This is a genomic window from Cyanobium usitatum str. Tous, assembly GCF_003011885.1.
In the GTDB taxonomy this organism is placed as follows: Bacteria; Cyanobacteriota; Cyanobacteriia; order PCC-6307; family Cyanobiaceae; genus Cyanobium_A; species Cyanobium_A usitatum.
Map to the genome: position 1 here is coordinate 112,469 of NZ_PXXO01000003.1, position 84,041 is coordinate 196,509.

An 84,041-nucleotide genomic window follows, 5' to 3' on the forward strand; every position below is an offset into this window, starting at 1 on the left:
ATGAGGACAGCGACCTCGATCTACTGGTCGATTTGCCGCCAAGTCAGTCATTGCTGGCGTTGGTGGGTATGGGTCAGGAGCTAGAGCAACTGCTTGGTTGTCCGGTTGATGTGGCCGAGCCCGATTCGCTCCATCCGCTGATTCGCTCTGAAGTCCTGCAGCAGGCCGTGGGTCTGTGAACAAGGACCGCCTCTACCTGGAAAGCATTCGCGATTGCCTTGAGCGCATCGCTGAGTACACAGAGCCCGGGGAGGTCGCATTTTTTGCCACGCGCCTGATTCAGGACGGTGTGATTCGCAATCTGGAAGTCATCGGCGAGGCCACCAAGAACCTCAGTGAAGACCTGAGGGCTGCCAATCCATCCATCCCCTGGCGGCAGATCGCAGGGATGCGAGACGTGCTGATTCACGACTACCTCAAAGTCAATCTCAGCCGGGTCTGGCGAACCGTCGAGAGCGATCTGCCGCCGCTGGATGCAGCCGTGCAGCGACTGCTCCAGCAGGACTCCCCTCAACTGTGAAGCGGCCGCTGCCCGTCTCTTACAGCAGCGGGTCGTCGAGCAGCAACGCCTCGCCTGTGGCGCTGGTCTCCAGCTCCCAGGTGGCCACTGGCCCGGACTCGGCGACGTCTGGGGTTGGTTCGACTGTGCTCGCCTCTGGCGTTGCTGCGGCCAGCGGTGCCTCGATCACTGCTGCAGGCGCTGTCGGCTGCGGCGTGATCTGAACGCCGGTGGCGGCAGCGATCAAGGTCCAACCCTGCTGCTGCCAGCCGCTCAGATGCACCGGCCAGATGAAGCGCTCCTGGCTGCCGTCGCTGATGCGCACCAGGCCGACCGGAACGGTGGGATCCACCAGGTCGTGGCGGGTCGCCGTGGCTGGTGCCACTTCGATCGCGGTGGGCTGCGCCGGCAGCGCCTCGGCTGCCGGTTCCTCTGCAGGGCTGGTGGAGCGTTTGCGGGCCATGGGCTCAAGCCGCGATGGTGGCCGTCAGGCCCGCGTGCATGCCCGCCGGGGTGGTCGGGGTCACGAGCGCCTTGGCGAAACACACCGCCGGCAGGTCGAGGTTGGGGAGATCCGCCGGTGCGATCTGGATGTCATGGCCGGAAAGGAACGCCTCCACCCGGCCGCCTTCTGCCGGTAGGGCAACGCGGACAGCACTGATCCAGCTGCCGGTGGTGCCATCGCGCAGCACCGGTGCCAGCAGCAGCTCCACCTCCACCGCGGCAGGCGCGCCGGGATGGGAGGCCACCAGCGAGAAGCGGGAGGCCGCATCGAGCTTGGTGTTGAGCAGCACCTCCTCACCGGAGAGGAAGGTGTGCTCGCTGTTGCGGATGGCGCTGCGGTTCGTCCACCCCACCAGGGTGGTCTCCGCATCGATCAAGGGGTTGCCGTTTGTGAGGGCCATGGCTCAGGCAGCGGGGGTGATGTTGAACAGACGGCCGGCGGCGCGGGGCTGCAGCACGGCAAAGCCCACGTACCAATCCACGCGGGTGCGGAACACCGGGGCATCGGGCACCTCGCCCAGGTCCCGCACCGAGATGCCGTAGCGGCCCTGGAACGGGCCCTGCAGGCCGGTCACGCCCTGATCGCCAAAGGTGCAGCAGTAGATCGAGCTGGTGCCGCCCGCTTCGTCGTAGCCCATCACCTCGACGCCCTGGGCATCGCGGTCGACGGTGAGGATGTCGCAGTCCTGATAGCGATGCACCGTCATCCCGTAGGAGTTGGTGCTGGTCTGGTAAACGCCGCCGCCGATGGAGGCGCGGGCGAGGGCATTGAGCTGGCGGCGCATCGCCTTGCTCATCACCAGCACCTTGCTGCCGCCGTAGGCATTCACCGAATCGATCAGCTCATCGAGCCGATCGAAGTTCAGCGGTGCGCCGGGGATAGCGCCGGAGGCGTTGTTGATCGCCATCGGGTTGCCGGGTGGCAGCCGCTTGCTCAAGCCGTCAAAGGCGCGGGGATTGCTGGCGGTGTCGCCGTTGATCACGGTCGCCTCCAGCGTCAACCGCATCGAGCGCACCTTCATCTCGATCTGGCTGGCGCGGGCCTCCGGGCCCATCAGGTCCACGATCGAGCGGTCCACATCCACGTCACCGCCAAAGAGGTGCACCGCTTCTGCGCGCTGGTCCACCACGCCGTAGCTCTGGGTGTAGCCCTCGTTCACGGCGCGGAAGCCCACTGAGGGCAGTTCCTGCTCGGCGGAATAGAAGAGGCCGCTGCCGGCGATGTTCATGAACGGCAGCCGGGCGAGCAGTTCGCCCTCCGAGAAGGTCTTGAGCACAGCGAGGTGCTCAAGCCGGTGCTCGTATTTGGCTGCCTCGATCAGGGTGAGGCCCATGGCACAGGTGGGGCCAGGCCCCAGTGATGTCAGGGGCTATTGCCGAGGCGCGACCAACTGCCCCACAGGAGAGCGTTCAGCCTTGGCCGCCGATCACCCGCTGCAGCACCTGCTGGCAGTTCGTCTGCAAGGCCAGCGGCAGCCGTCCGATACGCCGTTTCACCAGTGGCATGGCCAGCGTTGTCATGCGGCTGAGCCGCAGCCTTGAGCTCACCTTCAGGCCGGTGCCTGAGAAGCCTGGATGTTCGGCTGGGATGTCGAGCTCATCGCTGGCTGTTGGGCCGCTGATGTTGGAGCTGATGAAGGCCAGAAGCACATCCCCATGGCGATCACTGGTGGTGATCACCAAAGCCGGGCGAGGCTTGGCCGCCGGCCCATCCGTGAAAGGGAAGGCGACAAGCACGATGTCGTAGCGGCTGAGCATCAGCCGGCAACGATCGCTTCTCCGTCGGAGAAGCTGTAGATCTCAGGTTCAGCGGCCAGGTCGTCAAAGGCTCCCCCGGCCATCGCCAGCTCAGCCAGGGCACCGTGACTCAGGTCACTGTTGTCCTGCTCCAGCTGCCTGAGCAGCCAGCGGCGATCGTCAGCCGGCAGGCTGCGGATCACGGCGAGCAGGTTCTCGGTGAGCTGGGGATTGGTCATGGCCCCCAGGCTAAGCAATCTGAACCGCAGGGATCACGGGCGCGGCGGTCTCAAGCAGCCCGACAGGTGACACGCAGGCAGGCCTGGATCAGTGGATGGATGCTGCTGCGGCAACAGCAGAAGACTGCTCTTCTGCCATGACCACCTCCGCCGGATCGGCCACCCCTGCTGCTGCCCAGGCGCCGTTCAGCGCTGAGCGCTGGCGTCAGTTCTGGGACCACTGGAAGGCTCAGCCTCAGCAACTGGACGGCATCGAGCAGTTGCGCCAGGCGGTCATGGCGGCCGATCCACAGGTCCTCACGGAGGCCGCCCCATGGCGGCAGACCTTCTCCTCGGCGCCGCCGGCTCCGGCCCATGCCAATCCGCTGCCGGTGGCCTGGGAGAACCAGAACGACAACGCCTCAGGCACTGGCTACCGGGAGTGCTTCTCCAGCAGCTGCGCCATGCTCGCCCGCTACTGGGGCAAGGTCAGTGGCGACGACGCCTACAACGTCATCCGTGCTCGCTATGGCGACACCACCTCGGCAGAAGCGCAGTTGGCGGCGTTGCGGTCCCTGGGGCTGACCGCCCACTTCGCCACAAACGGCCATCGCACAACACTGGAGGAGCAGATCAAGCTGGGTCGGCCGGTGGCGGTGGGCTGGCTGCATCACGGCCCCGCCTCAGCCCCCAGTGGCGGCGGTCATTGGAGCGTGGTGATCGGTTTCACCGAGACAGCCGCCATCCACAACGACCCCAATGGTGAGGCCGATCTGGTCCATGGCGGCTACACCGCCAACACCAACGGTGCAGCCCAGCACTACAGCTGGAAGAACTGGCTGCCGCGCTGGCAGGTTGATGGCCCTGGCACGGGCTGGCTGCTCACCTGCCATCCCTGAGTCAGAGGAGCTGTGCCATGGCTAGTAGTGATGGGTTTGATCGCGAGCGCTTCCTGTTGCGGGCCGTGGCTGGGATATTCATTGCCCAGTTCGCGTTCTATGCCGCTGGCCTTGGCGGTTGCTTCTGGCTTGGCCTGCAGCGGCGGCTTGGTCCGGTCTGCAGTAGCTACGCCGAGAACCTGCAGCAGACCTTTGAGGCAGCCGTTGGCACCAGCCTGGCATTGCTGAGTGGCGGCGGCATCGCGGGTGCCCGGCGCCGCGATCCAGACAACTGATCCAGCCTGGCCGCTGAGTAGGTAGCGGCCAGCGGAAGTTTCAAGGCTGGGGATGGGCCTCTGGTCGCTTCAGGTAACTGGCGGCCCACACTGCTGGAGCGATGCCATGGGGCACCAGGCGCCGGTAGGGCTCGCTTCTCAGCAGTTCCTGCACCGCTTCTGCCAGCAGGGCGGTGGAGCGACTGTCCGGCAAGCGATGGCTCAGGGCCTGCTGAACCCGTAGCAGGTACCAGGCACTGCCTTCCAGCCCAGCCGTGAAACGCTCCCAGCCACCAGGGTTGCTGCGCGCATCGAGCACTAGGTCGCGGGCGTTGTGGGCCTTGTCGGCTGCCGTCACCAGCAGGGAGGTCTGCGGCTTCTCCTCCAGCGAGGCGATGTAGCGGGTCTTGCGCAGCAGCCAAGGTTCCTTCTCGGCGCCGGGCTCCACGGGGCCAGCGGTGTCGGTGCAGTCCACCACGATCGCGGCCACCTCCTCGCCAAAGCGTGCGGCAATCGAGGCCTGGCTCTGGCCCGCATCCTCGATGGCGTCATGCAACAGAGCAGCGATCGCCTGGTTTTCGCTGCCGCCGTCCTCCCACACCAGAGCACTCACAGCAATCAGGTGGGCGATGTAGGGAACCGGCTTGCCCTTGCGCCGCTGACCGCGATGCAGCTCAGCCGCCCAGCCCAGGGCATCGGTATAGCGCTGGCTGTGGGCTTTCTCAGGAGCCGTCATCGACATGTTCTACATCCTGTGTTGCTGCTGCTGTCTCAACCAGACCCGGCAGCCATCCGGCCATGGGGGCGGCGAGGAATCACCAGCACTGCCCCGGAGCACAGGGCTATGCCCTGCTCGCACCGCCATGGCAAGGGCTGACGCGAGCCGCTGCGCGGCCCTTGCCATGCCGTGTCGTCCGTGGCGATGGGGCGGGTTGTTCCTCGCTTCCTTTCCATGGCCTCCTCTGCTCCTCTGGCCTGTCCGATCCGTCAGCTTGTGCTACACATCTATCCCGATGGCCTCAAGGTCGCCGGCGCCGAGCGTCTCACGGTCTTCTATGGCCGCCGCGGGCGCCCCGTGAAGAAGCCTCGCTTCATCCCGGCTGAGCTGGCCCATCAGCTGGCCCGCAAGCTGTCCGCCAAGCGCCTCGGCACCGTCTCGGTGCTCTGAGTCCTGTTGGCTATCGCATCAGGCCCGGCATCGCCGGGCCTTTGTCTTGCCCATGAACCGCTCAATGACAGGCCGGCCAGTTGTTGTAAAAGCAAGGGCATATGACGTCTGAGTTCTCTGCGAGCAGCAGCACAAGTTGATGCGGAATCGAACTGTTGGCTGCTGCCATCTTGAAGATCCGCGCCAAGCTCTAAGGATGTTCAATCTTGCATCGCAAGCCTGGCCTGAATCGTCCCTTGTTCATCTTGCCAAAAGCAGAAGCTAGGCGTGACGTCAATCACTGGCATAGAAGACTGGCGAGGATAAGCATATGAAGCGGCCTCCTCAACCTTTCTCACCGTTGATCTATCAAAAAGCTTTCTTTGAAACCAATTCATTTGATTAATGCACTGCCTGGCGTGAGATTGAAGGCTTTCAACGGTGTTACATCGCTCAATAATTTTCTTGTGGTCGTCAATCCTCGTGCTTGCGATGTCCAGTCGCTTATCCGCGAAAGAAGGCTGCTCTATGAGGTCATGGTAGATCTGGAGCTGAGTGACACGATTTCTTGCTGCAATAAGAGCAGTGAAAATCTGCATGTCTTGAACAGCCATATGAGCATTTTCATTAAGCATCGCAGCTGCTTGCTCGGCACCAGTCTTTCCATGGGAGTCAAGCGTGGCATCGACTCTGCACGAAAAATCTTCAATTAGTATCTTGTTGCGTTCATAAATCGAGCCAACCTCCTTTTCTGCTTCTGCAAGGCGACTTGTGGCTAGCTTGTTAAGGTTGCCAGTGTGCCCATACTCATGCAACAGCTCGTCAAGCACGTTGATTGACATCGCAAGTCTTCCCATGACCTCAGCTTCTTGCCGAAACCCAAGGGTTTCAATTTGTCGAATAAGAACGCCAAGCTTGACATTGATACGCTGAAGTTGAACGGTGCCTGCTACGGCATTTAGCAACGACCAAGCAAGGGTGGGTCCAAGCACGGGCGCCATTGTCGCTGAGGGCGCGAAGCGAAGTTGCCCCGCAATCTGGCCAGATGAACTGCTGACAACCGTGCCAAGCGTTCCTGTTGAAGTCTGCATCAGAGTATGTGTGCCGGCATTGATTCCTTGAAGCAGTTCAGGAGTGCCAACGACTTGAAACAGATTTCCCTTGCTCAAGGCGGAAGGAATAGCGGGAATGCAGCGGCTAAAAAGATCAACAATCTCTGCACTGACAATTCCTTTCGGAGCATCCTTTGGCCGCTGCCTCCAGCGCTGCAAAATATTTGCACTGCATTTCAATCCATAGGAAACCAGAAGGGCGCCGGGCTGCTTATCTTGGCCAAGTAGCTGTATGTAGCGTGCGTCAGGCTTGGAGGTCATGTGTCAATGCCAAGGTCGAAGGTATGAAGAGGAAATGGAATCTAGTCAATCAATAGCTATACATCCAGGATGCTCTTTAATCAGACAGTGCTACACCGCTTGGCCATTCGGTTGCCAGCATCAGCCACTGCCAACTTTCGGCATTACCACGTACCAGCACAACCGCTTCTCCGTCTGAAGCAAGGCGCTGTGCACAGCGCAAGGCCATTGACCAGGGCATTAGCAGGGTGTCTGATCTGCGGCTTGACCAAGGATTCAAGGCCGCAGGAGCTTCTTTGGCCAGCACTAGGGCGTGGCGCTGGCTGAGAATCGCCCACTGATCGAATGGCGGGGCGCCATTTGGATCGGGCACATCGAGTATGCGTAAGGGAGTTTGGCCGGTCATGGGAGATCAGCAGTTGAGGTATGTGGCGCAGCTGTTCTGGCGGTAGCGCACGTTGTTCTGAAGTCCGGGCGTGTAACCGCCGTCATAGGGCTGCTGCTGAATCCGGGGTTGCTGGGGTGCACCGAAGTAATCGCCGCTGCTCCAGCCGTTGCTGCGTTGTTGCCGCTGCTGCTGCTGGCTGAGGCCGTAGGAACCCCATTGAGCAGTAGCAGGCTCAACAAGAAGTGTGGTAAAGGAGGCGACGGTGGTCGCTGCAGCGGCAAGCAGGGTGAGGAAGGCTTTCATGGGTCGGACGGCCAAGGGCCGCGGGCTGAACGGTTCCTCCTCGTTCTGGGTTTGGCTCCCTGATTCCATGACGGTGTGTCCCGTGTCAATCAGGTTGATGGCCGCCCATTGCTCCAGGTCCCGCTCCTCCCGAGCAGCAGGCCAACACCCATGCAGCCAGCTGTGACACCAACATGTGCACCAGCATTGCCTGGCCAGCGTTGTACCCCTCTTGACCACCGGTGCTCCCCTGCGCAATCCGTGCCGTGGAGAGGAGGCTCCTCGGTGATGAGTTGCCATTGGCATTCAGGCCGATTCTGCAGAGAGTGTCGGCACACAGGGCCTCATTGGTAGAGGCAGATGCTTGGCTGGCAATCAGCAATGAGACGACAAGAAAAGAAGTTACCCGCACGGTGCGAGGAGGGGAACATCCCTTGCTTCTCACCTGCGTGGGCCACAGACCATTCCAGCGGATTCCAGGCGCCATACCGCCAGTGGAATCAGCTTCAGAGACTTGGAACAAGGAGTAGACGTCCCTCCTGCAGCATGAGCTGCCAGTGCCATGAACAATCAAAACGTTGCGCAGCCTTCAATTCAGGTCGATGGTCTTAGTCGTGTTCTTGAAGCATGTGCTGTTGTGGGCTTAGGCCTCGTGTTTGCATCACAGGTACCCGCCGCCTCGCCAGTCATCTTGGTGCGATGTGCTTTTGAAGCCGGGCGTGTGATGGCAAGGTTCTGAGAGTTGTTAAACCTTCCTCAATGAGATGTTGATAATGGGTGTTAATACAGGATCTGCAAGTAATTTACGAGAACCGCAGCTCCCGTCGTTTCTTCAGCGCAGAGCCGCCCCAGCGACTGATCTTCATATCCAGCAAGAGTCCTTCCAGTCCCTACTCAACGATCTTTGCGGTGAATTGGGGTTTGACAGGCAACAGACGGCATTGCGCTGGCTGCTAGAGCAACTGGAGGCCAGCCATGATTTGAGACATCTGATCCTTCTTTTGCTTCAGGAGGGTGAGACTTGATTACAGTAGAATATAACTCTAAAAAATATTGGCAATGAGCTTCCTTTGGTAACTAAGCAATTCTGCACTGATTACTCCTCCGAGGTTTGAAAATTAGCGATGAAAAGCTAGTACCGCTTAAAGTCGTTGGTCATAGCTTCTATCGGCTCTGAGGTCTTATTAGGTAGGGAAGCAGTTCCGAAAGTACTCCGTAACTATTTATTGAAGACAGGAGTCATCTTGCCTGCTATTTGCCAGCCCGCCCAGTAATACGGGTTAGACCAACCCCGAGCAGCATACTCCGGATCCTTAATCATCCTGTCTTGGGCTTTAGCTAGGGCCTCATCTAGCAAATTACCCTCTTTCAGACTTTTATAAAATAGACTCATAAGTACCGCGGTTGCTTCATCGTCTACTTTCCACATTGATAAGAGCGTAGATTCGGCCCCAACCGACGACAAAATACGGTGCATACCAAAAAGCCCATAACCCCTCATGGATCCACCCAGGCCTGTTTCGCATGCAGAAACTACAGCAAGTGAAGTCCCGCTTAAATCCCAACCTGCAAGATCTCTGTAGGTGATGATCGTCGATTCAGGTGGCGAGACATTGGCTCCTGTTGCAACAATATAAATGTTGTATAGGCCGTCTAATACTTGCCGACCCCCGAATTCAGATTGATCTCTACTGCGTCCATCAGTGGTCTCCTCTGCGAAACCAGCATGAGTGGATATGTGAAGAACTTTGGGGCTTTTAATGGATAGCATCGAGGATTTGCTGGCCTGCTTGCCAAATACCTTATTTGCGGACAGAATGCCAGAAACAACTTCGCCTTCTTTTGATGAATAAACAAGTTCCTTCCATTGTTTTTGACAGGATGCATTGGATGTGCATTTAGCGCTCTCTCCAAATTCAGGGGAATAGAAAACGGTTGAATCGCCAGCTTGCATGTTTCGTTCATGATTCCCAATATCTGCCACGCTTTGAACAGCAATAATACGACGGGATCCAAGCCCCTTTGACTCAAGATGTATCCGAATAATGCCAATGGGTACTCTTTGGAGGAGTCCATCAAGTCCTATATATACCTGCTTCGATTCCTGAATCTGTTTAACGAGTTCGGGGCTAAAAAGATTATCTAATAGCACCCGCCACTTTTGAGATGCATCCCCGAGCCCTTGGGATGATGATCTCAAGGCCTCAGACATTAATCTGTTGCATAATTCTTTTTCACAGGTTTTGTAAGCTAAAAGCGATTCACTGCCTCCTCCATTTCTAACCACGAATGCCTGAGTCTTCGTCTCGATCTCATTTGTTGATATGCGCGTATTGTAGCCTCCAGGTGAAGGCTCAATAAACTGAATAAATAAATCGTTTTCCCTGAGCGACCTTTTGATCTGATTTGTATAGTCAATGTCCGATGCAGCCATTTGCCTGGCCAAAGTGTCAATGGTATTTGGTGCGAGTGGAGATATGTTTTTAATGCTCATCCTTAATGCAATAATCTCCGATTCGATGAGTGAATAACGAAGCTGCAGGAAAGAATCTAGATACTCTTCTGAGCTAAGAATACCTGTTGCAAAACCGCGTGCGGCAACTCCCTCGGATTGGGAAAATAAATTGAGATACTCAATTCTCTCTTTGGGAGTAATCGATGGCAAGAGTGCTTTAAGGGCTACATGCTCCCATTGTCTTAGCATGAGCAATGCCGTTCTAAAGTGTATTTTGTTATCCCAATTCTTGGTAAACATTGCATATCCGGACAGAAGCGAGTAGTTTTCGCTAATACTGGTCGCCCTAAGTGGTTTATCCAAGGCTCTGGCGATAAGGTTTCTGTAGATTTTATCGGCTTGTGAATAATCTCCAATCGATTCAAGTATGTAGGCCAACTGCTTTGCAGATCCTTCAGCGCGCTCCAACTCATTAAGCCCAGTGTGTATGCGCAAGGCTTGAGAGGTTGCCTCCCTGGCTCTTAATAAGAGATCAGAGCGCTTGTTATTCTTGCTTACACCTGCCATTGAGTATTTAAAGTAGCCCTCCTTGAGAAGGATGTCGGCTAATTGCATCTGCGTGGGCTTGCCACCCACTACGCTGTAAGCTTTATTGAGTGAGTCAAATGCAAGCTCAGCTCTCTTGCTCCTCAGCGCTTCATTGTCTTCTTGCACATATCCCGAAAAAAATGCTCCGCTTAGGCGAATAAAGATATTAAATAATGCAGGCTTTGTTACTTCACCTTGTGTTTCAAGGCACTTTTTGAGAAATGGCCACTTCTTGAAAAAGATATCTGAAAGTGACACGAAGTCTTGCTTCTTGGTGTAAATTTCGTCAAGAAATTCAATTCCTCCGTTAAATTCCTCGCATGTTTCCCTGGTTCCAACGCTGTGAAGCTGAAGAATCTCCAGCCCCTTTTTTATCTGTTCTTCGGCTTCCTCAAGCCTAAATGCTCTGTAAAGCTTTGAGCCGTAGACCAGCCTGAAGCGTCCACTATTGACGCTGCAGGATCCTTCGGCATCCATTATAATCTTTTGGGCATCGAAGTATTGGTTAGCTGCTTGCTCATAAAGTCCCTTGCTTTCAAGCGATTCCACCTCGGTAATTATCGAACTTATTTGTGTTTCCTCTTTTTTGTTCAGACTTCTTTTATTTGATGGCGCTTTAAGTCCGCAAGACACTGGCTTTTCCTTGGTCGGCTTGTCTGTAGAACTTTTAGTGTATGCAGGTGCAATAGTTGGATTTAATAGCATCAAGGAGCAAGTTGCAAATATTCCTGATACGATGTTCAATATATACAGGATCTCACTTTTTGGATATGCCTCTCTTGTCGTCCTGCGCCTTTTGCGCTTGGCTTTTGATGGCATAGCTTGATCTATTCTAATTCTATGGTATTTGACCATTCAATCCGGCGGCAGCATGTCTTTACGACTGTTAATAACCTTTCTTTTTTGTTCTCGTGCGATTCTTGATGCGCGGCCTTCTTGTCTTGTTTTAGGATCAAAGATCGTGCCAGATTGCCCTAGGGTTGATTTGGCGTATGAACGTTGATCTTTCTTTAATGAGTAGGCTTGATGATAGAGCTAGCTGTCTTGGCTGGTTGCCGCCAGTCGTTTTTCCAACAAAGAAGTCTTATGGCTTGGCAGGTGCGATGTGAATACTTGTTGATATTGCTTCGGTTACGTTCTTGAATGACTTCGCGAGTCAGTCGGGGTTCATAGCGAAAGTGGCTTATGTCACCGGTTGGTCCGCCTTATAATCATTCCGGTGCCATTGCGGCGACGCCGCACCCAGGCGCCCTGACGAATCAGCTGGCGATCAGCAGCCGTGGCCTGCTGGACAGACACCAAGCTGCCGTAACCAACTTGATGTCGGGCCGTGGCAAGGCGGCGGGCCTGACTGGCGGTGGAGGCCGGCACCACGGTGGCAGTGGAGCGGCGGCTCCAGAAGGCCAAGTAGTAACGCCAGCTCGCCATGGCGTTCAGCGGTGGGGACCCCTGCCGTTAGTCAGGAAGCCAGCTCGGTAGAGCTCACTGGCGCTCATGGCGTGGGGGTTCAGCACCTCCCCAAAACCACCGGCCGTTGCCGGTGCTGCCGCCAGGGCATTGGCCCCGCCCATGGCCCCGCGCTGCTGGAACAGGAAGCCGTAGACGGGATGGATGCGCAGCTGATCAAGGAACTCAGCGGTCGTCATCGGCCGACCGTCGTCGCCCAGCAGGGGCTGGCCCTGGGCATCGAGCGGTTCGAGGACGTCGGTGCCGTCCTTGCTGGTGCTGAGGCGAAAGCTCTCGCCCAGCTGACCCTTGAAGACATCAAAGAACGTGCCACGCCCGTCTCCGCCAGTACGGCCTTCGGCTTCTGAGAAAGCGCGCTCCAGCAACCGTTCCTTGCGCAAGGCCAGGACCTGGGCCTGGGCGCCATCCCGCTCTGCGGCCACGGTTGCCACCTTCTTGGCAGAGGCTTCTTCCATCTGCCGCTCGCGCAGCTCCACCTGCTGCTCCAGCAGTTGCTTCTGCCGTTCGGCTTCCTGCAGGCGGGAGTATTCCTCCGGGTTGATCTCGGAGAAGCGGGTCAGCTGCTGACGCAGGCCCCGCAGCTCCTTCTCAAGATGGTTGGTGCGGCGACGCTCGGCCTTAAGGGCCTCGCTGGCACCGTCTTTTCCTTTAGGGGCCAGGTCGTGGCCACCGGGGGCAGGATCATTGGCTTCTGCGGAGTAGGTCTCGCTGCTGCCTGCCCGTGCTTCGGCCTCACCCCCGTCCTGGGGATCGTCGCCGTAGGAGTGCGGTTCAAGCTGGTCGGTGTTGCTGATCGCACCCCTCGATGGGACCTGATCGGTAGTGCTGGTGGCCATGACCCGTCTCGGCTGTCAGTGGGTTCGGCAGCCCATCGCGGCGCTGCCATCACCTGTTGCCGAGGCAGGGATCAGCTGCTCAGATAACGCTCGACGGTGCTGCTGGTCCAGGTCGCAACGCCGGTGCCAAAGAAGTCCTGGTCCTCCGTCCAGATTGCGCACTCCAGCTGCAGCCCCAGAGCCAATGCAGGCCAGTCATCAGCGTCACGGATCCTGGCCAGCGCCTCCTCGCGAGCCGACTCCAGCACAATGTCCTCAACCATCTGAACCACTTGCATCAAGCTGAGCAGTGCCTCGGTGCACACAGCCTCATCGAGGTTCTTTTCCCTGGCGAGATCGGCGATGTAGTGGGCCGCCTCAGCGACATTGGCCTCTGCGACAAAAAAGTCCACCCGATCGGCGTAGTCAGCGATCAGGGTTCTCACCCGAACGCCAAGGCAGCCACGGATCAGGATGTTCGCGTCGATGACCAGGCGTTTGCGCTCCACCGTCAGGGCTGATGGCGTCGCTGCCGCCAAGCTTTGAAGTCCGCACTGAGTTCCTCTTCCGAGAGCCCAAGACGCTCGAGTTCGGCCTGCATGAGACGGCCGGCCTCCAGGAGGCGTTGGCGCTCGTCCTGTTCAGCTTCCTGGGGGAGGGGCACATAAAGGCCAATGGTGCGGCCGTGGCGCGTCACCTCAATGGGCGTCACCGACTCGAGGTGAGAGGCCAGCTTGGCCCTGAGTTCACGAATGCCAACACGGACGGCCACGGCAGCAACCCCGTAGATGTGTACACACCCTAGGTCTGATGTGGTCGAACCGGCTTGCGCAGCCGGAACAACCACCAGCCATGGGCTCGCGCCGAACTCCAGCACCCTGAGCCGGGTGTGCGGGTCCAGGGGGTCCAAGCGATCGGCAGCCCATCGCGGCGCTGCCATCACCTGTTGCCGAGCGGCGGATCAGACGACTCGATTCGGCTTAAGGGTTCCAAATATCCGCTCGCCGATCAGCGGCTGCACCAGGGTGCCGATGCCGCCGGACCCGTAGCTGGCGCCGAACTCAAGCACCACAAACGCGGTGTACTGCGCGTAGGGGTCCACAGCGGCATCACCTGCGGGGGTGAGCAGCGAGAGATCCCCAAGCCAGATCGCGCCCTCGCAGGGGGCCACCACAGTGGTGCCGCTGGAGGACACCCGCCGCCCGTGGTGCTGCCAAACCAAGTCGCTGCTTAGCCAGATCGACCCTGGGTTAGGCGGCAGGCGGGCGGCGCGACAGAGATAACCGATGTAGGTGAAGTCACCGGTATCCACACCGGGGCCGTTCTCCTTGGCAGAGATGTAGTTGGACCGCTCCAGGAAGCACTCGAGCACGTGGCTGGCCACTACGGCAGAGGTGGTGTCACCGGGATTGGCGTTTTCGCCCAGCAGCAGACGGGCATTGGCGAACGCCTGCAGGGGTGTGGGGCCCCCCAGCAAGGTAAGTGCGCCGCCTCCGTTGCCCTGGTGCTGGCCGCTCGTGAAACGGCGCGGACTGATCAGTGCCATTGTTCAGCCCCGCAGCAGGGCCGTTGTGCCCAGCATCCCGGTGGCCGCAGCGGTGAACTGAACCCAGCTGGCCAGCCCCGGCAGTAGGAGCATCAGCTGCTCGCCGTAGCGCCGCCGCTGGCTAAGCAGGGCCACCGAGCTGGAGCGGGGATTGGCGTAGACGGTTTCGCTCTCCTGGCGCAGCAAGGCGGTGTCGTAAGCAATCACATCCGCCTTTTGCAGCGGCGCATCCCCGGCGGCCGCCACCGAGCCGGCAATCGGTCCGGAATGGGACTGCCTCTCGATCGACTGCTCCTGCTCAGGGCCAGCCCCCAGCAGCTGCTGATCAATCAGCGCTACCGCGTCCAGCAGGGCCCGAGCACTCAGCACCCCGGCGACGTGGTGGCGCTCCAAAACCGTCATCGCCCGGCCGATGGCATCGAGGCAGGGCACTGTCGCTGGCAGGGCCAGGGCCTGGCGAATCGCTTCTTGATCGCCGGGTTGCCAGGTCGCACCGATTGGTGCGCTGGGCAAGTTGATGCTGGTGGTCATGCAGAAACCGGTGTCACACCGGCCAGATCCCCTAGCCATTGCCGCAGGGCGGCGTCGGTGACGATGCCCCGTTCATGCAGCTGCAGCATCTCCGTCACCGTCGGCTGGGGTTTGGGTGCCGGTGCCAGCGGACTGATCTCCACCAGCAAGGCCGGGCCATCCCGCTGGGTTACGGACTCGCCGGTGAGAGTGCACCAGTGCTCCAGCAGCGTGGAGAACATCGAGGCCTTCTGGATCGCCTGGCTCTGCAGCAGCGCATAGGCCTGGGACGCCGCCATCGAGATCTCCCTCGCCGTGCGCGGTGCCCCTTGGGCGCCAGATGGGATCAGGGCATCGCGGCGCATGGCCTGATCCAGCGACTCCAGCCAGGCGCGGTGTTCGGCAAGCGAGCGGGCCTGGATCTCCACGAACTGGAAGCTGGCGCCTTCCGGCAGATCGATGACGCTGTTGGGGCCCAGTACTACCGGCTCGCTGCTGCCATGACCCATGGGGCCGACAACCCCCGTCCGCACTCCAACTGGCAGGGCTGTTCGATACAGCAGCTCCTGGTAGTCGCTCTGGCAGCGGAAATGGTTGAGGTACTGATGCGCCAGGCCGAGATGCGGCAGGTCGCCTTCCCCAAAAGCGGCGCCATCACTGGCGTACCAGATCAAGGGCAGCTGGCTGATGCCGCGGTAGTGGTTCAGCTCGGTGCGATGGGGCCGCCAACCCGACGGGGTCTGTGGATCAGCTACCAGCTCCATGGTTTCCAGGCTCATGCCGTCGCTATCGAGGCCAACGGATCCGTAGAGCCACCGATGCTGGGGCCGATCCGTCTCCAGGGACTCGTCCTGGGCTTTTGGGTTCGGCATCCGGAAGCTGACCGTGTCTGGCAAGGACTGGGGGCCGGGTAGGTGCCAGTTCAGGACGTCACGGCGCTCCAGAAGAGCAAGACGCGGCAGGGAGAGGCGATCGCCATGGCGCAGCGCCTGCTGCCGATCGCCCTCACTGGGCCAAAGGTGCTGGGGCGGCAGCACCACCACCAGTGCTGCTCCATCGCGGAGCACCAGTACGTCGGCTCGCTCGAGGAAGACGCCCAGGTCGGTACCGCGTCCATCCACGTCACTGATCACCGCCTGAAGCGTGGCCGGCAACTCGCGCCAATGGCTGGAGGCCAGCATTCCCGCAAAGGTCCGTAGGGCATCGCGGAAGAACCCCGACGGCAGAGCAGCCTCCACCCGGCGCCGGTAGGCGGATAAAGGCTCGCGCTCGCCACGGGGCAAGTAGTGCTCCTTGCGGTCAGCGAGGAGGTCCCAGCAGTCCTGGATCAGCTCCAGGCGAGGGAACAGCGCCGCCAGGGTGGGGTTGAGCGGCCATAGGAGTGGATCCGGGGTCAACGGGGACAAGCCCGATCAGCGGCTGCTAGCTATTGCCGGTGACACACCCCGCGCAAAGCCACAGCTCCGAGCCGACATTGAGGTGCGTACAGGCCAGGAACTTGGGACTGGGTGGTTTTCAGACTCGTGAACCGCGCTTACAGTCAATCAATACTTGTTTTACGCTATAGCAATTACAGCCAGCTCAGACCCGCTCAGGTGATGCTCTGTAAATGATTATCGAAAAGTATTTTGCCTGCTTGGGCTGTTTTCGTGACCGTCTCTGATCAATTTAGTCCTTGAAAAAAACGAAAATCATGACTAAAGGGAATAGGCCGCGATGGACTCCGACAGGGGTCAAAGATGGAATAGAGGAAGTCCATATTCGGAAGTGGAATTATTTTATCGACTATGTGCAGCTTCACTTTCCGCCCGGCTCTAGCTGGGTATTTCGCGGTCACAGGAAAGATGTGTACAAGCTCGAATCCACGATAGATAGGCAAGTAAAGGATAAGGCTCGCACAAAAGAGATAAGAAGCGCTCAGCTAGAGCGCTTTAAGCTCGCAATTCGAGGGAAACGCGGCGCAAACCCGCCAACATATACAGACGATAAGGAGTGGTGGTCAATTGGGCAGCATTTTGAATTGTTGACGCCGCTTCTTGATTGGAGTAACTCTCCATACACGGCAGCATATTTTTCATTCTTTAAAACCGGATCTGATGACACCAAGAAACGAGTTGTCGTTGCGCTCAGCAAAGAGAGGGTGCTGGCGAGTGGGCTTCAAAGCGAAATAGAGTTTTTTGTTCCGTCGTCAGACGAGAATGCAAGAGTGATAAGCCAAAATGGTCTCTTCACATATTCCGAAAGCGGCAAGGCAATAGAAGAGCTTGTGAGAAGCAAATACTCAGGCTCGACTGAGCCGATTGTCAGAAAGATTATCCTTCCAAGCGAAGAGAGGGAAAGCGTCCTGGCAGGCTTGGAGTTGATGAATATCAACCACTTGACGTTATTTCCTGATTTGCATGGTGCCTCTATTTACAGCAACACCAAGTTGTATACCGAGGCTAAATAGCGGTATATTCGAAAGTTCGAGTGCATTTCGTTTGTGGCACTCCTTGCGCGCGAACTGATTACGCGCGACCTTAAGAAGTGGACTTCCCAACTTTTTGCTTGACCTCCATCTTGCCCAGGTAGAGGTGGTCATCATTTAAACCTTCTGTTGTCCAGCCTGGCAGAGAAGAGCTGCTCAGTCTTGCCGCTCAGTTCTACATGTTCACAATGCAGAACCAGGCCTTTCTCCATGCCCACTTGGCGGATGCAGAGGCCGTCATGGAAGATTGCAAGAAGATCATCGCCGAGTGCGCGTATCCGGAAGTGCTGCACGAGCGCACTCTGCAAGTCGCCAAAGCCAAAAAGGCCGTTGCTGATTTCTGCAAAGCGGTTGCTGATCCAGACTTCCATGCCGAATTGATAGTCTTCTTTCTGGAGCAGGGCAATGCCTTCACGGTGGGCTATGGCGACATCGATGCGGGCTCCTACAGCGCCTTGCTGGCCATGGCCCGCTGTGCTGTCAAAGCGATCTGCGGCTTGCCCCTCCAGTTGAAGGAGCCCTTCAGGGAACGGCTGGCAGTGGTTGTGCGCTCATCGTCAGAAATCGGCTGGGGGTATCACGATGAACTGACGGACAGCTACAGCGCTGTCTTTGTGAATCAGCAGTGAGGCGCCCTTTTGCGGAGCTGCTCACTCCAGCTCTGGATCTGCCTCACGCACCGCCATCGCCACCACCCGCACAGCGCAGGCCGCTGAGATCTCAACCCAACGCTCCAGGCTGACCCCGAGCAATGATGGGATCTGATCCGCCGGCGTTCCTTCCCTCAATAACTTCTGCCCTCGCGCATGCAGCTCCCGCCAGCGGCCCGGTACCGAGATCAAAAAGCCCTTGTCGCGCAGGTAGTGGGTGATCTCACCGTTCACGAAGGGCCGGGCGTAGGCGATGAAGTGGTTGGGACTGCGGCCCGGGCGGTGGATGTCGTAGCGGCGTGAGGCCTTGATCAGCCCGATTGCCGCCAACTGCTCCAGATCTTCCTTGGGATGACCAGTGCGGCGGGCGTAGTTGGCCGCCACCTTCGCTGCAAAGGGCAGGTGCTCCACCACCAAGGCATCAGCAACGGCATGGGGTGAGCGCAATGGCCCGCGAGCACGACCTGATGTCGTCACGCGAGCGGTGGCCTGCTGGGGCCTGGGGCGGTGGGCGTGTGGTGGGGTGTTCATCAGAAATGGGGGGATGTCCCTCAGCGGGAAAACAACAATGGCCGGGGCGTGGCCTTGCCCTGGCTGCGCCAGTGCTGGCTCTGCAGCCAGATCACGCCCTGGCCGAAGGCATCCACCAGGTCGTCATGGGCTCCGTTGGGAAAACCCAGCAACTCGCTGATCAGGGCGTCGTTGCCGCTGCGAAAAGCCAGCTGGCCGGCCTCCATCAGCGGGGCCACGGCATGGGCGCGGCTCACCTTGCTACCGCTGGGTCGCACGGCAATCAGCCCAGGGATCTGTCGCTGCAGCAGCTGGCAGACGGCCGGGCCATTGGCGGCGTCCTCGATCAGCACCGCATCAGGGCTGAGGGCCTTGCCCAACGACGCCAGGGTCTGGCCGAGGAAGTTCATCACTCCCGGCAGGTCGAGGCGGTGGTGCTGGCTCCAGATCACCTCGATCCGGTGGACACCTTCCTGCTGTTCGACTGGTGAGCGCACCCGGGCGGCACTGGGGTGGAGCTGTTCACCCCTTGCCCTGGCCTGGGCAGCCGGGTGGCGGGCCTCCTGATCCGGCAGCAGGCCGAGGAGGCAGAAGCCGCAGTAGTCGTTCGCCTCTCCCCCCTTGAAGCTCAGGTCGCAACTGAGCACCACCGCCGCAAAGGGTCTTTGCGCCGCCCGGCCGTCTGGGGCAGGGGTGCCCGCTGTGGTGCGGATCCAGGCGCGTTGGAACAGCAGGCCCTCCGCTGGTGAGGGGCGCTGCTGGTACAGCGCGTTCCACCAATAGCTGCCGGCGCGGATGCGGATCTGCTCCAGCTCCGCCAGCGGGAAACGCTCTGGGCAGAGCGGCTCAGCGGGCTGGCGCCAGTCCGGCTCGATGGTGCAGGTGGCCGGGAACAGGATCTGCTGCTGGGGCGGTTCAGCAATGGCAGGCAGATTCAGCACCTGCCAGCGCTGCGGGGCGTCGCCGCTTTCCTGCTCCAGCAGCCAGCCGATCAGATCGTCCTGGTGCCAGCGGGTCAGCACCACCACCTGGGCCGCGCCTGCAAAACCCCATCGAGAGGGCCCCTGTGGGGCCGGTTCAGCGCGGGTGAGCCAGACGGACTGGAACCACTCGATCAGCTTCTGGCGTTGCCCGGCGGAATTGGCGTCTTCTGGACCCTTGTAGGGGTCATCAATGATCCCGAGCGCGTAACCCTTGCCGGTGAACGGCCCGCGCACGCCGGCAGCAATGCAGCCACCGCGCTCGGGCGTCAGCCAGTTACCCACGGCAGTGGAGTCCTTTGAGAGGGGGTGGCCGACCGCGCGGTAGTAGTGCCGTGCTTCACGGCTATGGGCATAGGCCAATTCGGCTGAGTAGGAGGCAATCGCGCAAAAGCGCGTGGGATAGCGGCTCACCCAGTAGGCAGGGAACAGCTTCGACACCAGCAGCGACTTACCCAGCCGCGGGGGGCAGCAGACGATCAGGCGGTTGAGCTCCCCATCAGCCACGCGCTGCAGCAGGGCAATCAGTCGTTCGGCCCAGGTGTGAAAGGCGTAGCCGGGATAGGCGGCCACGATGAAATCCCGAAAGATCTGCTGAAGCTGCGGTGTGTTCTGCTGGCGGCAGGGATCTGGGACATCCAGCAGGCCCCAGTCGTCCCAGAGGTCGCCGGCAGGATCGAGAATCAGGCCGGCCATCAGCTTCTGGCCCCGCCCCCATGGGGCTCTGCCGGTTTGATCGGCGCCCGCAGCAGCCCTCCGATCTCGGCGATCACCCGGAAAGCGCCCACCGCCGCAGAAAACTGATCGGCATCCATGGCGCGGCGGGCACAGTCGTTGAGGGCAAAGATCTGCTCGGCCTGGTGACGGCGTCGGTCGGAGATCAGCTCCTCCACCATTCGGGCGCGAGCCAGATCGAGGTAGCGATTGACGGTCTTGACGTTGCTCACCCCCCAGCTCTGGCCCGCTTTCGCCCTGATTTCCACCAGAGGCAGGCGTTGGGCGATCCAGAGCTGGGCTTCTGCGATGCGCCGTTCCACCTCTCCGGCAGTGGCCCTCGGGGTCTGGGCGTGATGGGGTAATCGCCGTGGCGGGTTGGTCTGGCTGATTGGCCGGCTTGGGTCCACCGCCACCGGCTCCCACACCGCCTCGCCATCGGGGTCTTGCTCAGCCGGTGCAGAGCGCAGCTCTTCCACCGGATCAGCGGCGCTGCTTGGGCGGGAGTGCTGCGGCATGGCCTCAGAACGGCAGTGCCGGCGTCTTGGGGGCACGGATGGTCCAGAAGGGTTTGCCACGCTTTTCGGTGGCACTGCCCTGCTGGATCGCGCTGTCCTTGGCCGCCTTGAGCTGCTGCTCGATCTGTTGCACCGCCGGCGGGAAGTCGTAGGTCAGCCGCCCGGGGCTGTGGGCAAAGGTCCAGTCGTTGTACGAGAAGGCTTGATCCAGCTGACCGGTGGCCATCGCCGTGTTGAGGGTCTCCAGCAGGGGCTCGAGTTGCTGCTCCAGCTCCTTCTGCCGGGCCTTGATCACGGTGAGGGCATCCAGAAGGGCATCGAGATCAGCCGCATCCGCGCAGAGCGTCGATGGAGCAGCAGCGAGCAGGAGGTCCGCCATCAGAGATCACCAGATCATTAGCCCGGATGATTCCGAGCCAGTTTACTCTAGCGGCTCTGTAATGCAAGCCAATGCCCTTAGTTGCCTCGCGGATGCCGGGGCGTCAGAAAGGTCGATGGCTCATGCAGTAACGGCTCCAGGCCGCAGCCCAGGCCGCCAGGCACTGCTCACGGCTGTAGAAGCTGCTGGTGAATGCCTCGCCCGGCTTGCTCCAGATCGTCTGGCCCAGCTCGTAGTCGTTCCCCTGGGCGGCCTCGAGCACCATGTAGCCCCCCAGCTGGGCGGCGGTGGAATAGGGGCGGCCATGGGCCGAGAGGGTCTTGAGGTCGTAGAGCACCCGCACCGGCTGTCCGTGGCGCTCGCTCAGCACTGGTGATGCATACGCCCCATCGAAGGCACCGGCCACGTTGCGGGTGAGGCAGCAGGTGAGTCGTTCGCAGGCGATCACCGCCACTTCATCCCAGAGCGGCAGCTGCAGCAGCGGCAGGATCCAGTCCCGGTATTGGTGATGGCCTGGCATGGTCTCGGCGTCCAACAGGGCCTCACTGGCGCTCTTGCCCACCAGGAATCGGGCCTGGCTGTAGTGCTCCAGGGCCGCGTGCACCGTGGTGCCGCGCGGCTCCCAGATCGGCCGCTTGGCCTCAATCGCCCGTTTGGCGGTCTCGCTGAGGCCATGGGCGAGAACGCCGGTGATCGACACCGGAAACAGGTGATCGCCCAGCCAATAGCGATGGGCCTCCTCATCCCGCCAAAGGCCGGGGATGGGGTCAAGCCAGGTGGAGGTGGTGGTGACCATGACCGTTTCAGTTGTGACGCGGCGTGACGATGGGCGTAACAGCCGAGAGGGCTTGCCAGCAAAAGCGTCTAGGGGTGGCTGTAACGCTGTAACCCTTTTGCAGAGATAGAGGCTTTAGCAAGCAGCAGGGGCTGATTCGGAGGGTGTGCATGTGTCGTTGAATTCATAGGGGGCTCTATCGGATCCCTGGAGCGTTACATCGTTACAGCGACCCAGATCGATTGCGAGACAGTTGATCTGGGCGTTACCGCTGCTGTTATGTCCGGCCCGTTTGTGACGGCTGATCGTTACAGCTCGCCCAGGGGAATGGCGACCGCACGGCTGACCATGCCGGCGCCACAGAAGCGCACGGGTCCGGCCCGTTGCGCACCGGCCAGGCGCAGCAGCACCACCGGCCAGCTGTTCTGCCAGGCGGTATCAGCAAGAAACTGCTCAATCGCCTTGGCGGTGTTGCTCACCAGCAGCCGGTCCTGATCCACCCGCAGGCCATGGCGGCCGAGGGTCTGGGCTGCCAAGCCCGGGCTCACGTCGATGCAACTGCTGTGGCATGCCGCCAGCTCCACCAGCTCGCCGATGGTGCGGGTGACGGGTTTGTCGTCGGTCTCCACCCGCACCTGGCGCTGCAGGATCGTCTGAATGCAGCGGGCCTCATCCGGTACTTCCGTGCTCTGGCTGTAGCTCTCCCAGTCATGGCAGGCGATGCAGTGCTCCGCCTCCTCCTGGGTGGGCACTGCATCACTCAGCAGCGACCAGGCTCCGGCCATCAAGGTTCCGTACTGATCCCCCAGGCGCTGGGAGTCGAAGTGCCTTCCCGCAGCAGCGGAGAAGACCACCACCGACTGACGGATCACCGGGATCAGCGACACGGTGCGAGCGATCAATCGCCGCGCCAATTCTGGAGTGATGTGGCGTTCGAGATCGCGATCAAGGCTCTGCCAGTGCACCTCGCGTTCCTCCTTGCCCATCTCGGTGGGGCTGCGCAGGGTTAGCTGCGCGAAACGGCTTTTGTCAGCTCCCTGCTTGAGGGCAGTGGCAATCGATGACATCAGGAACATCGAGCGCACCCGGTAGCGGCTCACATCGCCGCTGGGGGAACCCTTAAGCATCTCGGCGCTGCTCTCGCTGCTGGCCACCCGCGCCAGCGACAGGATCGCCTGCATGCGCTGTTGGTCGCCCTTCTCGTTGCTCTCCGCCTCATCGAAGACCACCGGCACGGCATCGCAGCAGATGGTCTGGCGCAGGCCCGCCTCTGTCGTGGCGCCCACCACCACCAGGCTCAGGTCGCCGAGCAATGGCGCCACGAAACGATCGAGGATCTGGCTCTTGCCCGAGCCAGCGCCGGCGGTGAGCCACAGGTGGGGCCGCCAACGCAGGGCTCCGCAGATCGGAGCCAGCACCACCCAGCCGAGCAGCAGGGTGCCGGAGGCGGGCACCTCCCAGCGGAAGCGGTTGGCAATGCCCACGATCACTGCCGCTTCCTGCACGGTCAGAGGCTCAACCCGGCAGGGCCCCTCCAGCCGCTTGAGGCGTTGATAGATGTGCCGCGAGCGAAAGGGTTTGGTGATGGGGTGTTCCCCGTCGGGGGTGATCAGGCGATCGCCGAGGTGCAGCACGGTGCGGCCCTCATCCCACCAGGCTCCGCGGCCGCGGATGCGTTCCACCGCAAAGATCCCCATCGCGGCGGAGCCCTTGTGTAGATCGCTAGCCGCTGCAGGCCAGTTCACTCCACTCCGGCTGGGGTAAAGGCTCTCCCAGTACTCCAGCGGTGCCAGGGCCACCAGGTGGGTGGCGGTGTGGCAGCCGCGGGGCAGGCGGATCACCTGACCGGTTCTGCCGGGTTGGTAGAAGTTTGCGTCGGCGTCGTAGCCGAGGCAGAGAAAAGGTGTTGGCGGGCTGGGAGCTGCAGCTAAGGCAGGGGCCGGCGGTGGCGAAGCACTATCACCGCTGCCATCAGCACCCGGACCTGAGGGTTGCCATGGCTGGGCCGCTTTCGCCAGCAGTCGGGCGGCCTGGCGGGGTGTCCAGTCGGCATCGGCCAGGTCCCAGCCTTGGGGAAGGTCCCCCGGCAGGGCAATCAGGTGCAGTTGGCAGTCGAGCGGGTGCAGCAGGGCGGCCAGGCTCTGCATGGCTTCCAGGCCGGCGGCATCGGCATCGGGCCAGAGCGTCACCGAGCGGCCGGCTAGTGGTGTCCAGTCCGCCTTGGCGATCGCCTTGGAGCCGTTGGCCCAGCTCAGCACCACGTGCTGCGGAAACAGGCGGGCGGCGGCAGCGGCGGTTCCCTCCCCTTCCACTACCAGTACCGGAGCCTCGGGGCGTTGCAGCAGATCCGGCAGTCCGTAGAGCGGCCTTGGGGTGGGCCAGTCGCAGGTGAAAGCGTCGCGGCGGCTGGGTCGATGCCAGGCCCCGTCCAGCCAGACGCGATGCAGGAAGGCCTTGCCGCCGCTGCGCAGCCGGATCCGCTGGATCCAGAACAGCACTTCCCCCGAGCCATTTCGGTAGGCCCACTGGGCGGTGGCCCCGCGGTTCAACGGCGGTGGCTGGGCATCGGCGGGAGGCTTCTCGGGCATCCGCCAGGGCTTGCCGTTTCGGCTGGTGGCCCTGCCGGCACTGGTGCCCTGGTGATCAGGCACCAGGCCAAGGAAGGCCTCCACCTGCCGGGCTGCCTCCACAAAGTTCCAGCCCTGCCGGCGCATCAGCAGGTCGATGCCTGAGCCAGCGCCGCCGCGCTGGTCCTTGCCGCCGCACTGGTTGCAGAACCAGGAGCCGCTGCCGTCCTTGTCGTCAAAGCGGTAGCGATCCGTCCCGGCGCAGAGCGGGCAGGGCTGATGGCGATTGCTGAGCTGCTCGCCGCTCAGTCCCGCCAGGGAAGCCAGGATCTCCGGCCAGCGGCCCCGGGCCGCAGCAATGGCATCAGAGGCCATGGGTTCCGGCTCACCTGCTCGCTGTTGAGGTCGCGGCGGGATTCGGTGATGCCCGATCCGGTCTGTCCAGCAGGAGTTCGCGGTCCATGGCGGCATCCAGCACCTGCCGCAGTGCCGCCGAGCGGCTGAGGGAGCCGTGACGCCTGCGGGCATCCAGCCAGGCGAGTTGCTGCTGGGTGATCGAGACACTCACCGGCAGGGCGTAGTCGGGCATCAGGCCATTGCTCGTGATCTGCAGCCTAATAGCTTTGGCCATGCCTCGCTAGCCTGAGCCAAGGAAGATAAGCGGCTAGCAGTCGTCCCGCTCGATCTGGTGCCAATGCCGTCAATCGTTCTGCGTGACTACCAGCTGCAGTTGCTGGCCGATCTCCGCGCGGCCCTCAAGGCCCACCGGCGGGTCTGCGCCGTCATGCCCACCGGCGCGGGCAAAGGCCAGACCATCGGCGCCATCGCCCGCGGCGCTGCCCGCAAGGGCAGGAAGGTGCTGGTGCTGGCCCACCGGGCCGAGCTGATCGAGCAGCTCACGGGCACCGTTCGGGCCTGGGGGCTCGAGCCCGATGTGGTCGCCCCCGGCCACCGGCTGCAGGGCCGGCAGGTGGCGGTTGGCTCGGTGCAGACCGTGGCCCGGCGGCTGGGGCAGCTGTCAGCGCCGGATCTGATCATTCAGGACGAGGCCCATCACCTGGTGGCAGGCAATGTCTGGGGCCGGATCATCAACACCTGGCCAGAGGCGCATCTGATCGGCAAGACCGCCACGCCCGAACGCCTCGATGGCAAAGGGTTGGGCGTAGAGGCCGGCGGCTTTTTCGAGGCCCTGGTGCTGGGGCCCTCTGCGGCCTGGCTGGTGGAGCAGGGCTGGCTGGCCCGGCCCAAGGTCTTCTCCTGGCCAGGTGCCAGGAACAGCAAGGGGCAGGGTCCCGAACTCCACCAGCGGATGGGCGAGTACGACCTGGAGCAGGCGGCGCGCGCCTTCGGGGACCGGGCCGCGATCGGTGATGCGGTGTCGCACTACCTGCGCCGGCTGCACCCCGGCACGGCCATCTGCTTTTGCTGCACGATCGAGCACGCCGAGCAGATGGCTGGCGCCTTCCGCGCTGCGGGGATCAGGGCCGCGTCAGTGAGCGGCGGCACGTCAGCCGAGGAGCGCAAACGCTTGATCGCCGGGCTCGGCACCGGGGAGGTGGAGGTGCTCACCAGTTGCATGATCATTTCCGAGGGCACCGACATCCCCTCAGTGGGCGGCGCGATCCTGATGCGCCCCACCGCTTCCCTGAGCCTCTATCTGCAGATGGTCGGCCGGGCCCTACGTCCCGCACCGGGCAAGCAGGAAGCGGTGATCCTCGATCACGTCGGCAACGCCCATCGCCATGGCCTGCCCACCGATGAGCGCGCGTGGAACCTGGCTGGCCGCCGCCGCCGGGAGGGCGTCTCGATTCCGATCAAGGACTGCCCACACTGCTTCTGCAGTTGCCCCAGCGCCGCCCAGGTCTGTCCGGACTGCGGCCATCTGTTTCTGGCCGAGGAACGCGATGAACAGCGCCGCGGGCTGCAGCAGCTCGAGGGCGAGCTGGTTGAAGTCAAGGGCGCAGGCCGCCATCGCCCCAAGGCCCAGCAGCTCCGGCCACGCCGCAAGTCGCCATCAGCGGGTTGCCGCACCTTCGAGCAGCTGCTGCAGCGCGAGCAGGAGCGCGGCTACAAGCCCGGCTGGGCCAGGCACGTCTGGGCGGCGCGCCAGCAGCGCTAAGCCAGCCCGGCAACAGGAGGTATGGCCTCCTCACCAAGCGAACACGAGATCCAGCAGCGCATCCGACAGGCCTGCGGCCGCGGAGTGGTGCGGCTCTGGCGCAACAACACCGGCGCCCTGGTCGACCAGCAGGGGCGCTTCCTGCGCTTTGGGCTCTGCAAGGGCAGCAGTGACCTGATTGGTCTGCGCTCGCTGGAGGTGACCAAAGAGATGGTCGGTCAGCGCATCGCCCAGTTCGTTGCCCTGGAGATCAAGACACACTGCGGGGTCGTCAGCCCTGAGCAGCGCGCATTCCTGCAGGAGGTGCAGGAGCTCGGCGGCCTGGCTGAGGTCTGCCGCTCGGTTGAACAGGCCCAAGCAGTCCTCGTTAGGGCGGCATCAGCCCAAGCCGCAGCATGAATCGGCCTGAGCTTCGCCGGCAGCTGCAAGGTCTGGCCCAGAGCAATCCTGGCTCGCACCCCTACACGCTGGCCCTGCAGTTCCAGGTTCAGACCGGGCGAGTCATCAGTGGCCAACAGGTCAGGCAGCTGCTGGCCGAGCCCGGAGGGAGCTGCGGCCACGCCGCCAAGTCATGACAGGATCTGGCTTGCGATGGCAAGCAGGACGTAAGATTGGGCTATGACTTACGACGTGGACCTGACGGAACGCTCCTACCAGGCCGTCCTCGATTGGCAGCAGGAGTCCCGCCGGGCCTTCGGAAAGATGCTGTTGAACTGGCGTCGCCGCAATGGCTGGACCCAGTACACGGCCTGCGAGTGGGGTGCGGAAGCAAATTTCGAAGTCATCTCCTACGGCAACCTTTCGGTCATCGAGCAAGGCAAGGCAGGCGAGCTGCGCCAGAAAGCCTTCTTCCAGCTTGAGGAGCTGAACCGCAGGTTGCTGGGCGGCAGGCGCCTCGAGGGAGTGAAATCCCAACGCATTCGAGAACAGCTCGAATATGCCGAGCCTTTGCGGGGCAACGACGGAAAACCCTGGAACACCGTTGATTTCTGGAGCTGCTACATCGGATATCTGGCCGTTCCGGAGGCTTATCAGGCAGTTCTCTCTCCCACTTTTTCGTCGAAGGAAGCGGAGGATCTCTGCCAGAAGTGGAGGCGCCACGTGCGTCGTGTGATCAAGAAGCGCGAGGCAGACGTGACCATCGCGCTGGAGGAGCTCGTCGGGTCGGTGCCGGAGATGTACCGCAAGCGATTCCGAGAGGTTTTGTCCCTCGACGACTACTCCTCGTCGGAATTGACGCAGCTCTGGCTGCGGGACGAGCAGTTCCTGCCTGACGAGTGGATCCGGGCCTGGGAAACAGGCGAGCTGACTGACCTCCCCCGGCCGTCCACCCGACACCGCAACAAGTAAACCCGGACAAGTCCGAGGATGCCCATCGATTGCGGCTCGCGTTAGAAAGCTGCTAAGTTCAGGCTAGCGGGCACGAGCCCGACACCCTGATGCCATGACGCAGATCCCCGCACGCGCAGACGTGCCAGCCGGCGCCCTTGAGCTGCTTGGCGAAAAAGGCGGCGCCGAACGCGCCCTCACGGCCGCCCTGGCCTCCTTCCAGGAACAGGTGCAGGCCGTTTCATCCCTTGACCTGGCCGCCGTAGTCGAAGCGGCCAGGCCGGCGTTTGCCCAGGGCATTGCTTTCAGTAGCCAGCTGGTCGACATCCGCGGCCGCAACAAGCTGCGGGTCACGGTGATGCACGCCTGTGGCGCTGAAGTCAGCAGTGAAGAGTGGGCCGACGAAGTCGACGACCCGCTTCAAGCTTCTGGCTGGATGCTGGCCATGCTGCTGGGCATTCCTTTGACGAAACAGGCTTTGCCTGTAAAGCCTGAGGCAAATCCAGCGACTGAGCCTGCTTCTGCTGGTGCGCGGCATCCTGTTCTGGCCGCGGAGGCGTCCTCCTCTGAGGCGTCCGAGGCCTGTGCGGCCGCCAGTGGCGGCGATGTCGCTCTGGAGCCACTCACGGCCCAGGAAATCGAGGCCACGCACCAGCGAATCCTTGCGCTTCCCCAGGCTGCTCGGCGAGAGCTGACCACTGCGTTCCGTGAGCACTTCCAGGTGCCGCGCAATGCCCGCTCGATCGGTGATCGCATCACCCAGCACCAGCACAGCGCCTTCATCGACCGCTTCCTCGAAGAGTTCGAAGGGGCCCAGACGCCGGTAGAGCCATGAGCAGGCCCCGTCGCTACGGCGAGCAGCCCCGCTCACTGGTCGGTCGCCACGTCATCCAGACCCAGGTACGCACCGACGTCTACCTGCAGGTGCGCGAGCTGATGGAAACCCGCAACCTCTCGGCCAGCGGAGCGGTGCATCACCTGCTGCGCGAGCGCCTTGGCCTGCCGCCGCTTCTGCCGTTCGATCAACACCCGATTTCCACCGATTCATCCCATGGCTAAAGACATCTTCCGCACGCCCCTCGCCGAAGTGCGTTGGGCCCACCTGATCACCCCGAGGCATCAGCTCGACAAGAGCAAACCCAAAGCCTGGACCTGCGATCTGTTGCTCCCTAACAACAACGAGCAGGCCCAGTCCTTTCTGCTGGCGATGGAGGACCAGTTCATCGCTCTGCATGGCAGCCGCAAGCGGCGCGCTGAAAAGGGCTTCCCCTGGAAGCCGGACAAGGAAAAGCCCAGCGAGCTCACCGCGGTTCGCTTCAAGGTGCCCCAGTTTCAGCGGCGTGATGGCTCCCTGTCCGAGGGGCCTCGCATCGTCGATGCCAAAAAGCAGCCCTGGGAGGGAGCGGCCATCGGCAACGGCTCCAAGGTGGTCGTGGCCTTCGACATCTACGACTGGGATGGCGAAAACGGCTGCGGCATGACATTCCAGCCCCGGGCTGTTCAGGTCGTGGAGTTCGTTCCCTACGAGCAGGTCGATCCCACCGACAGCTTCGAGGAGCAGGAGGGTTACACCGCTGCTGGCGGCTGGGATGTGGATGACGACGAGGAGGCCGCCTTCTGATGGCTGTTCCTCACCCGATCAGCAATAGCGGCGCTGGGCGCCGCCCCCAGCTTCCGGCGTTCTGCCGCACCCGCCGGCCCACAACAGTGGCCGTCACGGTCAACAGTCTCACCGCAATGCGCCTGTTGGTGCTGGTGGGGCTGCTGTTTCAGCTGAGCACCCTGCTGCTGGTGATCGCTGGCCCCGTGCCGTCGCGGCTGGAAGCCGTCAGCACCAACAGCCCTTTCCCCCCTGTCGCCGGCGTCGCCGCCAGTGGGGCCCAGCCCATTTCACCGACCTCAGACCGATGAACACCACAACGACGTCGTCCACTCTCACCACGCCTGTTGTCTCGATGAGTCAGCACGCTCTGGACTCCCGTTCCTGGAACGGCACCCCGATCTCTCGGCGCACCAGCGATGGCTACGTGAATGCCACGGCCATGTGCAAAGCCAATGGCAAACGATGGAAGGACTATCGCGAGTCCGACCGGTGCCAGCACTATCTGGATGCTCTGGAAAGCGTGGCCGGAATTTCCGTCCACGCCCTCGTTGAGTCCCGCTCAGGCGGTGCCGGGGGCGGCGGCACTTGGGTCCATCCCCAGGTCGCCGTCGACCTGGCCCGCTGGATCAGCGCGCCGTTTGCGGTGTGGATGGATGGCTGGTTCCTGGAAAGCGTCCAGCAGGCTCAACCGACTCCAGTAGAGACACCATCACCTCGGATCAGGCAAGCCGAGGTGATTGCCCTAGTTGAACGGAGCATCGATCTGTTTGAGCGGCTGGGCGGCTTGGATCAGCGCGACCAGCTCCTGTTCAAGGACATCGTGCGCAGCAACGTACTCACCGCCAGCGCTGGGTTGCTGGCAGGCACCCCAACTGATGAGGAACTCACCTTGGGAGATGCCTGGCTGGAGGTGTTCCAGCAAGTACTGCCGCGCAGCCAGTTCTGCGCTGCCGGCAAGCTAGTGGCCAGGGCCTACCGCGAGGAGTTCGGCACAGAACCCCCATGTCGCCAACAGTTTGTTGACGGGGCGCCGCGCCAGGTCAAGAGCTACCGCCGCAGCTGGTTGGTCGACACGCTCAATCGCTGCCGCACCCAGCTGGCGGGGGGCTGATGGAAACCCAGGTCATGACCACCCGCCAGCGGGTCTGGATCAGCACAGCTGAAGCCTGTGCTCTGCTCGGCATCAGCCGCGAAACCCTTCGCCAGCTGCGGCTGCGCGGGGTGCTGCAACCCGGCAAGCACTTCCGCCGCTGGGGCTGCACAGAAGGCAAAGGCCCCCTGCAGTGGCACGGGGAGAACATCGAAGCCTCGATCACCGGCTGGAGCCGCCGCCATCTCAAGCAGTGATAGGGGTTGCAGGCACGGCCCCTCTTCCTATGGTTCAGATGAGCTGCCTGCCTATTCCCTGGTGTCTCTGCGAGCTCGTTTCATTGTTGGTCTGATCGGGCTGGGAGCCTTCTGCGGCAGTCCGGCTGTCGCCCAGGTCCTGAAGATGGACTACCAGAACAACCGCATGAGCGGTTCGTTGCGCAGCGGCGCCTTGGAGGTCAGCGCGCAGCAGCAGCGGCGGATCAACGAGGCCGGTTCGAATGTGCTCAAGCCGCTGGCTGTCGTTCGTGTGAATGGGATCGAAGTCGGCCGCCTCGTGGGCGCTGAGAAATGGGATAGCAGTCCAGCTGCGGTGGTTCAGATCGCAGAGATGGATCCGGCAAACCCCTATCCCGAAGTTCTTCTCTCTTCCTTCACCGGTGGAGCGCACTGTTGCAATCAGATTCAGGTTCTCACTAGCGACCGCAGCGGGAAGATCTGGCGCGAGGTGACACTTGGGCCCTTCGATGGAGGGGATTCACCGGCAGAGGATCCGTTGCGGAATGGCCGCTTCCTGATCGTCGACGTCGACAACCGGTTCCTCTACCGCTTTGCCTGCTACGCCTGCAGTACAGCCCCTGCTCGTATCTGGGAGCTGCAAGGCGATGCGTTTGTGGATGTCTCCCATCGTCCTGATTTCAAGCCGATCCATCGCCGCAACCTGCAGCGCATGGCCGAATGGTTCCAGCAGAAGAACAATGAATCACCCAATGGGTTTCTGGCCGGTTACGTCGCCAATAAGGCGCTGGTGGGCGAGCTGTATGACGGCTGGGATCGCATGACCCAGCGTTACGACTCCTCTTCAAACTGGGGGCTGAAGGAATGCAAGGACAACCTGGATGACAACGGCAAGTGCTTGGGGCGGGAAATTGTCTACACCTCTTTCCCGGAAGCCTTGCGGGCCTTTTTGATCGACACTGGTTACATCAAGCCATCAGGAGAGCAGTAGCTCCCCACGGCAACAGGTTCACGACGTCCTGTTATTGAGTCGTTGTGCTGCTTTGCTGAAGGCGTCATCCACCACGTCATCCCCGCACCAGCGGCTGTATGCGGCGAGGTGGGTCTGAACGCTGTGACCCATAGCGGCGGCCACCACCTTGGGAGGGAGGTCACAAATCACGTGGGCCCGGTGGGCGTAACTGTGCCGGCAGGAATAGAGCACCAACTTTTCTCCCTGGGTTTCGTACTGCTGGCGAAGGTGTTGCCAGTGCTCTCGCCGCAGAAGGTAGCGACTAAAGGAATCCGAGCCGAAGCCGGCTCGCATGGGGGGCAGCTTTGCCGGATCAAAGGTCTCGAGGAGCCGCCATTCCGTGGCCCATTGGTCACAGGGCAGCAGACGCAGGGGTCTGGGCTTGGTTTTGCCTCGAGAGGCAACCTTTTCATAGGTGCACCAGAGCCGTCCCTGGCGAAGCTGCAGATGCTGTAGCTCTTCGGGTCGCAGTCCAAATGCGCTGAGCAGTTGAAAGGCAAACTGCCAGCGCGGGTCCGGTATGGCCTGCACCATCGCCAGGATGTCTGCCACGCTAATCGGCGTGGTGACCGCTCGGCTCTCCCGTGACCGGCCGATGATTGTTGAGAGGTCAGGCTGCGGAGCCCATTGGGCTGGAAGCAGTTTCTGGCTGACCGCCCAACGCAGCAGAGCAGCGGTGTACTGAATTTGCAGTCTTCTGGTTCGGCAGCCAGGGCGCTGACTCCAAAGATCAGCTTGCGCTTCAAGCAGTTGGATTGCATCGCGGGCAGCCGGTGGCCCTTTCGCTGTTTTTAGGAGCAGTGCCATTCGCGGCTTGTAAAGCCGTTCCCAAGTCGTTTCCTTGATTTCGCCGCTGCGCAGCTTGTGCTGCTGGTAGCGGCGGATCAAGCCGGCCCAGTCAATCGGGACCGATCGGCTAGTTGTCGTGGGAGGTGAAACACTCGGCTGCACGTTTGAGGGCTCGCTTGCCAGGACTTCTGCCTGGCGCCTGGCCTCAGCCTCAGCCTTCGCTGTACTCAGCTCGGCGATGGCCAGCTCGAGAGGGGCTCCGTTCTGAAAGGCCTCGTAGACCGTCAACACGCCGTCGCGGATGGCTTCGAGTTGGTCTGACTCCCAGGGGTAGGGCAGGAGCAGCTGCTTGCGATGCCCATCACCTGCGCGAGCCGTGATGTGAAGCCGGGCCCTCCCCCTGAAGTTCGAGACCGTCCAGCCGCTTCGGCAGCCCCTCTGGCCGAGGGCCCGCAGCACGCCGCCGCGGAGCAGAACATCCCATTGCGGGACCGCTGGCATGTGAGAAGGTATGTGAGAAGGTCCTTCTCACAGCCTGGCACACGCGAGCAGGGGCCGGCAAAACCTGTCAACCCAAAAGCCTGTGCCAGAAAGCTTTTGGGGCTGAGAAAGCAGACCCTGATTGAAACGCCCCCTGTGTGATTCGAACACACGACCGGCTGCTTAGAAGGCAGCTGCTCTATCCGGCTGAGCTAAGGGAGCAGCCGTTGCCATGATCGCTCAGCAGGTGGGGGCCACACAACTGCTGCCCTGGCGTCAAAGTGGTTGTAGAGATCTTTTTTGAAATGCGGCTCGCCCTGCTGTTTTCTGCTGCTGGCCTGTTGGCCCTTGCGGCTCCCTTGGGCGCCCAGGCTATGAGCTTGGATGAGGCCTGCGGCAAATTTGCCGGCAAGCTCAGTGCCGCCCAGGCTGCGGGTGATACCCAAAAAGCCCAGAAGATCTATCAACAGGGCTCAGCGCGCATCGCCTCGAGGTTCAACGGTGCCAGCTGCCCGAACGTCAAGCCACCTACCCCCTAAACCTGCTGGCTCTTTAGGCCTACACTGGTCTGCTGCGCAACTCTCGCCCCATGGCTGCCACCCGGCTCACTGACAGCCAGAAGATCGAGATCGTGGCTCGCTACCGCGCTGGTGAAGTAAGCGCCGAGCTGGCAGAGGCCTATGGCTGCAGCACCAACACGGTGAGCCGCGTGGTGAAGGCTGGTCTAGATCCAGCTGAATACGAGCAGCTCAAGCAGCAACGCATCCGGCCGCTCAAAGTTTCACAAGAACAACCTGCTCTAGAACTAGCTGCTCCAGAACAAGCCGCTCCAGAACTAGCTCCATCAGAGCCTGAACTCCTGGAGCCTGAACCCCTAGAGCCTGAACCCCCTGCGCTTGAGCTGCCAGAGCCTGAGCTGCCAGAGCCGGCTGGCGACGACGAAGACCATGCGGTGCTGGCAATCGATGACGCCGATGATTTTGGCGATGACGCCAATGAACTCGACTTCGCTGACGACGACCTAGCCGACCAGTTTGTGGCCGTGCCGCTGTTGCTGGTGGATCACGTTGGTGAGCCGGCCCAATGCCAGCCGCTCGCAGATGCGCCCCTTCCAGCCAGCATTTACATGCTGGTGGACAAAACAGTGGAGCTCCAAGCCAAGCCGCTCAAGGACTTCCCCGAACTTGGCCAGCTACCGGATGGCGAAGAGGAGCGGCAGGCTCTAATGGTGTTTGCTAATCCCCGCCAGGCCAAACGCCACTGCGGCCGCACCCAGCGGGTGATCAAGGTGCCAGACACTCGTATTCTTGAGCGCACTGCGCCCTACTTAATCGCCCAAGGCATCAGCCGGGTGGTGATGGAGGGCAGCCTCTACTCTTTGCCAGGCAGTTAATTGCCAGGCATTTAATTTCTGGGAAATTAATCCCCGGGCAGTTGCTCGTTGCGGGGGGCGAGCAGGGCGGCGCTGCAGCCGCCACTGAGTACGCCAATCACTAAAGCAATTCCCACCAGAAAACCGGCTGGCAGAGGGGTGCTGCGGGCAAAGCCCAAGTTGAGGCTGGGGCGCTGGTCGAGGTTTTGAGCACCCAGGCAGAGAATCGCTAGCAGCAAGCCACCGCCCAGCAGGCTGGATGCAAGCAGGCGCAGGCGCAAGACCATCAGGGCAACAGTAGAACGCTCTGGCTGCAGTCTGCCCGGTCAGGACTCCTGGTGCAGCAGGGCGTAAAGCTCCCGCTTGCTGTGGCCGGTGCGCTCGGCCAGCAGCTTGGCGGCGGCGTTGCTGCTGTGGCCGGCCCGCTGCAGCTCCTGCAGCTCGGCGCTGAGGGCAGCGCTATCCCAGGCCAGGGGCTCTGGCGGCAGGGCGCCTGCCAACACCAGGGTGCATTCCCCCTGGGGCGGCGTGCGGCGGAAGTGTTCGATGGCTGCGCTCACGCTGGGGCCCACCTGCTCTTCGTGCTTTTTGGTGAGTTCGCGGGCGACGCGCAGGGGCCGATCACCCAGCACCGCCAGCAGATCGTCGAGCAGATCGAGCAGCCGGTGCGGGGCTTCAAACAGCACCATGGTGCGCTGCTCAGTTTGCAGTTCCTGCAGTCGCTGACGGCGCTGGTTGGTCTTGGGTGGCAGGAAGCCCTCAAAGCAGAAGCGGCCGCACGGCAGGCCGCTGCTCACCAGTGCGGTGGTGACGGCGCTGGGGCCGGGAATGCAGATCACGTTGTGCCCAGCTGTGCGGGCCGCCGCCACCAGCACCTCGCCAGGATCGGAGATGCCCGGCAGCCCGGCGTCACTGATCACGGCCAGGGCTTCGCCGGCGGCGAGAGCCGCGAGCAGTTCGGGGATGCGGGCGGTTTGGTTGTGGGCGTGGAAGCTCACCAGCCGCGGCCCCTGCTCCTTATGGCGTAGCCCGAGCTGATGCAGCAGCAGGCCGCTGCGGCGGGTGTCTTCGCAGGCGATGCGCTGCACGCCGGCGAGCACCTGGCGGGCGCGGGGTGAGAGGTCGGCCAGGTTGCCGATGGGGGTGCCCACCAGGTAGAGCACGCCGGGGGCGGGTTCGGGGGCTTGCACGGCTTGGGGTGGGCTCCTGCAAAATGCTGAACCCTGCCAACCCATGATGCCGGCTACCCTCCCCCTGCCCTCAGGCATTGCGCTCGAAGGCTTGCTTGTGGAGCTGCGGCGGCTGAGCTGGGGCGCGGCCGACATCCTGCTGGCCTACGGCCGGGGCGAGCAGCCCCCCTATGGCTTCCCGCCGGCGTTAAGCGTGGATGAGGGCGGCGAGGGTCCGGTGAGTGCGGCGGATCTGGCGGTGAACCAGTGGTTGCTGGAGGGCCTGGCCGCAGCCTTCCCCATGGCCGCGTGGACCGTGCTGAGCGAGGAAACCGCCAAGGAGCAGCTCACTGAAGGCGAGCCCCTGGCGGCGGAGTGGCTGTGGATCCTCGATCCCCTCGATGGCACTAAAGACTTTCTGCAGGGCACGGGCGAATACGCGGTGCATCTGGCCCTGGTGCACGGCGGCGAGCCGGTGCTGGGGGTGGTGCTGCTGCCGGAGCTGGAGGAGCTGTGGCTGGGCGTGATGCCGGGGTTGGCGGGCTCGGCAGGAGAGGCCTGGTGCGAAAGCCGAGCTGGTGTGCGCTCGCCCGTGCGCTTCAGCGGCCGCCGCGCACTGGGGGAGCTGGTGCTGGTGGCCAGCCGCAACCACCGCGACCAGCGTCTCGAGCAGCTGCTGGCGGCCCTGGCCCTGGGCGACACCAAGGCGATCGGCAGCGTGGGCGGCAAGGTTGCCACGATCCTGCGCGGTGAGACGGACTTTTATATCTCCCTGTCGGGCAAGAGCGCCCCGAAGGATTGGGATATGGCCGCTCCTGAGGCGGTGCTGCGCGCCGCCGGTGGCGCCTTCAGCCATGCCGACGGCCGCGCCCTGGCCTACAACAGCGGCGATGTACGCCAGGCCGGCTGTCTAATCGCCAGCCACGGCCTAGCCCACGCCGAACTATGCGAAAAAGCGGCGGATGCGATGGCTGTGATTGATCCTGGTTTTGTTGTTTGAGTGCCTGGCTAGGGGTTTGTTTTATGTGGGTTGGGTGGTGATGTCGGTTGGTCTGGCTACCTTCAAGACTCCTTGACTGCGCGGCGTGACGGCACCTGCATCGCTGCAACGCTCATTCCGGAATCGCTTTTTTCTTCAACATCTTCCGGGCTTGTTTGAGAGCCCCTTGCGCTGGTATCTGGCCTTGCTGCTGATTGGGGCGGTCGCCTCGATCGGCGTCGGCAATCCGATCGGCAAGTTTCAGATTCAGCGGCTTGTTGAGGTTGGGCTGGCACTTGGGATGTTGGCCTGGTGTTACAGGCCCCAGGCGGCGTCCTGGTTGGGTCGGCCGATCGGTTCAGGCTGGTATGGACTGGGGCTAATGGGGTTTGGGGGGGTGGCGCTTGTTGGTAGTGCACTGGGACCGATTCCTTGGATTTCCCTGGGTTTCGTTGGCGTGGCTTTACTGCAATTTGGCTTGCTGCCCCTGCTTGTGGATGGCTGGCGTCAGCGGCGAGATGAAGGCATCCGGCTGCTTGCCCTGCTGGCAGTGGCCCTAGTGGGTATGGATGTGGGCCTGTGGCTGGTGATGCATGGCTTCGATTTGCAGCCCTACGCCTGGATGCGGCGCTTGAGCCCCAGCGGCCAGCTGGAAATGGAAACGCCCTATCTATATCTCAATGCCCGTTGGGCTAATCAGGTGAGCCTGCTCCTGCTCTGGACCTTCATTCCCCTGCTGCAGCAGTTGCAGCAGGGTGTGATTAAGAGACAACGGCGCTTCTGGTGGTTTGTTTGTTGGGCCGTGCCACTGCTTTGCTGCACCCAGGTGGTGCTGAGCGAGGGCGATGGGGCCTTGATCGCTATCTCGCTGGCCCTGGTGGGCCTGCTGGTGCAACGGCGCAATGTCAGCGCTGTGCAGATCCTGGCCTGCTGTTTGGCTGCCGCGTTTGCTTTATCACTGCTGCTCAACGAGGGAACAATGCTGTTGCAATTTGGCCAGCGCGCCGGCACCGAACTGCAGCAATCCCTCGCTGCTCCCCCGAAGGGGGCCACACTTCCAACGGTCTTCAGGCTGCCCTACTGGCTGCTTTACCTCCGTCATGTTGCCGATGCACCATTGTTTGGCCATGGCATTCCGGTGATTCAGGCCGGTTCACCTGTTTGCACCCCCCACAACATCTGGGTGGCTCTTCTCTACTGGACAGGTCTTGCTGGTACTGGTTTTGCCCTATTGCTCACGACCGGATTTGTGCCATGGAGTCGTCAGCAATGGCGCCACGCCAGCCCGATGGCCATGCCTCTACTGGTTTCGTTGTTTGCTTATCAGCTAGTTGATGACATCTGGCTGCGGCCCCTTGCCTTGGCCCTGTTACTGGTGTTGTTAGCCAGCTTGCTGCCTGCTGACGCGCCACCGTTGCCAGAGCCAGCAATTGTGCGGCGTTTCATGCTCTGTTTTGAGCAATATCGCTTGCTGGCCTTGCTTGGTGTCTTGCTGCTTTGTTTATCGGTGGCGATGCCTGGTGGCGCTGGCATGGGCCCATCAGATTTGGTGAGCCTGCCAGGTCAGGTGTGTCTGTTGCTTTTTTAGGGCAGCACCGAGAGGAGTGGTCGCTTTTTGCTGGTGGACTTAGCTAGGACTTAGCCCGCTTCGAAAAATGTAGTTGGCCCCTCCCAGATCTTTAGTTTTTAGTTGGCGCTAGGGCGATCCCACTCATGCGCTGATTTCCAACAAAAAAGCCGGCCACAGGGTGACCGGCTACAGGCGAACTGATTGACTCCCAGATCAGGCGAGCCAGGCGGACTTCACTCCTGTGCAGGGGCTTCGCTTTGGGGCACGCCGCGCAGGGTGAGGTTGATGCGGCCGCGGTTGTCGATTTCGCGCACGCGCACGGTTACCTGATCACCCACGTTCACCACATCTTCGACTTTCTCCACTCGGGCTTCGGAGAGTTGGGAGATGTGAATCATCCCTTCCTTGCCGGGCAGGATCTCCACGAAGGCACCGATTGGGATCACGCGGGTCACGGCACCGCTGAATACCTCGCCTTCGCTGATGCGACGGGTGAGGCCTTCGATGATGCGCTGGGCCTCTTCGGCGGCAGCGCCATCGTGGCTGGCAATCGTGACGATGCCGCCATCTTCGATGTCGATCTTGGTGTTGGTGCGCTCGGTGATGCCCTTGATCGTGCGGCCGCCGGGTCCGATCACGGTGCCGATCAGTTCCGGATCAATGCGGAAGCTGAGCAGGCGTGGGGCGTGGGGCGACATGGTGTCGCGGGGCTTGTCGATCGCCTCGAGCATCTTCTCGAGGATGTGCAGCCGGGCTGGGCGGGCCTGGTTAACGGCTTCAGCCACGGTTTTCATATTTAGGCCCGTGATCTTCATGTCCATCTGCAGGGCGGTGATGCCCTTTTCGGTGCCGGCCACCTTGAAGTCCATGTCGCCAAGGAAATCTTCGATGCCTTGGATGTCGGTGAGGATGCGCACCTCCTCGCCCTCCTTGATCAGGCCCATGGCGGCGCCGCTCACTGGTGCCTTGAGGGGCACGCCGGCATCCATCAGGGCGAGGGTGCTGCCGCACACCGAACCCATCGAGGTGGAGCCGTTTGAGCTGAGGCACTCCGACACCACGCGCAGCACGTAGGGGAAGGACTCCTTGTTGGGCAGCACGGGCACAATCGCTCTCTCAGCCAGGGCGCCGTGGCCAATTTCGCGGCGGCCGGGGGAGCGCATCGGCTTGGTTTCGCCGGTGGAGTAGGGGGGGAAGTTGTAGTGGTGGAGGTAGTGCTTCTCGGTGGACGGGTTGAGGTCGTCCATTTCCTGGGAGTCGCTCGGGGTGCCGAGGGTGGCGCAGGAGAGCACCTGGGTGAGGCCGCGCTGGAACAACGCTGAGCCGTGCACCCGCTTGGGCAGTACGCCGGCGGCGGCGCTGATCGGCCGCACTTCATCAAGGTTGCGGCCATCGACACGCTTGCCCTCCTGGAGGATCTGGGCGCGCATCAGCTTTTTGGTCAGGTCCTTGTAGCTGTTGCCCAGGGCCTTGCCGCTGGAAGCGGAGCGGATCGGGTCGTCTTCGGCTAAGGCGGCGATCTTCTCGCTCACCTCGGCCTTGATGGCGTCGAGTTTCTCGTCGCGTTCGGTTTTGGTTTGGGAGAACTGCTTGAGCACCTCACCGATGCCACCGGCACATTCCTTTTCAAGGAAGTTGGGCAGGGTGGGGTCGATGACCTGAGGTTCGGGGATCACCTGCTCGATGCCGAGCTCCTTGAGCAGGTTCTGCTGCGCCTTGATCAGTTCGCACACCGCTTCGTAGCCGAAGTCGATCGCTTCGATCACGTCTTGCTCGGGCAGCTGGTTGGCACCGGCTTCCACCATCACCACGCCCTGGGGCGTGCCAGCTACCACCAGATCAAGCTCGCTGCGCTCGATTTCACGGAAGCTGGGGTTGAGCACGAAGTCGTCGCCCAGCAGACCCACCCGCACGGTGGCCATGGGGCCATAGAAGGGAATGCCGGCCAGCAGAGTTGCCATCGAGGCGCCGGTGACGGCGAGCACATCGGGTGGCACGCGCTCATCGAGGGAGAGGCAGGTGGCCACAATCTGGATGTCGTCGCGCATCCAGCTGGGGAATAGGGGCCGGATCGGCCGATCGATCAGGCGGCAGGTGAGGATCGCCCGCTCAGAGGGACGGCCTTCGCGACGGAAAAAGCTGCCAGGGATGCGCCCAGCGGCGTAGAGACGCTCTTCGTAATCGCAGGTTAGGGGCAGAAAATCGATGCCTGGGCGACCGCCTGAGCGGGTGGCGGTGACCAAAACCGAGGTATCACCACACTCAACCATCACCGAGCCCCCAGCCTGGGGGGCGAAACGACCGGTGGTCAGCCGGATCTCCCGACCATCGAAGGAGATCGACTGAGTTTGTCCTTGCACGTGCGCTTATGTCCTGTTGTTGTCAGGGACCATTCTCGCATTTAGGCCGTTACTACTGGGGCAACCTTCGCTTTTTATCGCGTTTATGGCCTTTCTTGGCCATAAAAAAAGCGCCCGTAGGCGCCTTAGGAATCTTTGGCTGATTACCAGGAAGACTTGACCACTCCTGGCAGCTCACCCTTGTGGGCACGCTCGCGCAGCTGGTTGCGGCACAGACCGAAATCGCGGTAATAGCCCCGGGGCTTGCCGGTGGCCCAGCAGCGGTTGCGCACGCGGTTGGAAGCGCTGTTGCGGGGCAGCAGCTGGATTTTACGGTGAATTTCCAGACGCTCCATGGGACCTGCAGCGGCGTCGAAGGCTGCCTTGAGGGCAGAGCGCTTGGCGGCAAAACGCTCAACCATCTTCTTGCGCTTGACATCGCGCGCAATCATCGACTTCTTCGCCATGCGGCCTGAACTGCGATCGGATAAGTGCTTTCGATCTTACCTTGCGGCGGTGAGGCTCACCGCCCAAGCAGCTGCTGCACGACCGGTAGCTGGGAGGTGTCCTTGACGATCAGCACCACGCTCAATCCCACCAGGAAGACAAAGCCCGACTGCATGAAAGCCATCTGAAAGCGCTCTGGCAGGGGCTTGCCCCGCAGGCCCTCGAGCAGTAAGAACACGAACTGACCGCCATCGAGCAGGGGTAGCGGCAGGGCATTGAGCACCGCCAGGTTGATCGAGATCAAGGCGGTGAAGATGAACAGGCTGCTGCCGCCCTGCTTGGCCAGCGACGCCCCCATTTCCACAATTTTTACGGGGCCAGATACCTGGCCGGCGGTCTCGCCGAAGTGGGTGGCGAGGGTCACGAACCCTTCCACGGTGCGGCTGGTGAGGGCGGCGAAGTCGTGGTTGGCCTGGCGGAAGGGCTCCAGGGGCGTGCGGGCGGGGCGGAAGGCCTCGGTGCCATTGGGTTGCAGCTGGGCGCCGATGCGGCCAACGCCGCCGAGATCGGCGGGGGTGAGATTTAGGGGCAGGGATTGGCCGTTGCGCTCGGCTTCGAGGCGCAGGGTTTGCTCGGGGGCGGCCTTGATGCGCTCCACCAAGGCGGCAACGGCGCTTTGGCCGCCGCCAAGATCGCTGCCATTGAGGCTCAAGATGCGGTCGCCCGGCTGGAGGCCGGCAGCTGCAGCGGCTAGGCCGGGCTGCACGCCACTCACCAGAACGCCGGGGCTGGCGCTGAAACCGGCGGGTATGCCGAGCACCAGGCCCTGGCCGAGTAGCACCGCATAGGCGAGCACCAAGTTGGCCAACACGCCGGCGGCGATCACCAGGGCCCGCTGGGCTAGGGGCCGGTTGCTGAGCAGGTTGGGGTCGTTTTTGGGGATGGGGCTGTCTTCATCGTCATCGGGAAAGGCCACGAAGCCGCCCAGGGGAATGGCCCTTAGGGCGAATTGCACACCGCGGCGCTGGCGCTCGAACAGCACCGGCCCAAATCCGATCGAAAAGCTGCTGACGCGGATCCCCTGCAAGGTGGCGGCAAAGAAATGCCCTGCCTCGTGCACCACGATCAGCCCCGCCAGGATCGCCAGTGCTGTGAGAACGCCCATCCAGGCCCCGCTATTTATGCATCCATTGTGCTGGGTTTGCCTGGGGGCAGGGGGGCGGCATGCACGCTTAAACGCTGAACTAAGTCTTGGCTAAGTCCAGTTGCTGCAGCCGTGTGTTCCCCGCCGAATCCGGGCCGTGGCAGCAGCAGCTCGACTCTTAAGATCCCGCCTCGGCAGTAGTTGTTTTTACCCATATGACTCGCTTCTTGAGTGCCCTGATCTGCGCCAACTTGCTGCAACTGCCCATCTCAGCAGAGCCGGCACCAGCAGAGCCGCAGGCAGTGCAAGAAGCAGTGCAAGAAGCAGTGCAGGAAGCCCAAACCGAGGCGCTGGCCACTGAGGCCCAGAACCCGATCTCGAATTTGGTCAGCGTTCCGTTTCAGTACAACCTCACCCCGGGCATTGGGCCCAATGAAGACCAAACCCAGAGCCTGCTGAATATTCAGCCAGTGGTGCCGTTTTCGCTCAGCCCGGATCTCACTTTGGTGACCCGCACGATTCTGCCGGTGCTGAGCCAGCCGACGGCAACGGGCAATCAAAATGGCATCGGCGATCTCAACCCCAGCTTCTTCTTCGTGCCCAAGGGCAGGGGCGCTTGGACCTTTGGTTTTGGACCCACGCTTGTATTGCCAACGGCTAGCGATAGCAGCCTGGGCCGGGGTAAGTGGTCTGCGGGGCCGGCGGCGGTGGCGGTGTACAGCAAGGGCCCCTGGGTGGCTGGGGCGCTGGTGAACAACGTCTGGTCGTTTGCGGGCAATAGCGATCGCAGCTCGGTGAGTGCTTTCCTGCTGCAGCCCTTCATCAACTACAACCTGCCCCACGGCTGGTATTTGGTGACCTCGCCGATCATCACCGCCAACTGGCGGGCGACCAGTGGCGACCAGTGGATTCTGCCGGTGGGCGGCGGTGTGGGCCGCTTGTTTCGCATCGGCAAGCAACCGATCAATGCGTCTCTGCAGGCTTACGCCAATGTGGTGAAGCCTGATCTTTTCGGTGATGTCACGATCCGGGCTCAGATTCAGTTTTTGTTCCCGAAGTAGGTGAGGCGGCTCCGGCACTGTGCCTAGATACGCAGCCAAGACACGCGCGATTAGCTGAACCCTCAGTCAATCGTGCATGCCTATCTGCCCTGGTCGGCTCGATAAGTATTCCCTGCGCTCGTTATCGAGTACCTGGTATATCAGCCGGTGCTGAATGTTGATGCGCCGTGAGTAGGCACCGTTCAGATTACCAACAAGGGCTTCGTAGGGCGGTGGCCATGCCTTCAAGGATCGATTCGCGCATCCCTGGGATCGCCCCCTGCTGCAGCAAGCGGGTTTGGAGCATGAGGTGCCGGTCACGGGCACTCCTGCCCAAGGGGCGCTCCATCGACTGACGCCAGCTGGTCGGCAAAAGCATCATCACGATGCCTGCAAAAACCGGATTCGAAGCTCCGCATTTCCCGCATTAAGATGCCGGTGTTTACCGCATTAGTGAGCCTGAGTGCCTGTCTACAGCCCCCGGATCGTGGATGGTGAACTGCGGGAGCTGTTGGAATCCGCAGGTGCTGTGGTGATCGAAGGGCCTAAGGCCTGCGGCAAGACGATGACGGCCTCGCAGCAATCCGCCTCCCGCGTGCTGCTCGACATCGACCAGGCCGCGCGGCAGGCCCTGGCGGTGGAGCCGAGGCTGGTGCTGGAAGGAGCAAGGCCGCGACTGCTGGATGAGTGGCAGGTGGCACCCGAGCTCTGGAATCAGGTGCGCAAGGCCGTCGATGCCTCCGATCAACCCGGCCAGTTTCTGCTCACCGGCTCAGTGGTGCCGGCGGAAGATGCCAGCCGCCACACTGGCGCCGGCCGTTTCGGGTTCCTGCGCATGCGGCCAATGAGCTTGTTCGAATCCGGAGTTTCCAACGGCGCCGCGTCGCTGCGTCAGCTGTTTGCCGGCGAGGTGCAGGCCGTGGCGGATCCAGGGCTGAGCGTGCACGATCTCGGTGCGCTGATTGCCCGCGGCGGCTGGCCCGCGCAGCAGGGCAGGCCCCTGAAAGCGGCGAGCCGGGCCGCTCGCGATTATCTCGAGCAAGTGCGGCAGGTTGACATCAGCCGAGTGGATCGCCGCCGCGATCCAGCCCGAGTGGGGGCACTGTTGCGCTCTCTCGGGCGCCATTGCGCCACTGAGGCCAGGCTTTCAACACTGGCCGCCGATGCGGGTGGCGCCGATGGCGCCCTGGATGAGCGCACCGTGTCGGATTACCTGCAGGCGTTGGAGCAGCTGATGGTGATCGAAGATCAGCCCGCCTGGGCTCCCCATCTGCGCTCGAGGGCGCGGCTGCGCAAGGCCCCAAAGCGTCATTTCGTCGACCCATCGCTGGCGCTGGCGGCCAGCGGGGCTGCTGCGGAGCGATTGCTGGAGGATTTTGAGTGGTTTGGGCAGTTGTTCGAATCACTGGTGATCCGCGATTTGCGCGTGCTCAGCCAACCCCTGGAAGGAGAGGTATTGCACTACCGCGATGACTACGGGGTGGAGGCGGATGCGATCGTGCAGCTGCGCGATGGGCGCTGGGGAGCCATCGAGATCATGCTCGGCGAGGGGCAGGTTGACCAGGCCGCCGCCAACCTCAAGCGCTTCTCAGCGCAGATCGACAGCCAACGCTCGGGGTCAGCGGCGTTTCTGGCCGTGATCTGCGGCAAGGGGTACGGCTATCGCCGGACCGATGGGGTTGTGGTGGTGCCGGTCGGTGCCCTTGGGCCGTAGCCATCCCCTTGGAGTGGGCTAGACAGCAACTGGAAGTTGAGTTTTGAAAGGCTCGGCCAGGAGTTTGGCCAGGCCTGCTGCATTGCGGATGTCGACGCAGAGAAGGGTGGCACCAATGAATTCAAGGGTGTAGCCATCCCCTTCGAGTACCAGATCGGGAATGCCACGCAGACTGGGATGGCGAAACAGGATGGCTCCGTTTTCGCCATCCACCAGACGCTCCATTCCTTCCAGTTGGGTGCTCAGGTGTTGGGCTTGATCCATCTTCCTGCTCCCAGGCGGTTGGTCACGGTGCGTTGGTCGGTGGGATCCGCTCGCGCCAACGACCTGGATCTTGGCGGCTATGTACAGCCAAGACAACAATTTCATCGGTCTCGACGCGGAAGTAAATGGCGTATGGAAACCGCTGGAGGATCACCCGTCGGATTGAACCCACCACCGCTGGATAGCTGAGGGGCTGCGCTTGCATCCGCTCAATGGCATCGGCGAACGCCCGGGCGAACACAGTACCGAAACCGGCTTGTCGCAGGTCGTACCACTGGCGGGTTTCAATTAGGTCTTGCCTGGCTTCAGGCAAAAATCGCACAGCCCGTGATATCCCAGCCGACGTCACTCCAGACCGAGCTCTTGGCGCACAAGCTCCCAGCTCAGGGACTCCTCAGGGCGGTGCTGATGCCGGCTCCAGCGTCGTTCCAGCTCAGTGATCAGGGCTGGACTCACCGCCAAGGCCTGTTCCTGCTCCGCGTGATCAAGGCTTTGCCACAAGCCCATGGCGAGCTCCAAACGCTCTGTTGCGGGTAGAGCCAGCAGGTCGGTGAGGCTGGTGGATCCCATGGGCAGGCCGCATGGTTGGTTGACATCACGCTAACGGCTTTACCCCCCCCATCACCCCCCACCAATCCTGTCCCCACCGAAGTAAGGCACTAGAGCTGCGGGTAGGCGCACGGAACCATCAGCCTGCTGGCCGGTTTCGAGCAGGGCGGCCATGGTGCGGCCGATGGCGAGGCCGGAGCCGTTGAGGGTGTGGAGCAGGCGGGTGTTTTTGCCATCTTTGAAGCGGATGGCGGAGCGGCGCGACTGGAAGTCGTTGCACACCGAGCAGCTGGAGATCTCGCGGTAGGAGCCGGCGCCGGGCAGCCATACCTCGAGGTCGTAGGTGCGGGCGGCGGAGAAGCCCATATCACCGGTGCAGAGCTCGATCTTGCGGTAGGGCAGCTCGAGGGCTTCCAGCACGGCTTCCGCGTCAGCGGTGATCTGCTGGTGGGCGGCGGCGGAGTGGTCGGGATGGCAAAACCAGTAGAGCTCCACCTTGTTGAACTGGTGCAGGCGGATCAGGCCGCGGGTGTCGCGGCCGTAGCTGCCGGCTTCGCGGCGGAAGCAGGGGGTGTAGGCGGCGTATTTGAGCGGCAGCTGCTCGGCAGGAATCACCTCGTCGCGGTGCAGGGAGGTGATTGGCACCTCGGCGGTGGGGGTGAGCCAGAGGTCGTCGTCGGCGCAGCGGAAGCTCTCCTCGGCGAATTTGGGCAGCTGGCCCGAACCGGTGAGGCTGGCGGAATTCACCAGGATCGGCGGCATCACCTCGCGGTAGCCCTTGGCGGTGTGCAGATCGAGCATGAAGCTGATCAGGGACCGCTCCAGGCGGGCGCCAGCGCCCAGCAGGGTGATGAAACGGCTCTGGGCGATGCGCACCGAGCGCTCGGTTTCAAACAGGCCGAGCCGCTCGCCGATCTGCCAGTGCTCCTGCAGGCCGCCTTCTACCCGGGGGCTGCCCCAACGCTTGATCTCGATGTTGTCGGCTTCGCTGCGACCATCGGGCGCCTCGGGCGAGGGCAGGTTGGGCAGGGCTGATAGGGCCTCACGCAGCTGCAGCTCGAGAGCTTTTTCCTGCTCCTCGAGGGCGGCCACCTGCTGCTTGATGGCGTTGCCCTGATCGCGCAGGGCCTGCACCTCGGGGCTGTTTGGCGCAGATCCGCCTTGAATCAGCTGCCCTACGGCCTTGCCGATGCGGTTGCCCTCGGCTTGAAAGTTGCTGCGCTGCTCCTCGAGATCCCTCTCCTGGCGAGCGATCTGCTGCAGTGGAGCGAGGTCTAGCGCCATGCCCCGGCGGGCCAGCTGGGTGGTGATCAGCTCAGGGCTGTCGCGCAGGAGGCGCTGGTCGAGCACGGGGGCGGGTAGAGGGAAGACTGGCAGCCTAAGGGGCGGGATCAGGCCGTTTCGATCCGGCTCAGCCATTAGGCCTGCCAGCAGCTTGCAGCAGCTGGTGGTGCGGCGCCGGATCCTGCCCTCAGAGCTCTACGCAGTTGAGCTGGCGGGGTGGCGGGGCACCAGGTGTTTGCAGAAGTCGTCGATCACCGCCCAGCCTCGCCCCTGTCACCAGTGCCACCGTTGAGCGGATCTGTCCCAGGTCGATGGCCGGCGCGGGCACCGATCAGGTCGGGGTTGTAGTGCAGGAGGCGCTGATGGAGCGCGATAAACCCTTCCCATAAAGATAGAAAAACATGAACCCTTGGCGAGCCCCCATCTTACGTAGCTTGATGGTGATGTTAGAACCATTGAAAATCTTAAGGGCTGCATCATCATCAAGGTTGAACAATGGTCCGGCTTTTAGGTTCCAACTCTAAAATTCTTCGTGCCATAAGCGAGTGCAAATGTTCGAGAGGGCCTGCCCAAGAAGCCTGGAATGGTGAGGTTGAAATTGATACTGACGCGGGACGAACTTATTTCTACATTGGTGACACTTACGCCAGTGGCGACTTGTTGAGATAGTGAAGCGGCCTGAAAGTTTAGAGATCCATTGCGGAGGATTGGGGGCCCAATTCTTGAGAGATTTCCGCCTGACTGGGCATAAGTAATGCACGCATACTGGAGAAGACCCGAGCTCAGAAATGGGGATCTGATTGAAAAAACCTTGTCCGTAACCGCGGGGCATCTGACGTCGCTTGACGCCAGAATTTCTTCTCCATCTGATATGTCGCTCTCGATTAAAAACGAGAGTCTACTGCGCAAGTTTTCGCTTGATTGGGCAGCAAGAAGGGACCGCTCGCTGTTGACCTGAGAAGTAAATATTTGAGAGGCTAGTAGAATTATAATTGGAATTAGTGATGCTGCAACCAGCAACTCAGCCAAGGTAAGCCCCTCTGAATTTGTATTTCTCTTGAACTGGCCTAGGGAAAATTTAATGAGGTGTTTAGAAGGAGCTAGGTTCATTGGTCTTAGATGCGGGTGTAGTCTGAGCACTCGTCGGTCAAGGTTGAGCCGGAACCTCTGCTACCAATTTCTATAACGCCAACCAATCCGCTGATGCGAATGCATCTGAGGAGTGAAGACCTGCTAATTAAGAATCTAATTTCGGTGATCGGACTCTCGGCGTCGGAGGATATTGTGCCCCTTGGCGTAAAGATAATGGATTGAGCAGTGAAGGAAGCCGACAGGCTTGAGCTTCCAAGATTCGGTATGTCGAGTAAAATACTTGAGTTGGGAGCACAGGCGGCAGGAGAAACACTTGCAATCTGCGTGCCATTGCCTTGATTGGTGAATGCACTGGTAAAGTTTACTGTGCAGCCACCCTGGTTTGCTTGAAGAGACTTTTGAAGGAGCGCTGATCTCTGTACAAGTTGTAGCCACCCGGCTAATGCAATTTGGGCTGCATTAACTTTTGCTCGATCCGCCTCGCTAGCTGAAACATTCACCGCAATAGTGGACAGGATTCCTAGTATTACTACAGTAATTAGGATCTCTGCTAGAGAGAAACCAGAACCGGATGAGTTGCGCTTGATGATCATGGACACCACGCAGCCAAGGTTGGCACAAGCGTGTAAGAACGAGAGGCAGTGGCTCCACTGTATACAACAGTAAGGCGATGACTTGCGGCTTGAGAGGTATTAAATGTACGCGAAATTCCAGAGGGGAGGCTCGCATTCCCGATCAGTGAAACTAACTCTTCCACCAGTCTCCCGTTGTTGCATTTGGTTGTAAATGCAGTGATAGCAGTCTCACCTGTGTCGAGAGTAGAGCTTGGGAAATAATAGTTTTGCTTTCCTGGAATATAATATGTGTTGCTCGAGGGGTCAATGGAGCATGGTGATGTTCTGCCAGAATCGGTAGTGCAAGAGCCAGAACAGCATGTCATCCTAAACGCAACGTCTTTGATTCTTGCGAGGTCTTGATCAACTGCTTCTTCAAGCTGATTAGTGCTTCTCGTTCCAATCAGGGCCGTATTCCCTCCAGTCAGAATTGTTGCAACTCCGGCACCCAAGACTCCAAGGATGACGATAGAGACGAGGACTTCGACGAGAGAAAATCCCCTTGATTCAAGAAACTGATAATCTGGCTTGGAGAACTCTGAATCTTTAAAATAGGCATGATTGGGCAGAGAAAGCATAAGCCCCTAAAAGAAACGAGTAAAGTTAATGGACCTTGCGGCCCAGTCTATTGGCTTGGAAGATGGATTTAAATTGCCTGTATCTTCAAGGACGCTACAAGGAACTGCGGATGACCCGGGCACGCATGTACCAGGATTTGAAGGTGTGGCTAATTTGAGTGTGCTATTTCCGCCAAGTGTAAGTTCATTGGTCCATAGGATTCCGCTAAAGTCTGTCGTGCCATTCATAGTTGTGTTTGCGCATGGCGCCCAGACAAACATGGCCGAGCCGGAGTTGCCTCCGAGGCTAAATGCTTGGGAGGATGTGCATGCACTATTGCTGGGCACTGGGATACCCCTGATTTGGAGCCTATTCGTGAGCGAGATGGGGGCTATTGATGCGTTGTTTAGGTGAATTATGCTTCCTGCATTATTTCCATTTCCGCGTAGAGTGATGTTTTGATTGTTCTGTTGGAGATAAAGATATACAGGGCTATCTGTCGTGTCTATAGTTAGAATGCGACTGCTGCCATTGAGGTCGATTGATGTGACGATGCAGTGGTAGGCCTCGTCGGATCCTGGAGGGTACGATCCGCGATGACAATTGGTGGTATTCGCAGCATTGCTATTAATCGTTGTTGCGGAGGTAATATTTAATCCAGCGCCGTTTAGAATGGTGCAAGGGGAGGTGGCTCCGCAAAAGCTAGCCCGTGCATCCGAAATGGAGGGAGGGTTAGGGAGTGATATCGGTTTAATCTCATAGTCAATAGGCCCTTGCGACGTACGGAGATCATTAGTGCGGGCGTCGCACGTTGTACTGGTACTTGTTGATGGGCGAACGCAGGTAATTGAATTCAGCTTTGTTCCGGTCTGGTCTGTAATCAATAATGCACCAGTTCCTCCGCCAAGTAGCCCTCTTCCGCCTCCTATGCCTGTGACGATAGGCAGATCCCCAATCGGAAGATCGCTTTGCCCTGGGCATGAACGAAAATCATTGCCAAGATCGGGAGTGTTGATAATAACTCCTCCAAAAGATCTATTGCAGCACTTTGGCTCAACAATGAATTCTCTGGTGATCCTGCTTGTGGCAACTGGACTTTGGCTAGCCCCATAAACCCTGCCTTCAACAACTAATTCTAAAAATCCGCGTGCATTTGTCTCCGAAATGGCCGGGGAGGTGCCGGTTGAAGCCACAGGATTGCCCGTAACGGTAAACGGAGTTCCTCTGCCGGCAGTCGAGCCTGGCGTGAAAGTTGCGCTAATGAGTACGAATCGTCTTGAAAATGAACCCCCTCCTGGGAGGGTCACTTCGTTCCCATTGGCGAAACTAGTAGCAGCCTCCGTGGGATATGGTGCGCTGGCAATGTCAAAGTCCGGTGAAGGAGCGGTGCAGCGATTTCTTGCTGTTGGCCAGCTTCCCATGGACAAGCCTGTGTATAAGCGTCTGTTTACTGGCCGATTCCATTCGCTAATAATGAATGCAGTTCCGGCCTCGGCTGTTAATCGTGCATCTTTCGCGCGGCCTTGGAAAACAGAGCCTAGGAGGCCATCAAAGGAACGTTGCGCAACAATTGCTGTGCCTGCGATAACTGCCAGTGCCACAACAAGGGCGATTGCAACAGTGGCTCCTTCCTCGCTATTGGCTCGATGGCTGAAACAGAGATTGTAAAATAAGCTAATTGCGTATTTATGCTTACTTTTTTTTGGTGGGGGTAGTAAGAATCTTGGCATCACTTCGCTCCAACCTTGTTTCTAGCCTAATCGGCTTTGTGTCTTCCGTCTCATCGTTTGACGAATAATCGTCGAACAGCTGTGCTTCTTACAACACCTGCACCACCTCTGACACCTCTGGAATTGCCTCGCGCAGCTTGCGCTCGATGCCCATCTTCAGGGTCATGGTGCTGCTGGGGCAGCTGCCGCAGGCGCCCTGCAGGCGCACCTTCACGATCGGGCCGTCGATTTCCACTACTTCTACGTTGCCGCCGTCGGCCATTAGGTAGGGGCGCAGCTCATCGAGGGTGCGCTCCACGTTTTCCAGCGTCAGGGCGTGGGGATCTTGGCCGGGGGCTGCTGTGGTGGTTTCACTGCTCATTTGGGCCAGCCTGTATGGCATTTCAGCTTAGGACGGCTGGGCCTGCGCCTGGCTTAGTCCAGGTGGAAATGGGCGAATAGGTTTGCCGCCGGGTCCTTCCGTCCGTTGGTGCGCCAGCGAGTTACCAGCTCTTTTAGGCTTTTTTCATAGCGCCTGCGCTTCCGCGCGATCCAGCCCAGATACAGCACCCCTGGGATGATGCCTGGGATCAAAAGCAGCAGGCCGATCCAGATGTCGCGCCTGTGGTAGCCCTTAGCTGGGAACCTACGGCCAGTGCTGATCGCCCAGGCAAGCGCCCGGATTTCCTCGGGGAGATTGCGGAAATTACGTTTATTTGATTGGTCGTTGGCATAGGGCGTGATCTCAAGCTTTGCCTTACGGGTCATATCCCGCGCAATCTGACGCCGCATACCGATCACCTCCCTTGCCTTAGCCAGGGAAACTCGCGCAATCAACTGGCCGCTGGCACTCATCAGCGTGAAGCTGGTCGAACTGATGCGTGAATGCTCCAGGGAGCCGTACATGCCATCAGCCAGCTTGCCCTCCTCCCTTGCCACATCCTGGGCTGCGGCAAACAGCAGGTTTAGGCCCTCTTCCCGATCCACTAGCCGGCTATCGTCTCGGCCTAGTGGGTTGGGAAGGTACGGATGATTCATTGATATAGGGCAATCAAAAACTAATTTCAGCAATCTTATAACTTTTCGATTCCACTGCCAGCAGATGGAGGCGATCCCTTGAGTGGTAGGCCAGCTTGTCGTTTCGAACCAGGCTGCCGTCTCCTAGGCTGGCAGCAGCACCCATGAAGCCTCCGCCGGCGCGATGACCGACGTTCCCGTTCAGCGGATCCGTAATTTCTGCATCATTGCCCACATCGACCACGGGAAATCCACCCTGGCCGACCGGCTCCTGCAGGACACCGGTACCGTTGCGGCTCGCGACATGCAGGCGCAGTTTCTCGACAACATGGAGCTGGAGCGCGAACGCGGCATCACCATCAAGCTCCAGCCAGCCCGCATGGAATACACCGCGGCCGATGGCGAGGTCTACATCCTCAACCTGATTGATACCCCTGGTCATGTCGACTTCTCCTATGAGGTAAGCCGTTCATTGCAGGCTTGTGAAGGCGCCCTGCTGGTGGTGGATGCCAGCCAGGGAGTGGAAGCCCAAACCCTGGCCAATGTCTACCTGGCCCTTGAAAATAATCTTGAGATCATTCCTGTTCTCAACAAGATCGATCTGCCTGGTGCTGATGCAGACCGCATCGCTGAAGAAATTGAGGCAATCATCGGGCTCGACTGCTCCAATGCAATCCATTGCTCGGCCAAAACAGGGCTCGGAGTGCCCGCAATCCTCCAGGCTGTGGTGGATCGGGTGCCGGCTCCCGCCGACAAAGTGGCTGAGCCGCTGCGGGCCCTGATATTCGACTCCTACTACGACGCCTACCGGGGCGTGATCGTGTATTTCCGCGTGATCTCCGGCTCGATCAGCAAGCGCGACAAGGTGCTGCTGATGGCCAGCGGCAAGGTGGTGGAACTGGATGAGGTGGGCGTGATGGCGCCCGATCAGCGCCAGGTGGATTCACTTCATGCCGGCGAGGTGGGTTACATGGCCGCTTCGATCAAGGCCGTGGCCGATGCCCGCGTTGGAGACACCATCACGCTGGCATCCAATCCTGCCGCTGAGCCGCTGCCCGGTTACACCGAGGCCAAGCCCATGGTGTTCTGCGGCCTTTTCCCCACCGACGCTGACCAATACCCTGATCTGCGCGAAGCCCTAGACAAGCTGCAGCTCTCTGACGCAGCGCTCAAATATGAGCCCGAAACCAGCAGCGCCATGGGTTTTGGTTTCCGTTGTGGCTTCCTTGGCTTGCTGCACATGGAGATCGTGCAGGAGCGGCTAGAACGGGAATACAACCTTGATTTGATCGTTACTGCGCCTTCGGTAATTTATCAGGTGAACATGCTTGATAACACCGTCATGATGGTTGATAACCCAGCCACCCTGCCAGACCCGCAAAAGCGTGAATCCATAGAAGAGCCCTATGTGAAGCTCGAAATCTATACCCCGAATATCTACAACGGCGCCTTGATGGAGCTGTGCCAAGAGCGGCGCGGTGAATTCATCGACATGAAATACATCACCACCGATCGGGTAACCCTCCACTACGAGATGCCGCTGGCGGAGGTGGTTACAGACTTCTTTGACCAGATGAAGTCGCGCACCAAGGGCTACGCCTCAATGGAATACAGCCTGATCGGCTACCGCAAAAATGAGTTGGTGCGTCTTGATGTATTGATCAATGCTGAAAAGGCCGATCCCCTCACCACCATCGTGCACCGCGATAAGGCCTACAACGTGGGCAAGGGTTTGGTGGAGAAACTCAAGGAGCTGATCCCCCGCCAGCAGTTCAAGATTCCAATCCAAGCATCAATCGGTAGCCGCATCATTGCCTCCGAAAGCATCAGCGCCATGCGTAAAGATGTGCTTGCCAAATGCTATGGCGGTGACATCTCCCGCAAGAAAAAGCTGCTCCAAAAGCAAGCCAAGGGCAAAAAGCGCATGAAGGCAATGGGCAAAGTCGACGTGCCCCAAGAAGCCTTCATGGCCGTGCTCAAGCTGAACCAGTAGGGCGCTGGTGATTGGGGTGATTTCTGGCGGGGATGGGTCTTAAAAACTTTGTCTCCTGAAATCTGTACAGGCTGTACGGAATTCAGGAGAGCGCAGCGAACCATGCGGCCAGGTCGTCATGTCCCTGAAAATCGAGCAGGGCTTCCGCAAGGGCTTCGATCTGGGCGGTGATGCCGCCCATGGCGCATACCTCCGGGATAGATCGGATTGGAAAGCGTCTCACCAAGATAGGGGCGATCACATCATCGAGTGTCGAGTCGATATTCGCGCTCTTTCAGTGCTGGTGCTGAAAAGGTGTAATCGGCGGCGTCAGCAGGAAGCCCCTCAACCAGCGACAGGATCCGGTCGGGATTGTTTTCAAACTGCTCAAGGAGTTTGTACAGCTGTACAAACTCCTTGAGAGTGCGGACAGAAAGGCCGATGGCCACGATCTCCATGTGGATCCGGTTTTGAGGAAGTCTTCGACAGTGCTTGTGCGTCAACAGCCCTAGGTGCCAGCACCAATGGCTGCGCTGTGGCTAAAGGCGATCGCTTTGAACTTATCGATTTCAATAAACAGCACCGCAAAGCGGCTCAATGAAATGGCGCCGCCGCTCCAGCATCACTTTGGCGCGCATCAGCAACTACCAGCACAACTGCTAGAACAACTGCCAGAACAACTGCCGTGAGCAGCAGCAGAGCCAATAGCAATTTCAAGGATTTTGCTGCCCGTGGGAACACTGATCGGGTCGTTGTGCGCCAGGTGCCCCATGGCCCGGTTTCCCCGTTCCTTAGCTAGCCCTCCTCCCATGGCGGCTGGTTTTCTGCTGCCCCTCTCTGCCACAGCCTCGCTGCTGCTTGTGCTCAGTAGCGTTTCGCTGCAGGCGGCGGCGCTGCAGGCCCGCAGCCAGGTGCAGACCGGCCAGCGGTTGCGGCAGGCGGAAGATCGGTTGATGTCGGCGGCCCAGCACCTGCTGGCGGCGCCAGCTACCCCCGTCGTGGGCCAAACCGGCCAGGTGGGCCCGGTGGCCTACAGCTTGGTGGCTTTTGACGGCCCCCATTGGGATGGCGCCCTTGCGGCCGGTGGCCTGCAGCGGGGCCGAGCTGCCGCCACCTTGGAGCTCGAGCCCACGGCGGAGCAGCCCCGTGCCCTGCGGGCGGCCTATGGCCTGGAGCTGTCCCGCACCCTTACCCCTGAAGGCCCCGGCAGCCAGCAGCTGCTGGCAGTGCGGGAGCTGGGTTTGCGTGGCCGCACCAGCAATGGGGTGGCGCCATGAACTTGGTGGAAGCGATGGTGGCTTCGGCGATGTTTGTGACCTCGTCGAGTTGCTCCTTGCAGTTGTGGTCGAGTAGCGCCAGCTGGGCGCGCCAGGCGGAAGCGCAGCAGCAGCAGGCGGCCAAGCTGGAGGCAGCGCTCCTGGCTAGCCAGGCCCAGCTCACGGCCCTGGCCGGCACAGCGATTGCCGCTGATTGCACGGCTGCTAGCAGCTGGCTTGCGGCCCATTTGCAAAGCATGCCCAGTGGCGAGGGCCTCGTGCGCCAGGTGAGCGCCGAGCCCGGAGCCCTGGTGCGGGTGGCGGTTAGCGACGCCAATGGCCTGGAGCGCCAGCGCTGGCTCAGCCCGGCGGCCTATGGGCTGTGCGGTGCCCAACCCCCGGAGCAGGGCGATGCAACGACCTGACTCAGGCTTCAGTCTGCCCGAGCTGCTGGTGACGGTGAGCGTGCTGGGCTTGCTGGCCAGCCTGGCCATAGACGGCGGCCAGCGCAGCCTGGCGCGGATGCGGGTGGAAACCACCAGCCGGCGGCTGGGTTGGGGCTTAGAGCAGGCGCGCCGCCAAGCCCAGAGCCTGGGCCAGCCCTGTGCGCTCGAGCTGGGCCCCAGTGGCTGGCGCCAGCCCAGTGGTGGCAGCCTGCCCGGCTGCGGCGTGGCTGATGTTGAGTTAGAGCCCAATGTTGCTATCGGCTCCAACTTGCCTGGGGCCTTGCGTTTCAGCAGCAACGGTTTGGTGCTGGATGGCGGCACGGTGGTGATCAGCGCAGCGGGCACGGAGCTGCGCCGTTGTTTGGTGATGTCGCTGCCGCTAGGGGTGGTGCGGCTGGGCCGCTACGAGGGGGGGCAGGGCGATTCGCCCAGCAGCAGCGCCTGCCGGGCCGAGGAGGCGTTGTGAAAGGGGAGCAAGGGTTTTCGCTGGTGGAGTTGCTGCTGGCTTTGGCGATTGGTTGCGGCCTCAGTGGCGTGATCCTGCAGGTGCTGGTGGCGGAGGGGGCCACGAGCCAGCGCTTTGGCCGGCTGCTGCGGGAGCGGGCCGTGGCCCAGCGCACTATGGAGCTGGTGCGCGGTGATTTGCTCCATGCGCGGGGCATGGCTGATCCCGCCGGGCTGGCGCCGGCCTGCAACCTGGCGGGCCGCAGCGTGGTGCTGCATCTGGATACTGCCTCTGGCCCGATCACCTATTCATTGGGTAAGCCGGCTGAACCGATCTGGCGGGGCAAGGTGCTGATGCGCTGCGGCCCGGCCTATGGCCTGCATGGCGAGCTGGGCAGCGGCGCAGCCCAAAACCGGGTGGTGCTCGATGCGCTGGCGGCAAGCGATGGCTTCCGGGCCCAGCCGTCTGGTGCGGGGGTGCTGCAGCTGGAATTGGCGCAGGCCTGGGCCGATGGGGGGCGGCTTAGCTCCCGCTTGCCGGTGGCCATTGGGGCAAATTAAGGAAGCCGCCTGAAGCCTGGTTTACCGGTGATGTCTGCCACCATTTACCTGCACTGGACGGCCACCCCCTACAACTGGGTGCGCAGCGGCCTCTACCACTCGATTATCGGCGGCGATGGCCAGGTGCATCGCCTGCACAGCTATGGCGCCGACCTGCCCGCCCACACCTGGCGGCGTAACACCAATGCAGTGGCTCTCAGCTGTGCCTGCATGGGCGGCCGGCCTGATCCTTGGAGCATCCCGCCCGCCAAGCCCCAGCTCGAAGCCCTCTGCCAGGAGGCCGCTGCCGTAGCCCGCAGCTGGGGCTGGAGTGCCGATCAGATCAGCGTTAAGCGCGTGATGACCCACGCCGAGGCTGCCGCCAACCGCGACGGCCGCGTGATGCACGACAACTACGGGCCGGTGATCTGGGGCGGCACTGGTGAACGCTGGGATCTGCTGCAGTTGGAGAAGGGCGGCCCGCCTACCGGCGGCGAGCAGCTGCGCGAGCGGGTGCGTCAGCTCCTGAGTGTTGAGGCCGCTTCGGGGCCAGCGCCCCTGCAGTTCCGGCGTGCCGACAGCATGGAGGCTCGCGGCTTGCCGCTGGCCACCGAGATCGATGCCAATGGCAGCAGCTGGGCCTTGGCCACCGCCCTGCTGGAGCGCTATGAATTGCCCTTCCAGTGGGATGCCAGCAATCGCCGCATCCTGGTGGGTGCCCTTGATGTGGTGCCGCGCTTTCAAGACGATGCGGTGCAGGCCTCGGTGGGCTGGCCCCTGTTTGAGATGACCCTAGAGCGAAGCACCGCTCCGGTGATCCTGCGGGGAATCGTGCGCCAGGACCGCGCCTGGTGCCGGGTGCTGGAATTTGCGGAGGAGCTTGGCATCAGCGCGGCCTACGACCCCTTCCGCCTGCTGGAGCGGCGGGGTGGTTGAAAACCGGCCAGGGGGTGGGAGGGGCGCTGAAAACCCTCCCTAATTCTGTACAGACCGTACAAAACTAGACAGACCACGCTGGTGACAACCCAACCCAGGCCACCACTGGCGATGCCCAAGGGCCAAATGAATAATGTTGCCGCAGGGGCCTGCTGGGTCCTGAAGCTGGCTGCGCAAGCCCCCCCCCTTGCTCGTAGAAGTAAGCGGTTTTGAGGCACCGTATCTAATAAAAAATCTCTTTCATGGTGCTTGCCCGCGGAAGAGATTAAAAGTAATCGGTTTTTAGATCTTGATCAGCGGGGATGCATCAATTTGAATTATTAGTTAGATGGATGGGAAAGGCAAAGCCCTGACCGAATTGAGGTAGCTCTATGGTGCTGCTGGAGTAGTTAAGGATACCTGGCCAGTAGTTGCAATCGTAGCTATGGCATTCGTGGTCAAATTTGTATCAGCGGTAGTAAATGTTGCCGCAGTTCCGGATGGTTCGCAGGTCCCAGTTACGCCAGGTGGTGATACGTAAGACGCATGCTCAGCATTGACTTGAAGTGCTGCGCAAGCGCGAGCTGCGCCCATGCTGGATGACTCTGAAGCTCTGGCTCGCGCTTTGTCCTGTTGGTTCAGAAATGCAGGAATGGCGATGGCCGACAGGATGCCAATGATGATTACAACGATCAGCAGTTCCACCAGCGTGAAGCCCGCTTGCAGGGGATTCTTCGAGCGTTGGCGCTTGGCGAGGGCCGAAATCAGCAGGTGGTTGGAGCTCAGGCGAGAGGCCATGGGGTGAGGGCTTGCGGGCCCTAGGAAATGAACTAATACCAATTTGTGTGGTCGGGCTGGGTTTGAAAAGGGCGATGATCTGAGCATTTTCTGAAAATTGGCTGAGAATGCCGTCATTACGCCTTTCTGGTGCAAGCCGGCTTTGATGCGTATCTCGCCACTGCGGCTCTGGCTGCAGTCCACCTCGTTGCTGGCGGTTCTGGCGGGCTACAGCCTGCTATTGCTGTTCAACCAGGGCATGGCTGGCCTTCAGCGCCGCCTGGCCTATGAGCGGCTGGTGTCTGATCTGGTGGTTGAGCTTCGGGCTAGGGCTCCCAATGCCAACCAATTGGAGCCGCTGCTGCGCCAGGCGTTGTTGCCCAGCCTGCGGTTGCAATTGCTGAGCGTTGCCTCCGCCAAGGCAGACAGCCCTGTATTGCAGCAGCGCGGCGCCCAGGGCTGGCTCAGCAGTGCCCAGCCTCTCCAGCTCGCAGACGGCTCCAACTTCACCCTGGTCGTGGAGCAAAATGTCACCGCCTCAGTGCAGCAGGAGAGCATGGCCTTCTGGCTGCTGGTGGTGGCGGCCGGGGTTTCCAGTCTGTTCACCAGTGGCTTGCTGCGGCTGGTGTTGCAGCGCGGCCTGGTGCAGCCTCTGCAGGAATTCACCACCCAGCTCTCCGCCACCCAGGCGTCGTCGCTGGCATGGGACCAGATCCCCGTGGCCGAGCAGCCCGAGGAGCTGCAGCCCATCGCCCTTGCCTTCAACAATCTGCAGCAGCGCCTATCGGTTTCCTGGGAGCGGCAGCGCTCCTTTGTAGATGGCGTGGCCCATGAGCTGCGCACGCCGATCACCCTGATCTCCGGCCACGCCCAGCGCCTGCTGCGCCAGCCGGGCCTGGCAGCCACCGCCCCCTCCCTGCGGCTGATTGAGCAGGAGGCCCAGCGCATGGCCAGCCTGATGAGCGACCTGCTCGATCTGGCCCGCCAGGATTCCGGCCGCCTGCAGCTGCGGCGGCTGCCGATCGTGGTTGATGAGGCCATGGTGCAGGCCTATGAGCGCCTGGCCCCCAGCAGCGGCTGGCGCTTGCACCTAGACACGCCAGCGGCGGAGTTGCCAGTGGCGATTGGGGATCCGGAGCGGTTGCAGCAGTGCCTGGCAGCCTTGATCGAAAATGCCCTCCACTACAGCCCCACGCCGCGGCCGGTCAGCCTTGCCGCCGATCAGCAGGGCGATTCCCTGGTGCTGCATGTGTGTGACCAAGGCCCCGGTGTGGAAGCTGGCGAGCGCGAGGCGATCTTTGAACGTTTCGCCCGCGGCAGCGCCTCCATCAATTCCAGCAACCGCGGCAGTGGCATCGGCCTTGCTGTGGTGAGGCTTTTGATGGAGGCGATGGGTGGCTCGGTGCAGGTGGCTGATGCCCCCGGCGGCGGCGCTGATTTTCAGCTGCATCTACCCCTGGCTAGACCTTTGGCGGTGGTCAGCGCGTAGCAGATTGCTACGATCAAAAGTGTTCTTTGGGTGAGCTGGGCCATGGCGAAATCCCCTTCCCCGGTGCGCCTGCAGGAGGAGCTGATGCAAAGCGCCACCCAGGCAGGTGCCCGGCACCATCGCAGCGCCGCCGAACAGATCGAATACTGGGCAGCGCTCGGCCGGCAGGTTTCTCGCTTTGTTGACCCCGACAGCCTGCTGGATGTGCAAGCTGGGCTGGCGCGGCTGCATGTGGAGCCGGTTGTGGCTCAGCCCGTGGCGCCAGAAGCGGTATTCGCTGCCATTGAAAGGGCAAGGCAGAGCGGGGAGCTGCCCGACTTGGTGAGTCATGCCGCCGTCCGCTACCAGGCTTCTGCCAGCCAGCCCGGAGCGCTGGAGCGCATTGCAGCAGATGGCAGCCGCAGCACCGGCAGCTTTTGCAATGGCATCTTTATTCCCTGTGAGCCGGAGCCGGGTTGAGCGAGCGCGTCGTTTCTGGCAAACAGCTCTGGTTGCTGGTGGGCGGCAATGGCGCCGGCAAGAGCACCTTTCATCGGCTCTTCCTGGAGCCCCTGGGTCTTCCCTTTGTGAATGCCGACAACCTCGCCAAACTCATAGCGCCAGATACCCCGGAAGCCCATGGGCTTGAGGCGGCCCTACTGGCTGAGCAGCAGCGCGAATTATTGCTGCTGAGAGGTTTCAGCTTTTGCTTTGAAACGGTCTATTCCCATCCTTCAAAGGTCGATTTTGTTGCCCGCGCCAAGGCACTGGGTTACGAGGTGATCTTGGTGCTGATTCATCTCAGCAACGCCTCCCTAAATCAGGCACGGATCGTCCAGAGAATCTCAGAGGGTGGTCATCACGTTCCGGCTGAAAAGGTGATTAGCCGTCTGTTGATTAACGTCAAAGCCTCACTGCCCCTTTGCGATCAAGTGCGTCTTGTTGATAATTCCTCTGCCGATTATCCGTTTTTGCCTGTAGCTACGATCATTGCTGGCCTTGAGCAACGCCACCAAGATCCCCTCCCGGCTTGGGCACAGGATCTGATTGGCTGAGCGCGCTGCTCAAGCCTTTGGCGGAGCCTCCTTCAGCATGAAGCCAACGCCGCGGACCGTCTGAATCAGGGTTGGCCGCCCTTCTCGCTCCAGCTTGCGGCGCAGCGCCCGGATATACACATCGAGCACGTTGTCGTCGCCTACCCACTGGTCGCCCCACACCGCGTTGAGGATCTCTTGGCGGCTATGAACCTGATTGGGCTGGCGCAGTAATAGGTGCAACAGCTCAAATTCCCGGCCGGTGAGGCTGATGCTTTCGCCGCCGCGACTCACCTCCCGGCTGGCCGGGGTGAGCTGCAAATCTGCCAATCCCAGTGTTTCAGGCTCGCTGCTGGGTTTGCTGGCGCTGCGCAGCCGTGCCCGCACCCGGGCCAGCAGCTCCTCGATTGAAAAGGGTTTGGTGAGGTAGTCGTCGGCGCCGGCATCAAGGGCCTCCACCCGTTCGCGCACGTCATCGTGGGCGGTGAGCATCAGCACCGGGGTTTGGTCGTCGCTGCCCCGCAAGCGCCGGCAGATCTCCACACCGCTGAAATCCGGCAGGGTCCAATCCAGCAGCAGCAGGTCCCAGGATTCGGCGCGAATCAGCCCGAGCGCCTGCTGGCCGCTGGCCGCCTCCGTGCACTCGTAGCCCTCGATCTCCAGCTCGGTGCGCAGAAAGACCCGCAGCTCCGGGTCGTCGTCGACGATCAGTAGGCGGTGGCTGGGCATTGGCAGAGGTTAGGGGGCGCCCAGCTGCTGGTCAGTTCGATCAGGGGCAAGGCCTGCCATTCCTGGCGCTGAATCCTGCCAATGCTGCGATGGGATCGAACGATTGACCGGATTGGCGGCTACCGCCTGAGGTGTCTGTGGCAATCAGCTCGAGGCTGGCCAGCACCCCGTCTTCCCGCAGGCTTTTGATTAGCTCAAGATCGACGGGGCCTCCGCTGGGTTGCAGGGGCAGCAGCGGAAACCCATTTCGTTGCTGCTGGCTGATCACGCTGCTGGGTGCAGGTCGGAATTCAACGCTAGCCGCAATCGTCAGCGTCCTTCTCAGTCCACCAGTTGGTGCAGCTGGGCTGCGACCCCATCGCGATCGGGCGGGGCCAGGTGTCCCAGGGTATTCAGGATCAGGCGTTCATCCAGCGTGAACACCTTGAAGCGCACCAGGCAGGGCTGGGGCAGGCCAGCGTCCTGGTGGTGTTGGATCCTCCAATCGAGGGGCCACGCTGATTGCTTGGCTGACGTCACCATTGCCAGCAGCACGTGGCCTGAGGCGCGCTGGAAGTCGGGTGACGACAGCACCACCGCCGGGCGCCGCTTCTGGGTGGCGCGATCCGTGAAGGGGAACGGCACCAGAACCAGCGAATGACGTTCAAACGGCTTCATAGCCCTGCGAAGGCTTCCTCATCCGCTGGGCTGCTCCACTCCTGCAGGCTGGCATCGAGGCTTCGTAGGTAGGCCAGGTCGAGCGGAGCAATTGCCCGCACGCGGACCGAGCCATCCTCCATCTCCCAGCTGAGTTGATCCCCCTGCCGCAGCCCCAAGGCTTCACGCACCGCCTTGGGTACGGTCACTTGCCCCTTGGCCGTAAGGGTTGCCACTTCCATGGCACTTGCCATCGTTTTATCCAGATCTCACTCTAGCGCGGAGCTCTCCTTACGGTAAGGAAGCCTTTCGGCTCGCATGGCCCGCTGGGCATGGTTACTGGCATGCCAATAAGCTGGCTTTGTTGGCTACTGAGGTGGTCCGCCGTGAAAACCACCATCGATCTGACAGACACGCTGATGAGTCAGGCCGATGGCCTGCCGATGTTCCGCCGCGATCCCGCTGTGGCGCCGCAAATTCCCTCGCTGCAGGAGCTTTGGGAGCTCGAGCACACCACCCTGGCGGCGGAGGACCAGCAGCGTGCCTGCTTCCCTGGTTGACACCAACGTGTTGTTGGATCTGTGCCTGTTGCCGCCCGCCGCCTAGCTGCGTAAGGTCGCGCCATGCTCCTATCGCTACGCCGCGCCCCCAGCCTCTCGGCCCGCATGGCCCGCTGGGGGTTGGTGATCGTGGTGGTCTACGCCTTGGTGGCCCTGCTCACGCCGCTGCTGGTGCATGCCGGCTGGCTGGCCGATCCCAACTCCGGCCTGCAAAATCCGATCTACGCCCAGCCCTCGCTGAGCCACTGGTGCGGCACCGATCGTTTGGGCCGCGACGTGTGCGTGCGCACCCTGGCCGGCAGTGGCGTGGCCCTGCAGGTGGTGCTGCTGGCCCTGGTGATCGCCCTGCTGATCGGTGTGCCGCTTGGCATGGTGAGCGGCTACCTGGGCGGCTGGGTGGATCGGGTGCTGGTGCTGCTGATGGACACCCTCTACACCCTGCCGGTGCTGCTGCTCTCGGTGGTGCTGGCCTTCCTGCTGGGCCGAGGCCTGCCCAATGCCGCCGCCGCCCTTTGCGTCGTCTACATCCCCCAATACTTCCGGGTGGTGCGCAACCAAACCGCCCAGGTGAAGGCCGAGTTGTTTGTGGAGGCGGCTCAGTCGCTTGGCGCCGGCCCGATCTGGATCCTGCGCCGCTACCTGCTGCGCAACGTGATCACCTCGGTGCCGGTGCTGCTCACCCTCAACGCCGCCGATGCCGTGCTGGTGCTCGGTGGCCTCGGCTTTCTGGGCCTGGGCCTGCCCGAAACCATCCCCGAGTGGGGCGGCGACCTGCAGCAGGCCCTCACCGCCGTGCCCACCGGCATCTGGTGGACCGCCCTCTACCCGGGCCTGGCCATGTTTGTGCTGGTGCTGGGGCTCTCGTTTTTAGGCGAGGGCCTCGAGACCTGGCTCAGTGGTGGCAACGCTCAGCGGACTGGATCTTGAAGTCCAGATCCTGAAGTCCAGATCCTGAAGCCCAGAGCAGAAGCTTGGCTCCTTCAGGGGCGCAGTTGCCTCAACCAGGCTTCCAGCGGTTCACAGCGAATGCCATCGATCAGCAGCGGTTCTGGGCAAAAGGAGAGCAGCAAGCGCTCTGCTTCCGGGTAGTCCTCGCCGAAGGCCCGCAGCGCCTTGAGGTCGCTCCGATCGATGCGACTGCTGTGTTTCACCTCGATGGCCATAAATAGGCCTGGGCCATACACAACGAAATCCACCTCCAGTCCAGATCGGGTGCGCCAGAAGCTGAGTTGGGCCCCTCCTGCTCGCAGCTGGCAGAGCGCCCGCAGGTGCTGTGCCACCAGTGATTCCAGAGCGATGCCGCCAATCTCTTCCGGTGCATCAAGCGGGCCGCGGGGCCTGAGGGAGCGAAAAACTCCGGCATCGAAGCAGAAAAACTTCTGGTGCTGCACCAGCTGCCGCTGGGCCCGCCGTTGAAACACCGGCAGCCGAAAGCTGATCAACAGATCCTCAAGAATCCCCAGATAGCTTTCAGCCCTTTTGCGGGGTATTTCGGCTTCCCGGGCCAGGTTTGCCAGGTTTAGTAATGAGCCCTGCGAAAAGCTGATCACTTCTAAAAACCTTGCGAAATCGCCGATCTGACGCACCAGGGCTTCTGCCTGCACCTCTTCCTGCAGATACAGCGAGGCATAGGCCGCCAGGGTGGCCTGGGGGTCCACTGCCTGCCATACGAGGGGCACTAGTCCGTTGGTCTGGGCCCGCATCAGATCAAAACAGTCGCCGAGCTCAGCAGCCATGAAGGGCCCCATGTGCACTGCCACCAGCCGCCCGCCGAGCAGGTTGGCAGCCCCGTGGCGCAGCTTGCGAGCACTTGAACCAGTGAGCACAAAACGCAGATCACGCCGCTGCTCCACCAGGGCATGCACCACATCGAGCAATTGGGGGGCTTTCTGGATTTCGTCGATCACCACCGTGTGCGCTGTCTTGCCAGCGGCAGCGATTAATTCGGCCAGCCGCTCCGGCCGGGCCTGGTAGGCCCTCAGCACATCCGGTGCCAGCAGATCCAGCCGCAGGGCTTCGGGAAACACCTGTGCCAGCCAGGTCGACTTGCCGGTGCCGCGTGGGCCAAAAAGGAAGAAGCTGCCAGGAGGTGGCTGCAAAAATCGCCGCACTGCCGCCATATACGCAGCCAAAATGGAGTTTTACTAGCCATTTTGCACGGGAATTAGGCGTTTGCCCGCTTGTTCCCCATCGCCATAGCTGGCGTAGAGCTTCTCTTCCACAATCGCTGAATCGTGGAGCTCGTTGATGGCGCGTTTCACCGCGGCCCGTTCGTCATTGGTGAAATAAACGGCCCGCGCCAGGGCGACGAAAGTGTCGCCGAATTCCTGTTTGGCCTCAAGGGCGCGGATGTCATCTTCTATGGCCCAGAGCTTGGCGTTGATCTCGCGCAGGGCGTCAAAGAGGTCGTCTGCCACCGCCAGGCCCGCTGCCTCCAGGCAAGCCATCAGCAGTTGCTGCTCCCGCTCCACGTTCGCCAGCCGCTCGCCGCTGAGCCGCGCGGCCTTGAGCTCCAGGATCGTGATCTTGTCGACCACCTCCCCGATCGAAGCCGGAATCTGCAAGCTGGCAGGGCTAGGGGACACGGCCTGCGAAGAGAGGCCCACAATGGAAGCACCCCGTCACCCTGTGGATAGCCATGCCCTGGTGGTTGGATCTGCTTCTGCTCTCTGCTGCTGCGGCGCTTTGGTGCAGCGGCAACGCCAATGACGACGACGTTTGGAGCCTGTTCCAAAAGTTTCTCGCCGCCGTTGCTCTGGCGGTGGTGCTGCTCGGCGGCCGCCAGATTTTCCTGGAGCTGCTTGCCCTCGGCCTGGCCCTGTGGCTGCCCAGTGCCCGCAGATATCAGTAGCCGAGCATCAGTAGCGCAGCTTGATCGTGCGGGGCATGGTTTCGCTGATGGCCCCCTCGCTATCAAGGGCTGGGTAGGGGCGGCCTTCGCGCTGGCACCAGGCCGCCACCTCCGGATAGGCCCACTCAAACAGCAGGCTCTCGTAGCGCCCCGCCGGCACCCCTTCGCCGTGGCTGGGCAGCACCCCGGCCACCTGCCGCTGACGCAGCGCCTCAAACAGCAGCGTGGCGCAGGCCACGCTCACATTCAGTGACTGCACCATGCCGTGCATCGGGATCACGATCGGCTGATCTACCAATGCCGCCGCTTCAGCGCTTAACCCCCACTTCTCGGCCCCCAGCACCAGGGCGCTTGGGCCGGTGAAGTCGCACTGGCGGTAGTCCACCGCTTCCACCGACAGGTGGGTGCCATAGAGCCGAAAGCCCTGGTCTTTGAGTTGGCGCAGCAGGGCCACGCTGGCACCGTCGCTATGGCGATGCAGCGGCACCCACTTTTCGCTGCCCTTAGAGGTGCAATTGAAGGTGGGCGTGCGGCCCGCCAGGCTCACCACATGGGCCTCCAGCACCCCTACTGCATCGCAGCTGCGCAGGATCGCCGAGAGGTTGTGGGGCTTGTCCACGTGCTCAAGCACCACGGTGAGATCACCCATGCGGCGATTGAGCACGGCCTTGAGCCGCTCAAAGCGGCGGGGCAGCAGGGGCATGGCGTCGGGCTTAGTTGAGGTGCGGAATCACGGGCATCTCCCGAATGCCCAGTCTCCCCAACGACAAGTCTCCCTAATGACAAATAGGCCTTCGGCAGTCACTTTTTTGTTTTTAGGCTGGGTTCAACACTCGGTCGCCCAAGCTCAAGCCAGCTTTGCTTCCTCCCGCCCGGCGCTCGATGCAAGCTCCAGCCCCCACGTTTGATCAGCGGGTTTACGCCGTTGTGGCCCAGATCCCTTGCGGACAGCTGGCCACCTACGGCCAGATCGCTGAGCTGGTTGGGGTGTGGGGCGCCGCCCGCCAGGTGGGCTGGGCCCTGCGGCGGCTGCCGTTGCCGTCGCCCATTCCCTGGCAGCGGGTGGTGAATGCCCGCGGCCAGATCAGCTTCAACCCCAGCCGTGAAGGCAGCGACTGGATCCAGCGTGAGCTGCTGCTCGCTGAAGGCATCCTCGTAGATGCAGCCGGCCAGCTTCCCCTGGCCCAGCACCGTTGGCGGGCCGGGGGTGATGAGTTTGCGAATTAGTTCTCCTTAGCTAACTAGCAAAAAACATCCACCTCCCCCCAGCCCGTCACACCCTGCGCGCTAGTTGTGGAGCCTTGCCCTCCGCTTTCCCCCTCCCTGGCACTCGCCCCCCCAGCCGAAACTCCCGCGATTGGCCTGGCGCCGCGCCAGCTTGCCTGGCAGGTGTTGCTGGCGGTGGGCGCTGGCGCCTACGCCGATGTGGCGCTCGAGCGGGAGCTGCAGCGCCATCCCCTTGAGGGCGCCGACCGGGCCCTAGCCACCGAACTGGCCTACGGCGCCATCCGCCAGCGACGCCTGCTAGATGCCTGGCTCGATGCCCTCGGCAAGGTGCCCGCCGCCCGCCAGCCGCCCAAGTTGCGCTGGCTGCTGCACCTGGGGCTCTACCAGCTGCTGTTCAGCAGCCGGGTGCCGGCCTCCGCGGCGGTGAGCACCACCGTGGAGCTGGCAAAACGGGGCAAACTCGGCCGGCTGGCGCCGGTGGCCAATGGCCTACTAAGGGCATGCGGGCGCCGGCGCGCGGAGGCCGGGCCTGAGCCCTGGGATGGTCTGGGCCCCCTGCCCAGCGACCCCGCCGCCAGCTACGGCCTGCGCCATTCCCTGCCCGCCTGGCTCGCTGAGCTGGCGTTGCAGTGGCCTGATCCCGAGGCCTTCGGTCTGGCCTGCAACCAACCCCCCGCCCTCGACCTGCGCCTCAACCTGCTGCGAACCACGCCTGCTGGTGCTTTGGAGGCCTTCACTGCCGCCGGGATCGAGGCGGCCCCCCTGCCGGATCTGCCCGGGGGCCTCACGCTGCTGGGCCGCAGCGGTGAGTTGCGCGCCCTGCCCGGCTACGCCGACGGGCACTGGTGCGTTCAAGACCGCGCCGCCCAGGCGGTGGGTCTGCTGCTCGATCCCCAGCCCGGCGAGCGGATCCTCGATGCCTGCGCCGCCCCCGGTGGCAAGAGCACCCATCTCGCTGAGCTGATGGGCAACGAGGGTGAGGTGTGGGCCGTGGATCGCTCCGAGGGGCGCCTGCGCCGGGTGGGCGTCAATGCCGCCCGCCTTGGCCTGCAGTGCATCCACACCCTGGCCGCCGATGCCACCGCCCTGGCGGCTGAGAAGCCTGAGTGGCTCGGCTGGTTTGATCGCATCCTGCTGGATGCCCCCTGTTCGGGCCTCGGCACCCTGGCCCGCCACGCCGATGCCCGCTGGCGGATCAGCCCTGAATCGATCACCGAGTTGGTGCCCCTGCAGCGGGCCCTGCTGGAATCCCTGCTGCCCCTGCTCAAGCCGGGCGGTCAGCTCGTGTATGCCACCTGCACCGTGCATCCGGCTGAAAATGGCCAGCTGCTCGCTGGCTTCCTTGCCGACCACCCCGGCTGGCAGCTGCAGCAGAGCTGGCAGCGCTGGCCAGCCGCCAGTGGTGGCGACGGCTTTTTTGCCGCCCGGTTGCAGTCCTAAGGGGGTGGTGGTGGCGCCACCACAGGGGGTGGCGGGGCTTCCAGCGGTGGTGGTGGGGCGGGCGCCGGGCTAGGTGCAGCAGGGGGGCTTGGTGTTTGCGGCTGGGGCGCGGCAGGGCTGGCCGGTGCGTCTGGTGTGTAGGGCTGCTCGTTGAGACTGGGGGTGGGATCAAGCTCCAACGGCTGGGGTGCCGGCTCGCGCCAGCTTTCGGTGCTGGCTGCCGGTTCACGGCGGCGCTCAGCTTGCTTCTTATCGCGCCGGTAGGTGTCCTCTAGCTGCGGCTTGGGCGGAAACTGGCGCACTGGCAGGTCCTTGCTGATCGGTGCCATAAAGGCCCGCCAGGCGTAGGTGGCCACCACGCTGGTGTCCCTGGTGGTGCGGCTGTCGTCGTAGCCCAGCCACACCCCAGTGGTGAGCTGGGGAATCGAGCCGATAAACCACAGGTCGCGGCCCCCCTCTGAGGTGCCCGTTTTGCCGGCCACCGGCCGGTCTGGCAGGGCCGCGCCGCCGCCCGTGCCCGACCGCACCGCCTGCTCCAGCATCCACAGCATCAGGGCAGCAATGTCGCTACTGACGGCCCGGCGCCCTTGATCGCCATCTACCCGGCGGCTCCAAAGCAGCTCGCCATCGGGGCCGAGGATCTCCACAAACGGTGTTGGTTTCACGTAGATACCACCGTTATTGATGGCGGCGTAGGCGGCGGTCATGTCCACCACGGTTTGCTCGGTAGCGCCGAGGGCTAGGGGGTAGAAGCGCCCCAGCTCTCGGGTGATGCCGAGGTTCTTGGCCGTTTCAATCACCTTGTCGAAGCCCAGCTCCTGAAGCAGTCCCACCGCCACCGTGTTGAGCGAGTTCTGCAGCGCCATCACCATCGACACCGAACCGAAGTAGCGGTTGCCGAAATTCTTGGGGCAGTAGCCGGCGAAGCAGCGGGCCGAATCGCGGAACACCCGCTCCGGCAGCATCCCCTGCCGCAGGGCCGTGAGATAAACAAACAACTTGAAGGTGGAGCCGGGCGAGCGCAGGGCCTGGGCTGCCCGATTGAACTGGCTGTCCTTGAAGTCGGTGCCACCCACCATCGCCCGCACCAGGCCGGTGCCGGGCTCCATCGCCACCAGAGCGCCCTGCATGCTGCCGGTGGCATAGGTGTTCACCGCCGACTGCGCCTTCTCCTGCCAGGCCAAATTGACGCTGCTGCGCACTGTCAAACCACCCACCTCGAGCTGCTCGGGGCTGAGCACTTTGGGCAGTTCCTGCTGCACCCAGCCGCTGAAGTAGGGGGCTCGGCTGTCCCAGTATTTGGGTTCAGCTGGTTTGAGTTGCAGCGGTGCCGCTTCAGCCTGCTGTTGCTCACTGACGCTGATGAAGCCCGCCTCCACCATGCGGCGCAGCACCACGGCCCGCCGCTCCAGGGCCAGGTCGGGATTCACAAGAGGCGAATAAACCGAGGGAGCTGGTGGCAGCCCTGCGATCAGGGCGGCTTCCGGGAGGGTTAGCTGGTCGGGGGTTTTTGTGAAATACACCCAGGCCGCGTCGGCAACGCCGTAGGCGCTCGAGCCGAGATAAACAACGTTGAGGTATTCGGTGAGGATCTGCGGTTTGCTGAGCTGGCGCTCGAGCTTGCCGGCCAGGGCGGCCTCCTTGAGCTTGCGAATCAGGGTGCGATCCTGGCTCAGAAATACGGTGCGGGCCAGCTGCTGGGTGATCGTGCTGGCCCCCTCCTCCACCGAGCCCTTGCGCAGGTTGCGCACCATGGCCCGGCCGATACCCACCGGGTCAATGCCGTCGTGCTGATAGAAGCGCCGGTCTTCCGCGGCAATAAAAGCCTGCTGCACCAACGCCGGCATCGTTTCGGGCGTCAGCTTTTCGCGAGTAACTGGCCCGATCTTGTGCACCACCTGGCCATCGGCCGAGAGGATGGTGAGGGTGCCTGGGCGGTTGAAGTGGTTGATGCCGCGGGCGTCGGGCAGCAGGCTGTCAAAGCCCGCCACTAGCGCCGCCTGGCCGCAGGCAACGCCACCGCCAATCAGGGCTGCAAGCAGCCCTACTCCCACCAGGTTGGTGCGGCGGGGCTGGGGAGCTCTGCCGGTGGCGGGGGGCTGGCGGTTCACCTCAGCTAACGAGGGTGCTGTGGCCGATTGCCAGGGCAGTCACAAGCATGCCGAGCACCAGGAATGGTTGGGCACTTGCCTGGTATTTGACATCGAAGGCAACTGGATCACGCAGCAGCCAGATGTCCTGGAAGGTGATTTGGGGAATGATTAGCAGCACCAACAACACCGACGCGAAGTGTTGGCCGATGGCGATCAGCACGGCCACCATCGCCAGCTGAAACACATCGATCATGCCGGCGCTGATCCAACTGGCTTTCTCGATACCGAAAGCCACCGGCAGGGATTGCAGGCCCATGGCTCGGTCGCCCTCGACGCTCTTGAAGTCGTTGACCACGGCGATGCCTAGGCCGGCTAAGGAGTAGGCCAGGGTGAGCAGGGCGGTGGTCCAGGTGAGCTGGCCAAAAAGTGCCTGGCCTGCCCACCAGGGCAGGGCGATGTAGCTGGCGCCAAGGGCGTAGTTGCCCAGCCAACCGTTTTGCTTGAGCTTCAGCGGTGGAGCTGAATAGATGAAGCTCACAAAGGAGCCGCCCAGGGCAAGCAGCAGCAGCACCGGTGTGGTGTGACCGGCCCAGAGATCAAGGCCGTAGGCCACTCCTAGCCCTGCTAGCAGCAGGATCCAGATCTGGGCCTTCACCTGGCCTAAAGGAATCGCTCCTGAAGGAATTGGCCGGTAAGGCTCGTTGATCGCGTCGATTTCGCGGTCGTAGTAGTCGTTGATCGTTTGGGTGTAACCGGCCAGGAGGGGCCCGCTCATCAACATGCAGGCGATCGAGGCGCCCACCTCGCTGATGCTCCAGTGGAAATTGCCTGAGGCGGCAGCACCGCACAGCACACCCCAAATCAGGGGTATCCAGGTGACAGGCTTCATCAACTGCAGCCGGATTTTCCAGATGCTGCTGGTGCCGCTGGCACCCTTCATGCCGAGCAGCTGACGGGCGCCGCCGCCGCTGGCTGCTTCGGGATTGGGGCTGTTGCTCAACGGCCTAGGCCTCAGGCGAGGGTGAGTTCGTCGTCAAAAAACCAGGCGACTTCACCATCGCTCAGTTCAACCACCACGCCGATGCCCTTGCCATCCACCGTGCGGAAGCCGGTCACGGTGCCGATGGAGTCAGCCTTTAAGGAATCAACCATTTTGCTCGAGATGCGATCCCGAACCCGGGTGATCCTCACCTTCGAGCCGATGTTGATGGTGGCAGCCTGGGACATGGCCGGCGCGACTGGAAAGTTGCGCAACCTTAACAGTGCCCTACGGAGCTCGAGTCCATGGTTGCCAAGCGGATCATTCCCTGTCTCGACGTGGCCGATGGCCGGGTGGTGAAAGGGGTGAATTTTGTTGGGCTGCGCGATGCCGGTGACCCGGTCGAGCTGGCCTGTCGCTACAGCGCCGCTGGGGCCGATGAGCTGGTTTTCCTCGACATCGCCGCCAGTCATCAGGGCCGCGGCACCCTGGTGGAGCTGGTGCAACGCACCGCTGAGGCGGTCACCATTCCCTTCACCGTGGGCGGTGGCATCAGCAGCGTTGAGGGCATCACAGTCCTGCTGCGCGCCGGCGCCGACAAGGTGAGCCTCAATTCATCAGCCGTGCGCGATCCCGAGCTGGTGGCCCGCGGCGCCGGGCGCTTTGGTTGCCAATGCATCGTGGTGGCGATCGATGCCCGGGCCCGCGCTGGCGGGGGCTGGGATGTGTACGTCAAAGGTGGCCGCGAGAACACGGGCCTCGATGCGGTGGCCTGGGCCCGGCAGGTGGTGGCCCTCGGAGCTGGCGAGATCCTGCTCACCTCGATGGATGGTGATGGCACCCAGGCGGGCTACGCCCTGGAGCTCACCCGCGCCGTGGCCGATGCGGTGCCGGTGCCAGTGATCGCCTCCGGCGGTGCCGGCTGCATCGACCACCTCGCTGAGGCCCTCGATCCCGGTCCGGCGGGTGGCCATGCCTCAGCAGCCCTATTGGCCTCCTTGCTGCACGATGGCATTCTCAGCGTTGAGCAGATCAAGACCGAGCTGCTGCGCCGTGGTTTGCCGATCCGGCCCCTCGCATTGAGTTGTTAAGGCTCGTTACATTGGCTAAAGACCTTCACTTGGTTCGGTCAGCACTTGTTTTCTGCCCTTCCCGTACTCCCATCTACTGCCTCCACCGCAATTGCCCTCGGCATGGTGGCGGCTGTGGTGGCTCTGGTTGCTTGGGCGCTGCAGCTGATGCAGGCCGCCAATGATCGCCGGGAATTTTCGTTGATGCTGGCTGGCTGCATGGTTTGCTCAGCTGCAGTTGGCCTGGCCACCGTGATGGTGCTCACCTTCACCAGCCCCAGCTTTTTGCCTGCTGTGGATGCGGGCATAAGTCTCGATTCGATTGTGTTGCCTTGGGATGGCCAGCTTTAGGCCCGGAGATCCACAGGCGGTTCAGGAGCTGTTTGAGCAGATCGCGCCCCGCTACGACCAGCTCAACGACCTGCTCAGTTTTGGCCTGCATCGCCTCTGGAAACGTCAGGCGATTGCTTGGTTGCAGCCCCAGCCTGGCCAGCATCTTTTAGATCTTTGTTGCGGCACCGGCGATCTGGCCCTAGTGCTGGCTGGCCGGGTGCGGCCGGGTGGAAGCGTGCTCGGCATAGATGCGGCCGCTGCCCCCCTGGCGGTGGCGGCCCGTCGGGCAGCCGCCCAGCCCTGGCTAGCGGTGAGCTGGCAGCAGGGGGATGCCCTGGCCACTGGCTTGGCAAGCGCTAGTTGCGACGGGGCCGTGATCGCCTATGGGCTGCGCAACCTCGCTGATCCAGGGACAGGCCTGCTGGAGTTGCGGCGACTGTTGCGCGACGGCGGCCGCGCCGCAGTGCTTGATTTCAATCGCAGCTCTGGGGCGGTAGAGAGCTTCCAGAGCTTTTATCTACGCCGGTTGGTGGTACCCACCGCCGAGCGGTTCGGCATTCCCGAGCACTACGCCTACCTGGAGGAGAGCCTGCAGCGGTTTCCCACCGGCTCCGAGCAGCAGCAGCTGGCGAGGCGGGCGGGCTTCAGCGAAGTGAGGCATCGGCCCCTGGCTGGTGGCCTGATGGGTCTGCTGGAGCTGGTGGCCTGAGGGGCTGCCGGTACCGACAATGGGACCACGATCCAGCACAGCAGCGTGAACTTCCAGGACATCATCAGCACCCTGAACCGCTTCTGGGCCGACCAGGGCTGTCTGATCCTGCAGCCCTACGACACCGAGAAGGGCGCCGGCACGATGAGCCCCCACACGGTGCTGCGGGCGATCGGGCCCGAGCCCTGGGCCGTGGCCTACCCCGAGCCCTGTCGCCGCCCCACCGATGGCCGCTACGGCGACAACCCCAACCGGGCCCAGCACTATTTCCAATATCAGGTGCTGATCAAGCCCAGCCCCGATGGCATCCAGGAGACCTATCTGGCCTCGCTGGAAGCGCTGGGCATCCGCGCCCGGGAGCACGACATTCGCTTCGTTGAAGACAACTGGGAATCGCCGACGCTGGGCGCCTGGGGTGTGGGCTGGGAGGTTTGGCTCGATGGCATGGAGGTCACCCAGTTCACCTATTTCCAGCAGTGCGGCGGCCTCGATTGCCGGCCGGTGTCGATTGAAATCACCTATGGGCTGGAGCGCCTGGCCATGTATCTCCAGGATGTGGAGAGCATCTGGGATCTGAGCTGGGATGGCAATCGCTCCTATGGCGACATCTGGCTGCCATTTGAGAAGGGCCACTGCGCCTACAACTTCGAAGCCTCCAACCCCGAGCGGCTTCAGCAGCTGTTTGCCATCTATGAGGCGGAGGCGGCAGATCTGGTGGCCAAGCAGCTACCCGCTCCAGCCCTGGATTTCGTGCTCAAGTGCAGCCACACCTTCAACCTGCTGGAGGCCCGCGGCGTGATCTCGGTCACGGAGCGCACCGCCACGATCGGCCGCATCCGCACCCTGGCCCGTCAGGTGGCGGAGGCCTGGCTGGCCGAAAGGGAAGCCCTCGGTTTTCCGCTGCTCCCTGAGGCCAAACGCCCCGTGGCGGCGTGAAGAGGCTGCTGCAGCGCAGCTTGCTGGTGGTGGTGCTGGCCGGCGGCAGCTTCCAGTTGGGGCGCTTAAGTGAGCGGGCCGTGTGGCCCTGTCGCCTACGCCCGGTGGCCAAGTTGGTGGCACCGTTGCTGGGCCAGGAGATTCCGAGCCGGGAGCTCTGCGAGCTGTTGCTGCAGATTCCTCGCCTCTAACCCAGCCCGCGTGGGAACCCTGCCTGGGTTCATGTGGAGTGGCCAGTGGCCTGTTGTGGGGGTGGGGCGGACACTGCCGGCGCAGCCAGGCTGCGCCTTAAGCCGCTTTTGTGGGGCCTGCTTTTGGCCCTGCTGCTGCTGCGGGTGGGCTGGCTGGCGTTCACGCCGCCCCAGCCGGCGGCCGGCGATCCAGTGCTTCAACTCGAGGCAGCCGGTGGCCCACTGGAGCTGACGCTGCGGGGTGTTCTGCTCAGTGATCCGGTGCCTAGCGGTGGTCCGGTGCCCAGCGGTGGCGGTGGTGCCTGCCGGGCCCTGCTGCAGCTGCCTGTGGGTCGCACCGAACTCCGCTTTGGTCAGTGCCCGGAGCTGCAGCAGGGTTGGCGCCTGCAGGTGCAGGGCCGCCTGCGGCGCCCCCAGGTCTCGCCCCATCCCCTGCTGGCCGCACCGGCAGAGCGCCTGGTGCGCCAGGGGAGCTTCAGCCAGCTGCAGGTGCAGGATTTTGAAGTGTTGCAGCGTGCGGCAACGCCGGTGGCAGACCTGCGCCGCCGCATGGCCCAGGCGCTGGTGCAGCATGCCGGCCCAAACAACGGCAGCGTGCTGGCTGCCCTGGTGCTCGGTAGCGCCGTGGTGCCCGTGCCGGCGGAGCTGCGCGAGGCCTTTCGGGCAGCGGGGCTATCCCATGCCCTGGCGGCTTCCGGCTTCCATTTGTCTGTGCTGCTGGGCGTGGTGCTGCCCCTGGGCAAGCGCTTGCCGCGGCTGGGGCGGCTCACTTTGGCGGCGGCGGCGATGGGCCTATTTGTGCTGTTGGCAGGCCCCCAGCCCTCCGTGCTCAGGGCAGTGCTGATGGGGGCCCTGGCGCTGGGGGTGGTGGAGAGCGGATATCGCGGCAGGCCCTTGGGCATCCTGGCCGCCAGCGCCTTGGTGTTGCTGCTGGCGCGGCCCGACTGGCTGCTCGATGTGGGCTTCCAGCTCAGCGTTGTGGCGACTGCTGCGCTGGTGGTGTCGGCCCGGCCGCTGGAGCTGGGCCTGCGCCGCTGGCTGCCGGGTTGGTTGGCAGTAGCCACGGCGGTGCCGCTGGCGGCCTCGCTCTACACCCTGCCGCTGCAGCTGCTGCACTTCGGCGTGGTGCCCCTCTACGCGGTGCCCGCCAATTTGGTGGTGGCACCCCTGCTCACACCCCTCACCCTCGGGGCGATGGCCCTGGCATGCCTGGCGGTGCTGCTGCCGCCGCTGCTACCGCTGGCCACCGCGCCCGTGGCCTGGCTTACCAATGTGTTGGTGGCGGTGGTCAAGGTGTTCGCAGCGCTGCCCATGGCCCAGTGGCAATTGGGGCGCCCCGCCCCGGGACTGGTGCTGCTCTTCACTGTGGCCCTGCTGGCGCTGGCCTGGCCTGCCCTGGCCCGGCGCTGGCGCCTGCTGGGTGGTGCCCTGCTTGCGCTGGTGGTGGCGGTGCAGTTCAGCTTGCTAAGCGGCGACCAGTTGTTGCTGGTGCACCAGGGGCGGCTGGATCTGCTGGTGGCGCGGCACCAGGGCCGGGCGGTGCTGGTGAGCAGTTCTGGTGATGGCTTCAGTTGCAGCCAGGCCAGCCAGCTGGCCCGGGGCCTGGGGGTGCAGCGCTACGACTGGGCCCTACTGCTAGATCCGCTGGCGCCCGAGCAGCCGCACTGCTGGCAGGGGCAGGCGGGCCTGGTGATGGCCAGTGCCGATGGCAGTTTGCCGTTTCAGCCTGGTCAAAGGCTGGCCAGCCCTGGGCTGAGCGCCGCACCGGTGGCGATCGAGAGCCGGGCCATTCAGCTGCAGCTGGGCCGTTGGCGCTGGCTGCTGTTGCCCGACCGCCAGGCGCTCTGGGCCTGGCGGCAGCTGGCCGCCGCTGGCTCAGAGCCAAGCGTGCTGCGCGGCCGAATTGATGGCGTCTGGCTGGGTTTTGCGCCCTCCGCCCGCGAGCGCCACCACCTCAAGGAACTTGGCGCCAAGCGGCTGTGGCTCAGTGGCGCCATCCCGGCGGGCTTGCCAGCGGCCTGGGCGGCCAGCGGTCCCAGTGGATACCTGCAGGCCGCCCTCGGCTGACCGATCCTTAAAGTGACGCAGGCCCAAGGGTCTTTGGAGAGGTGGCTGAGTGGTCGAAAGCGAACGACTCGAAATCGTTTGAAGGGAAACCTTCCGTGGGTTCGAATCCCACCCTCTCCGCTTCTCAAGAGTTTTCAAAGGGTCTGGTTCGTCCAGACCCTTTGCTGTATCTGGGGTTTTGTGGTGTAGGCGGTCCAGGTAGATCCGCCTAAAACCAGGGTGGTCGAAAAGGTTCGTTGGGGGAAATGTTGGGGTATGCTCCCTTGCGTGTTGGGGTATGATTTGAGTGTTGGGGTATTTCTCAAATGCCTTTCACAGACAGTGATCTCAGGGCACTTCAACCCCAGGCGAAGAAATATAGGGAATCCGCTGGTGATGCCCTTTTTGTCGAGGTCTACCCCAATGGTGGGCGCTACTTCGTATGGCGTCACCGCTTCCCTCCTGGGAAGGAAGGCAAGCAGCGGGACTACCAGATCGGTCCCTATGGCAAGGGTCCTGGGCAGTGGACACTCAAGGAGGCACGGGAAGAGCGGGCACGACTGGATGTGCTGCGTCGTCAGGGGGAAGACCCCAGGGCACTGAAGTCAGAGCAGCGCCAGACCATCCAGCGCACGGGCGCTGTGACCTTCCAGAAGGCGGCAGACGAGTGGTTGGCAAGCACCAGCAGCAAACTCGCCGCCACCACCCTCAAGGACTACAAGAACAAGTTGGAGAACCAGATCCTGCCTGTCTTTGGCAAGCGGTCGATCAAGGCAATTACCCGAAGCAAGTGCCTGGACTTCAAGCGCACCATCGAAGCAAGGGGTGCCCTCAACCAGTCCGACAAGGTATTTGGGGTGCTCAGGCAGGTGTTCTCCTATGCCATTGATCACGAATGGATTCCTGACCCCAACCCCGCCAGAAGTTCAAGACACGCTCATTCGGGGCATGTCACCAAGAGTCATCCGTCGTTGGAGTGGAACGATGTGCCTGGGTTCCTGGCGGATCTCTCCAGCAATAAGGGCAATGGAGATTTGATTGCCCTCGCCAGCGTCAAGGTCTTGCTGTTGACTTTTATGCGGGTCGGTGCCGTGATGCCAGGGGAGTGGTCAGAGGTTGATTGGGTCCAGAAAATCTGGACTATTCCCGCCAGGAGGATGAAGGGTCGGGATTCGACAAGGCAGGATCACTTGATTCCAATGGCACAACCGCTGATCGATGTTCTTGAGTTCCTCAAACCGATCACGGGGCATTCGCCCTACATCTTTCAGAGTTCCAGGGGCAAGGGTACTGAGCACATCGCCTTGGAGACACCAAATCATCTGATCAAGCGGATGGGGTATCAGGGCAAATTCGTTGCTCACGGGGTCAGGCATATGGCGCTGACCTACGGGCAGGACATTTTGAAGACGCCCTTTCATGTCATTGACCTGCAGATGGGGCACAAACCACCTGGCAAGGTCCGTCAGGCATATGACAAAGCGCAGTTCCTTGATGAACGGATTGTCTTTATGAACCGCTGGGGTGACTTGCTTCTTGAAAACGGATTGGAGACATAAAAAGAGGGGTGTTACCCCCTCGCCGCTGAGACCTGCTCAGAAATCCAGTTTTGAATATCTGCTTCCACCCAGACCACAAGGCGTGGTCCAAGCGGAATCTGTTTCGGAAAGGTCCCATCTGAGATGCGGGCGTAGATGGAGGACTTAGAAAGTCCTGTCGTTGCTTTAACCTCAGGGAGGCGGAGAAGTTTGTTCTGAAGGTTTTTCATGATCATTAAATATTGATAGGTTTATTATAGACCAAGATGGGTAATTTGTAAAGCAGCAAGATGGTCTGATTGCTATGTTGCGTTTGCTCCAGTACCTCAAATGCACTTCACGGAAGAAGAAGCAACTGCCAAAAAGGCATGGGCACAGATTCGCCCAGACGATTTGTTTCTTGTGCAGCAGTTTAATCCAGAAGGATCAAAAACGGTAACTGGCATACGACTGTCACCTTGTCACCTGCAGATTCGCAGTATCCGATGCCAGCATCTTGACTATAAGGATCAAAGATACTAAGATTGCCTCATGAAAGCACGAATTTCAAATAATCATGAGCACTTTATGGACTTCTGAAGTTTTAACCGATATTGCTCTACGCATCAGCACGGATGGGGCAATCAGATTCTGGGATGAGGATGAGCAGGGCAACCCTCAGGAACTTAGCAATGCCAACATTATCCGCTATCTCAATGACTTCCTGCCCGCTGTAGGGATTTACAATCTGCCTGAAGAGGGAATTAAAGGCATCCCTGAATTGGCAATGGTTTTCGTCTTTGAAAATCGTGTTGAGAAGATCAATCCAAGGCAGTTTGAGTCACTTGTTCGCAAAGTTCTGGATGAAGCAGGATATGCCAAGGTCAATCAGTTAATGCACTTCAAGAAGTCAAAGTTTTACGGCAAAGATGTTCTCCTATCAGTTCAGCGGATTGAAGGCAGGACATTGCTCCGCGACAATAATTCCTCTTCCTTTGGATTCTTTTTGAATGGTTATGTAGAAATAGCAAGTGACAAGGTGACAGAAATCATGTCGTACTCGTCGCTTCCTGGGAACTCGTATGTCTGGAATGATCTGATTTCCCATAGAAAATATTTAACGCCTGCCCTTGAGATCAGAAGTGGAGACCGCCATTTCCGTGATTTCGTCGCCAATCTGTCACGCGATGCCGAGGGTGCTCTGAGCGATCAGGCATTTGAACGGTTGCAGATCGTCATTGGATATCTCTGCCATCGTTTTCATCAGGAGAGTCAGCGGAAATGTGTTGTTCTGATGGATCGCCTTGAGGATGACAACCATATCGGCAAGAGCAACGGAGGGACAGGTAAGAGTTTGCTGATCCGATGCCTCTCTGAGGTGCTCAATGTGATCTCGCTGAACGGGAAGGCATTCAAGAGAAGCACCGAAGATCGCTTTGCTCTTGCAGGTGTCACAGAGGCACATGAGTTGGTCAATTTTGATGATGCCTCTGAACGGTTCAGTTTTGAAAGCATCTTTCCTCATATCACAGGTGATTTTTATGTTCGCCGAATGCGGGAGAACCCAATTGCGATTCCAGGAGATCGTGCTCCCAAGATCGTCATCACGACTAATCATCCGATGGAGGGATCAGACATCTCCCATCGCAGGCGGCAGATCCTGGTGGAGGTCTCGTCCTTCTACCGTCAACTGCTTGAGAGCGAAGGCAAAACTCCTGCTGATGTTCATGGTGGGATGGAACTCTGCGGTTCTGAATGGAGCGAGCACGACTGGAACGAGTTCTACCAGTTCATCTTTGAGTGCATCCAGATTTACCTGAAGAAGGGTCTCCCGAAGCACAACGAGCAGTCTGAGACCTACAAACGGGTACAACTCATTCGCCGTTGTGGCAGTGCTGAAATGCTTGACGCCCTGGTGGAGATCCTTGAGCAGGTGTCTGCCAGTGGCGAGGAGTGGTTCTCTGAGCAGTTCTATGCTGTCACCCGTTCATCAGTCCCTCAGTGCAGTCAGACCGATGCGACTCTGCTGGGTCTACTCAAGGATGTAGCGGAGGAAAATGGGTATCTCTTCAACCCCCATAAGAACGGTCTGATCGACAAGCAGCGGTTGAGTGGTGAACGATGGAATCGCTGGGTTGCATTAGGACTTGATCAGAGCACCAAGAAAAGCGGTGGGTCATATCAAAAGGATGATCGTGTCACCGTTTTTAGAATCAGCAAAGATGGTGGTGCAGTGGAGAAGAATGCACTGGAACTTCTGATGGAGCAATCCTGATTGAATGAGGTTCTGGCAGGAAATTATTTCCGCCAAATTTTTTATGCTCGTCCGTAACACTTTATAGTGTTATGGTACCAACCGTTTTTTAACTGTCAAACACGAATAAACTTCAGAGGTCGTCCAACAACTCTGCTACGACCTCAATCCATTCCTTAAACCGCATCGGGCGACTTGAGTAATAATGACGACGAAAGGATAGTGCGAACTGCTGGACATCCCCGCTGCCTTCAAAGATTGGTTTACCATTTCTGGAGGGCACAGCACCTTTGGATTTGAGGCGTTCTTTTGCATCCTGCTTCTGTTTAAGTCTCCTTGCCAAGAATGCATTGTGCTGTTGGACTTCAGGAGTATCATCTTCACCTGGTTCGTCCCACTGAACTTTACGACCTGATCCAGTGGTGCGGTATTGGGAACTGCGGTAAATCTCCAGAATCCGCTGGAGTGCTTCTGGTTTCATTTATTAACCTCATAGGGGTCTTTTGAACTGGAGTCACTTATTGTTTGGTTCGGCAAGACAGGGTTCTGGTTCTGGTGCTCAAGTAATAGGTTCTTGTAGAAGTCTTTAACTTTTAGTTCTATTAGGTTCCGTTGCTGGGAATCCATTTCTTCCATCAAGAACTGATAGGTCTCTGGCAGGTAGTGCTCCAGTGAATCCAGTTGCTGTTTGATGAAGTTAATTCTTGCCTCTATGTGATCCATTTGTGACCGCATTGTCTTATCCTAATGAGACTTGATTATGCTTGTGATACCAAGCATGGTGGATTAAAAGATATGATAAAGTACCAGTCCTGGATCGCTTGAGTACCCGTGAGAGTTCATCAAATTCCTCAAGGGTGTCCAGATGCTGTTCGCCAAAATAGAAGTTAATGGTTTTAAAGGGGGTATTGGTATTTCGGGTGCTCATAGGATGAATTGCTGGTTTGCTTCTATTTAGTCGTGATAAGGTCTGATCGTTCGTAGTCCAAGACCAGATCAGCATCCTGATGATACTTATAGGTGTAGTAGTCCTTAAGGTTATAGTTGCCGTGATGACTCCTATTCCAGGGTTTAATGACAACCGCTGGATCTATTTTGCGGTGTAGATGCTTGAGGCATTGGAACCCTGGTGCCACTGTGGTATCGATGATCCAATGAATATCCAAGGCGGTTAAGTTGGTTTCTGGATGGTCGATAAGATGCAGATGAGAGTGGTAGATCAGGCGACCTTTAGGGTCTTGTGCTCGCTCATGGAACCAAATTAATCTGCAGCGATCTTCTGGTCGTGGAAGTTTCTTCAGGGAGCAGGAGTAAATACTGCTTAAGAAGATGTTCCTGAAGTGTCTAGAGTGATGTGATGCATGTTCAAAGGTATAAGGTGCTGGCGTCCATTGGATTGTAATGAACCAATCGGGTTGTTTAATGTCCCACTGGGATTGGATGTAGGTCTCAAGTTCCTTCCGGTATTGATTATCCTGAAGAGGTTGTTGTGCATTCCCTCCCTTCGGTCGGGAATCTGCTATCGCAGGTCGCTTATGATTGATCCTTGTTGTAGTTGATGTCATGTTTATGTTCCTGTCTTCTGGTTGATCTCAGCATTGCTGGAGGTCCTGTAGCGGTCTCTGGGATTGTATTGAGTCTTGGAGGTCTTTGAGTTTTGATGAAACTTGGCGATTTCTTTGCACTCCTTATTCCTCAGAGCATTAGACCCGCCTCTACCAGTCTTATGAAATATCAGGTACTGGATTCTCCCTCTGTCGAATTAAGCGAGTCTGATAAGTTTGTCTCTACAGATTATATAGACAAGTTTATCGCTTACTGCCCTTGATGATACAGTGCTCGCTTAACGGCAGGCAGGATGAATCAGCGTCTTATATTTAAAAGAACTATTGAGTACCCGTTATTGCCGGATTGAACCTGTCCAGATTCTATTGAATACTCTATAGAATGCTCTTCGAGCATTGCCTTCGGCATTCTATTGCATTTGATTCCTTAGGGTCTTGGAGTATCTTGGAGACCTTTAAGTGCTCAGTCCTTATCTTTATCCGGAACAAACCTATTCTACTGCCAAAATGCCATCTTGTCAAGTCCTGTGTTGACAGTAGTGATAAAATGCTGTATAATGAATTTATGAAACTTGAAAATCAAATAATAAATTGCTTGCTCGGGGTGAGTCCTGCGTAGCATGATTTGTTATGAAGCAGTGATGAACTTCAGCAATCTGATTAGTGCCCTCAATCCTGCGCTGGGAGAGGCATATAGGCGTGAGAGATACCATTCTGGCACTACTGGCAAGAGACGCAACTGCAAGGCACCAGAGCGCCTTGTAGGAATCTCTACGGGGTCTTATGGATCAATCAAGTCCAGAAGTGCCCCTGATTGATGCACAAGTCTGTGATGTTTGCCTGTGGATCGTGCCCGTTGTTGGGTAGGCATAGAGTTTATGTGCATAGAAAGCAGTTGCATCCATGGGTTCTTACCGCCAGCAGCATTAAGACCCTCCGGACTCAAGTGCTTATCTAGGAGAATCAGTAAGACCAGTTGCGGCGCCTTGAACCTCAACGCATTCCGGAATAGGGGTTGACAAGATAGTTTGCTCATCCTATAATGCTTGCATAGGACTAGTGCGATCGTCAGCAATCAAGCAAAAGGCAATTCGTGATCTTGTTCGGCGACATACCGCTAGAAATTGTATGACCTTGACCAAGTAAATGTTAACATTATCCCCTAATTATTGTGAAAATTACAAAAGAAACAGTTCAGATGACCGTATACGAAGCATTTCAGTTGCTTTATGAGAAAGACAACTATACTTGGCGTCAGGTCTGTGACTCCTTGATCGATATTGCCCAGCAGGAATTCTGGGCGTATCACGGTATTGATCCCCAAGCGACTGAAGAGGAGGATATGATTTACATCGAGAATGGTATTGACTATTCGAACGACTATTTTGAGTTTCTTGTCTAATCAAGAAAGTCCCCTTTAGGAGATGCAATCCAACAAGCGCCCATCGTCATCCACCGGGCGATGGCGCTTCTTTGTTGACTCAGCACGATGCTGAGCAACCCGATAGGCATCCGCCTGATTTTGCTTGCTCTGGTAGTGATGCCAGTTACCGTTTTGGTCTTGCCATTCAATGTTGATGGTCATCGGATCAACCCCACAACTCAAACCCAAGACCCGATACTGAGCAATGGAGAATGTCTCCATCAGCAATGAGGACAATCAGTTGACTTCCCAATTACCCTTTTCTTGCCTCCTTTGATCCTTTAAATCCTTGTATAGTGTCTTTATCTGCTGATAAGCATCTTCAGGCGATAGTTTTCCTGATAACTCCAGTCCTGCTATAAGACTTACCTTGTCCCCAAACCTTGCCAGTGTCCTTTCAAAAGTAGAAAGATCTTCGTACACCGTGCCTTCTCGCTGCTAGTTTAACCTTATCTTAACCGATGAGTCGTTCGTTTCGGGCGATGCCGCTTCTCAACGCACGAACCCAACTTATGAGCACCTCAAATAGTTTTTAGTTGAATCACCCCCACAACTCCAACCCAAGACCCGCCAACGCCGCTGCCCGCCTCAAGCAAGAGGAAGCAGCAACCTCAGCAGCAGGTGCCTGGGACTTGGACTCCAGTGGTTCCGATGCCACTGCCGAGTAGTGAAGCAGGTCTCCATCAGCAGTAGGGATGGTCAAGCGCCCAGTGACCACAACGGCACCACCAACCTCCTGAACCGACTGAACCTCCCAACACCAACCAGGGGCACGATGGTGAAGGTGCTTAGCAATGGTGCTCCAAGAGCAATAGGTCAGGGTCGTGTTGCCCTGCTTTCTGGTCTTGAGATGCCGTGGGTCAATGGGACGGGACAGGTCCGCCAGAGTT

The 84,041-nt window shown here is 60.8% G+C and carries 106 protein-coding genes and 2 tRNA genes (1 of these 108 cut by a window edge); 49 read left to right on the plus strand and 59 right to left on the minus strand.

Annotation, left to right across the window (positions count from 1 at the left end; genetic code table 11):
* Positions 1–179 carry the 3' portion of a nucleotidyltransferase family protein gene (locus C7K55_RS03775; protein ID WP_106502187.1) on the plus strand. It extends 136 nt beyond the left edge of the window, so only the last 179 of its 315 coding nucleotides appear in the window; the start codon falls outside the window, past its left edge; the stop codon is at positions 177–179.
* On the plus strand, positions 176–520 hold the full coding sequence (locus C7K55_RS03780) for a HepT-like ribonuclease domain-containing protein (RefSeq protein WP_106502081.1): 345 nt from the start codon (positions 176–178) through the stop codon (positions 518–520). Before C7K55_RS03775 ends, C7K55_RS03780 begins: the two co-directional genes overlap by 4 nt.
* 19 nt (positions 521–539) lie before the next feature.
* On the opposite strand, the gene C7K55_RS03785 is transcribed toward C7K55_RS03780, so the two are convergent.
* From C7K55_RS03785 to C7K55_RS03805, 5 genes are all read right to left on the minus strand, one after another.
* Positions 540–962, minus strand: coding sequence for a hypothetical protein (locus tag C7K55_RS03785; RefSeq protein ID WP_106502082.1), 423 nt, complete (start codon positions 960–962; stop codon positions 540–542).
* Positions 963–966: 4 nt separating this feature from the next.
* Positions 967–1,404, minus strand: coding sequence for a hypothetical protein (locus tag C7K55_RS03790; RefSeq protein WP_106502083.1), 438 nt, complete (start codon positions 1,402–1,404; stop codon positions 967–969).
* A gap of 3 nt (positions 1,405–1,407) precedes the next feature.
* Positions 1,408–2,337: a major capsid protein gene (locus tag C7K55_RS03795; RefSeq protein ID WP_106502084.1), complete on the minus strand. Its 930-nt coding sequence runs from the start codon at positions 2,335–2,337 to the stop codon at positions 1,408–1,410.
* Between the two features lie 76 nt (positions 2,338–2,413).
* The gene (locus C7K55_RS03800; RefSeq protein ID WP_106502085.1) at positions 2,414–2,761 is read right to left on the minus strand and encodes a type II toxin-antitoxin system PemK/MazF family toxin; all 348 of its coding nucleotides are present in this window, start codon (positions 2,759–2,761) and stop codon (positions 2,414–2,416) included.
* Positions 2,761–2,979 carry a hypothetical protein gene (locus C7K55_RS03805; protein ID WP_106502086.1) on the minus strand — a complete coding sequence of 73 codons (219 nt, stop codon included), beginning with the start codon at positions 2,977–2,979 and terminating at the stop codon, positions 2,761–2,763. Before C7K55_RS03805 ends, C7K55_RS03800 begins: the two co-directional genes overlap by 1 nt.
* Before the next feature lie 137 nt (positions 2,980–3,116).
* Between C7K55_RS03805 and C7K55_RS03810 the strand changes: the two genes are divergently transcribed.
* Both C7K55_RS03810 and C7K55_RS03815 read left to right on the plus strand, forming a co-directional pair.
* Positions 3,117–3,857: a C39 family peptidase gene (locus C7K55_RS03810; RefSeq protein ID WP_206603464.1), complete on the plus strand. Its 741-nt coding sequence runs from the start codon at positions 3,117–3,119 to the stop codon at positions 3,855–3,857.
* A gap of 17 nt (positions 3,858–3,874) precedes the next feature.
* Positions 3,875–4,132, plus strand: a complete 258-nt coding sequence (locus C7K55_RS03815) for a hypothetical protein (protein WP_106502088.1) — start codon at positions 3,875–3,877, stop codon at positions 4,130–4,132.
* 40 nt (positions 4,133–4,172) lie between these two features.
* Here C7K55_RS03815 and C7K55_RS03820 read toward each other — a convergent pair whose 3' ends face one another.
* Entirely contained in the window at positions 4,173–4,847 is a 675-nt protein-coding gene (locus tag C7K55_RS03820) for an HD domain-containing protein (protein WP_106502089.1), read from the minus strand.
* 171 nt (positions 4,848–5,018) lie between these two features.
* Here C7K55_RS03820 and C7K55_RS03825 point away from each other — a divergent pair, with 171 nt between their 5' ends.
* The gene (locus tag C7K55_RS03825; RefSeq protein WP_241518157.1) at positions 5,019–5,279 is read left to right on the plus strand and encodes a hypothetical protein; all 261 of its coding nucleotides are present in this window, start codon (positions 5,019–5,021) and stop codon (positions 5,277–5,279) included.
* A 200-nt stretch (positions 5,280–5,479) separates the two neighbouring features.
* Here C7K55_RS03825 and C7K55_RS03830 read toward each other — a convergent pair whose 3' ends face one another.
* The 11 genes from C7K55_RS03830 to C7K55_RS03890 all read right to left on the minus strand — a co-directional run bounded on the left by C7K55_RS03830 (position 5,480) and on the right by C7K55_RS03890 (position 16,067).
* On the minus strand, positions 5,480–6,631 hold the full coding sequence (locus tag C7K55_RS03830) for a hypothetical protein (RefSeq protein ID WP_127431975.1): 1,152 nt from the start codon (positions 6,629–6,631) through the stop codon (positions 5,480–5,482).
* A 76-nt stretch (positions 6,632–6,707) separates the two neighbouring features.
* A complete protein-coding gene (locus C7K55_RS03840) occupies positions 6,708–7,016 on the minus strand; it encodes a hypothetical protein (RefSeq protein ID WP_106502093.1) in 309 nt (102 codons plus the stop codon).
* A gap of 6 nt (positions 7,017–7,022) precedes the next feature.
* Positions 7,023–7,301 (minus strand): hypothetical protein, encoded by a 279-nt coding sequence (locus tag C7K55_RS03845; RefSeq protein ID WP_106502094.1) that lies wholly within the window; start codon positions 7,299–7,301, stop codon positions 7,023–7,025.
* A gap of 1,198 nt (positions 7,302–8,499) precedes the next feature.
* Positions 8,500–11,142: a CHAT domain-containing protein gene (locus tag C7K55_RS03855; RefSeq protein WP_206603465.1), complete on the minus strand. Its 2,643-nt coding sequence runs from the start codon at positions 11,140–11,142 to the stop codon at positions 8,500–8,502.
* Positions 11,143–11,511: 369 nt separating this feature from the next.
* Positions 11,512–11,751, minus strand: a complete 240-nt coding sequence (locus C7K55_RS03860; RefSeq protein ID WP_106502097.1) for a hypothetical protein — start codon at positions 11,749–11,751, stop codon at positions 11,512–11,514.
* Between the two features lie 5 nt (positions 11,752–11,756).
* Positions 11,757–12,626, minus strand: coding sequence for a hypothetical protein (locus C7K55_RS03865; RefSeq protein ID WP_106502098.1), 870 nt, complete (start codon positions 12,624–12,626; stop codon positions 11,757–11,759).
* A gap of 71 nt (positions 12,627–12,697) precedes the next feature.
* Positions 12,698–13,114, minus strand: coding sequence for a PIN domain-containing protein (locus tag C7K55_RS03870; protein WP_106502099.1), 417 nt, complete (start codon positions 13,112–13,114; stop codon positions 12,698–12,700).
* A 2-nt stretch (positions 13,115–13,116) separates the two neighbouring features.
* Complete coding sequence (locus C7K55_RS03875; RefSeq protein WP_106502188.1) at positions 13,117–13,377, minus strand: prevent-host-death protein; 261 nt, start codon at positions 13,375–13,377, stop codon at positions 13,117–13,119.
* A 189-nt stretch (positions 13,378–13,566) separates the two neighbouring features.
* Positions 13,567–14,151, minus strand: coding sequence for a hypothetical protein (locus tag C7K55_RS03880; RefSeq protein WP_106502100.1), 585 nt, complete (start codon positions 14,149–14,151; stop codon positions 13,567–13,569).
* 3 nt (positions 14,152–14,154) lie between these two features.
* Positions 14,155–14,682: a hypothetical protein gene (locus C7K55_RS03885; protein ID WP_106502101.1), complete on the minus strand. Its 528-nt coding sequence runs from the start codon at positions 14,680–14,682 to the stop codon at positions 14,155–14,157.
* Complete coding sequence (locus C7K55_RS03890; protein WP_106502102.1) at positions 14,679–16,067, minus strand: DUF4055 domain-containing protein; 1,389 nt, start codon at positions 16,065–16,067, stop codon at positions 14,679–14,681. The genes C7K55_RS03885 and C7K55_RS03890 overlap by 4 nt, the downstream gene beginning before the upstream one ends.
* 269 nt (positions 16,068–16,336) lie before the next feature.
* Between C7K55_RS03890 and C7K55_RS03895 the strand changes: the two genes are divergently transcribed.
* Both C7K55_RS03895 and C7K55_RS03900 read left to right on the plus strand, forming a co-directional pair.
* Positions 16,337–17,110 (plus strand): FRG domain-containing protein, encoded by a 774-nt coding sequence (locus C7K55_RS03895; protein ID WP_127431977.1) that lies wholly within the window; start codon positions 16,337–16,339, stop codon positions 17,108–17,110.
* A gap of 206 nt (positions 17,111–17,316) precedes the next feature.
* The gene (locus tag C7K55_RS03900; protein ID WP_241518158.1) at positions 17,317–17,757 is read left to right on the plus strand and encodes a hypothetical protein; all 441 of its coding nucleotides are present in this window, start codon (positions 17,317–17,319) and stop codon (positions 17,755–17,757) included.
* A 21-nt stretch (positions 17,758–17,778) separates the two neighbouring features.
* On the opposite strand, the gene C7K55_RS03905 is transcribed toward C7K55_RS03900, so the two are convergent.
* The 7 genes from C7K55_RS03905 to C7K55_RS13530 all read right to left on the minus strand — a co-directional run bounded on the left by C7K55_RS03905 (position 17,779) and on the right by C7K55_RS13530 (position 24,852).
* A complete protein-coding gene (locus C7K55_RS03905; protein WP_106502104.1) occupies positions 17,779–18,309 on the minus strand; it encodes a sigma factor in 531 nt (176 codons plus the stop codon).
* Positions 18,310–18,329: 20 nt separating this feature from the next.
* Positions 18,330–19,964 (minus strand): phage terminase large subunit, encoded by a 1,635-nt coding sequence (terL, locus tag C7K55_RS03910; protein WP_106502105.1) that lies wholly within the window; start codon positions 19,962–19,964, stop codon positions 18,330–18,332.
* Positions 19,964–20,500 (minus strand): hypothetical protein, encoded by a 537-nt coding sequence (locus tag C7K55_RS03915; protein ID WP_106502106.1) that lies wholly within the window; start codon positions 20,498–20,500, stop codon positions 19,964–19,966. Before C7K55_RS03915 ends, terL begins: the two co-directional genes overlap by 1 nt.
* Before the next feature lie 4 nt (positions 20,501–20,504).
* Positions 20,505–20,879: a hypothetical protein gene (locus C7K55_RS03920; protein ID WP_106502107.1), complete on the minus strand. Its 375-nt coding sequence runs from the start codon at positions 20,877–20,879 to the stop codon at positions 20,505–20,507.
* Positions 20,880–20,982: 103 nt separating this feature from the next.
* Positions 20,983–21,675, minus strand: coding sequence for a hypothetical protein (locus C7K55_RS03925; protein WP_106502108.1), 693 nt, complete (start codon positions 21,673–21,675; stop codon positions 20,983–20,985).
* Between the two features lie 287 nt (positions 21,676–21,962).
* Positions 21,963–24,596 (minus strand): primase-helicase zinc-binding domain-containing protein, encoded by a 2,634-nt coding sequence (locus C7K55_RS03930; RefSeq protein WP_161956111.1) that lies wholly within the window; start codon positions 24,594–24,596, stop codon positions 21,963–21,965.
* A gap of 10 nt (positions 24,597–24,606) precedes the next feature.
* The gene (locus tag C7K55_RS13530) at positions 24,607–24,852 is read right to left on the minus strand and encodes a hypothetical protein (protein WP_161956112.1); all 246 of its coding nucleotides are present in this window, start codon (positions 24,850–24,852) and stop codon (positions 24,607–24,609) included.
* Between the two features lie 63 nt (positions 24,853–24,915).
* On the opposite strand from C7K55_RS13530, the gene C7K55_RS03935 reads away from it, so the two are divergent.
* From C7K55_RS03935 to C7K55_RS03985, 11 genes are all read left to right on the plus strand, one after another.
* Positions 24,916–26,340 (plus strand): DEAD/DEAH box helicase, encoded by a 1,425-nt coding sequence (locus tag C7K55_RS03935; protein WP_106502110.1) that lies wholly within the window; start codon positions 24,916–24,918, stop codon positions 26,338–26,340.
* Positions 26,341–26,361: 21 nt separating this feature from the next.
* Positions 26,362–26,739 (plus strand): VRR-NUC domain-containing protein, encoded by a 378-nt coding sequence (locus tag C7K55_RS03940; protein WP_106502111.1) that lies wholly within the window; start codon positions 26,362–26,364, stop codon positions 26,737–26,739.
* On the plus strand, positions 26,736–26,915 hold the full coding sequence (locus C7K55_RS03945) for a hypothetical protein (RefSeq protein ID WP_106502112.1): 180 nt from the start codon (positions 26,736–26,738) through the stop codon (positions 26,913–26,915). Before C7K55_RS03940 ends, C7K55_RS03945 begins: the two co-directional genes overlap by 4 nt.
* A 43-nt stretch (positions 26,916–26,958) precedes the next feature.
* Positions 26,959–27,690, plus strand: coding sequence for a hypothetical protein (locus tag C7K55_RS03950; RefSeq protein ID WP_106502113.1), 732 nt, complete (start codon positions 26,959–26,961; stop codon positions 27,688–27,690).
* Positions 27,691–27,784: 94 nt separating this feature from the next.
* On the plus strand, positions 27,785–28,504 hold the full coding sequence (locus C7K55_RS03955; RefSeq protein ID WP_106502114.1) for a hypothetical protein: 720 nt from the start codon (positions 27,785–27,787) through the stop codon (positions 28,502–28,504).
* On the plus strand, positions 28,501–28,728 hold the full coding sequence (locus C7K55_RS03960; RefSeq protein ID WP_106502115.1) for a hypothetical protein: 228 nt from the start codon (positions 28,501–28,503) through the stop codon (positions 28,726–28,728). Before C7K55_RS03955 ends, C7K55_RS03960 begins: the two co-directional genes overlap by 4 nt.
* The gene (locus C7K55_RS03965) at positions 28,721–29,290 is read left to right on the plus strand and encodes a hypothetical protein (protein ID WP_106502116.1); all 570 of its coding nucleotides are present in this window, start codon (positions 28,721–28,723) and stop codon (positions 29,288–29,290) included. The genes C7K55_RS03960 and C7K55_RS03965 overlap by 8 nt, the downstream gene beginning before the upstream one ends.
* Positions 29,290–29,580 carry a hypothetical protein gene (locus tag C7K55_RS03970; RefSeq protein WP_106502117.1) on the plus strand — a complete coding sequence of 97 codons (291 nt, stop codon included), beginning with the start codon at positions 29,290–29,292 and terminating at the stop codon, positions 29,578–29,580. Before C7K55_RS03965 ends, C7K55_RS03970 begins: the two co-directional genes overlap by 1 nt.
* Positions 29,581–29,624: 44 nt before the next feature.
* Complete coding sequence (locus C7K55_RS03975; RefSeq protein WP_161956113.1) at positions 29,625–30,383, plus strand: KilA-N domain-containing protein; 759 nt, start codon at positions 29,625–29,627, stop codon at positions 30,381–30,383.
* The gene (locus tag C7K55_RS03980; RefSeq protein WP_106502119.1) at positions 30,383–30,619 is read left to right on the plus strand and encodes a helix-turn-helix domain-containing protein; all 237 of its coding nucleotides are present in this window, start codon (positions 30,383–30,385) and stop codon (positions 30,617–30,619) included. Before C7K55_RS03975 ends, C7K55_RS03980 begins: the two co-directional genes overlap by 1 nt.
* A gap of 61 nt (positions 30,620–30,680) precedes the next feature.
* Positions 30,681–31,589: a hypothetical protein gene (locus C7K55_RS03985; protein WP_106502120.1), complete on the plus strand. Its 909-nt coding sequence runs from the start codon at positions 30,681–30,683 to the stop codon at positions 31,587–31,589.
* Positions 31,590–31,607: 18 nt separating this feature from the next.
* Here the strand turns inward: C7K55_RS03985 and C7K55_RS03990 are convergent, their stop codons facing one another.
* Both C7K55_RS03990 and C7K55_RS03995 read right to left on the minus strand, forming a co-directional pair.
* Positions 31,608–32,900: a site-specific integrase gene (locus C7K55_RS03990; RefSeq protein ID WP_106502121.1), complete on the minus strand. Its 1,293-nt coding sequence runs from the start codon at positions 32,898–32,900 to the stop codon at positions 31,608–31,610.
* 127 nt (positions 32,901–33,027) lie between these two features.
* Positions 33,028–33,101, minus strand: a tRNA-Arg gene (locus C7K55_RS03995).
* Between the two features lie 59 nt (positions 33,102–33,160).
* Between C7K55_RS03995 and C7K55_RS04000 the strand changes: the two genes are divergently transcribed.
* A complete protein-coding gene (locus C7K55_RS04000) occupies positions 33,161–33,418 on the plus strand; it encodes a hypothetical protein (protein WP_106502122.1) in 258 nt (85 codons plus the stop codon).
* Positions 33,419–33,468: 50 nt separating this feature from the next.
* On the plus strand, positions 33,469–34,272 hold the full coding sequence (locus C7K55_RS04005) for a hypothetical protein (protein ID WP_106502123.1): 804 nt from the start codon (positions 33,469–33,471) through the stop codon (positions 34,270–34,272).
* A 26-nt stretch (positions 34,273–34,298) separates the two neighbouring features.
* Here C7K55_RS04005 and C7K55_RS04010 read toward each other — a convergent pair whose 3' ends face one another.
* A complete protein-coding gene (locus tag C7K55_RS04010; RefSeq protein WP_106502124.1) occupies positions 34,299–34,538 on the minus strand; it encodes a hypothetical protein in 240 nt (79 codons plus the stop codon).
* Between the two features lie 39 nt (positions 34,539–34,577).
* Entirely contained in the window at positions 34,578–35,486 is a 909-nt protein-coding gene (rsmI, locus tag C7K55_RS04015) for a 16S rRNA (cytidine(1402)-2'-O)-methyltransferase (RefSeq protein ID WP_106502125.1), read from the minus strand.
* On the opposite strand from rsmI, the gene C7K55_RS04020 reads away from it, so the two are divergent.
* Together C7K55_RS04020 and C7K55_RS04025 are read left to right on the plus strand one after the other, a co-directional pair.
* Positions 35,485–36,420 (plus strand): 3'(2'),5'-bisphosphate nucleotidase CysQ, encoded by a 936-nt coding sequence (locus tag C7K55_RS04020; protein ID WP_106502126.1) that lies wholly within the window; start codon positions 35,485–35,487, stop codon positions 36,418–36,420. The genes rsmI and C7K55_RS04020 overlap by 2 nt on opposite strands.
* Positions 36,421–36,571: 151 nt before the next feature.
* Positions 36,572–37,987, plus strand: coding sequence for a hypothetical protein (locus tag C7K55_RS04025; RefSeq protein ID WP_106502127.1), 1,416 nt, complete (start codon positions 36,572–36,574; stop codon positions 37,985–37,987).
* Between the two features lie 215 nt (positions 37,988–38,202).
* Here the strand turns inward: C7K55_RS04025 and C7K55_RS04030 are convergent, their stop codons facing one another.
* From C7K55_RS04030 to rseP, 3 genes are all read right to left on the minus strand, one after another.
* Positions 38,203–40,329 carry a polyribonucleotide nucleotidyltransferase gene (locus C7K55_RS04030; RefSeq protein WP_106502128.1) on the minus strand — a complete coding sequence of 709 codons (2,127 nt, stop codon included), beginning with the start codon at positions 40,327–40,329 and terminating at the stop codon, positions 38,203–38,205.
* Positions 40,330–40,472: 143 nt separating this feature from the next.
* Entirely contained in the window at positions 40,473–40,775 is a 303-nt protein-coding gene (gene rpsN, locus C7K55_RS04035; RefSeq protein ID WP_106502129.1) for a 30S ribosomal protein S14, read from the minus strand.
* Between the two features lie 56 nt (positions 40,776–40,831).
* Complete coding sequence (gene rseP / locus C7K55_RS04040; protein ID WP_106502130.1) at positions 40,832–41,920, minus strand: RIP metalloprotease RseP; 1,089 nt, start codon at positions 41,918–41,920, stop codon at positions 40,832–40,834.
* A gap of 194 nt (positions 41,921–42,114) precedes the next feature.
* Between rseP and C7K55_RS04045 the strand changes: the two genes are divergently transcribed.
* On the plus strand, positions 42,115–42,960 hold the full coding sequence (locus tag C7K55_RS04045; RefSeq protein ID WP_106502131.1) for a neuromedin U: 846 nt from the start codon (positions 42,115–42,117) through the stop codon (positions 42,958–42,960).
* A gap of 66 nt (positions 42,961–43,026) precedes the next feature.
* On the opposite strand, the gene C7K55_RS14210 is transcribed toward C7K55_RS04045, so the two are convergent.
* Together C7K55_RS14210 and C7K55_RS14005 are read right to left on the minus strand one after the other, a co-directional pair.
* Complete coding sequence (locus C7K55_RS14210) at positions 43,027–43,188, minus strand: type II toxin-antitoxin system YoeB family toxin (protein ID WP_254969491.1); 162 nt, start codon at positions 43,186–43,188, stop codon at positions 43,027–43,029.
* Positions 43,148–43,318, minus strand: a complete 171-nt coding sequence (locus tag C7K55_RS14005) for a hypothetical protein (RefSeq protein WP_241518159.1) — start codon at positions 43,316–43,318, stop codon at positions 43,148–43,150. Before C7K55_RS14005 ends, C7K55_RS14210 begins: the two co-directional genes overlap by 41 nt.
* A gap of 84 nt (positions 43,319–43,402) precedes the next feature.
* Between C7K55_RS14005 and C7K55_RS04055 the strand changes: the two genes are divergently transcribed.
* A complete protein-coding gene (locus C7K55_RS04055; protein WP_106502133.1) occupies positions 43,403–44,653 on the plus strand; it encodes an ATP-binding protein in 1,251 nt (416 codons plus the stop codon).
* 18 nt (positions 44,654–44,671) lie between these two features.
* On the opposite strand, the gene C7K55_RS04060 is transcribed toward C7K55_RS04055, so the two are convergent.
* The 8 genes from C7K55_RS04060 to C7K55_RS04095 all read right to left on the minus strand — a co-directional run bounded on the left by C7K55_RS04060 (position 44,672) and on the right by C7K55_RS04095 (position 51,629).
* Positions 44,672–44,917: a hypothetical protein gene (locus tag C7K55_RS04060; RefSeq protein WP_106502134.1), complete on the minus strand. Its 246-nt coding sequence runs from the start codon at positions 44,915–44,917 to the stop codon at positions 44,672–44,674.
* Positions 44,918–44,939: 22 nt separating this feature from the next.
* The gene (locus C7K55_RS04065; RefSeq protein ID WP_206603466.1) at positions 44,940–45,230 is read right to left on the minus strand and encodes a type II toxin-antitoxin system RelE/ParE family toxin; all 291 of its coding nucleotides are present in this window, start codon (positions 45,228–45,230) and stop codon (positions 44,940–44,942) included.
* Between the two features lie 32 nt (positions 45,231–45,262).
* The gene (locus tag C7K55_RS04070) at positions 45,263–45,487 is read right to left on the minus strand and encodes an addiction module protein (protein WP_106502136.1); all 225 of its coding nucleotides are present in this window, start codon (positions 45,485–45,487) and stop codon (positions 45,263–45,265) included.
* A 51-nt stretch (positions 45,488–45,538) separates the two neighbouring features.
* Positions 45,539–46,816 carry a serine--tRNA ligase gene (gene serS, locus C7K55_RS04075; RefSeq protein WP_106502190.1) on the minus strand — a complete coding sequence of 426 codons (1,278 nt, stop codon included), beginning with the start codon at positions 46,814–46,816 and terminating at the stop codon, positions 45,539–45,541.
* Positions 46,817–47,865: 1,049 nt separating this feature from the next.
* Entirely contained in the window at positions 47,866–48,435 is a 570-nt protein-coding gene (locus tag C7K55_RS04080; RefSeq protein WP_106502137.1) for a type IV pilin protein, read from the minus strand.
* On the minus strand, positions 48,432–49,034 hold the full coding sequence (locus tag C7K55_RS14215; RefSeq protein ID WP_106502138.1) for a type II secretion system protein: 603 nt from the start codon (positions 49,032–49,034) through the stop codon (positions 48,432–48,434). Before C7K55_RS14215 ends, C7K55_RS04080 begins: the two co-directional genes overlap by 4 nt.
* Before the next feature lie 1,798 nt (positions 49,035–50,832).
* On the minus strand, positions 50,833–51,105 hold the full coding sequence (locus C7K55_RS04090; protein WP_106502191.1) for a NifU family protein: 273 nt from the start codon (positions 51,103–51,105) through the stop codon (positions 50,833–50,835).
* 53 nt (positions 51,106–51,158) lie between these two features.
* The gene (locus C7K55_RS04095; RefSeq protein ID WP_127431979.1) at positions 51,159–51,629 is read right to left on the minus strand and encodes a hypothetical protein; all 471 of its coding nucleotides are present in this window, start codon (positions 51,627–51,629) and stop codon (positions 51,159–51,161) included.
* 295 nt (positions 51,630–51,924) lie between these two features.
* Between C7K55_RS04095 and lepA the strand changes: the two genes are divergently transcribed.
* On the plus strand, positions 51,925–53,733 hold the full coding sequence (lepA, locus tag C7K55_RS04100) for a translation elongation factor 4 (protein WP_106502140.1): 1,809 nt from the start codon (positions 51,925–51,927) through the stop codon (positions 53,731–53,733).
* Positions 53,734–53,815: 82 nt separating this feature from the next.
* Here the strand turns inward: lepA and C7K55_RS13155 are convergent, their stop codons facing one another.
* Both C7K55_RS13155 and C7K55_RS04105 read right to left on the minus strand, forming a co-directional pair.
* The gene (locus C7K55_RS13155) at positions 53,816–53,956 is read right to left on the minus strand and encodes a DUF4351 domain-containing protein (RefSeq protein ID WP_153062446.1); all 141 of its coding nucleotides are present in this window, start codon (positions 53,954–53,956) and stop codon (positions 53,816–53,818) included.
* A 19-nt stretch (positions 53,957–53,975) separates the two neighbouring features.
* Positions 53,976–54,170: a hypothetical protein gene (locus C7K55_RS04105; protein ID WP_106502141.1), complete on the minus strand. Its 195-nt coding sequence runs from the start codon at positions 54,168–54,170 to the stop codon at positions 53,976–53,978.
* 66 nt (positions 54,171–54,236) lie between these two features.
* Between C7K55_RS04105 and C7K55_RS13535 the strand changes: the two genes are divergently transcribed.
* The 6 genes from C7K55_RS13535 (at position 54,237) to C7K55_RS04130 (ending at position 57,334) form a co-directional block, all read left to right on the plus strand.
* The gene (locus tag C7K55_RS13535; protein WP_161956116.1) at positions 54,237–54,401 is read left to right on the plus strand and encodes a hypothetical protein; all 165 of its coding nucleotides are present in this window, start codon (positions 54,237–54,239) and stop codon (positions 54,399–54,401) included.
* Positions 54,402–54,482: 81 nt separating this feature from the next.
* The gene (locus C7K55_RS04110; RefSeq protein WP_127431980.1) at positions 54,483–54,989 is read left to right on the plus strand and encodes a hypothetical protein; all 507 of its coding nucleotides are present in this window, start codon (positions 54,483–54,485) and stop codon (positions 54,987–54,989) included.
* On the plus strand, positions 54,986–55,393 hold the full coding sequence (locus tag C7K55_RS04115; protein WP_106502143.1) for a hypothetical protein: 408 nt from the start codon (positions 54,986–54,988) through the stop codon (positions 55,391–55,393). Before C7K55_RS04110 ends, C7K55_RS04115 begins: the two co-directional genes overlap by 4 nt.
* Positions 55,380–55,880, plus strand: coding sequence for a GspH/FimT family pseudopilin (locus tag C7K55_RS04120; protein ID WP_106502144.1), 501 nt, complete (start codon positions 55,380–55,382; stop codon positions 55,878–55,880). Before C7K55_RS04115 ends, C7K55_RS04120 begins: the two co-directional genes overlap by 14 nt.
* The gene (locus tag C7K55_RS04125) at positions 55,877–56,419 is read left to right on the plus strand and encodes a PulJ/GspJ family protein (protein ID WP_161956117.1); all 543 of its coding nucleotides are present in this window, start codon (positions 55,877–55,879) and stop codon (positions 56,417–56,419) included. The genes C7K55_RS04120 and C7K55_RS04125 overlap by 4 nt, the downstream gene beginning before the upstream one ends.
* Positions 56,420–56,449: 30 nt before the next feature.
* On the plus strand, positions 56,450–57,334 hold the full coding sequence (locus C7K55_RS04130; protein ID WP_106502146.1) for a peptidoglycan recognition protein family protein: 885 nt from the start codon (positions 56,450–56,452) through the stop codon (positions 57,332–57,334).
* A gap of 369 nt (positions 57,335–57,703) precedes the next feature.
* Here the strand turns inward: C7K55_RS04130 and C7K55_RS14120 are convergent, their stop codons facing one another.
* Entirely contained in the window at positions 57,704–58,111 is a 408-nt protein-coding gene (locus C7K55_RS14120) for a prepilin-type N-terminal cleavage/methylation domain-containing protein (protein ID WP_106502147.1), read from the minus strand.
* Positions 58,112–58,256: 145 nt separating this feature from the next.
* Here C7K55_RS14120 and C7K55_RS04140 point away from each other — a divergent pair, with 145 nt between their 5' ends.
* Genes C7K55_RS04140 through C7K55_RS04150 form a run of 3 tightly spaced genes read left to right on the plus strand, consistent with a single transcriptional unit; the run spans position 58,257 to position 60,613 of the window.
* Positions 58,257–59,579, plus strand: a complete 1,323-nt coding sequence (locus C7K55_RS04140; RefSeq protein WP_106502148.1) for a sensor histidine kinase — start codon at positions 58,257–58,259, stop codon at positions 59,577–59,579.
* 42 nt (positions 59,580–59,621) lie between these two features.
* Positions 59,622–60,038: a TA system antitoxin ParD family protein gene (locus C7K55_RS04145; RefSeq protein ID WP_106502192.1), complete on the plus strand. Its 417-nt coding sequence runs from the start codon at positions 59,622–59,624 to the stop codon at positions 60,036–60,038.
* 32 nt (positions 60,039–60,070) lie between these two features.
* Positions 60,071–60,613, plus strand: coding sequence for an ATPase (locus C7K55_RS04150; protein ID WP_254969500.1), 543 nt, complete (start codon positions 60,071–60,073; stop codon positions 60,611–60,613).
* Positions 60,614–60,622: 9 nt separating this feature from the next.
* On the opposite strand, the gene C7K55_RS04155 is transcribed toward C7K55_RS04150, so the two are convergent.
* Genes C7K55_RS04155 through C7K55_RS04170 form a run of 4 tightly spaced genes read right to left on the minus strand, consistent with a single transcriptional unit; the run spans position 60,623 to position 62,199 of the window.
* Positions 60,623–61,321, minus strand: a complete 699-nt coding sequence (locus C7K55_RS04155; protein WP_106502149.1) for a response regulator transcription factor — start codon at positions 61,319–61,321, stop codon at positions 60,623–60,625.
* Between the two features lie 40 nt (positions 61,322–61,361).
* Positions 61,362–61,589 (minus strand): hypothetical protein, encoded by a 228-nt coding sequence (locus C7K55_RS04160; RefSeq protein ID WP_106502150.1) that lies wholly within the window; start codon positions 61,587–61,589, stop codon positions 61,362–61,364.
* A gap of 53 nt (positions 61,590–61,642) precedes the next feature.
* The gene (locus C7K55_RS04165) at positions 61,643–61,978 is read right to left on the minus strand and encodes a type II toxin-antitoxin system PemK/MazF family toxin (RefSeq protein ID WP_106502151.1); all 336 of its coding nucleotides are present in this window, start codon (positions 61,976–61,978) and stop codon (positions 61,643–61,645) included.
* Positions 61,975–62,199: an AbrB/MazE/SpoVT family DNA-binding domain-containing protein gene (locus tag C7K55_RS04170; protein WP_106502152.1), complete on the minus strand. Its 225-nt coding sequence runs from the start codon at positions 62,197–62,199 to the stop codon at positions 61,975–61,977. Before C7K55_RS04170 ends, C7K55_RS04165 begins: the two co-directional genes overlap by 4 nt.
* A gap of 144 nt (positions 62,200–62,343) precedes the next feature.
* Between C7K55_RS04170 and C7K55_RS13540 the strand changes: the two genes are divergently transcribed.
* Both C7K55_RS13540 and C7K55_RS04175 read left to right on the plus strand, forming a co-directional pair.
* On the plus strand, positions 62,344–62,517 hold the full coding sequence (locus C7K55_RS13540; RefSeq protein ID WP_161956118.1) for a hypothetical protein: 174 nt from the start codon (positions 62,344–62,346) through the stop codon (positions 62,515–62,517).
* Positions 62,518–62,580: 63 nt separating this feature from the next.
* On the plus strand, positions 62,581–63,444 hold the full coding sequence (locus C7K55_RS04175; protein WP_106502153.1) for an ABC transporter permease: 864 nt from the start codon (positions 62,581–62,583) through the stop codon (positions 63,442–63,444).
* 53 nt (positions 63,445–63,497) lie between these two features.
* Here the strand turns inward: C7K55_RS04175 and C7K55_RS04180 are convergent, their stop codons facing one another.
* On the minus strand, positions 63,498–64,616 hold the full coding sequence (locus tag C7K55_RS04180) for an ATP-binding protein (RefSeq protein ID WP_241518160.1): 1,119 nt from the start codon (positions 64,614–64,616) through the stop codon (positions 63,498–63,500).
* 45 nt (positions 64,617–64,661) lie between these two features.
* The gene (locus tag C7K55_RS04185; RefSeq protein ID WP_106502194.1) at positions 64,662–65,102 is read right to left on the minus strand and encodes a DUF6165 family protein; all 441 of its coding nucleotides are present in this window, start codon (positions 65,100–65,102) and stop codon (positions 64,662–64,664) included.
* A gap of 53 nt (positions 65,103–65,155) precedes the next feature.
* On the opposite strand from C7K55_RS04185, the gene C7K55_RS04190 reads away from it, so the two are divergent.
* Positions 65,156–65,368, plus strand: a complete 213-nt coding sequence (locus C7K55_RS04190) for a hypothetical protein (protein ID WP_106502155.1) — start codon at positions 65,156–65,158, stop codon at positions 65,366–65,368.
* Between the two features lie 7 nt (positions 65,369–65,375).
* Here the strand turns inward: C7K55_RS04190 and C7K55_RS04195 are convergent, their stop codons facing one another.
* Positions 65,376–66,071 carry a TrmH family RNA methyltransferase gene (locus C7K55_RS04195; protein ID WP_106502156.1) on the minus strand — a complete coding sequence of 232 codons (696 nt, stop codon included), beginning with the start codon at positions 66,069–66,071 and terminating at the stop codon, positions 65,376–65,378.
* 179 nt (positions 66,072–66,250) lie between these two features.
* On the opposite strand from C7K55_RS04195, the gene C7K55_RS04200 reads away from it, so the two are divergent.
* Both C7K55_RS04200 and C7K55_RS04205 read left to right on the plus strand, forming a co-directional pair.
* Entirely contained in the window at positions 66,251–66,595 is a 345-nt protein-coding gene (locus C7K55_RS04200) for an MGMT family protein (protein ID WP_106502157.1), read from the plus strand.
* A 66-nt stretch (positions 66,596–66,661) separates the two neighbouring features.
* A complete protein-coding gene (locus C7K55_RS04205) occupies positions 66,662–68,035 on the plus strand; it encodes a 16S rRNA (cytosine(967)-C(5))-methyltransferase (RefSeq protein WP_396094798.1) in 1,374 nt (457 codons plus the stop codon).
* Here C7K55_RS04205 and C7K55_RS04210 read toward each other — a convergent pair.
* Genes C7K55_RS04210 through petP form a run of 3 tightly spaced genes read right to left on the minus strand, consistent with a single transcriptional unit; the run spans position 68,032 to position 71,355 of the window.
* Positions 68,032–70,146 (minus strand): transglycosylase domain-containing protein, encoded by a 2,115-nt coding sequence (locus C7K55_RS04210; RefSeq protein WP_241518161.1) that lies wholly within the window; start codon positions 70,144–70,146, stop codon positions 68,032–68,034. The genes C7K55_RS04205 and C7K55_RS04210 overlap by 4 nt on opposite strands.
* A gap of 1 nt (position 70,147) precedes the next feature.
* Positions 70,148–71,128 (minus strand): chlorophyll synthase ChlG, encoded by a 981-nt coding sequence (gene chlG, locus C7K55_RS04215; RefSeq protein ID WP_106502158.1) that lies wholly within the window; start codon positions 71,126–71,128, stop codon positions 70,148–70,150.
* A gap of 11 nt (positions 71,129–71,139) precedes the next feature.
* Positions 71,140–71,355, minus strand: coding sequence for a cytochrome b6f subunit PetP (petP, locus tag C7K55_RS04220; protein ID WP_106502159.1), 216 nt, complete (start codon positions 71,353–71,355; stop codon positions 71,140–71,142).
* Positions 71,356–71,412: 57 nt separating this feature from the next.
* Here petP and hisF point away from each other — a divergent pair, with 57 nt between their 5' ends.
* The 8 genes from hisF to C7K55_RS04260 all read left to right on the plus strand — a co-directional run bounded on the left by hisF (position 71,413) and on the right by C7K55_RS04260 (position 77,951).
* Positions 71,413–72,198 (plus strand): imidazole glycerol phosphate synthase subunit HisF, encoded by a 786-nt coding sequence (gene hisF / locus C7K55_RS04225; protein ID WP_106502160.1) that lies wholly within the window; start codon positions 71,413–71,415, stop codon positions 72,196–72,198.
* Between the two features lie 45 nt (positions 72,199–72,243).
* Complete coding sequence (locus C7K55_RS04230) at positions 72,244–72,528, plus strand: hypothetical protein (RefSeq protein ID WP_241518162.1); 285 nt, start codon at positions 72,244–72,246, stop codon at positions 72,526–72,528.
* Complete coding sequence (ubiE, locus tag C7K55_RS04235; RefSeq protein ID WP_106502162.1) at positions 72,515–73,219, plus strand: bifunctional demethylmenaquinone methyltransferase/2-methoxy-6-polyprenyl-1,4-benzoquinol methylase UbiE; 705 nt, start codon at positions 72,515–72,517, stop codon at positions 73,217–73,219. The genes C7K55_RS04230 and ubiE overlap by 14 nt, the downstream gene beginning before the upstream one ends.
* Before the next feature lie 45 nt (positions 73,220–73,264).
* Positions 73,265–74,155: a glycine--tRNA ligase subunit alpha gene (glyQ, locus tag C7K55_RS04240; protein ID WP_106502163.1), complete on the plus strand. Its 891-nt coding sequence runs from the start codon at positions 73,265–73,267 to the stop codon at positions 74,153–74,155.
* On the plus strand, positions 74,152–74,346 hold the full coding sequence (locus C7K55_RS04245; protein WP_241518163.1) for a hypothetical protein: 195 nt from the start codon (positions 74,152–74,154) through the stop codon (positions 74,344–74,346). The genes glyQ and C7K55_RS04245 overlap by 4 nt, the downstream gene beginning before the upstream one ends.
* 123 nt (positions 74,347–74,469) lie before the next feature.
* A complete protein-coding gene (locus C7K55_RS04250) occupies positions 74,470–76,413 on the plus strand; it encodes a ComEC/Rec2 family competence protein (protein ID WP_241518164.1) in 1,944 nt (647 codons plus the stop codon).
* A gap of 35 nt (positions 76,414–76,448) precedes the next feature.
* Positions 76,449–76,533: transfer RNA gene (locus C7K55_RS04255), tRNA-Ser, on the plus strand.
* 185 nt (positions 76,534–76,718) lie between these two features.
* Positions 76,719–77,951, plus strand: a complete 1,233-nt coding sequence (locus C7K55_RS04260) for a tyrosine-type recombinase/integrase (protein ID WP_106502164.1) — start codon at positions 76,719–76,721, stop codon at positions 77,949–77,951.
* A gap of 11 nt (positions 77,952–77,962) precedes the next feature.
* On the opposite strand, the gene C7K55_RS04265 is transcribed toward C7K55_RS04260, so the two are convergent.
* Complete coding sequence (locus tag C7K55_RS04265; protein ID WP_106502165.1) at positions 77,963–78,166, minus strand: helix-turn-helix transcriptional regulator; 204 nt, start codon at positions 78,164–78,166, stop codon at positions 77,963–77,965.
* 320 nt (positions 78,167–78,486) lie between these two features.
* Here C7K55_RS04265 and C7K55_RS04270 point away from each other — a divergent pair, with 320 nt between their 5' ends.
* Positions 78,487–80,184, plus strand: a complete 1,698-nt coding sequence (locus tag C7K55_RS04270) for a primase-helicase family protein (protein ID WP_106502166.1) — start codon at positions 78,487–78,489, stop codon at positions 80,182–80,184.
* 112 nt (positions 80,185–80,296) lie between these two features.
* Here the strand turns inward: C7K55_RS04270 and C7K55_RS13250 are convergent, their stop codons facing one another.
* Together C7K55_RS13250 and C7K55_RS13865 are read right to left on the minus strand one after the other, a co-directional pair.
* Positions 80,297–80,644 (minus strand): hypothetical protein, encoded by a 348-nt coding sequence (locus C7K55_RS13250; protein WP_127431981.1) that lies wholly within the window; start codon positions 80,642–80,644, stop codon positions 80,297–80,299.
* Between the two features lie 469 nt (positions 80,645–81,113).
* The gene (locus tag C7K55_RS13865; RefSeq protein ID WP_206603470.1) at positions 81,114–81,728 is read right to left on the minus strand and encodes a hypothetical protein; all 615 of its coding nucleotides are present in this window, start codon (positions 81,726–81,728) and stop codon (positions 81,114–81,116) included.
* Between the two features lie 1,171 nt (positions 81,729–82,899).
* Here C7K55_RS13865 and C7K55_RS04285 point away from each other — a divergent pair.
* Positions 82,900–83,130, plus strand: coding sequence for a hypothetical protein (locus C7K55_RS04285; protein WP_106502169.1), 231 nt, complete (start codon positions 82,900–82,902; stop codon positions 83,128–83,130).
* A 15-nt stretch (positions 83,131–83,145) separates the two neighbouring features.
* Here the strand turns inward: C7K55_RS04285 and C7K55_RS13685 are convergent, their stop codons facing one another.
* Complete coding sequence (locus tag C7K55_RS13685) at positions 83,146–83,313, minus strand: hypothetical protein (protein ID WP_206603471.1); 168 nt, start codon at positions 83,311–83,313, stop codon at positions 83,146–83,148.
* Positions 83,314–83,388: 75 nt separating this feature from the next.
* Positions 83,389–83,574, minus strand: coding sequence for a DUF7219 family protein (locus tag C7K55_RS14220; RefSeq protein WP_106502170.1), 186 nt, complete (start codon positions 83,572–83,574; stop codon positions 83,389–83,391).
* Positions 83,575–84,041: the final 467 nt, after the last annotated feature.

Bases quoted from the DNA above. Each gene is read 5' to 3' on its own strand.
- C7K55_RS03785 (WP_106502082.1), bottom strand. From the start codon at position 962: ATGGCCCGCAAACGCTCCACCAGCCCTGCAGAGGAACCGGCAGCCGAG.
- C7K55_RS03790 (WP_106502083.1), bottom strand. From the start codon at position 1,404: ATGGCCCTCACAAACGGCAACCCCTTGATCGATGCGGAGACCACCCTG.
- C7K55_RS03795 (WP_106502084.1), bottom strand. From the start codon at position 2,337: ATGGGCCTCACCCTGATCGAGGCAGCCAAATACGAGCACCGGCTTGAG.
- C7K55_RS03800 (WP_106502085.1), bottom strand. From the start codon at position 2,761: ATGCTCAGCCGCTACGACATCGTGCTTGTCGCCTTCCCTTTCACGGAT.
- C7K55_RS03805 (WP_106502086.1), bottom strand. From the start codon at position 2,979: ATGACCAATCCCCAGCTCACCGAGAACCTGCTCGCCGTGATCCGCAGC.
- C7K55_RS03810 (WP_206603464.1), top strand. From the start codon at position 3,117: ATGACCACCTCCGCCGGATCGGCCACCCCTGCTGCTGCCCAGGCGCCG.
- C7K55_RS03815 (WP_106502088.1), top strand. From the start codon at position 3,875: ATGGCTAGTAGTGATGGGTTTGATCGCGAGCGCTTCCTGTTGCGGGCC.
- C7K55_RS03820 (WP_106502089.1), bottom strand. From the start codon at position 4,847: ATGACGGCTCCTGAGAAAGCCCACAGCCAGCGCTATACCGATGCCCTG.
- C7K55_RS03830 (WP_127431975.1), bottom strand. From the start codon at position 6,631: ATGACCTCCAAGCCTGACGCACGCTACATACAGCTACTTGGCCAAGAT.
- C7K55_RS03840 (WP_106502093.1), bottom strand. From the start codon at position 7,016: ATGACCGGCCAAACTCCCTTACGCATACTCGATGTGCCCGATCCAAAT.
- C7K55_RS03845 (WP_106502094.1), bottom strand. From the start codon at position 7,301: ATGAAAGCCTTCCTCACCCTGCTTGCCGCTGCAGCGACCACCGTCGCC.
- C7K55_RS03855 (WP_206603465.1), bottom strand. From the start codon at position 11,142: ATGCCATCAAAAGCCAAGCGCAAAAGGCGCAGGACGACAAGAGAGGCA.
- C7K55_RS03860 (WP_106502097.1), bottom strand. From the start codon at position 11,751: ATGGCGAGCTGGCGTTACTACTTGGCCTTCTGGAGCCGCCGCTCCACT.
- C7K55_RS03865 (WP_106502098.1), bottom strand. From the start codon at position 12,626: ATGGCCACCAGCACTACCGATCAGGTCCCATCGAGGGGTGCGATCAGC.
- C7K55_RS03880 (WP_106502100.1), bottom strand. From the start codon at position 14,151: ATGGCACTGATCAGTCCGCGCCGTTTCACGAGCGGCCAGCACCAGGGC.
- C7K55_RS03885 (WP_106502101.1), bottom strand. From the start codon at position 14,682: ATGACCACCAGCATCAACTTGCCCAGCGCACCAATCGGTGCGACCTGG.
- C7K55_RS03900 (WP_241518158.1), top strand. From the start codon at position 17,317: ATGCAGAACCAGGCCTTTCTCCATGCCCACTTGGCGGATGCAGAGGCC.
- C7K55_RS03905 (WP_106502104.1), bottom strand. From the start codon at position 18,309: ATGAACACCCCACCACACGCCCACCGCCCCAGGCCCCAGCAGGCCACC.
- terL (WP_106502105.1), bottom strand. From the start codon at position 19,964: ATGGCCGGCCTGATTCTCGATCCTGCCGGCGACCTCTGGGACGACTGG.
- C7K55_RS03915 (WP_106502106.1), bottom strand. From the start codon at position 20,500: ATGCCGCAGCACTCCCGCCCAAGCAGCGCCGCTGATCCGGTGGAAGAG.
- C7K55_RS03920 (WP_106502107.1), bottom strand. From the start codon at position 20,879: ATGGCGGACCTCCTGCTCGCTGCTGCTCCATCGACGCTCTGCGCGGAT.
- C7K55_RS03925 (WP_106502108.1), bottom strand. From the start codon at position 21,675: ATGGTCACCACCACCTCCACCTGGCTTGACCCCATCCCCGGCCTTTGG.
- C7K55_RS03930 (WP_161956111.1), bottom strand. From the start codon at position 24,596: ATGGCCTCTGATGCCATTGCTGCGGCCCGGGGCCGCTGGCCGGAGATC.
- C7K55_RS13530 (WP_161956112.1), bottom strand. From the start codon at position 24,852: ATGGCCAAAGCTATTAGGCTGCAGATCACGAGCAATGGCCTGATGCCC.
- C7K55_RS03935 (WP_106502110.1), top strand. From the start codon at position 24,916: ATGCCGTCAATCGTTCTGCGTGACTACCAGCTGCAGTTGCTGGCCGAT.
- C7K55_RS03940 (WP_106502111.1), top strand. From the start codon at position 26,362: ATGGCCTCCTCACCAAGCGAACACGAGATCCAGCAGCGCATCCGACAG.
- C7K55_RS03945 (WP_106502112.1), top strand. From the start codon at position 26,736: ATGAATCGGCCTGAGCTTCGCCGGCAGCTGCAAGGTCTGGCCCAGAGC.
- C7K55_RS03950 (WP_106502113.1), top strand. From the start codon at position 26,959: ATGACTTACGACGTGGACCTGACGGAACGCTCCTACCAGGCCGTCCTC.
- C7K55_RS03955 (WP_106502114.1), top strand. From the start codon at position 27,785: ATGACGCAGATCCCCGCACGCGCAGACGTGCCAGCCGGCGCCCTTGAG.
- C7K55_RS03960 (WP_106502115.1), top strand. From the start codon at position 28,501: ATGAGCAGGCCCCGTCGCTACGGCGAGCAGCCCCGCTCACTGGTCGGT.
- C7K55_RS03965 (WP_106502116.1), top strand. From the start codon at position 28,721: ATGGCTAAAGACATCTTCCGCACGCCCCTCGCCGAAGTGCGTTGGGCC.
- C7K55_RS03970 (WP_106502117.1), top strand. From the start codon at position 29,290: ATGGCTGTTCCTCACCCGATCAGCAATAGCGGCGCTGGGCGCCGCCCC.
- C7K55_RS03975 (WP_161956113.1), top strand. From the start codon at position 29,625: ATGAGTCAGCACGCTCTGGACTCCCGTTCCTGGAACGGCACCCCGATC.
- C7K55_RS03980 (WP_106502119.1), top strand. From the start codon at position 30,383: ATGGAAACCCAGGTCATGACCACCCGCCAGCGGGTCTGGATCAGCACA.
- C7K55_RS03990 (WP_106502121.1), bottom strand. From the start codon at position 32,900: ATGCCAGCGGTCCCGCAATGGGATGTTCTGCTCCGCGGCGGCGTGCTG.
- C7K55_RS04005 (WP_106502123.1), top strand. From the start codon at position 33,469: ATGGCTGCCACCCGGCTCACTGACAGCCAGAAGATCGAGATCGTGGCT.
- C7K55_RS04010 (WP_106502124.1), bottom strand. From the start codon at position 34,538: ATGGTCTTGCGCCTGCGCCTGCTTGCATCCAGCCTGCTGGGCGGTGGC.
- C7K55_RS04020 (WP_106502126.1), top strand. From the start codon at position 35,485: ATGATGCCGGCTACCCTCCCCCTGCCCTCAGGCATTGCGCTCGAAGGC.
- rsmI (WP_106502125.1), bottom strand. From the start codon at position 35,486: ATGGGTTGGCAGGGTTCAGCATTTTGCAGGAGCCCACCCCAAGCCGTG.
- rpsN (WP_106502129.1), bottom strand. From the start codon at position 40,775: ATGGCGAAGAAGTCGATGATTGCGCGCGATGTCAAGCGCAAGAAGATG.
- rseP (WP_106502130.1), bottom strand. From the start codon at position 41,920: ATGGGCGTTCTCACAGCACTGGCGATCCTGGCGGGGCTGATCGTGGTG.
- C7K55_RS04045 (WP_106502131.1), top strand. From the start codon at position 42,115: ATGACTCGCTTCTTGAGTGCCCTGATCTGCGCCAACTTGCTGCAACTG.
- C7K55_RS14005 (WP_241518159.1), bottom strand. From the start codon at position 43,318: ATGCTTTTGCCGACCAGCTGGCGTCAGTCGATGGAGCGCCCCTTGGGC.
- C7K55_RS04060 (WP_106502134.1), bottom strand. From the start codon at position 44,917: ATGGATCAAGCCCAACACCTGAGCACCCAACTGGAAGGAATGGAGCGT.
- C7K55_RS04070 (WP_106502136.1), bottom strand. From the start codon at position 45,487: ATGGGATCCACCAGCCTCACCGACCTGCTGGCTCTACCCGCAACAGAG.
- C7K55_RS04080 (WP_106502137.1), bottom strand. From the start codon at position 48,435: ATGATCATCAAGCGCAACTCATCCGGTTCTGGTTTCTCTCTAGCAGAG.
- C7K55_RS14215 (WP_106502138.1), bottom strand. From the start codon at position 49,034: ATGCTTTCTCTGCCCAATCATGCCTATTTTAAAGATTCAGAGTTCTCC.
- C7K55_RS04090 (WP_106502191.1), bottom strand. From the start codon at position 51,105: ATGAGCAGTGAAACCACCACAGCAGCCCCCGGCCAAGATCCCCACGCC.
- C7K55_RS04095 (WP_127431979.1), bottom strand. From the start codon at position 51,629: ATGTACGGCTCCCTGGAGCATTCACGCATCAGTTCGACCAGCTTCACG.
- lepA (WP_106502140.1), top strand. From the start codon at position 51,925: ATGACCGACGTTCCCGTTCAGCGGATCCGTAATTTCTGCATCATTGCC.
- C7K55_RS04105 (WP_106502141.1), bottom strand. From the start codon at position 54,170: ATGGAGATCGTGGCCATCGGCCTTTCTGTCCGCACTCTCAAGGAGTTT.
- C7K55_RS13535 (WP_161956116.1), top strand. From the start codon at position 54,237: ATGGCTGCGCTGTGGCTAAAGGCGATCGCTTTGAACTTATCGATTTCA.
- C7K55_RS04110 (WP_127431980.1), top strand. From the start codon at position 54,483: ATGGCCCGGTTTCCCCGTTCCTTAGCTAGCCCTCCTCCCATGGCGGCT.
- C7K55_RS04115 (WP_106502143.1), top strand. From the start codon at position 54,986: ATGAACTTGGTGGAAGCGATGGTGGCTTCGGCGATGTTTGTGACCTCG.
- C7K55_RS04120 (WP_106502144.1), top strand. From the start codon at position 55,380: ATGCAACGACCTGACTCAGGCTTCAGTCTGCCCGAGCTGCTGGTGACG.
- C7K55_RS04130 (WP_106502146.1), top strand. From the start codon at position 56,450: ATGTCTGCCACCATTTACCTGCACTGGACGGCCACCCCCTACAACTGG.
- C7K55_RS14120 (WP_106502147.1), bottom strand. From the start codon at position 58,111: ATGGCCTCTCGCCTGAGCTCCAACCACCTGCTGATTTCGGCCCTCGCC.
- C7K55_RS04140 (WP_106502148.1), top strand. From the start codon at position 58,257: ATGCGTATCTCGCCACTGCGGCTCTGGCTGCAGTCCACCTCGTTGCTG.
- C7K55_RS04145 (WP_106502192.1), top strand. From the start codon at position 59,622: ATGGCGAAATCCCCTTCCCCGGTGCGCCTGCAGGAGGAGCTGATGCAA.
- C7K55_RS04155 (WP_106502149.1), bottom strand. From the start codon at position 61,321: ATGCCCAGCCACCGCCTACTGATCGTCGACGACGACCCGGAGCTGCGG.
- C7K55_RS04165 (WP_106502151.1), bottom strand. From the start codon at position 61,978: ATGAAGCCGTTTGAACGTCATTCGCTGGTTCTGGTGCCGTTCCCCTTC.
- C7K55_RS04170 (WP_106502152.1), bottom strand. From the start codon at position 62,199: ATGGAAGTGGCAACCCTTACGGCCAAGGGGCAAGTGACCGTACCCAAG.
- C7K55_RS04175 (WP_106502153.1), top strand. From the start codon at position 62,581: ATGCTCCTATCGCTACGCCGCGCCCCCAGCCTCTCGGCCCGCATGGCC.
- C7K55_RS04190 (WP_106502155.1), top strand. From the start codon at position 65,156: ATGCCCTGGTGGTTGGATCTGCTTCTGCTCTCTGCTGCTGCGGCGCTT.
- C7K55_RS04195 (WP_106502156.1), bottom strand. From the start codon at position 66,071: ATGCCCCTGCTGCCCCGCCGCTTTGAGCGGCTCAAGGCCGTGCTCAAT.
- C7K55_RS04200 (WP_106502157.1), top strand. From the start codon at position 66,251: ATGCAAGCTCCAGCCCCCACGTTTGATCAGCGGGTTTACGCCGTTGTG.
- petP (WP_106502159.1), bottom strand. From the start codon at position 71,355: ATGTCCCAGGCTGCCACCATCAACATCGGCTCGAAGGTGAGGATCACC.
- hisF (WP_106502160.1), top strand. From the start codon at position 71,413: ATGGTTGCCAAGCGGATCATTCCCTGTCTCGACGTGGCCGATGGCCGG.
- ubiE (WP_106502162.1), top strand. From the start codon at position 72,515: ATGGCCAGCTTTAGGCCCGGAGATCCACAGGCGGTTCAGGAGCTGTTT.
- C7K55_RS04260 (WP_106502164.1), top strand. From the start codon at position 76,719: ATGCCTTTCACAGACAGTGATCTCAGGGCACTTCAACCCCAGGCGAAG.
- C7K55_RS04265 (WP_106502165.1), bottom strand. From the start codon at position 78,166: ATGATCATGAAAAACCTTCAGAACAAACTTCTCCGCCTCCCTGAGGTT.
- C7K55_RS04270 (WP_106502166.1), top strand. From the start codon at position 78,487: ATGAGCACTTTATGGACTTCTGAAGTTTTAACCGATATTGCTCTACGC.
- C7K55_RS13250 (WP_127431981.1), bottom strand. From the start codon at position 80,644: ATGAAACCAGAAGCACTCCAGCGGATTCTGGAGATTTACCGCAGTTCC.
- C7K55_RS13865 (WP_206603470.1), bottom strand. From the start codon at position 81,728: ATGACATCAACTACAACAAGGATCAATCATAAGCGACCTGCGATAGCA.
- C7K55_RS13685 (WP_206603471.1), bottom strand. From the start codon at position 83,313: ATGACCATCAACATTGAATGGCAAGACCAAAACGGTAACTGGCATCAC.